Source organism: Mesoterricola sp. MK458, assembly GCF_055384935.1.
The window spans coordinates 3,602,501-3,712,731 of record NZ_AP045075.1 but is presented as its reverse complement, the minus strand read 5'-3'; the positions used below and the strand labels follow the sequence as shown (position 1 = coordinate 3,712,731).

Below are 110,231 nucleotides of genomic sequence, written 5' to 3'. Positions count from 1 at the left end.
TCGAATGTGCTCACCCACCCCAGGGCCTCCATCCTCATCGCCGACGAGGGCGAACATGTCGTCCATCGCCTGGCCCGGGATGGGACGATCCTGGCCTGGTGCGGCGAGCCGGGGCGGCCGGGACACCTGGACTCCCCCCGCCGGAAGGGTTGCCTGGGACGGCTGGCGGACTTCCTCACCGGCACCCGGGAACCTCCCGTCCGGTTCAACCGGCCCACCTTCCTGGTCCAGGGACGGGAGCGGGGCTGGGGGCCCTCCTGGCTCACCATGGTGGCCGACACCGGAAACCACGTCATCCGGATCGTGACGCCCGACGGCCGGGTGTCGACCCTGGCGGGCATGCCCGGCCAGGTGGGACACCTGGACGCGAACGACCCCGGCGACGCCCGCTTCAACCATCCCCTGGGCCTGGCCTGGGACGAGTGGGACAATGCCCTCTTCGTGGCCGACCAGGGCAACGCCGTGGTGCGCAGGATCAGCCACTGGGGGGGGGTTGCCACGGTGGCCGGCCTCACGGGCCAACCCGGCTCCCGGGACGGCGGGCGGCAGGTCGCCCAGTTCACCCGCATCAAGGGTCTCGCGCTGTCGCCCCGCGCGGGCGCCCAGTCCAGGCTGTTCGTCCTGGACGGACACGCGGTGCGGGAAGTGAACCCAAGGACCGGGAGGGTGACCACGGTGCTGGGGCAGGTGGACACGCCGGGCTTCCGGGAGTTCGGCCCGGGCGCCGGGCCCCGCCTCGAGCCCTGCCTGAACGATCCCTGGGACCTCAAGCCCTGCGGCCGCGGATTCCTGATCGCGGACCGGGGCAACAACGCCGTGCGGCTGTGGGACATCGCCCGGAGCTCCCTCACCACCCTGGCCGGCGACCCAGCCCTGGCCTCCACCCGCGCCGGCCTGCTCCGCGACGGCATGCCCGTACCTCTGGACGAGGCCTACGCGACCCTGCAGGCCCCCCGGGCGCTCCTGCCCCTGACGCCCAGCCGCGTCCTCGTGGGGACGGCGCGGACGGTGGCGATCCTGGGCCTGGGCGACCCGGCCCAGGACCCCGGCTGGAAGGTCACCCTGGAGTGCGCGGTGGAGCCGCACGGCGGTTCCTGCCAGGTCCGCTTCGCCCTGGTGGGCGAACCCGAGGCCCCGGTGCCCATGGCCTACACCGTGGATTTCCTCGAGCCCGACGGGACCCTCGCGGAGCGCCGCAGCGGCGACAGCTTCACCTGGCAGCCCGTGAAGGCTGAGGGGATCTTCGCCCAGATGGGCGCCGGAACCGTCGTCGTGCGCTGCGTGACCCACCAGGGCCGCTCCGCCGGGGCGAAGGCGGAGGTGGAGATCCGCTAGCCAGGCTAAGCGTTCAGGGCCCGCCCGTACACCGCGCGCGCGGCTTCGGGGAAGGCCTCGTTGAGCGTGGGGTGGGGGTACATCGTGTTGATGAGCTCGTCCACGGTGAACTCCCCGCCCAGCAGGGCCAGGCTGGAGGCCACCAGCTCGGTGGCCTTGGGTCCGAGGATGTGGATGCCCAGGATCTCGCCGTAGGTCTTGTCGGCCACGATCTTCACGAAGCCGTGGGGCTCGCCGATGATGTTGGCCTTGGCCAGGGGCATGAAGGGGAAGGAGCCCACCTGGACGTCGTACCCCTTGTCCCGGGCCTGGGCCTCCGAGAGGCCGATGCAGCCCACCTCGGGGTCGCAGTAGGTGACGCTGGGGACGCGATCGTAGTTGATGGGATGGGGGTGCGCGTCCTTGCCCAGCGCCTTCGCCGCGTGCTCGGCGGCCACGATGCCCTCGTCGGAGGCCACGTGGGCGAGCATGGGGGTGCGCACGATGTCGCCGATGGCGTACAGGCCCGGCTCGGCGGTGGCGAGGTAGGCGTCCACCTCCACGAAGCCGCGGTCCACCTTGGCCTTGGTGGCTTCGAGACCCACCCCGGCGGTGACCGGGCCGCGGCCCACGGCCACCAGCAGGTGGCTGCACTCCACCACGCCGCCCTTGTCGCCTTCCAGGTGGCACACGACCTTGTCGGGAAAGCGCTCGATGGAGGCGATCTTCGTCTTCACGCGCACGTCGATCTTGTCCTTCTTGGCCAGGATCTTCGCCAGCTCTTCGCCCATGGAGGCGTCCTCGATGGGCAGGATCCGGTCCATGAACTCCACCAGGGTCACCTTGGAGCCCAGCCGCGCGAAGACCGAGGCGAACTCCACGCCGATGGCGCCCGCGCCCAGGATGACCAGGTGGCTGGGCAGTTCGGTCATGTCCATGAGGTGGTCGCTGTTCACCACGCGCACGCCGTCGGTTTCCATGCCGGGCAGTTCCTTGGGCACGGAGCCGGTGGCCAGGATGATCCTGCGGGCCTCGTGGACCTCGCCGCCCACGTCCACCTTGCCTCCGCCCAGAAGCCGGCCCGCGCCCTTGAGCACGGTGACCTTGTTCTTCTTCATGAGGAATTCGACGCCCTTGCCGTTCTTCAGGACGATGCGGTTCTTGCGCTTGACGATGGCGGCCAGGTCGGCCTTGAGGGCCGACACGTCCACTCCGGCGATGCCGTAGTCGGCCAGGTCCGACATCTGGTCGTAGCGGTGGGCGGTCTCCAGCCAGGTCTTGGCGGGGATGCAGCCCCGGCGCAGGCAGGTGCCCCCCAGGCCCGCCGGGTCCTTCTCCACGATGGCGGTGGCCAGGCCCAGCTGGGCCCCGCGGATGGCGGCGATGTAGCCGCCGGGGCCGGAACCGATGACGATGAGATCGAATTGGGCCATTGCCGCACTCCTGGAAGGTCAGAAAGATCCAGCCCCCAGTTTCCCACCCTCCTTACCCTTTGGCCACCAGGGCTTTCACCGCGGCGTGGGCCGTCTCCCTGAGGACGTCAAGGTCGTCAAAGGAGCCGGGATGGATGGGCGCGCCCACGTGGATACGGAAGGTGCCCGGCGTCACCCGCCACCCGCCGGGGGGGAGCAACTCGAAACCGCCCGTGAGGCCCAGGGGCACGATGGGCACGCCGGCGTCCTGGGCGAGGTTGAAGACCCCCTTCTTGAAGGGCAGCAGTTCCCCGTCGCGGGTCCGGGTGCCCTCGGGGAAGGCGGCGACGGTGGCGCCGTCGTGGATGAGGCGCGCGGCGCGCTTGAGCGAAGCGATGGCCTTCGGGCGGTTGCGCCGGTTGATGAAGATGCAGCCGCCCATCCAGCAGGCCGGACCCAGCACGGGAATGAGCAGCATCTCGATCTTGGCGAGGTACACGGGGTGATTGGGCAGGTTGCAGGTGAGCATCATGGCGTCCAGGTAGGACGTGTGGTTGGCGATGTAGATCACCGGCTGGCGCCCCTCCCGGATGTCTTCGGGCAGGTCTTCCCACCCGTCGATCTCGTGGCGCACGCCCCAGATGCGGCCCATGTGGGCGAAATAGACCTGGGCGACCCGCCCCATGGCGCGGCGCCCGCCCAGGAAGGGCGCCATCAGGAAGCCCGCCACGGTGAACACGAACAGCATCAGGAACGTGTACATCAGCACCAGGAAGGGCTTGACGAAGGGCCGGCTCATGGCGCGGCCACCACCTCGGCGGATTTGATCCTCACCGGGTACTCCGGAACGTTCTGCATGCCCTTGCGCAGGATGGTGTTCACCTTCTCGATGCGGTCCACGGCCTCCATGCCCTCCACCACCCTTCCGAAGGTGCAGTAGCCCGCGCCGCCGGCCGTCGTGTCCTTGTGGTCCAGCATGGCGTTGTCGGCGGTATTGATGAAGAACTGCGCGGCGGCGGAATCCGGATCCTCGGTGCGCGCCATGGCGATGGTGCCCCGGACGTTCCGGAGCCCGCCCTGGACGGCTGGGCCCGCCTCGTTGGGGATGGGCTCGTGGCAGGGCTTTTCCGTGAGGTCCGGCAGCATGCCCCCGCCCTGGATCATGAATCCCGCGATCACGCGGTGGAAGATGGTCCCGGCGAAGTGGCCCTCCTTCACGTAGCGCAGGAAGTTGGCGACGGTCCTGGGCGCCAGGGCGGGCTCGAGCTCCACGACCACGGGCCCGTAGCTGGTGACGATCCGCACCCGAGGCTTGGCCGCGTCCTGGGCCAGGGCCGGGAGGACGCAGAGGAGGGCGGAAAGGAGGATGGCTTTCATGGTCGGCTCCAACGTCCATTCTAGGGGGTTCATACATTCAGGATGTCAACGAAAGGCCCGGGGTTCCCCACCTTGCTATGCTTTTCCCATGCCGACCTTCGATTTCCCCACGTGGTTCCTATCGGCGATGCTGGCACCCTTCGGTCTGGTGCTGGGTTCCTTCGCCAATGTCCTCATCCACCGCCTTCCCCAGGAGGCCGAAGCCGACCGGGACGTGGTCCGGCGCCCCAGCCACTGCCCCAGCTGCAAGGCCCGCATCCGCCCCTGGCACAACATCCCCCTCGTGGCCTGGCTGTGGCTGCGGGGACGCTGCGCGAGCTGCGGCTGGCGGATCCCGGTGCGCTACCCCCTCGTGGAGCTCCTGGGAGGCGTCATCCTGGCCGGGTCGGTGTGGGTATTCCCCTTCGGCACCCTCATCTGGGCCAAGGGCATCGTGTGCGGCCTCGCCCTGCTGGTGCTCTTCTTCACGGACATCACCGAGTTCATCCTGCCCGACGCGGTGCAGTTCCCCCTCATGGCGCTGGGGGTCCTCTTCACGCTCCCGCAGCTGGCCTGGCCCCTGCACCTGACCTCGGTGTGGGCCCCCGGCCTCGTCATCCTGCGGGTGGACACCTTCGCCAACGCCCTGCAGCCCGCCCCCTGCTGGAGCCTCATGGGTCAGCCCGTCACCTGGCAGGACAGCCTCCTGGGCCTGGCCATCGGGTACGGCGTCCCGTGGGCCCTCAACCTCGTCTACCGCCTCATCCGCAAGACCGACGGCATCGGCATGGGCGACTTCAAGATGCTGGCGTGGCTGGGGGCCTTCTGGGGCTGGGCACCGATGCTGGGGATCCTCTTCGGGGGCGCGCTCCTCGGGAGCGTGGTCGGCGTGCCCCTCCTGCTGATGAAGAAGGCCAAGGCGCAGACCATGCTGCCCTTCGGATGCGGACTGGCCCTGGCGACACCGGTGGTGGTGTTCTACGGACCGGCGCTCTGGTTGGCCTACCTGGGGATGATGCGCTGAAACGTCAGGCGCCGCTAAGGCGTGGTCGTAATGGAATAGCTCCAATTAATTTGGGTTCTTCACGGAATTAACGGAAGGCCTCGACCCTCACTCACTCTGGCCTGTTCTTGGAATGGGGCTTGGGACGGGTGGTCGAAGGCCGTCATAATCCCGTGATCGAGGCCATTCGAAACGAAATGCCTATCGCCGAGGCGCCGAAGACGCCGAGGATCGCCGAAAATGATTTTCTTTTTTCCTCGGCGAACCTCGGCGTCTTCGGCGCCTCGGCGACAAGTCCCTTCGATGGGGTTTGCCGGATGCCCCGGGTAGCAGGTCGGCAGCAGTGGACTTCAGGCATCTTGGCGTTGTCGGGAAACTGGGACTTCTTTCCCTTATGGATGCACCATGCACCAATACGACCGCGTATCAGCCATACCCATCCTGGCTTTACAAACGCTCCCTAAGAGGGTGGCTGCCGACGAAACAGGAACGACTCGATCCTGGGGCGGTCCTTGCCCGGGATCTCCAGCCGGACCCGCATCTCGTCGCCGTCCCGGACGTAGTCCAGGGTCGCGCCGCCGGGCTCGGTGACGAACCGGGCGCGGCCGGGGCCGGCTGAGGTCACCCGCCAGCGCAGGGGCGTCTCCTCCCGGGGCTTCAGTCCAGGCCCGAAGTGGCGCATGGTGAGCCAGGGGCCGTCGGCCTCCTGGGAGAAGGACATCAGTTCCATCAAGAGGACGCGGCCGTCCTTCAACTCCCGGTACATGCCCTGGATGTTGCCGTGGGACAAGGCGCTCCAGGTCTCCTCCTGGCGCAGGCCGCCGGCTTCAGCGGCCCAGGTGCCCTCCAGCCACGCCAGGGCGGGGAGGGTGGGCGCCTGGGCGGCCAGGGCCGGGGCGAGGAGGAGGACCGGGAGAAACCGCACCCTAGGCCAGCGCGGCCCGGAGGGCGGCGAAGGCCTCGGGGAGGCCCTGGGGCTTCGTGCCGCCGCCCTGGGCCAGTTCCTTCTTCCCGCCGCCGCGGCCGTCCACGTGGGGGGCCATGGCCTTGAGGAGGGCGCCGGCGTCGGCGCCGCCCGTGAGGTCCAGGGACACGCTCACCAGGAGGGCCAGCTTGTCGTCGGCGAGCTTCGAGGCCAGGGCGATAACGGCGCTGCGGTGGCGGGTGCGCACCTGGTCCATCATCTCGCGCAGGGCGGGGCCGTCGATGCCTTCCACGGACAGGGTGACCACGGTGCGGCCTCCCAGCTGGGCCACCTCTTCCGCGGCGCCGCCGGAACCGGCGGCCTTGAGGCGGGTCTCCTTCAGCTCGCGCTCCAGTTCATGGATGCGGGCCTCCTTGGCGGCGATGACGCTGCCCAGGGCCTCGCGCGGGGTGTTCACCTGGCGGGCCAGGGAGACCAGGAGGTGCTCGTCCTCCTGGAGGCGCTGGAGGGCCGCGGCGCCGGCCACGGCCTCCAGCCGGCGCACGCCGGCGGCCACCGCGCCTTCGCTCACGATCTTCACCAGGCCGATCTCGCCGGTGTTGGCGACGTGGGTGCCCCCGCAGAGCTCCCGGGAGAACCCGGGAACGGAGACGACCCGCACGGTGTCGCCGTACTTCTCGCCGAACAGCGCCATGGCCCCCGCGGCCAGGGCCTCCTCGATGGGCATGACCTGGCTGGTGGTGCGGTGCGCCAGGAGAGTCTGCTCGTTCACCAGCCGCTCGATCTCCAGCACCTGCTCGGGCTCCAGGGGGGCGAAGTGGTTGAAGTCGAACCGCAGGCGCTCGGCGTCCACCACGGAGCCGGCCTGCTTCACGTGGGTGCCCAGCACGTCGCGCAGGGCGGCGTGGAGCAGGTGGGTGGCGGTGTGGTGGGCCCGGATGCGGGCGCGGCGCTCGGCGTCCACCGAGGCCAGGACGGTCTCGCCCTCGCGCAGGGCCCGGCTGCCGGAGATGGTCACGTGGTGCAGGTGGCGGCGGGGGGCGGGGGCGGTGGTGTCCGTGACCTGGCAGGTGACGCCGTCGGCCCGCAGGACGCCCGTGTCCCCGACCTGGCCGCCGCTCGTGGCATAGAAGGGGGTGTGGTCCAGCAGGACGAAGCCCGCCCCGGTGAGCTCCTTCACGCGCCGGCTGCCGGCGTCGAAGAGGGCGACCACCTTGGCCTGGGCTTCGGTGACCTCGTAGCCCAGGAAGGCCGTGGCGCGCAGGTCGGCCAGGGCGGCGAGGTCGCCTCCCAGGCGGATGTCGTGGACCTTCATGGCCGCGCGGCCCTTGGCCTTCTGCTCCCGCAGGGCCGTGTTGAAGCCCTCCAGGTCGCAGGCCAGGCCCCGCTCCCTGCACCAGTCCTCCACCAGGTCCACGGGGAACCCGAAGGTGTCGTAGAGCTTGAAGATCTCGGCGCCGGGAATGGAACCCGAGGACGTGTCCAGGGACTCCAGCTGCTTGAGGCCCGTGGTGAGGGTCAGGCTGAACTGGCCCTCCTCCCTCGCGATGATCTTGGTGATGCGGTTCAATTCGCCTTCCAGCTCGGGGTAGGCGTCGCCCATGGCGGCGAAGACCGAGGGGCTCAGCTCCGCGAAGAAGCGGCCCTCGATGCCCAGCTTGCGCCCGAAGCGCAGCGCCCGGCGGATGATCTTCCGGAGCACGTAGCCGCGGCCCTCGTTGCTGGGCACGACGCCGTCGAAGACCATGAAGGTGGCCGCGCGGATATGGTCGGCGATGACCTGGCTCGCGGTGCGGTTGGCGGTCTCCGCGCGCTGGGCGGGGTCCACCTTGGCGCGCTTCCAGATGGCCGCGAAGATGGGCTTGAACAGGTCGATCTCGTAGTTGCTGTCCACCCCCTGGAGGATGGAGGCAACGCGCTCCAGGCCCATGCCGGTGTCGATGCTGGGCCGCGGAAGGGGCGTGAGGTTGCCCTGGGAGTCGCGGTCGTACTGCATGAAGACCAGGTTCCAGATCTCCATGACCCGGTCGCCCTCGCCGTTGGGCAGGTCGTCACCGGGGTACTGGGGCCCGCGGTCGTAGTGGATCTCGCTGCACGGACCGCAGGGGCCGGTGTCGCCCATCTGCCAGAAGTTGTCCTTCTTGCCGAAGGCCAGGATGTGGTCGCGGGGGACGCCGGCCTTGGCCCACATCTCCCGGGCCTCCTCGTCGGCGGGGACGCCGTCGGCGCCCTCGAAGACCGACACCCAGAGGCGGGACGGGTCCAGCCCCAGGCAGCCCTTGTCCACGGGGCCCGTGACCAGTTCCCAGGCGAAGGCGATGGCGTCGGCCTTGAAGTAGTCGCCGAAGCTGAAGTTGCCCAGCATCTCGAAGAACGTGTGGTGGCGGGCGGTGAACCCCACCTGGTCCAGGTCGTTGTGCTTGCCCCCGGCCCGCAGGCACTTCTGGGAGGTGGCGGCGCGGGTGTAGTCGCGCTTCTCCTTGCCCAGGAAGAGGTCCTTGAACTGGACCATGCCGGCGTTGGTCCACATCACGGTGGGATCGTCGGCGGGGCCCACCACGGAGCTGGAGGCCACCACGCGGTGGCCACGGGAGGCGAAATAGTCCAGGAAGCGCTGTCGGAGTTCGGAGGTTTTCATGATCCCACTTTCTAGTGACGGAAATGCCGGGTGCCGGTGAAGAAGAGCCATACGCCCAGGCGCTGGGCGGCCGCGATGACGTCCTTGTCGCGCAGGGAGCCCCCGGGTTCGATGATGGCCGAGACCCCGTGCGATGCGGCCAGTTCCAGGCCGTCGGCGAAGGGGAAGAAGGCGTCGGAGCCCAGGATGGAGCCCCGGGCCCGGTCCCCGGCCTTGCGGCAGGCGATCTCCACGGAGTCCACGCGGCTCATCTGCCCGGCGCCGATGCCCACGGTGCCGCCGTCGCGCACCAGGACGATGGCGTTGGACTTGACGGCCTTGGCCACGGTCTGGGCCAGGACCATGTCCTCCACCAGGGGCTTGGGGCCGCGGCCGGTGGCCTTGACCTGCCACTGCTCCACCGGGGTGAAGGCGTCGTCGGGACGCTGGACCAGGAAGCCGCCTCCGATGCTGCGCAGATCCAGGCCGTGGGCCGACAGGGGCCAAGACGCGGGGGTCTCCAGCAGCCGCAGCTGCTTCTTGGCGGCGAACAGGCTGAGCGCCTCGGGCGAGAAGGCCGGGGCCATGACCACTTCCCAGAAGCTCTGGACCATGGCCTGGGCCACCTCCACCCCCACGGGGCGGTTGAAGGCGGCGATGCCCCCGAAGGACGAGACGGGGTCCCCCGCCTGGGCCTTCAGGAAGGCTTCGAGGACGTGGGGCCCGCGGCCCACGCCGCAGGGGTTGTTGTGCTTGACGATGACGCAGGAGGGCGCCGCGAACTGGAAGACGGTGCGGGCGGCGGCGTCGGAGTCCAGGAGGTTGTTGAAGCTGAGTTCCTTGCCCTGGAGCTGGCGGCAGGCGGCGATGCCCTCCTCCGGGGCGCCGGGGCGCACGTAGAAGGCGGCGGGCTGGTGGGGGTTCTCGCCGTAGCGCAGGCTCTGCTTGGCTTCCAGGCCGATGCTCAGGCGGTCGGGAAGGCCCTCTCCCGGGGTGCCCGAGGCCATCCACGCGCTGATGGCGGCGTCGTAGGCGGCGGTGCGCTGGAAGGCGGCCAGGGCGCAGGCCCGGCGGTCCTTCAGGGTCCAGGCGCCCTGGGCCAGTTTCGCCAGGAAGGGCTCGTACTGGGAGGGGTCGGTGAGGACGGTCACGGTGGCGTGGTTCTTGGAGGCGGACCGCAGCATGCTGGGGCCGCCGATGTCGATCTGCTCGATGCAGTCCTCGGGGGAGACCCCCGGCTTGGCCACGGTGGCCTCGAAGGGGTAGAGGTTCACCACCACCAGGTCGATGGGCCCGATGCCCAGGCGCGCCGCGTCGCCCACGTGGGCGGGGTCGTCCCGGCGGAACAGGAGGCCGCCGTGGATCCTGGGGTGCAGGGTCTTCACCCGGCCCCCGAAGGCCTCGGGGGCCCCGGTGTAGTCGGCCACCTCGCGCACCGGCACCCCGGCGTCGGCGAGGGCCTTCAGGGTGCCCCCCGTGGCCAGCAGATCCCAGCCCAGGCCGACCAGGCCCCTGGCCAGCGGCAGGAGGCCCGTCTTGTCGTACACCGAAATCAGAGCCGTAGCCATGGCATTCCCCGGAAAGATCCATTCTTTCATGGAGAAGCGGAGGGGAAAACCCCGGAACGGCGATAGGATGCAGGGCAGGGGTGACGGATTTAGCAGATCCGGCCGATCAGGAATCCGAGGGAGGAGGCCCAGGTGGACGTTCAGGTGGAGGTCCAGTTCACGATCCAGCACACCATGGAGGAACTCAAGGAGCAGTTCGTCCGGCGCGGGCACATCCCCGACTGGCGTGTCATCGACGCGGAGACCCGGCCCCAGCTCTTCTTCGAGACCCGCATCGTCTCCTTCAACCTGTCCTCGGAGGAGGACCGGCGCGCCTGGTTCGTGTTCAGCCTGGAGGCCTGCGGCGAGCTCCGCAAGCGGATCCACATCCGCAATGTGGTGCCCTCCGGGGTGACGATCGACATCCCGAACTTGGTGGAATTCCTCAACTTCTGCAGAAATTGCCTGGTCGCGACCCCGGGCGCGAGCTAAAGCACCCCCTGGTCCGTTCCACCCCTTTGCCTCATGCTGGAAGGCCAGACTCGGGAATAGCCATGCCGACACTTAAAATCAACGATATCGAGGTCAAGGTGGAGCCCGGGACCCTGCTCCTGGACGCCTGCGCCCAGGCCGGGTACCCGGTGCCGAGCTACTGCTACCATTCCGCCCTGACGCCCGTGGCCACCTGCCGCATGTGCCTGGTGGAGATCAAGGGCCAGCCCAAGCTCGCCACGTCCTGCACCACCCTGGCCGGGGACGGCCAGGAGGTCTTCACCAACTCCAAGGCCGTGGTCGACGGCCGGGCCGGGGTGATGGAATTCCTGCTCATCAACCACCCCCTGGACTGCCCCATCTGCGACCAGGCCGGGGAATGCAAGCTCCAGGACTACAGCTACCAGTACGGCAGCGGCGACAGCCGCATGGTCGAGCCCAAGCGCCGCTACCGCTACGAGGACCTGGGCGCCAAGATCGTCATCGACAAGAACCGTTGCATCCACTGCACCCGGTGCGTGCGCTTCACCCGGGAGATCTCGGGCACGGGCGAGCTCATCGTGGCCAACCGGAGCTCGGAGCTGGAGGTCACCACCTATTCCGGGCGCACCATGGACGAGAACCCCCTGGCGGGCAACGTCGTGGATCTGTGCCCCGTGGGGGCGCTCACCAGCCGCGACTTCCGCTTCAACAAGCGCGTGTGGTACCTCAAGCCGGTGCCCACCATCAGCCGCCTTTCCCCCATGGCCAACCCCATCTGGGCGGACGTGGACCAGAACCGCCTGTGGCGGTTCCGCCCCCGCCCCCAAGGCACGAGGCTCTCCACCCAGTTCATGCTCGACACCGAGCGCCTGGCCTGGCACCGCTACGACCTGGACCCCGCCACCCGCCTGACCACGCCCCTCCTGGACGGCGCGCCCGCCTCGGTGGACGCCGTGGCGGCGCGCCTCCGGGAGGCCGGCACGGTGGCCGTGGTGGGCCAGGGAACCTTCGGCTGCGACACCGCCCAGCGCCTGGGCGACCTGGCCTCGAGCCCCGACCTGCGCTACGGCAGCGGGGACCGGGTGGAGCAGGTCCAGTTTCCCGCCCTGCAGCAGAGCGGCGACGGCGTCTTCAACCGCCGGGGCTTTTCCGAGCGGGGCTACCGGTTCGGGCACCTGGACGAACTCCTGGCCAGGGTGCGAAGCGGCGAGGTCAAGGCCGTGATCCTGCTCCACGACGATGAATTCTCCAGCCGCACCGAGACGGCGAAGCTGGCGGAGATCCTCGAGGCCACGCCCTTCAGCCTGCTGCTGGAGCCCATCCCCTCGGACCTGCGGGGCACCGCCCGGCTCCCGGTGGCCACCTACCTGGAGGAGAGCGACTTCGTGATCAACCACGAGGGCGAGCTGCGCCGCTACCAGAAGGCCCTGGAGCCCCCCAAGGGCGTCAAGCCGCTCCCCGTCTGGGTCCGGGAACTGGCCGGGGCCGCCGCAGGAACCCGCGCCTAGGAGGCCCTAGGTGGCCGGCATCCTGCTGATGGTCTATGACGCCGAGGACCTCCGGTGCCGCCGGCTGGTGGACTGGGTGGGGCGCCATGACCGCGACGGCCTCGTGGTGACCTTCCCCTACCAGAACGGCGAACTGGTGCGGGTGGCCCCCGAACTGGCCGGCCTGGAATTCCCGGGCGAGGTGTACACCCTGGACCTGGAGAGCCGCGTGGTGCGGGGCGGCGCCGCCATGGCCCCGGGCCTGCTCCGGCGCCTTCCGCGGTGGTCCTGGGCCCAGGTCCCGGCGCGGATCCCCTGGGTGGCCCGGCTCATCTTCCGGATCATCCGGCGCTGATCCCGCAGCCCCGGCAGAGCGGAGCAGCGTTGTTTGCAGCCACGAAGAAGGGCGCGGCTAGAACGCCACCCCCACCCCGAACGTCCACAGCCGCTGGAACTCCTGCCCCGACCCCTGGGCGCCCAGGTACCCGGCGATGTCGCCCACCGAGTTGATGTTCACGGGCTTGTCCTTGGTGATGGGCTGCTGGTAGCTGGCGGCGAAGTAGGGATTGAACACCGGCAGCGGAAGGCTGTAGCGGATGCCCACGCGCAGCCAGGGGCGGGCGATGTTCTTCGTCTGCTCCGCGCCCGCCAGGCTCAGCTTGTAGTGCTGGAAGCGCTCCATGACGCCCAGCTCCCCGGCCAGGCCCGTGAACGGGACCCAGAACTGGGCGTTGAGGCCCAGGCCCAGGCCGGACTGCTTCAGGCGGCTGTCCAGGGTGGAGACGCCCTGCTGCACCTGGCCGTCGGCCTTCCACTGGGAGAACTCGGCGCCCCACTCCAGCTTGAGTACGGGGCCCACGCGGATGATCCGGTGGCTGGCGGTGAAGGTGAAGCCGTTGCCGGTGTCCAGGCTCTTCTGGCGGATCAGGGTGCCGGTGCCCTGGATGAGGGTCTGCGGGAGGTTCTGCCCCTCGGGGAAAGGGACGTCCAGACGCAGGTCCCAGGCCTGGGCGGAAAGCGGCAGGGCCAGGAAGGCGAGGGCCAGGGTCGGGGCCACGGTTGGGATTCGGCGCATGGGGTGCCTCCGGAAACGCTCCCTCCAGGATGCAGCAAAGCCGGGGGCGGCTGGAAGTTTCCGGAGTGTCATGTTTTTGACTTGACCCATTTCCCACACCATCTAGGCTATTTACAACTCTGAAAGTCCCATGACCCCCCTTCCCCGCCTCCATTGGTCCACCCTCGGCGAGCCCACCCTTGGGCTCGAGCACCGCTGGGCCGGCGCGTGGGAGATCACCGTGGACCGTGCGTCCACACCGGCGCTCCCGCCCCGGGAGACCGACCTGTGGGTCATCACGGCCAGCGCGCCGGAGCCGCCGCCGGCCCTCACCCGGGCGGGCGCCGAAGCGGGGGCGCTGCCCATCCTCCTGGTCCTCCCGCCCGCCACCCGGGGCGTGGACGCCTCGACCCTTTTCAACTGGAGCACCCTGGGCTCCGTGCGGTGGGGCTCCATGCAGGACCCGCCGCCCCAGCCGGGGCTTCGCCCGGCCACCCTCCCCCCACCCAACCTCACGGTCACCCAGGCCCTCGCCCTGGGGCTGGTGGGCGTGGGCCAGGCCATGCAGGAGGTGCTGGCCAAGGCCAAGGCAGCCGCGGCCACCCGCGCCACCGTGCTCCTGCAGGGGGAGAGCGGCACCGGCAAGGAGATCATCGCCCGGGCCATCCACACCATGAGCGGCCAGGCCGACCTGCCCTTCGTGCCCGTGCACTGCGGCGCCATCCCGGACAACCTGATCGAATCAGAGCTCTTCGGCTACACCAAGGGGGCCTTCACCGACGCCCGCAAGGACGCCCCGGGCAAGTTCCGTGAAGCCTCGGGCGGCACCATCTTCCTGGACGAGGTGAGCACCATGCCCCTGGGCGCCCAGGTGCGCCTGCTGCGCGTCCTGCAGGAACGGGAGGTGCAGCCCCTGGGCGGCGGCGGCCCCGTGAAGGTGGACGTGCGCGTGGTGGCCGCCACCAACGTGGACCTGTGGCAGCGGGTGCAGGAGGGCTCCTTCCGGGAGGATCTCTTCTACCGCCTGGAGGTGGTGCCCATCACCCTGCCCCCCCTGCGCGACCGCCGGGAGGAGATCCCGTTCCTCGCCCAGCACTTCCTCAACCGCAAGGCCCGGGAGCACGGCCTCTATCCCAAGGCCATCCACCCGTCGGTGGATTCCCTGCTCATGGCCATGCCCTGGAGCGGCAACGTGCGCCAGCTGGAAAACGCCGTGGAGCGCGCCATCGTGCTCTCCGCGGGGCGCCCCGTGCTCACGCGGGAGGACTTCACGTTCCTGGCGGACCGCATCCCCGAGGGGCGGGAGATCGTCTCGTCCCTTCCCCCCATGGAGTCCTACGCCCCGTCGGGCCTGGCCACCGCCGCCCAGTCCATGGACCTGCCCGCCGAAGGGGTCGACCTCAACCAGGTGGTCTCGGACGTGGAAAAGAAGCTCATGCTCCAGAGCCTCGCGGTGACCCGGGGCAACAAGAAGCGCGCGGCCGAACTCCTGGGCCTCAAGCGGACCACCTTCCTGGAAAAGATGAAGCGGCTGGACCTGGAGGACGCCGCGCCGGACGGTGCCGAGGCCTGATAACCTAGTCGGATGGACCATGCATCCCCCCACACCCGTTGGCTGCTCGAGGTACCGGGGGCCGCGGAGGACCGCCTGGGCGACTGGCTCACCGAAGGGGGCGCCACCGCCACCTACCGCGAGGCGGACCCGCCCCACACCTTCTACGCCTACTTCCCCCCGGGCCTGACGCCCCCCGACGCCGGCGGCCTCGCCGCCTTCGGCGCGCGCCTCCTGCGCGAGGAGCGCTTCGAGGACGAGGACTGGCTCGCCAAGAGCCGGGAAGGCTTCGGCCCCATCGAGGTGGGCCAGGGCTTCTACATCCGCCCGCTGTGGGACGACAGCCCGGCCCCGGCCGGGCGCACCCCCATCGTCGTGAACCCGGGCCTGGCCTTCGGCACCGGCGGTCACGAGACCACGAGGCTGTGCATGGCCCACCTGGAGGACCTGGCCGCCCAGGGCCGCCTGCAGGACCCGGTGCTCGACATCGGCGCCGGCACGGGCATCCTGGCCCTGACCGCGTGGCTCTGCGGCGCCCGGCGCATCGCGGCCCTGGACAACGACCCCGACTGCGGCCCCGCCATGGACGAATTCATGGAGCTGAACCGGGGCGTCCTGGGCGGGGCCCGTCCCTTCACCCACTACGTGGGCCTCCTGGACGACCCCAGGGCCGACGGCCCCTGGCGCACCATCCTGGCCAACATCCTCCTGGAGACGATCCAGGACCTGCTGCCCCGCATGGCCTCCATCGCCGCCCCCGGCACCCTCCTGGTGGCCTCGGGCATCCTCGCCGAGCGCCAGGACGAGGCCCTCATCAGCCTGGCGGCCTACGGCTTCCGGCCCCTGAAGGTGACCACCGAAGGCGCCTGGGTGGCCATCCTGGCGGAGAAGCTCCCATGAACCGCCAGGACCGGCCCATCGGCGTCTTCGATTCCGGCATCGGGGGGCTGACGGTGGTGCGCGCGCTGCGAAAGCTCCTGCCCGGGGAGTCCATCGTGTACCTGGGCGACACCGCCCGGGTGCCCTACGGGAACAAGTCCCACGCCACCATCGAGCGGTACGCCCTGCAGGCCGGCACCATCCTGGGCCGCCACAATCCCAAGCTCATGGTCATCGCCTGCAACACCGCCTCGGCCCACGGCCTGGCGGCGCTGCAGGCGGCCGCGCCCTGCCCCGTCATCGGCGTGATCGAGCCCGGGGCCGAGGCCGCGAGCCAGGTCAAGGGCGCCGTGGGCGTCATCGGCACCCTGGCCACGGTGCAGTCCGGCGCCTACGAGGACGCCATCCGCCGGCGGAATCCCCAGGCGGTGATCCACAGCCTCCCCTGCCCCCTCCTGGTGGGCTTCGCGGAGGAAGGCTGGCTGGACGATCCCATCACCGACGCCATCTGCCGCCGGTACCTGAACCAGATCCCCTTCGAGGTGCGCACCATCGTGCTGGGCTGCACCCACTACCCCACCCTGATGCCCTCCCTGAACCGCACCCGCCCTGGAACCACCTGGCTGGACAGCGGCGAGCTCGCGGCCCAGGCGGTGGAGGACCTGCTGCGGGGCTCCCTGGGGTTCCGCACCGCCAGCGCCCGCGGCGACCTGAGGATCCTGCTCACCGACGCCGGAACCCGCCTCCAGGAGGTGGGGGAGCGCTTCCTGGGCGAGCCCCTGGACTCCGTGGAGCTCGTGGAGCTCTGATGCTCCTCCAGGACTCGCTTTCCCGGGCGATGGTCGAGTACCTCACGGGCACCGTGTCCAGCTACCAGCGGCGGGTCCCCAACGATCCCGTCCAGCTGCGCGCCGTCCTGCGGCCCGGGGACGTGATCCTGGTGGAGGGCGACACCCGCATCTCACAGTTCATCAAGTACCTCACCCAGAGCTCCTGGAGCCACGCCACGATGTACGTGGGGGACGCGCTGCTGCGCTGGGGCGGGCCCGAGGCGGACCGGGCCCTGGACCGGTACGGCCCCGAGGCCGCCCACCTCCTCATCGAGAGCGACCTGAAGGAAGGGGTGCGGGTGGTGCCCCTTTCCATCTACATGGGCAACAACCTCCGCATCTGCCGGCCCCAGGGGCTGAGGTCCGGCGGCCTGGACCGGGTGATGATGGAGCTGCTCACGCACCTGGGCGTGCGCTACGACCAGCGCAACATCTTCGACCTGGCCCGGTATCTCTTCCCCTTCCACCTCGTGCCCCGGCGCTTCCGGCCGCGCAGCCTCTACCTGGGCAGCTCCAGCAGCCGCGAGGTGATCTGCTCGGCCCTCATCGCCAAGGCCTTCTACCGCGCCGGCATCACCATCCAGCCGCCCCTGGGCGAGGGCGCCGGCCCCCAGGCGCGCCACCCCAGCTACATCATGCCCCGGGACTTCGACCTGTCGGCCAACTTCCAGATCCTCAAGTTCCAGCCCCAGCGGTCCGCGATGGAGACGCCGGCACCCTGGGATCTCACCTGAAGACGTTCTGGTTCGGGTTGCGCTCCTCCATCTCCAGCCACAGGCGCTGCAGGCTCTGGAGCCGTTCCGGGTAGTCCAGGCCGAGCGCCTCGTCCTCGGGGTCCAGGGCCATGGGGTCCTCGATCCACTCGGGGGGGAACTCGGGGAAGATGGCCGGGAGCAGGGTCCGGGGAAAGCCGCGCACGCTGAGGTTGCGGATCCCCGGGGTGTCGACCAGGGTCCCTCCGCAGACGCACGGCAGCCACCGCGCGCCGGTGGTGGTCTGGCGGCCGGTGCCGTAGCGGCTCATGTCCCCCGTGCGCTGGTTGAGCCCGGGGGCCAGGGCGTTGACGAGGGTGCTCTTGCCCACGCCGCTGTGGCCCACCAGGGCCACCGTGCGGCCCTTGAGCAGCTCCGCCAGTTCCGCCAGGCCCGCGCCCGTGACGGCGCTGGTCTCGACGATGGGCAGGTTCTGGGCCCGCAGGGGGTCCAGCTCCGGGAGGGTGTCCTTGCTGGAGGCCCGGTCCCGCTTGGTGACGATGATGCGGAAGCCCATTCCCGAAGCCAGGGCGATGGTCTGGGCGCGCTCCAGGAGGCCCGGGCGCAGCGGAGGGTCCACCACCGCGGCGCACACCCAGAGCTCCTCGGCGTTGGCGCAGATGAGCTGCCAGGGTTCCCGGTCGTCGATGCCCCCGCGCTTGAGGAGCGTGCGCCGGGGCAGCACGGCCACCACCTGGACCCGGGGCAGGTCCGGATCCTGGGACTCCACGGGCACCGGGGAGAACCGCACCCGGTCGCCGACCACCAGCTTCACGCCCTTGAGCTTGCCGGCCAGCGTGGCGCGGATGGGGGTGCGGTCGTCCAGCTCCAGGTCCACGATCTGGCTGTGGCGCCACACGAGGGTGGCCGACTCCAGGTGCGCCCAGGGGGACGCGTCGGGCAGCAGGAGCATGGCGTCCGAGTCGTGGGCCTCGGCCTCGGTGGTCAGGCGCTCCGCGGACTGCTGGCGGCGCTTGCTCTGGGCCTTGCCCTCCCGCGCGTAGGCGTCGGGGCTGTCCAGGTCGTGGGCGTCCCGGCTCTGGCCCAGGCGGTACTTGCGTCCCATCAGGCCCGCCCCGCGAACTCCCGGGTCTCCACGGCCACCTTGACCTTCTCGCCCTCCTTGATGAACAGGGGCACCTTGATCTCGATGCCCGTCTCCAGCTTGGCGGGCTTGAGGACGTTGCCGCTGGCCGTGTCCCCCCGGGCGCCGGGCTCGGTGTAGGTGACCGAAAGCTCAACGTGGGTGGGCATCTGGAGGCCGATGGGATTGCCGTTGTACTTCTGGATCTGGATGATGGCGCCCTCCACCAGGAAGTCCAGGGCGTCGCCCCGCATCTCGTCGTCCAGGGTGAGCGTCTCGAAGGTCTCCTGGTCCATGAAGTGGGAGCCGTCCCCGTCGGAGTAGAGGTAGGAGGCCTGCACCATCTGGAGGTCGGGCTCCTTGAACTTGTCGCCGGCCTTGAAGGTCTTGTCGAACACCGCGCGGGTGAGGAGGTTGCGCATCTTCAGGCGCACCAGCGTCTGGCCGCCGCGCGCGGTCGGGGTGGAGATCTCCACGTCCAGGCAGTGGTAGGGGGTGTCTTCGAACTCGAAGAACATCTTTCGTTTTACGGCGATCGCTTCGATCAGGCTTGCCATGTCGTCCTCGGGGGAAGGGGAATTTCGCGATGGCGTCCCCGTGGACAGACCCGTCCCGGAAACCGCTCAAGGGGAAATAGTGCCATGATCCAGGCAAAATCCCCAATTCCGGTATGATGGGGGCCAGGAACAAGGTAATGGCGGATCTTCCAAAGAGCATAGGCCGGTATCTGGTCAAAAAGGCCATTGGCCAGGGCGCCATGGGCGTGGTCTACCTCGCGGAGGACCCCCTCCTGAAGCGGCGCCTGGCCCTGAAGGTGGTCCGCGCCGCCGGCGAGGAGCGCGAGCAGGCCCTGGAACGCTTCAAGCGCGAGGCCGAGATCTCGGCCCAGCTGAACCACCCCAACATCGTCACGGTGTACGACGTGGGCGACGAGCCCGCCATCGGCCCCTTCATCGCCATGGAGTACGTCGAGGGCAACAGCCTGGGCAAGTTCATCCGGGACAACTCCCTGGAACTGGAAACCAAGTTCGGCATCCTCATCCAGGCCATGCGGGCCCTGCGCGCGGCCCACCGCCACGCCATCGTCCACCGGGACGTCAAGCCCGACAACATCCTCGTGGCCGAGGACGGCCGGGTCAAGCTCATGGACTTCGGCATCGCCAAGACCATGGCCCCCCGCCTCACCAACGCCGGGGAGTTCCTGGGCTCGCCGGCCTACAGCGCCCCCGAGCTGCTGCGGGGCGGCGACCCCACGCCCAGCTCGGACCGGTATGCCTTCGCCGTGACCACCTTCGAGCTGCTCACGGGCCAGCTGCCCCACCCCGGCACCAACGTGGCCGCGGTCATCACCCACATCCTCACGGAACCCCCGGTCTTCCCCGCGGGCATGTCGGGCGACATGACCAAGGTCTTCCGCCAGGCCCTGTCCCAGGACCCCGATGAGCGCCCCGGAAGCCTCATGGACTTCCTGCTGCCCCTGGTGGACGCCTACCCCCTGGACCCCAATTCGCGCACCCGGGTCAACGAGCTGTTCCGCCACGACGACCACGCCGGGGACATCGTGCCCCTGCGCCGCCTGCGCCCCTCGGCCAACATCCCCCCCGAACCCCCTTCCAGCGCCACCTCCACGGGCCGGACCACCGCGGGCCTGGGGGGCGTGCGCGCCACCCCCGTGCGCCCCATCCCGTCCTACACCCTGCCCAGTCCCGTGAAGATCGAGCTGGAGACCGAATCCCCCACCAGCACCCGCCCCCCCGGCCATGGCCAGGGCCGGGACTCGCGCCAGGGCCCCGCGGAGGTGACGCCCCTGACCATGGTCAAGTGGTTCATCGCCATCCTGGTGGCCGGACAGGTGATCTGGTGGATCTACCGCCTGGTGAACGCGTCCGGGACGCCTACCTAGGCGACTGGCACAGTTCCATCAGCACGCCGCCCGTCTCCGCGGGGTGGATGAACGCGATCCGGCAGCCGTGGGCCCCGGCCCGGGGCTCCTTGTCGATCATGCGCACGCCCTTGGCCAGCAGCTCCTGGACCGCTGCGTCCACGTCGTCCACTTCGAAGGCCACGTGGTGGATGCCCGGGCCCCGCTTCTCCAGGAACTTGCCCACGGGTCCCTCGGGATCGGTGGCCTCCAGGTACTCCAGCGTGCTGGGACCCACGGGGAAGAAGGCCGTGCGCACCCGCTGCTCGGCGACCTCCTCCACGTGGTCGGCCTCCATGCCGAAGAGCCTTCCCATGCGACCCATGGCCTCGTCCAGGGTCGGGGACGCGATGCCCAGGTGGTTGATGCGAAGAATTTGCATAGTTCCTCCACTCCCAGTTTACGGGAACCCGGAAGAGCGCCGCCGCATACAAGATGCATGCTCCCCCTGCTTCTCGCCCTGGCCCTGGCGCCGTCCCCCGGCCCCACCCTCCCCGCCGTGCAGGGACTGCGCAAGCCCCTGCCCGCGGCCGCGGACGTGAAGGCGTTCGTGACGTGGTCCCTGCAGGAGGCAGGCCAGGCCGTGGTGGTGGTGGAGGGGGACTACGCCCCTCCCCTGCCCCGGGTGGCCACGGGCCTGCAGGTGCTGGACGGGAAGCTGCGCCTGTTCAGCGTGCGGTTGCCCAACCCCGCCGACATCCCGGCCGCCCCATGGATGGACCTGGGCACCGTCCGCTCCGGAGGAAATGTCGCCCAGAGGATATATCCGATGGGGTGGGGATATTAAAAAGGAGTGATAATGGGCCATGGGCTCTTCAGCCCGCAAGGAGACAAAATGGCTCAGGTCACCCTCAAGGGGAACCCCATCCACACCGCCGGCGAACTGCCCCGCACCGGCAATCCCGCCCCGGCGTTCACCCTGACCCGCAAGGACCTTTCCGAGGTTTCCCTGGCCGACTTCAAGGGCCAGCGGGTCGTCCTGAACATCTTCCCCAGCATCGACACGCCCACCTGCGCCACCTCCGTGCGCACCTTCAACGCCCAGGCCTCCCGTGCCGCCAACACCGTGGTCCTGTGCGTGTCCGAGGACCTGCCCTTCGCCGCGGGCCGCTTCTGCGCCGCCGAGGGCCTGGACAACGTCGTCCCCGCCTCGGCCTTCCGCGCCCCCGACTTCGGCAAGGCCTACGGCGTCACCCTCGTGGACGGCCCCCTGCGAGGCCTGCTGGCCCGCGCCGTGGTGGTCCTGGACGAAACCGGCAAGGTGGTCCACACCGAACTGGTCCCCGAGATCGCCCAGGAACCCAACTACGAGGCGGCGCTCAAGGTCCTGGCGTAGGGTGGACCCGCGGTAGGGGTCGTTGATCCAGGCTGCTTCACCAAACTACACCCTGGCTCTGGCGGCCTTCTGTCCTGCCTTGAAGGTGGAAACCAGGTCGTGGGTTACCTCCCGAAGAAGTTCCGAAAGGCTTCGCCCCTGAGCCTCGGCCAGAGCCTCCAAGGCTTCCTTCTCATGCTTGTCGGTCCGGAAGGTCACCAGCTCGGTTTCCACCTTCGGCGCAGCCTTGCTAGGACGTCCCATTCGAACGATGGGGCGTCCAGCTGGGCCACCCTTCAATTCCTTCGCCCAGGCTTCGGCTTCAGCCGCACGCTCCGCGAACGGCTTCTTGGAATGCCCCTTCGGAAGCTCACCCGCCTCCTGGATGACTTCCCCCCAGGTGATTCCCTTCCGGGTCGGCTTGCTCATGGGTGCCCTCCTTTTTTCAAATCCCCGGCACCATAGCGATACCCCGTCACCGGTTCGAATGCCCATTCCTTGCGGTCCAACAGCTCAACGATCAGGCGATAGCACTTCCCGTGGACCGTGCCTTGGAGCATCACGCGCCCCAGGCGGCTGCTCACCATCGAAAGATCCTCGGCGTCCAGGATCTCCTGCCTGACGTGGTGCTTGAGGAGGATGTATTCCTCCGCATCCGGGGTCCATCTCAGCTTGGGTTTCTTGGGGATCATTGATACCCCGTCGGCATTTAGTGTAATACACTTTGGCATTGACGCAAGGACTGAACCTTTCCCCGAAGCCACCATTCCCATTCCAAGCTCTGAAAGCACTTAGCTTGTATTCCAATTTAGAAGTGGTAACAAAACCTGCAAACTGGATTGGGCATTCCCGACTTTGAAAGCCTGAAGTATTTCCTCAGCGATCCTCCGCGAGTCCTCAGCGTCCGCGTTTCAAGTGGTTCTCCATGCGGGTCGGCGCATTGCGTCCGTGGACGGTCGCGCCGGCACACACCAGCAGCCAATTGGACGCGGCGCTCAGATCTCGCAGAGGTACGCGGAGAACTGCCTTTTGGATTTCTTCTCACCCCTACCGCCCGTCACCACCCCAAGGCAGAGAAGCAGATGAGGCTGGCTGTGAATTTGAGCAAGGCCAGATGGATATCTGCCCGTCTTTCATAGCGAACCGTGAGGCGCTTGAAATGCTTGAACCAGGCGGAAGGCCACCCAGGGAATCAGACCCCAGACCGAAGCAAATAGACCCAGTTCGCGAGGACGGCCGCGGCAAGGGCGAGCAGGGCCAGGGTGCGCCCCCGCGGGGTCCACTGGAATCGGGGGGCCAGGCCCGTGGCGGCGCGGAAGGCGAAGCCGGCGGCGGCCAGGGCCCCCGCGGCCACCAGGAGCGGGTTCCAGAGGAAGGCCCGCCAGGGATGGCCGGACGCCAGGGCCAACGCCGCCCGCGTGGCTCCGCAGGTGGGGCAGGGATGGCCCGTGAGGCCCTTGAAGAGGCAGGGGGCCACCTCCACACCCCAGCGGCGCTCCAGGACCGCCACGGCCCCCTGCAGGGCGACGAAGGCCAGGGCCACGGCCACGGCCCACATGGGGAGCCGGGGAAGACGGGGGGCGGGGACGAGCTTCACCTGGGGCGGCCCGGAAGGGCCGTGGCGCCGCGATCCTGTGTGGCTGCATCGGTCATGGGGGCTCCGCAGGGGGGATCTCCCATGGTGGCCGCGGGGGCCGGCGGGTTCAACGGCTTCAGCCGGCGATGCGCCTGAGGCGGCGGAGTTCGGGCACCCGCCAGGCGATGGCGCCCACGACGCCCAAGGTCATCAGGCCCCCGAAGACCACCGAGGGCACCACGCCCAGCACGCGCGCTGCCAGGCCCGATTCGAAGCTGCCCAGTTCGTTGCTGGAGCCGATGAAGAAGCCGTTCACCGCCTGCACCCGTCCCATCATCTCGGGCGGGGTGCGGGTCTGCACCAGCGTGCCGCGGAGCACCATGCTCACGCTGTCCATGGCGCCGCTGGCCACCAGGAGCACCAGGGAGACCGCGAACACGCGGGACAGCGCGAAGCCGACCCAGCACAAGCCGAAGGCGGCCACGCAGATGAGCAGGATCCGGCCGGCGTGGTTCCGGGGCGGATGGTGGGCCTGCCAGAAGCCCATGGCCACGGAACCCACAGCGGGCGCGGCCCGGAGGATCCCCAGGCCCTGGGGGCCCACCCGCAGGATTTCCGACGCGAAGACCGGCAGCATGGCCACCGCCCCGCCGAAGAGCACCGCGAACAGGTCCAGGCTGAGGGCGCCCAGCACCAGGCGGTTGGTGAACACGAACCTCACCCCCTCACCCAGACTCTGGAGGATGGGGGCCATGGACGGCACCCGGGGCCGGGGCGCCACCCGGGAAAGGGTGCCCACGGCGAAGAGCATGAGCAGGACTTCCACGCCGTACGTGAGCGTGGCGCTGCCGAAGCCGAAGAGGAGCCCCCCCAGGGCCGGGCCGGTGACCTGGGCCAGCTGGAACGAGGAGCTGCGCCAGGTGGCGGCGTTCTGGTAGGCCTCCCAGGGCACCAGCTCGGTGGCCAGCGCCTGGGAGGCGGGCCGGAAGAAGGCCCGGCCCAGGCCCGCCAGGGCCTGGATGGCATAGAAGGGCCACACCAGGCGCGGGACGCGCCCGAAATTCATGCCCAGCAGCAGGAGCCCGCCCAGGAGCATGACGGCCATGGACAGGAGCGTGAGGGCGCGCCGGTCCCGGCGGTCCGCGGCCCATCCGCCCACGAGGCACAGGCCCAGGAAGGGGACGGCCTCGGCCAGCCCGATGAGCCCCAGGGACAGGGGGTCCCGGGTGATGTGGTAGACCTGCCACGCCATGGCCAGGGTCTGGATCTGCGTGGCCACGGTGAAAGCCACGAGCCCCCCCAGGAACCATCGGTACTCGGGGAATCGCAGGGCCTGGTATGGGTCGTGGTCCGGATCGCTACTCATACCGCAGGGCGTCGATGACATCCAGGTTCGCGGCCTTGAGCGCGGGCAGGAACCCCGCGACGATGCCCACCACCCCGGAGAAGCCCAGGCCCAGGGCCACGGCCCAGGGCTCGGCCACGGCCGGAAGGACGGCGGTGAACTTGAGGATCCAGATGATCAGGTAGGCGATGCCCACCCCCAGAAGGCCGCCCAGGATGGACAGCACCACGGCCTCGGTGAGGAACTGCAGGAGCACGCTCCGGCGGGTCGCGCCCAGCGCCCGGCGCAGGCCGATCTCCCGGGTCCTTTCGGTGACGCTCACCAGCATGATGTTGGAGATGCCGATGCCGCCCACGATGAGCGAGATGCTCGCCGCCATGGCCAGGAACGTGGTGAGGACACTGGCCTGCTCGTCCTGCATCTTCACCCAGTCGTCCTGCTTGCGGATCATGAAGGGGTTCTCGTCCTTGGGGGTCAGGCGCAGGCGCTGGCGCAGGAGCGCGGTGATCTCCATCTCGGCCAGGTCGGCCTTGCCCTCCTGGGCGCTCACGAGGATGTTCTGGATGCGGTCCGTGCCCACGATCTTGCGCATGACGGTGGTGTAGGGGGCGACCACCAGGTCGTCCTGGTCGCCCATCATGCCGGCGCCCTTGGATTCGAGGATCCCCACCACCTCGAAGGGGAGGGAGGCGATGCGGATGATCTTGCCCAGGGGTTCCTCGCCGTTGGGAAAGAGCGTGTCGCGCACAGTGGAGCCCAGGACGCAGACCTTGGCCTGGGCCTTGGTCTCCTGCTCCGTGAAGAACCGCCCTTCCTTCACCTCCCAGCCCCGGATCTGGACGAACTGGACGCCCGAACCCTGCACGGTGGAGACGGTGTTGTTGTTCTGGTAGATGATGGCGCGGTTGGCCCGCACCTGCGGGGTGGCCGCCACCACCGTCGAGCCCGAGAGGTCGCGCTCGATGAGGCCGGCGTCCTCCTCCAGGAGGATGGGGACCGAGCCCATGCCCATGGGGCCCCGGGCGCTGTTGGAGCTCCCGCCGCCGTTGAAGATGGTCAGCATGTTCGAGCCCATGTTCTGGATGATGGCGATGGAGGCCTGCTTGGAACCCTGGCCGATGCCGATCATGGCGATGACGGCGCCCACGCCGATGATGATGCCGAGCATGGTGAGGAAGGCCCGGGTCTTGTTCCGGGTGATGGCGAACAGCGCCAGCTTGATGAAATCGTAGACGTTCATGGACGGGTCTCCGGAGTGCAGGGGCCGCGCCGCGTCAGTGGCGCCTGCCACCGGCAGCGCCGATGGGTGCTGGGGCCTGCGCCGCCTTCTTCAGGTCCTCGACGCCGGTGAGCACCACCATCCCTTCGGTGACGCCCTCGCCGCTGACCTCGGTGAACATGCCGTCGCTGGCCCCGGTCTTCACGGGCAGGGCCTTGGGCTTGCCGTCCACCAGGATCCACACCCGGTCCTCCCGGCGGGCCACCATGCCCTTGCCGGCGCCGCCCTGGCGTCCGCCTCCGGCGCCGGGACGCTGCTGGCCACCGTTTTGCGGACCGGCCGCCGGAGAGGCCCCCGGGGCCTTGGGGGCCGCGTCCTTGAGGAAGGCCGCGGGGTTGAACCGCAGGGCCGCGCTGGGCACCCGCAGGACCTGGTCCCGCTCCTTGGTGACGATGGTGCAGTTGGCCGTCATGCCCGGGAACAGGGCCAGATCGCCCCGGTAGACCGGGCTGCCCGGCAGGATGTAGCGGGCGGTGCTGGTTTCCAGATCGGCCGTCTGGGGCTTGCCCAGGAGGACCGGCTTGCCGGCGGGATGGGCCTCGCCGCCCCCCTGGCGCATGCCGCCGGGCCGGCCTTCGGTTCCGTGCCAGCCGGCGGGTGAGGGAGCGCCTCCTCGCTGGCCGCCTGCCCTTTCGCCGCCTTCACGCTTGCCCCCGTCGGGCGCCGCGGTGCGCGGCTCGTTGTTCACTTCCATGACCACCTGGTAGGTGACCACGTTCTGGTTCACCACGGGGTTGAGCTGCACCTGGCTCACCACCCCCCGGAACTGCTTGTCGGGGTAGCTGTCCACGGTGAAGAAGGCCCGCTGGCCCACCTGCACCTGACCGATGTCGGCCTCGTCGATGGCGGCCTGGACCTTCATCTTGGAGAGGTCCTGGGCGATGGTGAACATGTTGGGGGTGCTGAAGCTGGCGGCAACCGTCTGGCCCACGTCCACCAGGCGGTTCACCACGACGCCGTCCACCGGCGCGCGCAGGGTGCAGTAGTCCAGGTTGGTCTTGGCCCGGGCCACGCCGGCCCTGGCGGAATCCAGGTTTCCCTGGGCCGTCTTGAGGACCAGTTCCTTGGCGTCCAAGTCCGCGTCCGACAGGAGCTTCTGCTCATGGAGCTGCTTGTTGCGCTTGAACTCGATCTGGGCGTTGAAGAGGGCAGCCTTGCACCGCTCCAGGGTCGCCTGGGCGTCCTGGATCTGGGTCAGCCAGGGCGTCTCGTCGATCTTTCCGATGACCTGCCCCTTCTTCACCAGGCTGTTGAAGTCCGCGTAGATGCCCGTGACCACGCCCGAGACCTGGGTGCCCACCGGCACCTGGATGAGGGCGTTCAAGGTCCCGGTGGCGCTGATGCGGGCGGTGATGCTGCCCTTGTCCACCTTGGCCGTGCGCCACTTGATCTCATCCTTTGGGCCCTGGACGAAGTAGGCAGTGCCCGCGCCCACCAGGACCACGGCCACGGCGGTGATGATCCAGACTTTTCGACTCATGGTTACCTCGACGCCAAAGGTTCAGATACCTCTACCTTGCCATGTGAGGCAGGGATCGGCAAAAAGGTTGAGGCCGAAGGCGTAATTGTGATGGAGTCTCAGGGGCTCAGCGCAGGAAGGGGAACGTGTCCGCCACCACCCGCCACGCGAAGGTGGTGTAGAGGGTTCCGGGGAAGAGGCCGATGACCACCACCAGGATGCCGCACACCAGGAGCGCGGCCCCGGCCAGGGGGGCATGGAGGGCGGGCCGCTCCGAGGCCTCCCGCTCGGCCTTGGCGGAGGGCTTTTCCAGGAACAGCGCCACGGGGAGCCGGAAGTAGTAGTACACCGACACCAGGCTGGCCAGGACGCCGATCACCGCCATGGACACGTGACCCTGGAGAATCAATTCCTTGAAAATCATGTACTTGCCATAGAACCCGGCCATGGGGGGGATCCCCGCCAGGCCGAAGAGGCAAAGCGCCGCCGCGATGGCCAGGTCGGGGCGCTTCCAGCCCATCCCCTTCACGTCGTCGAAGGTGGTCGTGTCGCCCACCAGGCCCAGGCAGGTGAGGATGCCGAAGGCGCCCATGTTCATGACAAGGTAGGAAACCAGGTAGAAGACGATGCCGGCGTAGGCCGCGGGGGTGCCCGCCACCAGGCCCAGGAGGATGTAGCCGGCGTGGCTGATGCTGGAATAGGCGAGCATCCGCTTGATGTTGTTCTGGGCCAGGGCGGCCAGGTTGCCCACCACCAGGGTGAGGACCGCCACCGCGGCCAGGGCGGCCTGGATGCGCAGGGCGCCCGGAGCGGGAACGCCCGCGCCCAGCACCCGCAGGAGCGCCAGGATGGCCACGCCCTTGGTGGCGACGGACATGAAGCCGGAGATGGGATGGGGGGCGGCCTCGTAGACGTCCGGCGTCCACTGGTGGAAGGGCACCGAACTGACCTTGAAGAGGAAGCCCATCATGAGCAGGGCGGCCCCGGCCAGGGCGATGGGATCGGGGGTGCGGGAAGCCAGCGCCTGGCCCACGGCGGCCAAGTCCAGGGAGCCGGTGACGCCGTACAGGAGCACGGAGCCCATGAGGAAGCTGGAGGCCGCCACGGCGCCGGTGATGAAGTACTTCATGCCCCCCTCGAAGGCCTTGGCGCGGGTGCGGACCGTGGCAGTGAGGGCGTACAGGGGCAGCGACAGCAGTTCCAGGCCCAGGAACAGAAGGATCAGGTTCGAGGCGGCCACGAAGAGGATCATGCCCACCGCGGAAAAGAGCAGCAGGCTCAGGGTCTCCCCCTTCACCCAGCCCTCCTGGTGGAGGTGGTCCCACAGTTGGAGCACGGCCAGGGCCGCGGCCACCAGCACGAAGATCCCGGCGAACTGGGCCAGGCGATCCATGCGGATGGCGCCGAAGGACGGCTGCGCCCCCGTGGACCACAGGCGGGTGATGTAGAAGAAGCCCCCGGCCAGGCAGAACAGGGCCATGAAGAACATGGCGCCCCGGATCCACTTGACCGTGGCCTGGTCCTTGTCCAGCGCCGCCAGGGGCAGGAGGCAGGCCCCCAGGGCCGGGATGAGAAGCGGCAGGATGGCCGAGAGTTCGCTCGCGGTGATCGTCATCACTTCACCTCGCCGGCGACGGCCGGGTAGAGGGCCCGGGAAACCTGCGCTTCGGAATGGCCCAGGAAGGTCTGGGGGTGGATGCCCATCCAGAAGATCAGCACGACCAGGGGCAGCAGGACCGCCACCTCGCGCGCGTTCAGGTCGGCGTGGAGGTGGGCCGTGCCGCTTTCGGGGTCCGCGTTGGCCGGGCCCCAGAAGACGCGCTTGAACATCCAGAGCATGTAGGCCGCGCTCAGCAGCACGCCCAGGGTCGCCGCCACGGCCGCGGTCCTGCCCCAGTGGAAGCCCGACAGGTAGGTTCCGTTGAGGATGAGGAATTCCCCGGCGAACCCGTTGGTGAGGGGCAGGCCGATGCTGCTCAGGGTCACGATCATGAAGAACGCGGTGAATACGGGCATTTTCAGGGCCACCCCGCCGAAGTCGGCGATGCGCCGGGTGTGGGCCCGGTCATAGAGCATGCCCACCAGGAGGAAGAGGGCGCCGGTGGAGATGCCGTGGTTGAGCATCTGGAGCATGGCCCCCTGGGTGCCGATGACGGTCATGGAGGCGATGCCCAGCATCACGAAGCCCATGTGGCTCACCGAGGAGTAGGCCACCAGCTTCTTGATGTCGGACTGCATCATGGCCACCAGGGCGCCGTAGATGATGGCGGCCACCGACAGCGCCGCCAGGACCGGGGAGAAGTGGCGCGCCGCGTCGGGGAAGATGGGGAAGGCGAAGCGCAGGAATCCGTAGGATCCAAGCTTGAGCAGCACGCCGGCCAGGATCACCGAGCCCCCCGTGGGCGCCTCCGTGTGGGCGTCGGGAAGCCAGGTGTGGAGCGGGAAGAGCGGAACCTTGACGGCGAAGGCCAGGGCGAAGGCGATGAAGAGGGTGCCCTGGACCTTGGGGGGCAGGCTCTGGGCGGCCTGGGCCATGACGCCCGGGGCGAAGCTGCCGGCCTTGCCGGCCATGTAGAGCAGGGCCACCAGCCACAGCAGAGAGCCCGCGAGCGTGAAGACCAGGAACTTGGTGGCCGCGTAGCGGCGCTCCGCGCCGCCCCAGACGCCGATGAGGAAGTACATCGGCAGCAGCATGGCCTCCCAGAACAGGTAGAACAGCAGCAGGTCCTGGGCCACCAGGGCTCCCAGCATGCCCGATTCCAGCATCAGGAAGAGCGCGAAGGCCGAACCGGAACGTTCCGGAAGGCTGTTCCAGGTGCCCAGCATGGTCACCGGCACCAGGAAGGCGGTGAGGATCACCAGCCAGAGGTTCAGCCCATCCACGGACAGGTGGTATTCCACCGGGATGCCCACGGCCGAGAACCAGTGGAAGCGCTCGAAGGCCAGCTGCCCAAAGGCGTCGGGCTGACCCCGCAGGAGCTGCGCGGCGGCGACGGCCAGGACGCCGACGGCGCCCAGCGTCGCCAGGAGCTTGACCAGCGGCGCCTGGCGCTCCGGGAATAGCATCAGGAGGGCGCCCCACGCGAAGGGGGCGAATACCAGGAATGTCAGCAGGTGGGTGTTCATCCAGGGCGTGATCACGGTGCGGCTACCTCAAGAAGATCCAGAGCAGGAGCACGGTCCCGAAGGCCATGCCCAGCGCGTAGTTGCGCACCCGGCCCGTCTGGGTCCGAGCGGTGAAGTCTCCGGCGATGCGGGTCAGCGCCCCGGGCAGGTTCACGCCGACGCCGTCGATGAGGATGACGTCGAAGAACTTCCAGGCGAAGTTGCCGATCCAGCGCACCGGCGCCAGGAGACCCGCCTCCACGCCCTCGTCCACGAAGTACTTGTTCGCAAGCACACGGTACAGGGCCGGGTTCCGCTCGGCGAAGGCCTCCTCGGACTTCGGGCCCTTGCGGTAGATGAAGAAGCCCGCGAGGCCGCTGGCCAGCGCCAGGGTGGTGCTGAGCGCCATGAGGCCCCAGGCCAGCGCATGTGAGCCGTGCTCGGCGGCCTCGGGCGCCTCGGCCTTGCCGAAGGCCAGGGCGGGTTCCAGCCAGCCCTCGATGGCGAAGGAGCCGCCCCAGATCTTGGGGAGGCCCAGCAGCCCCGCCAGGAGCGCGCCCACGGCCAGCAGCGCCAGGGGCAGGGTCATGGTCCAGGGGCTCTCGTGGGCGTGCTCGAAGGCGTGGTGGTCCCGCGGCTTGCCCCAGAAGGCCAGGCCCATGAGGCGCCACATGTAGAAGGCCGTGCACACGGCGCCCAGGAGGCCGACGACGTAGAGCGCGGGGCTCTTGAGGAAGGCCAGGTAGAGGATCTCGTCCTTGCTGAAGAACCCGGAGGTGCCCGGGAAGCCCATGATGCAGAGCGTCGCGATGAGCATGGTCCAGAAGGTGACGGGCATCTTCTCCTTCAGGCCGCCCATGCGGAAGAGGTCCTGCTGGTGATGGAGGCCGTGGATGACGCTGCCGGCGCCCAGGAAGAGGAGGGCCTTGAACCAGGCGTGGGTGAACACGTGGAAGAACCCGGCCGCGAAGCCCGCGGCGCCCAGGCCCAGGAACATGTAGCCCAGCTGGCTCACCGTGGAGTAGGCCAGCACCTTCTTGATGTCGCGCTGGAACAGGCCGATGGTGGCGGCGAATAGGGCCGTGGCGCCGCCGGTCCAGGCCACGACGGTCATCGTCGTGGGGGCCAGTTCATAGAGGGGCGCCATGCGGCAGATGAGGTAGATGCCGGAGGTGACCATGGTGGCGGCATGGATGAGGGCGCTGACGGGGGTGGGGCCCGCCATGGCGTCCGGCAGCCACAGGTAGAGGGGGATCTGGGCGCTCTTGCCGGTGGCCCCCACGAACATCATGAGGGTGGCGAAAGTGACCACCCCGAAGGTGGTCTCCGGGGCGAGGTGCCCGGCCTTGCCCAGGATCTCGCCCACGGTCAGGGTGCCGAAGGCCGCGAACAGCACCATCATGCCCACGATCATGCCCAGGTCGCCCACGCGGTTGAACAGGAAGGCCTTCAGGCCCGCCGCCGAGGCGACCTCGGTCTCGAAGTAGTAGCCGATGAGCAGGTAGCTGCACAGGCCCACCCCTTCCCAGCCCACGAAGAGCAGCGGCAGGGAGGATCCCAGCACCAGCGTCAGCATGAAGAACACGAACAGGTTCAGGTAGCAGAAGTAGCGGGCGTAGCCCTCCTCCTCCCACATGTAGCCCACCGAGTAGAGGTGGATGAGCAGGCCGATGCCCGCCACCACCAGGGACATGACGGTGCTGAGGGGGTCGAACACGAGCCCGAAGGGGACCCGCATGTCGCCCACGGCCATCCAGTCGAAGTAGACCAGGTCCAGGCGGTGCCCGGGGGCGGCCTTGGCGGCGAAGAAGAGGACCAGGGCCAGGGCGAAGGAGGCGCCCACGGTGCCCAGGGCCACGGCGGTGACGGCGGCCTTGCCCGCCTTCCTCCCGAGGAGGCCGTGGAAGGCGGAGCCCAGGAGGGGCAGGACGGGGATGAGCCAGGCGATTCTCTGCATCATGCCCTCACAGCTTGAGCGCGTCGGCGCGGTCGGTGTCGGTGGTCGCGCGGTGGCGGAACAGGCCCACCACCAGCGCCAGGCCCACCGCGGCCTCGCACGCGGCCACCGCGATGATGAAGAGGTAGAACACCGTGCCCTGGACGTCCCCGCCCCGGTGGCGGGCGAAGGCCAGGAGCGCGACGTTGGCGGCGTTGAGCATGAGCTCGACGCCCATGAACTGCACCAGGACGGTGCGCCGGCTCAGCACGATGTAGAACCCGATGACGAAGAGGAGCAGGGCCACCAGGATGTAGCCCTGGAGGCTGCCTTGCAGGAGTGTGGTCACGGTCGGCTCCATCACAGGTCCTTCTTCACCAGGGCCACGGCCCCGATCATGGTCGCCAGGAGCAGCAGCCCGACGATCTCGAACGCGGCGAGGTGGTGGTCGAAAAGGGCGTTGCCCAGGGCTTCGAGGTTCATGGGGGGCGGCACGCCCACGGGCCGGGGCGACCGGAGGAGGCCCGAGCCCAGCACCACCTTCACGGCCCCCGCCGCCAGCGCCAGGGCGGCCACGATCGAGCCCCAGCGCTGGATGGGATGGGGCTTCAGGGCCTCCTCCTCCTCGTGGGCGCTCAGGAGCATGATGACGAAGAGCAGCAGGACGACGATGGCGCCGGAATAGACGATGACCTGCAGGGCCGCGGCCACGGGGTTGGCCAGCAGCAGGAACAGGCCCGCCACGCCGAAGAAGGTGAGCACCATGCAGAGCCCCGCCACGACGAGGTTCTTCTGGAAGGCCAGGGAGAGCGCGCCGAGCAGGGTGATGAGGGAGAAGATCAGGAACATGGCGGGTCCTACAGCGAGGTCGGATTCCGGGGGACGGAGGGCGTTGGATCCTGGGTGATCCGGGCCTTCCCGTCCTTGTCCGCATAGGTGTTCATGAGGTCCCACTTGCCGAACTGCATGGAGAGCCGGTCGTAGGAGGCCTGCTCGTAGTCCGTGCGCAGCCAGATGGCGTCCTTGGGGCAGGCCTCCTCGCACATGCCGCAGTAGATGCACCGGAGCATGTCGATCTTGAAGACCGCGGGCCGCTTCTCGTCGAAGCCCTGCGACTTGTTGAGGTCGCCGAAGGCATCAGCCTCGATGGTGATGCACCGGGCCGGGCAGGCCTCGGCGCACATGAAGCAGGCCACGCACTTGATGGCTCCGTCCTCGAAGCGCTTGAGCTCGTGGAGCCCGCGGTAGCCCGGGGCCACCTCCCGCTTCCAGTCCGGGTACTGGACCGTGAACCGGTCCCGGCTGCGCGTGAAGATCTGCTTGAGGAAGTGCTTCATGGTGATGGCCATGCCCTGGAGCACGGGGATCACGTAGGTGCGGTCCACCCAGGTGAGTTCGACTTTCTTGACGACGACTGCCATTGGTCAACCCCGCCGGTACATGAGGAACGCCTGGAGCATGAGGTTGCCCAGACTCAAGGGGAGCATCACCTTCCAGCCCATGAACATGAGCTGGTCGAACCGGAAGCGGGGAACGGTCCACCGGATCCAGATGAAGACCCAGCAGAAGAAGACCAGCTTGAGGACGAAGGCGGCGATGGAAAGGGAGACGGAGGGCGCGGCCACGAAGGGCACCTGCCAGCCGCCGAAGTAGAGGGTGACGATGAGCGCCGCCGCCGTGACGATGTGCACGTATTCGGACAGCTGGAGCAGCGCGAACTTCATGGAGCCGTACTCGGTGTGGAAGCCGGCCACGATCTCGCTCTCGCCCTCGGCGAAGTCGAAGGGAAGGCGGTTGGTCTCGGCGAACATGCACACGAAGAACACCAGGAACCCGAAGAACTGCGGCACGACGTTCCAGATGATGGCCTGGCGGGCGATGATCTCGTGGGGATCGTAGCCGCCGGCGCGCAGGAAGATGGCCACCACCGCCAGGCTCATGGCGAGCTCGTAGCTGACCATCTGGGCCGAGGCGCGCATGCCGCCCAGGATCGACCACTTGTTGTTGCTGGACCAGGCGGCGGTGAGGATGCCGTACACCGCCACGGAGCCGATGGCCAGGGGGTAGAGCATCCCCATGCCGTTGCCGGGCTCCAGCAGGCTCATGTGGTAGGTCTGTCCGCCGGAGACCAGCGACCGGCCGAAGGGGATGACCGCGAAGCCCATCATGGCCGGCACGAAGGCCATGAAGGGGGCCATCCAGAACAGAAGCTTGTTGGCGTCGGCGGTGGGCAGGTCCTCCTTGAGGAAGAACTTGATGCCGTCCGCGGCCAGCTGGGGCAGGCCCAGGAGCCGCCAGCGCCCGAAGAGCAGGGCCCGGTTGGGGCCGATGCGGTCCTGGATCATGGCGCTGCCCCGGCGCTCCACCCACGTGAGGATGGCGGCCAGGGTCAGGGGACCCGCGAAGACGATGATCACCTTGGCGATCATCCAGAAGGTCTGGGGCTGGAGGTGCAGGAGTCGGGCGAGGAATTCCATGGGGCAGCTTTCCGGCAGGCTTCCACTGGGAAGCCCGGCTCTTCCAAATTACCAGGGGGATCATGTAAGAACAAACGGCGTGGTTGTTAGGATACCGGGTTCCGGGCGGGAAAAAGAGGGTCCCTTGACAGGGATCAAGGCGGGGGCGGGCCGCGTCCTCCAGGCTGGTCCCTGGAGGCAGTCATGAAACAACGTTGGCTCATACTATTCCTGGTGCTCATCGCCAGCTTCGGCGTGCTGGGCATCGGAGGGCGGCAGATCGCCCTGAACGCCCCGCCCATCCCCTCCAGCGTGGTGGGCCCCGACGGTCGCGAACTGGTGGGCGCCGGACAGATCATGGCTGGCCAGAAGAGTTACCTGGGCCACGGCGGGCAGCACATCGGATCCGTCTGGGGCCACGGGGCCTACCTGGCGCCCGACTGGACCGCCAAGGCCCTGCACCGCTGGGCCGAGCTGACCCTCGCCCAGGCCAAGGCCGCCGGCCTCTCCGACGCCGAGGCCCGGGCCCGCACCCAGGCCGCCTTCCAGACCAACACCTTCAAGGACGGGGTCCTGACCCTGGACGCCGACCGGGCCGCAGCCTACGACATCACCCGCCAGGAGCTGGCCCGCACCGTCACCGAGGGCGACAAGGACGCCTCCATTCCCGCCCGGTGGATCCCCACGATGGCCGAGGGCGAGCGCGTGGCCGATTTCTTCCTGTGGACCGCCTGGACCGCCGCGGCGCGCCGGCCCGGCGAGGACCACTCCTACACCCAGAACTGGCCCCAGGAGTCCCTCGTGGGCAACCAGATCACCCCCATCAGCCACCTGTGGAGCATCCTCTCCATCGTCCTGCTGATCCTGGGCGTGGGCCTCATGGTGTGGTTCCAGGCCTCGCAGCCCGAGGAGGCCTTCCCCGACCCCAAGCCCATGACCCCCGCCCCCGCCACCGCCAGCCAGCGCTGGTCGGCCATCTACTTCGGCGTTGCCATGGCGCTCTTCCTCGTCCAGATCTTCATGGGCGTGCTCACCGTCCACTTCGGGGTGGAATCCAACGCCGTCTACGGCGTCGACCTCTCCCGCATCCTGCCCTACGCCGCCAGCCGCACCTGGCACCTGCAGCTCGCCGTGTTCTGGATCGCCACCTGCTGGCTGGCCACGGGCCTCTACCTTGGCCCCAAGCTCGCCGGCCGTGAGCCCAAGGGTCAGTACCTGGGCGTGGCGGGCCTGCTCCTGGCCCTGGTGGTGGTCGTCGTGGGCGCCCTCGCCGGCAGCCAGCAGGCCATCCTGGGCAAGCTTAGCGGCTCGTTCATGCTGGGCCACCAGGGCTACGAGTACGTGGAGCTGGGCCGGCTGTGGCAGGTGCTGCTCACCGTGGGCCTCGTGGGCTGGCTCGTGCTGGTGCTCCGCGCCCTGCGCCCGGCCCTGGCCGAGGAGAAGGGCCGCCTGGGCCTCCTGAAGCTCTTCATCCTGGCCGCCATCGCCATCCCCCTCTTCTACTCCGCGGGCTTCATGTACAACCGCGAAACCAACCTCGCCCTCGCCGAGTACTGGCGCTGGTGGGTGGTCCATCTCTGGGTCGAGGGCTTCTTCGAGGTGTTCGCCACCGTCGCCATCGCCCTGCTCTCCACCCGCCTTGGCCTCCTGCGCGAAAAGACCGCCCTGCGCAGCGTGAACCTCAGCATGATCCTCTTCCTGGGCAGCGGCATCATCGGCACCTTCCACCACCTCTACTTCACGGGATCTCCCGCCTTCATCTCGGCCCTGGGCTCCATGTTCAGCGCCCTGGAGATCGTTCCGCTCACCATCGTCGGCTTCGAGCTGGCCCAGAGCCTCCGGGCGGGCCGCGCTCTCGGCAGCGGCTACGAGTGGCCCTTCACGTATTTCGCCGCCGTATGCTTCTGGAACCTCGTCGGCGCGGGCGTCTTCGGCATGCTGATCAACCCCCCGTCCATCCTCTACTACGGCCAGGGCCTCAACACCACGCCCATCCACAGCCACGCCGCCCTCTTCGGGGTCTACGGCTTCCTCGCCATCGCCCTGATGCTCTTCGCGCTGCGGGGCATGACCCCCGACCGCGCCTGGGACGGAAGGCTGCTGAAGGTCGGCTTCTGGGGCCTCAACCTGGGCCTGGTGCTGATGCTCGTCATGAGCCTGATCCCCAGCGGCCTCCACCAGATCGCCCAGAGCCTGCAGCACGGCACGTGGTACGCCCGCAGCGCCGAGGTGGTGCAGAGCCCCCTGATGCGCGCCTTCACCTGGCTGCGCCTCCCCGGGGACGTGCTGTTCGGCATCGGCGCCCTGGCGGTGACGGCGTTCACGGTCAAGGCCGTGGTCGCGGCCTGGAAGTGGCGCAAGGCCTGATGCAGCGTCCGGCACGTGCCTTGAAGGAGTAGCAAGAATCGCGATTCTCCATTTGCAGTTCCCAGCGCCTCTGCGAGATCCCAGCGCCCCAGCGTTTTAGTCTTTTCGATGGGGATCCGGCAAGATGGTCCAATGGCCAATCGCCCGGATTCTTCGGAAGAAAAGATCAAACGCTGGGGCGCTGGGGTCTCGCAGAGGCGCTGGGAACTGAAAAAGAAGGAATGTTTAGTCCAGGATCCCGTTTCCAGCTCATTTCAGCGCCAGGACCCCTGCCTTTCCGAAACGGCCTGCCCTCCGGGGCGGGCCGTTTCCGTTTCCGGATACCGCGATATCCTCCATGCACAGCCCACGGAGGTCCCAATGCCACGCATCGCCCGAGCAGGACTTCTGGGCATCCTCCTCCTGGGTTCCCTGTCGGCCTTCGCCGAGCCCCCCCGGACCTACCGGATCACGGCCCGGAAGCTTTCCAGGGAGGCCATGGCGACACCCCCCCAGGAGCTCCTGAGCCTGGAAGCGCGGGAGAGGTCCTCAGTCGGGGTCGTGGTCGTTCCGGACACCCGGGAGGGGCTGCCCGGAAGCGGGGTCCTCGACCCACACTTCACTTATGACCCGGCCGTGGCGCGGTTCCTCCTTCCCACGGACCGGATCCAGTGCGGTGATCCGGGGATCGCGAGGCTCGCGGCCGCCCTGCCCGGGACCCGGACCCTCGAGGTCATCCGGGCGGGCCTGGGGCTCGTGTCGCGGTCGGTGACCTACGATCCGGCACTGGCCAAGGCCATCTCGGAAGGGACGGCGTCCCCGAAGGACGCGGTCGCGGTGCTGCGGGAGGGCACCGGGACGTGCAGCGAATACGCGAGCCTCTTCGTGGCCCTGATGCGGAGCCGGGGGATCCCGGCGCGGTACGTGGTGGGGGTCCTCTACTCGCCGGAGAACGACGCGGACTTCGTCCATGCGTGGGCCGAGTGCTACCTTCCGGACCACGGCTGGCTCGGGGTGGATCCGCAGGCCGGAAGCCTGGGACTCGCTCCGGACCACATCAGGCTGTTCCTCGGGATGGACTACCCGGACTGCGGCGCCGGGCCGCTGCCGCAACTGTGGCCGCTGAAGGCGGTCCGGGTTCAGTCCCGGCTTCCGTAGTAGGTCCACGACCAGAGCCGGATCGACGTCCCCTCCGCCGGCCCCCGCTGGTAGAGCCTCACCCAGCCCGCGGGCTGCGCGCTCCACTTCACCATCAGGGCCTGGTTGTCGGCGCTCTCCCCCAGGCCGGAGGCGTCCACCAGGTAGGTGGGGTAGCCGGGTTCGGGGAAGGCCACCTGGATCCAGTCGCCGCGGCGCTCCAAGGGGGAGACCACGACGTCGCGCACCTTGCGGGGGGTGCGCTGGACGTCCAGGTCTTCCTGGCTGTGGGGGGGCGTGTTGCGGCCGGGGGCGAACTCCCCGGGGGTGGAGGAGCGCCACAGGGCTTCGCCCACCATGCGGCCATCGGGAAAGCCCGTCGCGGCGTAGGGGGCGTCGTCCCGGGGTTCGGTGCGAACGGGCTGCAGGGCCAGGCTGAGCATGAGCCGGTTGTGCAGGGTCCAGCCCTCGTGGCTGGTGCGCTCCTTCACGGAGACGCGGGAGTTGGCGAGGATGGCCTCCAGGTGGCCCTCCAGGGTCGTCACCCGGGCCTTGCTCGCGGCCAGGTCCACCCAGCCCCAGCCCAGGGGGCCTCCCCACACCAGGGCGCGGCCCTTGTCCAGGGCGAAGACGGCGGGGTGTTCGCTGGGCTCGCCGGAGACCAGCGGCCCGGAGAGGCTGAGGCACTCCACGGCCATGACCTTCTCGGCCCGGGGTCCCCGGAACCAGTCCAGGAACTCCAGGCCGGGAACGGTGCTCCCGCCGCGGGCCTTCACCCAGTACACGGTGAAGTCCTGCTGGCCCTTGGTGGGGCCTTCCAGGACGCCCAGGGCGCCCTCCTCGGGAGGCTGCCGGTCCATGTTCAGCCAGGCCGTGACGGGGGGCGCGGCCTTCTTCCGGCGGCAGCCGGTGGCGACGCCCAGCGCCACGACCAGCCCAAGCATCAGTGCGACTCGGAGTTTCATGGTCCTGCCCCCGTTGTCCCGTGTGAACGTGGCACCAGGATAGCGGAAATGACGGGCTACTTGCCTTCGGCCTTGGCCCAGGAGTCCTTGAGGCTCACCGTGCGGTTGAAGACCGGGCTCCCTTCCCGCCCGTCCGGGTCGGCCACGAAGTAGCCCAGCCGCTCGAACTGGAAGGCCTGGCCGGGCTTCGCGGCGGCCAGGGAGGTCTCCACCCGGGCGGAGGCCAGGGTCTCCTTGCTTTCGGGGTTCAGGAAATGGCGCCAGTCCTCGCCCTCGGGCACGTCCATGGGGTCCTTGGCCGTGAAGAGCCGGTCGTAGAGCCGCACTTCGCAGGCCAGGGCGTGGGCCGCCGAAACCCAGTGGAGGGTGCCCTTGACCTTGCGGCCGTCGGGGGCGTCCCCGCCCAGGGAGGCGGGATCCCAGGTGCAGCGGAGCTCGGTGACCTCGCCGGCGGCGTCCTGCACCACGCCGGTGCAGCGCACGAGGCAGGCGTTCTTCAGGCGCACCTCGGCCCCCGGGGCCAGGCGGAACCACTTCTTCGGGGCCTCGATCTGGAAGTCCTCCCGCTCCACGAAGACTTCCCGGGAGAAGGGGACCTTGCGGGTGCCCAGGGCCTGGTTCTCGGGGTGGTTGGGAACGTCCAGCCAGTGCACCTCGCCCTCGGCCATGTTCTCGATGACCAGCTTCAGGGGCCGCAGCACGGTCATGGCGCGCGGGGCGGTGCCGGCCAGGTCCTCGCGCACGCAGTGCTCCAGGAGGCCCACGTCGGCCACCATGTCGCGCTTGGCCACGCCCACCTTGTCGGCGAAGGCCCGGATGCTGGCGGCGGTGTAGCCCCGCCGGCGCAGGCCCGTGATGGTGGGCATGCGGGGGTCGTCCCACCCGTCGACGATGCCTTCCTTGACCAGCTCCAGGAGGCGGCGCTTGCTCATGACGGTGTAGGTGAGGTTGAGCCGGGCGAACTCGATCTGGCGGGGGTGGGGCTTCGAGAAGAACCTGCCCTCCTCGTCCTGGGCCAGGAACCAGTCGTAGAGGGGCCGGTGGTCCTCGAACTCCAGGGTGCAGATGGAGTGGGTGATGCGCTCGATGGCGTCGGAGATGCCGTGGGCGAAGTCGTACATGGGGTAGATGAGCCAGGCGTCGCCGGTGCGGTGGTGGTGGGCGCGCTTGATGCGGTACATGAGCGGATCCCGCATGTTCATGTTGGGGCTCTGCATGTCGATCTTCGCGCGCAGGACCCTGGCGCCGTCGGCGAACTCCCCGGCGCGCATGCGCCGGAAGAGGTCCAGGTTCTCCTCGGGGCTCCGGTCGCGGTAGGGGCTGTTGCGCCCGGGCTTGAAGAAGTTGCCCCGGTAGTCCTTGATCTCCTCCTCGTTCAGGTCGCACACGTAGGCCTTGCCCTGGCCGATGAGGTATTCCGCGTAGTCGTAGAGGAAGGGGAAGTAGTCCGAGGCGTAGTGCTCCCCGGCCCAGTCGAAGCCCAGCCAGCGCACGTCGTCGCGGATGGAGTCCACGTACTCGATGTCCTCCTTGACCGGGTTGGTGTCGTCGAAGCGCAGGTTCGTGGCGCCGCCGTACTTGCGGGCCAGGCCGAAGTTGATGCAGATCGATTTGGCGTGGCCGATGTGCAGGTAGCCGTTGGGCTCCGGGGGGAAGCGGGTGCAGATGCGGCCCCCGTGCTTGCCGGACGCGCCGTCGGCCTCCATGATCTCCTCGATGAAGTTGAGGCTGCGGGTCTCGGGGGCGGGGGTCTCGGAGGTCATGTCAGATCCATTTCTCCAGGCGGGCGCAAACGGCCTCGCGGCCCAGGAGGGCCATGGTGTCGAAGATGGGCGGGCTCACCAGCTTGCCGGTGAAGGCCAGGCGCAGCGCCTGGGCCAGGTCCTTGAGCTTGAGGCCGTGGCGGGCCAGGATGGCCTCCACGTCGGCCTTCAGGGCGTCGTGGGCGTAGTCCGTCAGGGCCGCGACCTCCCGCAGGGCGGGGCGCACGGCGGGCGTCATGAACTTCGCCACGTCCGCCTCGGCGGGGGCCTCGGGGCCGGTGAAGAGGAAGGCGAGGGTGTTGGCCATCTCCACCAGGGTCGCCCGGTTCTTGTTGCAGCCGATGGCCAGGGCCTTCCAGTCGTCGGACGTGGCGTCCCAGGCGGCCTCCAGGCCCCGCATCCGCCACTGCCAGCGCAGGTGCGGCGCGATCTCCGTCCAGTCCAGGCGCTGGATGAACTTCTGGTTGATCCACTTGAGCTTGTCGATGTCGAAGACGGCGGCGGCCTTCTGGATCTCGCCCAGGTCGAAGGTCTCCATGAGCTGCTGGTCCGTGAGCAGCTCCTCCTCCACGCTCTCGGCGGCCTTGCCGTCCAGCTTGGGGGTCCACCCCAGCTTGGCCAGGCACAGGCGCACCGCCACGGGCAGGAAGCCCTCGTCCCGGAACTCGGTGATGCTGGCGGCGCCGTGGCGCTTGCTGAGCTTCTGCTTGTCCTTGCCCAGGATCATGGGCACGTGGGCGAAGGCGGGCAGGTCGTAGCCCAGGGCCCGGTAAAGGACGATCTGCTTGGGGGTGTTGGCCACGTGGTCGTCGCCGCGCACCACATGGGTGACGCCCATGTCCACGTCGTCCACCACCACGCAGAAGTTGTAGGTGGGGGTCCCGTCCTGGCGGGCGATGATCCAGTCGTCCAGGCTCGAGGCGGGGACGGCGATGCGGCCCTTGACCAGGTCCTCCAGCACGATCTCACCGTCGTCGGGCATGCGCAGGCGGATGGCGCAGGGGGTGGACGCGTCCAGGCCCTTGTCCCGGCAGCGGCCGTCGTACCGGAAGGCGCGCCCCTCGGCGTCGGCCTCCTTGCGGCGGGCGTCCAGGTCCTCCCGGCTGCAGTCGCAGCGGTAGGCCAGGCCCTTGTCCAGGAGCTCGGCGATCTTGGCCCGGTACAGGTCCATGCGGAGCATCTGGCGGTAGGGGCCGTGGGGGCCGCGGAAGGCGTTGGGGTCTCCCGGGACGGGGCCCTCGTCCCAGTCCAGGCCCACCCAGTCCATGCCCTCCTCGATGATGCGGATGTTGTCGTCGGTGCTGCGGGTGAGGTCGGTGTCCTCCACCCGAAGGATGAATGTTCCATTATGCCTGCGGGCATAGAGCCAGCAGAACAGGGCGGTGCGGACCCCCCCGATGTGGAGCATGCCGGTGGGGCTGGGGGCGAAGCGGGTTACGACGGGTTTTTGCATCTAGACCTCGGGCCTGAACCTTATAGTTTGCCCGATGCCGCCCGATCTCCCAAATCCTACTTGAGGTACAGCTTCAGGCGGATCTCCACGGGCCCCGCGCTGCTGAAGAGGCTGCGGTCCAGGACCACGGGCACTTCCACGACGCTGGTGCTGGGGTGGGACCCCGGCTCCCCGGCGGGCACGCCCCCGGCCTCGGTCACTGGCAGCTCGTCGATCTCTTCGAGCAGCTCGCCGGCTCCCAGTTCCTCCACCTCCAGGGGCAGCCGCTCCTTGGCGGCTTCGGCGCGGGCGCTGGGCCGGGCGGGGAACATGTCGTGCTGGGGCTCGGCGGGGGCGCCGCCGCCGTACTTCTCCGTGAGGTGCTTGAGGACCAGCCGGGCGACCCCCGAGAGGGTCTCCCGCACCCCCTGCCCCCGGGTGGCGCAGGCCTCGAAGGTGGGCACCCCGAACCGGTTGATCTCCCGGTCCAGCACGTCGGTGGGCAGGGCGTTGGGGGTGTCCCGCTTGTTGAACTGGATGACGTGCGGGAGCTTCTCCAGTTCCGACCCCTGCTCCCGCAGGTTGTCGATGAGGTTCTGGAAGCTCTCCTTGTTGCCCTCCAGGGCCTGGGCCTGGGAATCGGCCACGAACACCACCGCGTCGGCCCCCCGGAGCACCAGCTTGCGGGTGGCGTCGTAGAACACCTGGCCGGGCACGGTATAGAGCTGGATGCGGGTCTTCATGCCCCGGATCGTGCCCAGTTCGATGGGCAGGAAGTCGAAAAAGAGGGTCCGGTCCGTCTGGGTGGCCAGGCTGAGCATCTTCCCCCGGCCGTCCTGGGGAAGGGAATCATAGACATGCTGGAGGTTGGTGGTCTTGCCACAGAGGCCGGGGCCGTAATAGACGATCTTGGCGGTCAGCTCTTTGGTAGCTGCATTGAAAAGGACCATGCGGCCTCCACGGGGGAGAAGGGATGCCAGATTGGCTGACTTCATGGGGTCAGGTCAAGGTTGAACCCCGTCCAGGGCAAATTACCCGCCAACCCGGGGGTTGACTGTTTGCATAACCCATTGGACACCACTAGACTGCTCAAGAGATCCAGAAAATAAAGGGGAGACCATGGCAAAACTGCTCGTTCAAGAGAGTAATGGAGCCCGAGAATTCGAACTGGTCGACAATGAGGTGAACATAGGCCGGGAACTGGACAACGCCCTGCGGTTGGCGGATCCCAGCATCTCCCGCCACCACGCCGTGCTCCGCAAGACCGCCACGGGCTACGAGGTCCAGGACCTCGGCAGCAGCAACGGCGTCCTGGTCAACGGCATCAAGGTGGAGACCGGGTCCCTGAAGGACGGGGACCGCATCACCCTGGGCCAGATGCAGCTCACCTTCATCGACCCCCGGCCCGCGGAGGACATGAACCCCCTGGGCACCGTCCGCATGAACCTGGACGAGATGGCCAAGATCCAGGGCGGGGCGCCCGGCACGGACGCCATCGCCCTGCAGCCCCCGCCGCCGCCCCAGGCGGCCCCGGCCCCGCCGCCCGTTCCTCCCCCGGCTCCCGTTCCTCCCCCGGCTCCCCGGCCCATGGCCCCCCAGGGCGAGAACCCGGCTCCCGCGTTCCTGCAGCCCTACCTGCCCGGCGTTCCCGACGATGCCCAGCCGCTCCTTTCCGGCGGCGCCATCGAACGGGGTGATTTCGGCACGCGGCTGGTGGCCTACCTCATCGACGCGGGCATCTGGCTGCTCCTGTTCGTCGTCTTCATCGTCGCCTCGGCGGTCCTGGGCGCGGTGTCCCACGGCATCACCGCCATCTTCAGCTGTCTGCTCTATCCGTTCCTGGGCCTGGGCTACGTGATCTTCATGCTCTGGTGCCAGGTGAAGTTCCGGGCCACCATCGGCAAGAAGGTCATGAAGCTCCGGATCGTCCCCGAGATGAACCCCGGCGGCAACATCGACTGGGGCCAGGCGATCCTCCGCCTCGTGGGCCACTGGGTCAGCGGCATGCTGGCGTGCCTGCCCTACCTCCTCATCCTGGGCGCGGACCGGAAGGGGTTCCAGGACATGTTCTCGAACTCCATCGTGATCAAGGTGGATCGCTAGGACACCTTGATCCAGAATGGCGCATTCCGGCCCCCCAGGGGGCCGGTTTGGGCTTACTTTAGACATACCGACCCAGTCCGCCTTGCCTCCGGCCCATGACAGGAGCACCCATGCCCAAGCTGAACAACGTCCTCGCCGTGATCCTCGGAGGGGGCCGCGGCGCGCGGCTCTACCCGCTCACCAAGATGCGTTCCAAGCCTGCGGTCCCCATCGCCGGCAAATACCGCCTCATCGACATCCCCTTGAGCAACTGCATCAACTCGGGCATCTTCCGCATGCACGTGCTGACCCAGTTCAATTCGGTCTCGCTGCACCGGCACATCTCCGAGAGCTACAAGTTCGACGTGTTCCACACCGGCTGGGTGCAGGTGCTGGCCGCGGAGCAGACCCCCACCAGCGAAGGCTGGTACCAGGGCACCGCCGACGCCATCCGCAAGCAGCTGTTCCAGATCCAGGTGGTGGGCACCGAGCACGTGCTCATCCTGGCCGGGGACCACCTCTACCGCATGGACTACGCCCCCATGGTGGCCCACCACATCGCCAAGGGCGCCGACATCACCGTGGCCGTGCAGCCCGTGGCCAAGGACGAGGCGGACCGCTTCGGACTCCTCAAGCGGACCCCCGACGACCGGATCGTCAACTTCGTGGAGAAGCCCAAGACCCCCGAGGCCCAGGCGGCGATGGTCAGCCGGGACGACCCGGAGCGCCCCTTCCTGGGCTCCATGGGCATCTACCTCTTCAGGACCGAGGTGCTGGTGGACCTCCTCACCGCCCACCCCGACTTCGACGATTTCGGCCACCACGTCATCCCCTTCGCCATCAACCGCATGAACGTCTCCGGCTTCGACTTCGACGGCTACTGGCAGGACATCGGCACCATCCGCTCCTTCTACGACGTCAACCTCGAACTGACCCGCCCCAACCCCGCCTTCAACCTCTACGACGCCCACCACCCCATCTACACCCACTCCCGGTTCCTGCCCGGCTCCATCTGCTCGGACACGCGGCTCAAGGACGTGCTGCTGTGCGAGGGCTGCGTCATCGAGGGCGGCGGCGAGATCACCCACTCCATCGTCGGCGTCCGCAGCCAGATCGGCCCCCGCACCCGCATCCTGGACAGCATCGTCATGGGCGCCGACTACTACCAGCGCCGCCACTGCGAAGTGCCCCTGGGCATCGGCCCCGACTGCCACATCGAGGGCGCCATCCTGGACAAGAACGTGAGCCTGGGCGCCGGCGTGGTGATCAAGCCCTTCCCCCGGGGCACGGAGCTGGACGCGGGCGACTACGTGGTCCAGGACGGCATCGTCGTGGTGCCCAAGAACACGATCCTGGGCCCGGGGACGCGCATCGGGCCGGAGGTGTGAGGGGGCAGCCCATGGCATGCCGATTCTGCGGGGGCGGCCCCCAGGCGCCCTGGAAGCCCGGTGAACCCGCCGTCGAGCGCTGCCTGGCCTGCGGGGGCGCCAGCCTGAGGACCCTTCCGGAAGCCGCCTCCCAGGCGGAGCTGTACCAGGAGACCTACTACGAGGAGACGTCCGGAGGCCGCTTCCTGGGCCTGGCGGAAAAGGTGGTGGTGGGCCTGAAAGCCTTCCGGTACCGGGCCATCGCCGCCAGGTCCCGGGGCACCGGGGCGATCCTGGACGTGGGGTGCGGTCGAGGGGACCTCCTCCAGCTGTTCAGGAACCACGGCTGGCGGGTGAAGGGCACGCAGGTTTCGCGCACCGCCGCCGAGGCCGCGCGGCGCCTGCGGGGCATCGACGTGGCCGTGGGCGAACTGCCCGCACTGGGCCTGGCCCACGGCTCCTTCGACGTGGTCACGTTCTTCCACGTTCTCGAACACCTGGAGGACCCGGGCGCCTACGTGGCCTGCGCCCGGGACCTTCTGGCCGACGGGGGCCTGCTGGTGGTGGAGGTCCCGAATTTCCGCACCCTGGGATTCCGGCTCCTGGGCCGGCGCAACCTCTGCTTCGACCACCCGCACCACCTGCACTTCCTAACCCCGGCCGCCCTCGCGGCCCTGGTTGAACGCTGCGGGTTCGCGGTGGAGGAACGCACCTACCACTCGGTGGAATATTCGGCATTCACCACCCTGCAGAACGCGCTCAACCTCCTCCCCGGCGAACCCAACCGGCTCTACCGCGCCCTGATGGGAAACCCCGCAGGCCTGGCCCTGCGACGGAGCCCCTGGACCTGGCTCCACGTGGCGCTGGGCGCCCTGCTGGGCCCCGCGGCCCTCCTTGCTTCGGCCGTGAGCCTGGTGCTGCCCACGGGGAACACCATCCGGTTCTATTGCCGCAAGCAGCCCCGGGCCTCCGCCTGAAGCCTCCAGAAATGGGAGTTCAAAAAAGCCCAGGCATCCCTGGGCTTTCCTGATCAATCCTTTTCAACGTAAGAACGACGAACCTCAGAACGGGATGTCGTCGTCGTAGGCCTGACCGCCACCCGACACCGGGGAGGGCGCGCCGGTGGGCTCGAATTCCTCGGCGCCGCCTCCGCCGGACGGACGACCGCCGCCCTCCTCGAGGCGGCCGAGCATCACGAAGTTGTCGCAGCGGATGTCGCAGGCGGTCTTCTTGACGCCCGCCTGATCGGTGTATTCGCGGTACTGGATGCGGCCCTCGATGAGGACCTGCTTGCCCTTGCGCAGGTACTTCTCGGCGATCTCCGCCTGCTTGCCCCACACGACGATGTTGTGCCACTCGGTCTTGGTCTGCTTCTCGCCCTGGGGGTTCTTCCAGGTTTCGGTGGTGGCCACCGAGAAGCGGGCCAGGGCCTGCCCGGAGGGGGTCATCTTGAGCTCGGGATCCCGGCCCAGGTTGCCGATCAGCATGACTTTGTTCAACGATCCGGACATGATCTTCCTCCTTGGAAATGGCGGAGCTCTCCGCCTCACCGAATGCCTCAGTCCGTCTGAGCTGGTGGTAGGGTGACAATGATGATACCGGGAGTTGACGTGTCAAGCGTTCTCATAACCTGCCGAGACAAGTCATCCGCCGACCGCCATTACGTTCCGGCGGTCCGGGCGGGGGGCTGGGAGGGGCGGGTGCACCTGGTTTCGCCCGGGGATCCGGTCCCCCCCCTGGAGGGCTTCCGGGGCCTGCTCCTCACCGGCGGGGACGACATCCACCCCGCCAATTGGGATTCCGGCGAGGCCGTGCACCCCGCGGCCGAGCCCGACCGGGAGCGGGACGCCCTGGAGATCCCCCTGGCCCGGCGGGCCTGGGACCTGGGCCTGCCCATCCTGGGCATCTGCCGGGGCGAGCAGCTGCTCAACGTGGCCCTGGGGGGCAGCCTCGTGCAGGACATCCCCGAACTCTACGACTGCGAGGCCGGGCGGCACAACCTGGGCTCCTCCCGCCTCCCGCCCCAACTGGCCCACTGGGTGATCGTGGATCCCGCCTCCCGGCTGCGCACCCTGGTGGGCGCCGAGGCGGTGGAGGTCAACAGCCGCCACCACCAGGCCGTGCGGCGCCTGGCCCCGGAGCTCAGGGCCGTGGCCTGGAACGGCACGGCCCGGGACGGGCATCCCCTGGTGGAAGGGATCGAGGCGGCCGATGCCTCCCGGTGGGTGGTGGCGGTGCAGTGGCATCCCGAGAACCTCGTGGCCATGGACCACCCCGCGGGGCGAAGCGCCCTGGGCATCTTCCGGGGCTTCCACCGGGCGCTCCAGGAGCGCGCTTGAGCCTGCCGGCCCTGCCCATCGATCCGTTCCTTCCGGCGATCCTGGAGGCGCTGCGGGACCGGGGCTGCCTGGTGCTGGGGGCCGAGCCCGGCGCGGGCAAGACCACCCGGGTGCCCCGGGCCCTCCTGGACGCGGGGATGCTCGACGCCGGCGAGTGCTGGGTGCTGGAGCCCCGCCGGCTGGCGGCGCGTCTCGCGGCGGCGCGGGTGGCGGCGGAGCTGGGGGAGCCCCTGGGCGGCGCCGTGGGGTACGCGGTGCGCTTCGAACAGAAGGTCTCCCGCGCCACCCGGGTGCGCTTCGTCACCGAGGGCCTGCTGCTCCGCAGGCTCCAGGACGACCCGGAGCTGCGCGGCATCTCCACCGTGCTCCTGGACGAGTTCCACGAACGCCACCTGCAGACGGACCTGGCCATCACCCTGCTGCGCCGGCTCCGCGCGGGCGCGCGCCCCGACCTGCGCCTGGCCGTCATGAGTGCCACCCTGGACCCCGGCCCCGTGGCGGCCTTCCTGGGGGCGCCGGTCCTGGCCTGCCCCGGCCGGCAGTGGCCCGTGGAGATCCAGCACCAGCAGCGGCCCGAGTCGGCCCCCCTGGAGGACCAGGTGGCCGCGGCCGTGGACGGCCTCTACCGCGGGGGCCTCCAGGGCCACACCCTGGTGTTCCTGCCCGGCGCCGCCGAGATCCGCCGCTGCCTGCGCAGCTGCGCGCGGACCGCCGAGACCCACGGCCTCCGGCTCCTGCCCCTGCACGGGAGCCTTCCCTTCGAGGCCCAGCAGGAGGCGGTGGCCCCCAGCGACCGCTTCAAGGTCATCCTCAGCACCAACGTGGCCGAGAGTTCCGTGACCCTGGAAGGCGTCGCGGCGGTGGTGGACTCGGGTCTGGGGCGGGAGGCCTTCCACTCCCCCTGGTCGGGCCTGCCGGGGCTCCGCACCACGCGCATCAGCCAGGCCCGGTGCGCCCAGCGCGCGGGACGGGCCGGGCGCACCGGGCCCGGACGTTCCCTGCGCCTCTTCTCCCTGGCGGAATTCAACGCGCGGCCCCCCTTCGACGCCGCGGAACTGCAGCGCACGGACCTGGCGGAGCCGCTCCTGGCCCTGGCCGACCTGGGCGTCGGACCGGAGCTGCCGTGGTTCGAGGCGCCCCCCGAAAAGGCCCTGGAGGCCGCCGGGAGGCTCCTGGCGAGCCTGGGGGCCCTGAAGGGGGACCGGATCACGGCCCTGGGCCGGCGCATGGCCAGGCTTCCGCTCCACCCGCGCCTGGCGCGGCTGGTGACCGCCGGCGAGGACCTGGGCATCCCCGGCCTCGCGCGGCTCGCGGCGGTGCTCCTGGAGACCGGGGATCTGGCCGCCCGCAAGGACCTGGGCCCCCGCGCCGCCCAGCCCGGCCACGCCCTGGATTCCGACCTCCTGGCCCGCATCGACCAGTACGTGGAACCAGCCGGCGCGGACCCCGCGGCCCTGCGCCAGGCGCGGCTGGCGTTCCGGGCCCTGGGCGGCGGGGCCCTGGAGGACGACGAGGAGGCCCTCCTGCGCGCCCTGGTCGCGGCCTACCCGGACCGCATCGCCCGGGTGGGCGGCAACGGCACCTGCACCCTGGTGGGCGGGGGCGGAGCGCGCCTGGCGCCGCAGTGCCGGGTGCGCCGGGCGGATTGGATCCTGGCCCTGGAGGCCGACGGCGTGGGCGGACAGGTCCAGGTGCAGACCGCCTCCCGCCTGGAACCCGACTGGCTCCTGGATGCGTTTCCCGAGGCCATCCACGAAACCGAGGAGCTGGCCTTCAACGGGGGCACGGGCCGCGTCGACCTCCATTCCCGCCTCTGGTTCGAGGACCTCCTCCTGGTGGAGAGCCGCCGTCCCGCGCCCCCCGGCCACCCCGGAGCGGCCCAGGTGCTGGCCCGGTCCGCCACGGGCGCGGCCCCCCTGGAGGCCCTCCTGCCCCGCCTCGCGTTCCTTTCGAGGCTGAGGCCCGACCTGGGCATCCCGGACGAGGCCGGCCTGCGCGAGGCGCTTCTCACCGGCGCCTGCGAAGGCCTGGCCAGCCTGAAGGAACTGGAGGCCGCGGACTGGCCCGGCGCCGTGCGCCGCACCCTGGGCGCCGAAACCGCGCGCCTCCTGGACTCATGGGCCCCCGAATGGATCCAGATCCCCCGCCGGCGCCTGCGCGTGAACTACGGCGAGGGCGCCCCCTGGGTGGCCTCCCGCCTCCAGGACTTCGTCGGCCTCAAGAAGGGTCCCGCCATCGGCGGAGGGGACGTGCCCCTGGTGCTCCACCTCCTGGCCCCCAACAACCGCGCCGTGCAGGTAACGACAGACCTGGCGGGGTTCTGGCAGCGGGTCTACAAGGAGATGAGGCCGGGCCTGTCACGGCGGTACCCCAAGCACCAGTGGCCGGAGGTTCCTGGTTAGACTGGATTCGATGCGAATCCCACGGCCCTGGTCCGCCCAGACGTCCGCCGCGAGCGAGGCCCGACGGGGCTGGGCCGGGCGGCTCCTTCTCATGGCGGCCGTGGCGCTGTTCGGGCTCTGGTTCTGGAACACCGTGCACAGCCCATCCTCGCCGGTGCTGCTTCCCGGATCCGGCGGGGAATGGATCCGGGAGAGCGCCCCCCTGAGGCTGACGGCGCGCTTCGACCCGCCCCGGCAGGTCATCTTCCGGCACACCGCCCTGGTGCCCCCCGGCGGGGGGACCCTGGAGGTGGGCGCCAGGGATGGGCTCAAGGTCTTCGTGGACCGCCTTCCCATCGTCCTCGACCCCCCGGGGCCTCCGGCACGGCGGGCCGACCGGATCATCCAATTACCACCCCGCGTGTCTCCGGGTTTCCATGAATTCGAGTTCCTGGTGGAGGCGACCCGCACCCATCCCCTGCTGCGGGTCCATGCCCCCGCGCTGGGGCTCGTCACGGACGCCTCCTGGGAAACCTCCCGGGACAGCCACGACTGGAGGCCCGCGGCGCTGGCCCGCGCCGTGACCCCACCCACCCTGGCCGGCGAATTCCCCTCGACCTTCCAGGCTCTTTCCGCCGCCGGTCCCTGGCTGCTGCTCGCCTTCGGCGCGGGGGCCGCGGGAACCCTCCTGATGGCCCGGCGCACCGCCCCCAGGGCCGCCCAGGTGCGCGTGGCCATCCTGGGACTCTGGGCTGCCCTGGCGGTGAACAACCTGATCCGGCTGCCTTATCACATCGGAATGGACGCCGCGAGCCACCTCGACTACGTGAAATACCTGGTGGAGCACCATCGCCTGCCCTTGGCCGTGGATGGTTGGCAGATGTTCCAGCCTCCGCTAGCCTACCTCCTCTCGGCCCCCCTCTACGCCCTCGCCCCGGCCATGAACGATGCCCAGGCCCTCGTGGTGTTGCGGGCGTTGCCCCTCCTCTGCGGCCTGCTCCAGGTGGAGGTCTGCTTCCGGGCCGTGCGGGCCGTGTTCCCGCACCGGGACGACCTGCAGATCGCCGGCACCCTCATCGGTGGGTTCCTCCCCATCAACGTCTTCATCTCGCAGGCCTTCGGCAACGAGCCCCTGGCCGGACTCCTGGGATCCATCGCCCTCCTCCTCGTCCTGGCCCGCCACCAGGCCCGCCGGCCCCTGCTGGATCCCGGTTTCGGCGCTGCCCTGGGCGCCCTGCTGGGCCTGACCCTCCTGGCAAAGGTCTCGGTCCTTCTGGTGATCCCCTTCATCCTTGCGTTCTGCCTCCTCCGGGAGGATGCGGGGGCCGGCCGCCGCCTCCGGTTCCTGGCGGCCACCGGGGGCGCCCTGGCCCTCGTCGCCGGCTGGTACTTCCTCCGGAACTGGGTGCACATGGGCCGTCCCTTCATCGGCGGCTGGGACCCGGCCCGGGGCTTCGCCTACTGGCAGGACCCCGGCTACATCACCTTCCATTCCCTGACCACCTTCGGCACCGCCCTGGTGCGGCCGATCTATGCCGGGGCCGCGGGATTCTGGGACGGCCTCTACTCCACCCTCTGGCTCGACGGCACCGTGGGGTCCATCGTCCAAAGGGCCATGTGCCCCCCCTGGAACTATTCCTTCGTCGTGGCCAGCGCCCTCACCGCCCTGGCCCCCTGCGCCGCCCTGGCCGCCGGCGCCGCGGCCCTCTGGAGGAAACCCGCCGGAGCCCTCTGCCTGGCCTGCCTGGCGGCCCTAGTCCTGGGGATCTTCCGCCTGTACGTCACGGAAGTGCCCAGCTACGCCACCCTCAAGGGCTCCTACCTCATGGGCCTCCTTCCCTGCTTCGCCATCCTGGGGGCCGCGGGCATGGACCGGCTGGCCGGGAAGCTCTGGACGCGGGCCGTGGGCAACGGCCTCCTGGCGGCCTGGGTCGTCTCGGTCTACGCGGGCTATTTCATCGTCAGGTGAGGGGTCAGGAGGCGGCCTCTCCCAGGATCTCCCGCTCCAGGCTCTGGAGGCGCTTGATGCGGCTGAAGTGGCCGGGCTCCTGGGCCAGTTCCTGGGCGGTGCCGCGCTGGACGGCGATGCCGTCCTCCAGCACCAGCACGTGGTCGCACAGTTCGGCCACGAAGACGCGGTGGGTGGCCAGCACCAGGGTGGTGTCCACCAGGAAGGCGCGCAGGTTCTCCAGGATCCGGCTCTCGGTTTCGGAATCCACGGCGCTCAGGGCGTCGTCGAGGAGCAGGAGGCGCGGCTTGCGCAGGAGGGCCCGGGCCAGGGCCGTGCGCTGGCGCTCGCCGCCCGAGAGGACAACGCCGCGCTCGCCCACCACGGTGTCCAGGCCCATGGGCAGGCGCCGGATGAGGTCGTCCAGGCAGACCACCCTGGCCACCTCCCACAGCTCCTCCTCGGAGGCGCCGGGGCGGCCCAGGGCGAGGTTCTCCCGCAGGGACAGGCTGAAGAGGAAGGCCTCCTGGGGCACCCAGCCGATGCCGGCCCAGTGCTCCCGCAGCAGGTCCCGGTCCAGGGGCCGGCCGTCGAGGGTCAAGGTGCCCTCCTGGATCTCCCTCAGGCCGGCCAGCACCTGCAGGAGGATGGTCTTGCCGGAACCGATGCCTCCCACCACGGCCAGGCGCGAACCGGGAGGCAGGTCCAGGTCGAGGGGGCCGATGCCCCGGCCCGATTCGAAGCGGTGGGCGGCGCCCCGCAGCTCCAGGGCCGCGGGGCCCGGAAGAAGGGTCAGGGGCGCGTGCTCCGGCAGGAAGGCGCCGGGATCCCGCAGCACCTGGTCGATGCGCTCCTGGCCGGCCCTGCCCCGCTGGAAGAGGTTGGCGGACCAGCCCAGGCTCATGATGGGCCAGGCCAGGGTGGCCAGGTAGCCCGTGAACGCGGTGAGGTCGCCCAGGGTCAGGGCGCCGCGCAGCACCAGGGCGCCGCCGTAGGCCACCAGCACCAGGGCCGCGAGGCCCGCGGTGAAGGCCGAAAGGGGCATGTAGGCGCCGAACAGGATGGTCTGGGTGATGCTCATGCGGGCCTGGGTGCGGCTGAGCTCCTCGAACTCGGCCACGCGCAGATCCTCCAGCCCGAAGGCCTGGACCACCTTCTCGCCGGAGATGGTCTCGTGGCTGAAGGTGTTGAGCTGGGAGGTGACCACCTGGATCTTCTGCTGGATGCGGTGGCTCCATTTCCCGATGAGGTAGAAGCCCGCGGCCAGGAGCGTGAAGGGCATGATCACCGCCATGGCTAGGCGCGGACTGGCGTGGAGCATGAGGAAGAGGGTCATGGGCAGGAGGCTGGCGGTCTGCAGGAGGCTCATGAGGCCCGGGCCCGTGGCCATGCGGACGGTGTTCACGTCGTCGCCCATGCGGCTCATGAGGTCCCCGATCCGGCTCTGCTCGTAGAAGGAGAAGGGCCGCGCCAGGAGGGAGTCGTAGAGCTCCTCCCGCTGGCGCTTCTCCACCTCCCGGCTCAGGCCGATCAGGGTGTTGCGCATGAGGTAGCGCCCCAGGCCCGCGAAGAGGGTGAATCCCAGCATCCAGAGGAGGTCCCTGCGGCTGGCGTTCCACTGGCGCAGCTCCAGAGCGTGCACGGCCCGGCCCGACCAGAAGGGGACCCAGGCCGCGGCCAGGCTGCACAGCACCGAGGCCGACAGGCCCAGGAACAGGATCCTGCGGTGGGGGGCCACCAGCTTCCACCACCAGGGGGCGCGTCCGGTCAAAGTCGATCCCACGATTCCTCCATCAACCAGTGTACTCTGCCCAGCGTGGAGGCCCCATGATCCAGACCGGCAATCCCCTGCCCCCCTTCTCCCTCGAGGACGACCGAGGCGCCACGGTCACCCCGGCCACCCTCGCGGGGCGCTGGACAGTGATCTACGCCTACCCCAAGGACGCCACCCCCGGCTGCACCACCGAGGCCTGCGACTTCCGCGACAACTGGGCCCGGGTCCAGGCCGCCGGCGCCCAGGTGTACGGCATCTCCCGGGACTCCGTGGCCTCCCACCAGAAGTTCGTGGCCAAGCAGGCCCTGCCCTTCCCGCTCCTGGCGGACCCCGACAAGACCCTCCTGGCCCCGCTGGGGGCCTTCGGCCGGAAGGTGATGTACGGCAAGGAGATGGAAGGGATCATCCGCTCCACGTTCCTGGTGGATCCCACGGGCGTCGTGCGCCACGTGTGGCCGAAGGTCAGCGTGAAGGGGCATGTGGAGGCCGTGCTCGCCAAGCTGGCCGAACTCAGTCGCCCATGATGGAGAAGCCGCCGTCCACGTAGAGCACCTGGCCCGTGATGCCCCGGGCCATGTCGCTCAGCATGAAGACCGAGGCGTCGGCCACCTCCTCCTGGGTGGTGTCCCTGCGCAGCGGCGCGCGGCCGCGGTGGTGGCGCTGCATGCCGCCGAAGCCCGAGATGCCGGAGGCGGCGAGGGTCTTGATGGGACCGGCGGAGATGGCGTTCACCCGGATGCCCTGGGGCCCCAGGTCCGCGGCCAGGTAGCGCACGCTGGCCTCCAGGGAGGCCTTGGCGACGCCCATGACGTTGTAGTTGGGCACCACCCGGGTCCCGCCCAGGTAGGACAGGGCCACCACCGACCCGCCCTCGGACATGAGGGGCAGGGCGCTCTGGCAGAGGGCGGCCAGGGAATAGGCGCTGATGTCGTGGGCGATGCGGAAGTCCTCCCGGGAGGTGGCGACGAACTGGCCCTCCAGGGCGGCCCGGGGGGCGTAGGCCACGGCGTGCACCAGGAAGTCCAGGTGGCCCCAGACCCGCTTGAGCAGCTCAAAGGTCAGCAGGATCTGCTTGTCGGAGGTGACGTCCATGGGGATGAGGATCGGGTCCTGCCCCTCGGTGAGCTCCCGCACGTTCTTGGCGAGCCGGTCGTTCTGGTAGGTGTAGGCCAGCTCGGCCCCTTCGGCGTGCAGCTTCTGGGCGATGCCCCAGGCGATGGACCACTTGTTGGCGACCCCAACGACAAGACCGCGTTTGCCCTTCATCATCATCGGGAACCTCCTGGCAACTTTTGCGACAACCTCTCAAAATAACCCAAACGCGCTCACCGTTCCATCCTGGCCGCCTATACTCCAACCATGCTACTCCGACCGGCCCTGCTCCTCCTGACCTCCCTCACCCTGGCCGCGGGCTACAACCCCAGGCCCGACCTGGACGCGGGCCGCTACCTGAAGGCCCTGGCGGAGGCCGACGCCCACCTCCGGGACGAGCCGCGCAACGCCCTGGCCCTGGCGGCACGCTCCCAGGCCCTGACGGCCATGGTGCGCCTGCCCGAGGCCCTGGCGGCGGCCACCCGGGCCGTGGAGGCCCAGCCGGCCCTGGCCGATGCGCTCCTGGCCCGGGCCCTGGCGCGGGCCGGCACCGCCGTGCGCCAGAAGAACCTGGGCAGCCTCCGGGGCGTCTCGGGAGCCATGGACGACCTCCGGTCCGCGGTGAAGGCCGATCCCGGCCTGGTGGCGGCCTGGATGGCCCTGGGGCTGGGCTACGAGCAGCTCCCCGGCATTCTCGGCGGTTCCACCCGCAAGGCCCTGGACTGCGCGAACGCCCTCAAGCGCGTGGACCCCGGCAAGGGCCTCGCGCTGCAGGGCACCGTGCTCTCCATGGAGGGGCGCTGGCCCGAGGCCCAGGGGGCCTTCGGCTCCGCCCTGGCCGTAGCCCCCCGGGACCCCGAGGTCATCTACGCGTACCTGGACGCCCTGGGCAGCCGGGAGACCCGGAAGGGCCTGGGCGAGGCCGAACAGAAAAGGCGCCTGGCCCAGGAGGCCCGGCGGCTGCTGCCCGCCGCCCGGGGCAACGCCCGCGCCCTGGGCTCGGTGTGCGACGCGCTCATCGACGCCGACCTGGGCGAGGAGGCCTGGGCCGCGGCCTTCGGCTCCCTCCAGGACGCCGACGCTCCCAGCCTCATCCGGCTCCAGCTGGGCAAGATCGCGGCCCGGAGCGGCGTGCACCGGGACCAGGGGCTCGCCGCCCTGGACCAGGTGCTGAAGGAGCCCCTGGAGGGCGGCTCCGGCGGCTACGGCACGGCCCACTGGAGGCGCGGGCAGATCCTCAAGGCCCTGGGCCGCATCCCCGAGGCCAAGGCCGCGGCCCGGGCCGCGCTGGCGCTGGATCCCAAGGACAGCAAGGCCTCGCGGCTGCTGGAGGAGTTGTCCTGAGCTTTGCCGCTTCCCTCCCGGAGCCGGCTGCGCTTCACTGAAGAGGAGTGCCTTCCCGGTCGGAGCGTGCGCGTGAAATCGACACAGACATCGCTGTTCCGCCCCACCCCCAGGGCCTGGGCCTTCTGGTTGGGCAAGGCCCTCTTCAGCGGCCTCCTGTGCTGGCTGGCCCTGCGGAACGTCACCCTGGCCTCGATCCGGGACGCCCTCGCCACGGCGAACCTGCCCTGGGCCTCCCTCAGCATCCTGACGTTCATGGTGGGCCTGATGATTTTCGAGCCGCTGCGCCTGGCGGTGGCGGGCCGGCTGCCCATGGAAACCCAGCCGACCCTCGTTCGGTGGTTCACCGTTTCCCTGGAAAGCAGGGCCTTTTTCTACCTCCTCCCGGCGGGGATCGGGCAGGAGGGGTACCTCTGGTGGAAGTTGCGCCGGCAGGGCTGGAGCCATGGCAGCTGTGCCTTCCTGGTCCTGGTGGTCCGCATGACCGGATTGGTGTTCTGGATTTTCGCCCTGGTCTGGGCCCTGCGCGCTCCGGTCTTCCGGGGCGCCAGTTCCAGCCTTCTGCCCGGCGCCTTGGCTTCGCCCCAGCTCTGGTTCGCCGGCGCAAGCCTCCTGGGGGTGGCCACCCTGGCTCTGCCCTGGGTGTCGGCGCGGCTCGGCAAGGTCCAGCCAAGGCCCTTCTCACCGTGGCCCTGGGTCGGGCTCGCCCTGGCATCGGCCGGAACCCTTCTGGTTTGTATGCTTTCCTTCCGGTTTGGCGCCAAGGCCTTTTCCATTCCCATGCCCCTCGACCAGGCCGCCGGCTGCCTGGGCCTGCTCTTCATGGCCATGGCCCTGCCGGTGAGCCTGGCTGGCCTGGGACTGCAGGAGGGGATCCTCCTCCTGGTGGGCAAAGGCCTCGGCATTCCGCCCGGCCCGATGCTGGGCTTCAGCTGCCTTCTGCACCTGCAGCGCCTGGCGCCGGCGCTCCTGGGCCTGGTGGTGCTGTGCCTTCCGGATCTCCAGGGCGCCCATCCTTCACGGCCAGGACAAACGCCTTCGTGAAGAGCGGCCCCCAGGCATTCCGGTCGAACCATCCGACGGGCCGGAGCAGGAACGCCGGAAGGAAGCGGTACACCAGGCTCGGCAGGGCCAGGACCCGGGTGGTCTTCTGGACCCTCAACCCTTGGGACCGCAGCATCTCTCCGACCTTGGCCTCGGAATAGCAGAAAAGGCGGCCGCCCAGCTTCCGGTCGATTGCCGGAAGAATCCCGCGGGGCGTCCAGAGGAGGGTGTCGAAAACGAAAAGTCCGCCGGGCTTGAGGATCCGCGCAACCTCGGCGAAGTAGGCGGGGGCCTGCTCCACGTGGAAAAGGAACCGGAGGCTGCAGACCGCCTGGAAGGAGCCGCTTTCGAATTGGGTGGCGAATGCGTCGGTCTCCACCGCCTGGAAGGCGGGAGCGGCGAGCCTGGCATGCCTGAGCATGGCCGGCGAGGCATCCGCCCCCACGACGGAGGTGAACCCGGCTGAAGCCAAGGCACGGAGCAACCTGCCCGTGCCGCACGGCATGTCCAGGACCCGGGCGCCGCGGTCCAGGGGTCCCAGCAGGTCCAGAAGGGCCGCCTTCTCCCGGGCATCGACGTACTGCCCCCCGGGCGAACCGAACCGCCAGGAATCGTAGTTCTCCACCACCTCCTGCTGCTGGTAATACGTTCGCTTGTCCACAGGCTCCTCGGCTGGCGTCGTCAATAGGGGCGGCGGCAGAGCCGCTGGTAGGTCTGGATCAGGAGATCCACGCGCGCCTCGGCATCCGGCAGGTCCAGGAGGCTTGAAGGCATGGGGCGGTTCCGGCGCCGGGGCAGGTGGCGGATGACCCGGGCCAGGGCCGCCGGATCCCGCGGCGGCACCCAATCCAGGCCGGGACCCTCCGCGGGAAGAAGCGTCTCCAGGTAGGGCAGGCGCGAAACCACGAGCGGACAATGGGCCTGGTCCGCCTCCAGGATGAGGCTGGGGTACAGGGTCGTGGAGGCCAGACTCCTGTAGGGAAGGACGAGGGCGTCGATCGCCCTGAGCATGCGCTGCACGGGCACGAGCCCCGTCAGGAAGACCCGGCTCCGGGCGGACGCCTCCAGGGCCTGGACCCGTGCCCGGATCCGGTTCGCATCCCCATCGGACGAAAGCGCGATGACGAGGGCGAGGTCCGGGCGTCCCGGGTGGGCCTGCGCGAACGCTTCGATCAGGTCCTCGAGCCCCTTGACCCGGTGGGCATGCCCGATGAAGGCCAGAACGGTCGCCGACTCCCCGAACGGGTGCAGGGGCTCCGGGGACTCGGGCTCCGGCTCCGGCTCCGGCTCCGCAAAGTTCCCGATGGCCGTCACATCCTCGAAGCCGTGCCGCCTCAACCACGCTGCGTAGGGAGGGGCGGTGACCAGGTGGGCCAGCCGGAACCTGCGCGCCCAGACCACCCAGAACCCGTGATTGAGAATGAGGCGAGGGAGCATGAAGGCCGGGTCGTCCCGGAGATCCTTGCGGTGCTCGGCGTCGAAGGAGGTGGGGAGCCCTTCGGACTGCACCAGCACCCGGGACCGCCTCGTGGGGATGAAGAGCGCCAGGAACGAGAAGGCGGGCGTCGGCAGGACGAGATGCACGAAGCGATCCTCCTGCGCCGGCAGCGTCCTGAGCATTCGCCAGATGGACCGGAGGCGGCGCCAAAAGGGCCAGCGGACGAATGCGTCCAGGTCGGCCTTGCCGGGGGAACCGACCCCTTCGGGAAGGGCGAAATCCACCTGCATTCCCCGCGCCCTGAGGCGGGAGGCAAGGCTGGTCAGGCTGGTGACCTGCCCTCCCATGCGAAGGTTGAGGACGCAGAGGGTCAGGTGGGGCCCGGGGGAACCGGTCATGGCCGGGAAACGGCCGGCTTTCGGGCCACCAGGAGGACATGGGGAATGGGATGGAAGCGCTCCCGGTGCAGGTGGCGAACGACCACGACGCCTCCCAGGGCTTCCAGGGCCTCCCGGAGGGCGTCCGCCGACATGTAGGTGAATTTCTGCCCGGCGGAGAACGACATCTGGAACACCCCGCAGACCAGCCCCGAAAGTGCGCGGGACAGGGCCGCCTTCCAGCGCACGTCCCCGTCGATGGCCTTGAGGACCAGGAGGCCCGAAGGCTCCAGAACGCGGTACATCTCCGCGAGGAGGGTCAACTGGTCGCCGGGCGCGAAGCCGCTCAGGGTGTCCACGAGGAGGGCGGTGGTAAAGGAACCGTCGGGCGTGCCGGAAAGATAGGTGAATGCATCCTGCAGCACGAGTTCCACGTGGGGCTGGCCGGCGAAGCGCTGGCGCGCGCCGAGGATTTTCCGCTCGTCGATATCGACGCCCACCACCCGGGTGGACCGCGCCACCAGGCGCTTGAGCACGAGCCCTTCCCCGCATCCCACTTCCAGCACGCGGCCCTGGGCGGGGACCACCTCCGCCACCCGGTCAAGGGGAACGATGAGGTCCCGGAGTCCCCGCTGGAGGCCGCCGAGAAGGGCGGCCATTCCGCCCGCGCGGAGCCCCGTGCGAATGGGGGCGGGGCCGGTCATGGCCGGCCCTCCCCGGGCCCCGCGTCCGGATCCAGGGAGCCGCTCCGGCGCCGGACCAGGTAAAGCGGCCTTCCCTTCACCTCTTCGAAAATCTTGGCCAGGTAGAGGCCGATCACCCCGAGAACCGTGAGGGTCATGCCGCCCAGGAGCAGCACGGAAACCATCACGCTGGACCATCCGGGCAGGGTCCTGTTGGTGAAGGTGTGGGCGAAAATGATGTAGACGAGGTACACGAGGGAGACCAGGGAGACGCCAAGTCCCAGCAGTATCACGACCCTCAGGGGAAAGGTGGTCATCGAGACCAGCCCATCCCCCGCCAGGTTGACCATCCTCTTGAGGTCGAACTTCGTGGTGCCCGAGAACCGGGCGTCGGGGACGTAATGGATCCCCACCTGCCGGTACCCGATCCATGTGGTAAGGCCCCGGAGGAAGCGGGTGCGCTCGGGCAGCGTGGTCAAGGCCACAAGCGGGGCCCGGTCCAGGAGGCGGAAATCCGCGGCGCCGCGCGGGACGGGGCGTTCGGATACGAGGTCCAGGCACCAGTAGAACAGCGAAGCCGTCATCCGCTTCAGGGGCCCCGTGCGCACCTCGTCGTTGCGAATCGTATAGACCACGTCGTGGCCGCACTCCCACAGCCGCACCAGCTCGGGAATCATCCGCGGCGGGTGCTGCAGGTCGGAATCCATGGTGATCACGGCATCGGCGCCGCAGGACATGGCTTCCTGCATCCCCGCCGAAAGCCCGGCCTGGTGGCCGAAATTGCGGGACAGGTGCAGGACTCCCACCCGGGGGCGGGTGCGGCTCATTTCGTCCAGCAGGGCCGTCGTTTCGTCATCCGAGCCATCGTTGACCAGCAGGATGGGGAACTCGTGCTGCAAGGGGGCCACGGCCTCCTCGATGCGATCGAGGAGTTCGACGATGTTGCCCTTTTCGTTGAAGACCGGGGCAACGATGAAGACCCTTTTACGTTTCATTCGCTGAGCGCCTCATTCATGGCCCTGCGGATATCTCCGGAAGCAAGCTGATCCCACTCAGTCTGCCATTGATATCCCCAATGCGGATAACCCGCATTGAGCGCGGCGCTGCCAAAACCGGGATGGACGACCAGTTCCACCTGTTCCCCCCGGGCCAGGGCCGGCCTGGCGCGCCGGGCGGCCCTCGCCGCGGCCTCGGCCGTCATGCGGCCCGCGGATTCGATCCCCACCGGGCGGACCCCACGGCATCGGTCCAGGGGCCAGCCCTTCAGCGACAGGGTGGAAACCGCGTCGACCAGCACCTGCTTGGCCGGCCCGGGCAGGATCCTCGAGATGGCCCGCACCTCAAGCCCCCGGGCCTCGAAGACCTGCCGGAGGGCGCGCCACAGCACCGGGAAAAGGTGCACGTGCTGGTGGCTGTTCACGAACGCCACGGGCACCCCCAGATCCAGAAGCCGGTCGATCTGCAGGGCTCCTTCCCGGGCCAGGGGTTCGGCCAGGGACGGATGGAGCGCCAGGACGCCCAGCAAGGACCGGTAGCTGCCGGGGAATCGCCCCCCGGTAAGAAGGGGAGCCAGGGCCGGATCCTGGCCCAGGGGGGCCTCCTCCACGAAGACGAGGTGGGCCCCCAGGGTGACCCCCGGCGCCTGGAGCCGGGTCCAGGATCCCAGCAGGGCCCCCGCATGGGGCATCAGGCTCACCGCATCCACCTGCCCGGCCGCGGCCAGGGCCTCGATGCCCGCGTTCACGCCCGGATCGAGGCCATAATCGTCGGCGGTGATCCGGATCCTCACCATAGGCCGTCTTCGTAGAGGCTCGATTCCGGGGATATCAGATACGGAAGGTTCGCACCCCCCAGGGCTTCGAGCTTGGGCATGAGGAAATACACCAGACTGGGCGCCTCCACCAGGTCGATTTCGTGGCTGCCGGAGGCCAGCGGAAAGGCCTCCCCGGCGGCCCGGAGGTGCCCGTCCACCCGGCAGGGACCCCCTGCGACCTGGAACATCTGGTCCCGGCCCACCTGGAGAACCTGCTTCACCCGCGTCCCATCCACCCCGGCGGCCAGGACGGCCAGATCCGGGGCCACCTGGTAGTACCGCTGGGAGAGCCAGCCGCGGTCCGCCTGGTTCAGCCATCCGGGGATCCGGTAGCTGGCGATGATGACCTCCGGCACGGCCTTGCGGAGTTGGCCCTGCAGGTCGATCCGCCCGGCGTTGTAGAGCGGCATGGAGATCGCCGAAAGGCGCCAGTTGTAGATCGAGGGGCGGAAGAGCCCGATGCCTTCCAGGGCGAACACGTGCGTATCGGGGCGGGTGGAGGCGAGCGCAGCGGCGAGGACCCGCTGATGGCCGTTCGTGGCGCGGGTGGCCAGGCGATGGAGAAGGGGCCCGTGCAGGGCCGGCATGGCCGCCAGCAGCCCCACCGCCGCGGCGAACCGCCACCCCCTGGGCTTGATGAATCCCAGTGCATGAATGCAGCCAGCCCCCACGAAGGGCGCGGCGATGGGCACCAGGATCACGAAGTTGTACGAATAGAAGGCCGGGTTGAGGGCGACGAAGAGGACGCCGGTGGCCAGGACCCCCAGTACCACCAGGAGGGTTTCCCGGCCCCTTTCCCCGCGCCAGGAAAAGCACCCCGCAATGCCCAGGACCCCCAACGCGCAGAGCAGCGGGTCATGGGCAAGGAAATGGGAGAAGGCCTGGCCCTTGATGGATCCATCCTGGCCCGACTGATGGGCGATCTGGCCCAGGAGGCGGTTCCCCTCGATGAAATAGGGAAGGGTGTGCGTCAGGGCCAGGTAGCCTGCGAACAGCGCGGCGATGGCGAGGCAACCCCCGGCCACCCGCCCGAGTGTGGACAGGTAGCCCCTCCAGTCGAACGGGGTTCCCTCGCCGGACCACCCGCTCCGGGCAAGGAGCAGGGCCACGCCCGGCAGCAGGATTACCGCCTTGATCCGCAGCACGAGGGCGATCCCCAGGACGCACCCCACGACCCAATGGCGCCACCGGCCCGGGCCGGAACCGGCCGCGAGCCAGAGCAGGGCGAGCCAGAGGACGCAGGAAAGCAGGTCCGGCCGGATATCCAGGCACCGCTCCAGGAAGGCCCAGGACGCCATGGAGGCCACGGCCGCGAAGGGCGCGGCGGGCCCCGGAAAGCACCTGGATGCAAGGGCGGCCGCCAGGACCGGCACCAGGGCCGCGAGGAGGACGAGCACGGCGCGCACGCCGAACGCGACGCCGAGGGTAGGCCCGAAATAATTGAAAAAGGGTCGGATGAGGTCCGGAAGCACGTGATAGCTCTGGATCCCGAAATCCCGCGGGGCGACCTGCCCCAGGTGCTGCAGCCAGGCTGTATAGAGGATCTGATAATCGTCGTTCACGAAATAGCGTCCCGGCACCGCCAGGGCCTCGCACAGGACCATCAGCCCGATCAGCAGCGCCGCCACGGCCCAGAGCACCCGCATCGAACGGGGTTCGCCCAAGTCGTGGCCGGAAAGCTTCGGAATCATTAATAACACCTGTGCGAAGGGGGAACCCGAGGCCGGGATCGGGCTTCCGGGACCGGTGCCTCCGGCCCGCTCGCCTTCCCTGGGGCGGGGCGAGGTCCCACCGTCCCACCGGCCCCCCGTTTCAAGCGACGTTCGGGGCCATGCCAGCCCCGAAAAAAGGTGACGTCCCGCGTCAACGAGGCCGACGCCCTGCGGCAAGCCCGCTGGCCGAAAAGGCCATCAAACATTTTTTTTTCACCACTTCCTAATAGCATCCACAGAGATTATCCTGGTAGCCGAAACCAAGTCCACCCCTCCCCATGATGGCATTGGAGTTGCTTCCATAGGGGTCCATCTCACCGAAGGAGATCTCATGAAGAAACAGTCCGGCTTCACGCTCATCGAGTTGCTCCTGGTGCTTGCCATCATTGGCATCATCAGCGCGATCGCCATCCCGGCTCTGCTCAGCCAGCGCGCCCGTGCCCGTGACAAGACGGCCATCTCCAACATGGAAGGCCGCGTCGGCGATCTCATCGGCCAGTACGACAAGTTCCGGGAGCAGGGCCTGTCCTCCACCGACATCGTCACCAGCCTCCAGAACTACATCAAGCAGACCGGTGGCAGCGACAAGAACCCCTGGGACGGCACCGCTCCGGCCTTCGCGACGGACATGCAGACCCTCGCCATGGACACCACCCAGTCCCTCGCCATCGCCGCCCTCAAGGGCGTCGCTCCCACCACCGGCCAGGCGGCCTTCCGCATCCAGTTCCCCACCTCCGCCAACCCCGGCTGGCTCGGTGGCGTCGTCACCATCAATGGCCTGATCCAGGCGTCCAACCACGTCGCCAAGGTTTCCGCCATCGAGTAGCATTCATCTTGTTCAAAAACGCCAAGAGGGGGTCCTTGACTCCCTCTTGGCATGTCTAGGGGAGTTTTGGAATGGCGGGTAGGCTGGGCAGATGGGCGGCACCCTTGCTGGCAGGGGCCCTTTGGGCCCTGGGGTTGGCGCTGGTATTCCTTCTCCGCCTGAAGACCGCGGAAGCGGGCCTCAGCGTGCTCCTGGTCACGGGGTTCGGCGCCGCCCCGATCCGGAACTTTGCCGCGGGCTTCGCGTTCACCTTGCTGATTCCCTTCTACATGCTCGCCGGCATGATCCTGTGGGGTTTCACCCTGGCCCTTGCTTCCGCGTTCCGGCCCCGGTTCTCCCACGACTGGTCGGCCCGGGAGGGGTTCCTCCTCACCCTTTCGGCCCTCCTGGGGGTTCACCTGCTGCTTTGGTGGCAGGTCCCCACCACCCTCTGGCTCCTGCCGGGGCTGAGGGCCCTTCCCTTCTTCCTGTTGTTCCCCCTGCTGCTCGCTTTGACCCTGGTGTTCCCGGTTCTCTGGATCCGCCGGCAGGCCCTGGGCTGGCTGCGCGGCGCCCTCCTGGCGGGGGCCTGGTTCGCCGCCTGGTCCATCCTTCCCCTGGCCCCCGCCCACCTTCCGAGGCTTCTCACCCAGGCCAAAGGCGGCAGCGACCCCGCCAAGGTCCTCATCGTCGGCCTGGACGGCCTGCGGGGCGACGTGGGCCAGGAGGCCACCGCCACCTGGAAGGGCACCGCCTATCCCCGCGCCTACACGGTGATCCCCGCCACGCGCCTGCTCTGGCACATCCTCTGGGGCGGCGACCCGCTCATGTACACCATCGGCCACGCTCCGCCCACCCTGGACGAACTGGTCGGCAAGACGCCCCTGCCCATCATCGACCAGGCCCATGCGAAGGGCTGGAAACCCCGCTTCTACATCGACGATGGGGGCACCATCGGCCTCGCCGGCAAGGTCGCCAACTTCGACGACGTCCTCATGCCCGCGGCAGGCTGGGAGAATTTCGTGAACTCCAACATGAGCGCCAGCTTCCCGCTGTTCGCCGCGTGGGAGAACTGGGGCCGGGCCTTCCCGACCACCAATCCCTGGGCGCCCCTGGACGCCGGACTGAAGGAGGCCCTGCGCCTGGGGCGCGGTTCCAAGCTCGTGATGTTCCACTCCTGCCTGGCCCACGTGCCCATCTTCCTGGACCGGGAGGAGCTCAAGGAGATCCCCCGGTGGTGGACCCTGGCGCCGGGCACCCTGGAGCCCTACTACGCGCGCCAGCAGGTGACCCCTGCGCGGGTGGCCACCTACGACACCCGCAGGGACCCCTTCCTTTCCTACACCATCCGCATGAAGTCCATCCTCCGGGCCTGGGAGCCCATCTGGAACGGCCTGGACCAGGACCCGCAGTACCGGGGCGCCACCCGCGTGCTGTTCTCCGATCACGGGGAGCGCTTCCACCACGTGACCGACAAGGTCCGCCTCAGCGGCGTTCACGGCTATAACCTGGACCCCTGGGAGGCCCGGATCATGCTCAAGGTGGACGGGCCGGGCTTCGAGGCCAAGCCCGGGGCTCCGCCGGTGCAAGCCACCATCAGCGTCCTGTCCATCCGGGACGGCGTGGCCGCGGCCCTGGCCAGCGACGGCGGCCTGGACCGCCAGGCCCTGGAACGGGCCTACCCACGCGCGCCCATGCGCTACCAGACCATGAGCATGGACCTGTTCACGGCGGATCCGCCGGGGCTCTTCCGGGAAATGACCGTGTCGAGCCTGGTGGGCCGCACCGCCATCGGCAAGGGCGGCATCTGGTTCGTGGCGGACGATTCCCCCGCCGATACCCGGGCGGAGGAAGTGACCGTGGCCTGGGGCGAAGGCGAGAAGATGACGGTGATCAAGCCCCTCAAGGGCGGGGGCGCCCTCCGGTACGAGTATGACGGCCTCGCCCTCAAGGCCGCGACCCGCATTCCGGAGTCCGACTACGCCACGGCCAAGGCCGAGATCAAGGCCGCCCTTGCAGGCTCAGGAGCCTTCGCCGCGCCTCCGCGTTCCCAGGCTGCAGTTCCACCACCCTCCTGAACGCCGCCTCCGCTCCCCGGCGATCCCCCATCCGTTCCAGCTCCAGGCCCAGGTGGAACTGCGGGAGGGGCTGGCGGGGGTTCACGGCCACGCAGCGGCGGAGCACCTCCAGGGCCTCCCTGCCGCGCCCCAGGGCCGAAAGGGAGATGGCCAGGTTCAGCCCGGCCGCCTGATCCCTGGGATCCGCCCTCCAGGCGGCCGCAAAGAAGCCCGCGCCTTCCCCTTCCCGGCCCAGCTGGCGCAGGATGAAACCCAGGGCCATGCGCGCCTCCTGGGAAACCTGCACCGGGCCCCGGGAATCGGGATCCTGGAGACGGCGGACCTGCTCCAGGTCGATGAGCTGCCCGTAGAAGGGGATGGCTTCCTCCAGCCGGTCCAGTTCGAGGAGGGTCCGGGCCACCGCCTTCAGGGCGCTGGTGTCCCCGGGCCGGGCCCGCAGCGCCGCCTGGAACGGAACGAGGGACGCCTCCTTCCGCCCCGCGGCGTTCAGGGCGAGGCCCATCCCGAAGTTGGCCTGGTAGGACGCGGGGTCCAGGTCCAAGGCCGATCGGTAGACGTGAATGGACTCGTCCAGGCGCTTTTCCATGAAAAGGCCCAGGCCCAGATTGTTCACCGCCACCAGGTTGCCCACCGGGGCGACCTGGAGGGCCCGGCGCCAGAGGGTGATGTTGTCGTGCCAGTAGGCCGTCTGGGCGCGGGCCTGCACCGTCAGGAGGCCCACGGCCAAGACCGGCACCGCCGTCCGGGCCGCGGCCGGGATCCGGAGGACCCGGGCCACGCTGCGGCCACCCCACGCCAGGATGATGAAGGCGCCGATGTACGGCACGTAGGTGTACCGGTCCGCCAGGGCCTGGGAGCCCACCTGGATGATTCCGATGACGGGAAGGATGGCGACGAGGTACCAGAGCCAGCCCACAAGCAGCCACGGCGCCCGGTCCCGGAACCGGATGGCCAGCACCGTGACGAGAACCACCGCGGCCACGCACAGGGCGGTGGTCCACGGCTGGACGGCCTCGGGGCGGAACGGATAGAAGGGCCCCAGGTTGACCGGCCAGACCAGCATGCCCAGGTAGCGCACGGAGCTCATCGCGGCGTTGCCCAGGCGGATGCCCAGGGCCACCCGATCCTGGATGGCCATGGCGCCGCCCGCGCGTTGCACCGCCATCGTCACCACGCCGCTGAGCAGCGCCAGGGCGAACATCGGCGCCTTCTCCCGAACCAGGAGCCGGAAGGCGCCCCAGGAGGTGAACCGCCCCAGGGGCCAATAGTCCAGCAGGAGCATCAGCAGGGGAAGGGTGACCAGCATCGGTTTCGCCATGAGACCCAGGGCATAGAGGCCCAGGACCAGGGCCTGGCGCCAGGGGGAGGGTCGCAGGATCCGGGCCTGGTGGGCCATCAAGGTCAGCAGGGCGAGGCAGGTGCTGAGGACGTCCTTGCGCTCGGCCACCCAGGCCACGCTCTCCACGTGGGCCGGGTGCACCAGGAAGAGCGCCGCCACCAGGAGGCTGGGCCCGAATTCCCGGGTCTGGACGTACAGGATCCGGAAGAGCAGGGCCCCGTTGGCGAGATGCAGGGCCACATTGACCAGGTGATGCCTGCCGGCGTCCAGGCCGAACAGGCTCACGTCGGCCATGTGGGAAAGCCAGGTGACGGGATGCCAGTTGGAGATGGTGCCGGTGGTGAAGGCCCAGCGCACGTTGCTCCAGGTCAGGCCCGCGAGCGTGTGGGGGTTGTCGAAGATGTAGGTGGGGTCGTCAAAATTGGTGAACTGGAAATGCCGGACCTGGCCGAAGACGATCCAGGCCAGGACGGCCAGGCCCAGGTACGCCCATGGCTGGAGCCGGCCTCTCACCGCGCGGCCGGGAACAGGGGCGATTTCACGAGGCCCAGCCTGGCCAGCCGGAACGTGAGGGCCGTGGCCAGGCAGCCGAACCCGTACCGGACACTGCGCCGGAAGTTGATCGAGGAGGCCTCGACGAAGTATTTGGCCGGGCAGGTGACTTCGGCGATGGTGAAGCCGTGCCAGATGATCTGCGCGAGCATCTGGTTGTCGAAGACGAAGTCCTCGCTGTCCGGTTCCAGGTCGAGCGTCTCGAGCACCTCCCGCGAGAAGGCGCGGTAGCCGGTGTGGTACTCGGAGAGCTTGGCCCCCATGAGGACGTTGCTGAACAGGGTGAGGAACCGGTTGGCCACGTACTTCCAGCCCGGCATCCCCTGGCCCATGGCGCGCCCGCCCAGGATGCGGGAGCCCAGGGCGCAGGGGTAGAGCCCGTTGGCGATGATCGAGGCCATGGCCGGCAGGAGCAGGGGCGTGTACTGGTAGTCCGGGTGGATCATCACCACGATGTCCGCCCCCTGCTCCAGGGCCAGCCGGTAGCAGGATTTCTGGTTGCCCCCGTACCCCCGGTTCCGTTCGTGCACATGGACAATGGTGTCGGGCAAGGTCCGGGCGAGCGCGGCGGTGTCGTCGGTGCTGCAATCGTCCACCAGGATCACCTGGTCCACGATTCCCTGGTCCATCACCTCCTCGTGGGTCCGCAGGAGGGTCTTTGCGGCATTGTATGCGGGCATCACGACGACAAGCTTCTTGCCTCTGATCATTGGGCCATCCTAGCGATGAACCAGGATAACCCTAGTCGAGCTCCCGGTGCTCCCAGGCCACGCCGAAGTGGGCGAGGATGCCCTCCCGCTCCACCCGCTCCTGCTCGGCGATGCTGGCGTAGGGCCGCAGGAACACCACGCGGCGCACCCCCCGGCGCACCAAGGCGCGGGTGCAGGTGAGGCACGGCTCGTCGGTGACGTAGGCGGTGTGCACGGCGCCGTCGCAGAAACCCAGGGCGTTCTCCTCGGCGTGGCTGGTGTGCAGGCAGCGCATGCCGGGGCCGCAGGTCTCGGGGGTGCAGTGGGGCATTCCGGGCAGGGCGCCGTTGTACCCCCCCGAGGCCAGGCCCCCGTCGGCGCGCAGAAGGACGCAGCCCACCTTCAGGCGGCAGCAGGTGCCCAGGCGGCTGAGTTCCAGGGCCATGCGGAGGAACACCTCGTCCTTGAGTTCGGATCGGCTCATGCGCTGACTCCTGGGGTCCCTAGCGGCCCTGGACCACTTCGATGTCAATCTGATGCACGGGGCCGTCGCTCCGTTCCTGCCACAGGATGTGGGCCCCCAGGGCCCGGGCCAGCTGGTTGACGCCCTCGCGGGTGTCGGGCTGGAGGGCGTTCTTGAGCTCGGCGTGCAGGGTGAGCCTCAGCTGGGCGCCCCGGAGCCGCTCCCCCTGGCGGGCCATCTCCCGGTAGACGCCCAGCACCACGGTCTCGGCGCTGGGCCTGCGCCCGGAGCCCTCGCAGTGGGGACAGGCGCTGGTGAGGAGCCGCTCCAGGCTCGGTCCGGTGCGCTTGCGGGTCATCTCCACCAGGCCGAAGTCGCTGATCTCCACGGCCCGGGCGTGGTTCCGGTCCCGCTCCAGCTCCTCCTGCATGCGCTTCATGACGGCCTCGCGGTGGGCGGGGTCCATCATGTCGATGAAGTCGATGACCACGATGCCGCCCAGGTTGCGCAGGCGGAGCTGGCGCACGATCTCGGGGATGGCCTCCATGTTGGTGAGGAAGACCGTCTCCTCGAGGTCCTTCTTGCCCACGAACTTGCCGGTGTTCACGTCGACGCTGACGAGGGCCTCGGTCTGGTTGATGACGATGCTGCCGCCGTGGCGCAGGAAGACCTTGGGCTGGCGCGCGGCGTCGATCTCCTTCTCGATGGCGAAGGCCTCGAAGATGGGCAGGTCCGAGGTGAAATGCTTGACCCGGCCCACCCACTCCGGGTGCAGGCGGCTCACGAAGTCCACCACCTCGCGGTAGGTGTCGTCGCGGTCCACCCAGAAGCTGGCCACCTCCTCCCGGAAGAGGTCCCGGAGCACCTTCTGGAGCAGGCGGAAGTCCTTCCACACCAGGCTGGGCGCCTGGAGGTGCTGGCAACTGCCCTGGAGGTCGTTCCACAGCTCCCGCAGGTAGGCCACGTCGCTCACCAGGTCCTCGTCCTTCTCGCCGATGGCCGCGGTGCGGACGATGAAGCCCTCTCCGGGCTGCGCGTGGCTCTTGATGAGGGCGCGCAGGCGCTCCCGCTCGGCGGGATTGGTGATCTTGCGGGAGATGCCCACGTGCTCGATGCCCGGCATCAGCACCAGGAACCGCCCGGGGAAGCTGATGTGGCGGGAGAGCCGGGGCCCCTTGCTGCCGATGGGGTCCTTCACCACCTGCACGAGGATCTCCTCGCCCTCCTTCACGGGGGGCAGGGTCACGGGCAGGGCGGGGAACTCCAGGGGGCCTTCGCCCCCCTCCTCCTCCTCGGCCACCTCCTCCGAGGGCAGGCGGTGGGTCTCGGGCTCGTCCAGGTACAGGAACCCGTCCTTGGCCCCGCCGATGGCCACGAAGGCGCTCTGCATGCCCTGCAGGAGCTTGGCCACGCGGCCCTTGTACACGTCCCCCACCTGGCTGACCTGGGTGGTGCGCTCGATGAAGAGTTCGCACAACTGGCCGTTCTCAAGAAGGGCTATTCGCATCTCCAGCGGGGTCGCATTGACCACGAGGGACCGTCGGACTTCCATGGCTGTTACCTCTCAAGAAGTCGGCGGAAGCGCGTCGCGCGATTCCCCAGGCGCTCCCGGTCCTTCCTGGCCGGGGGCTGACACACTTTTAGCAACTCTGCGGAACAATGGGAAGCCCGATTAGAAAATTCCGGTGGAATCCGGCCAATCGGCCCCCGTCCGGCCGCCTCACGCCTGGGCGGCCAGCTCCGGCCCCGGGGTGCGTTCCCGGTCGGCGAGGCTGGTGATGCGGTTCCTTTCGTCCACGAAGACCACCTTGGGCTTGCGGGCCGCGGCCTCCTCCTCGGTCATCCAGCCGTAGGCGGCCAGGATCACCAGGTCCCCGGCCCGCACGTGGTGGGCGGCGGCGCCGTTGATGCCCACCTCCCCCGAGCCTTCCGTGCCGGGAATGACGTACGTGCTGATGCGGGCGCCGTTGGTGACGTCGTAGATGTCGATCTTCTCGTTCTCAAGGAATCCGGCGGCCCGGATGAGGACGGGATCGATCGTGATGGACCCTATGTAGTCCAGATCGGCCCGGGTGACGACGCAACGATGGATCTTCCCGAGCAGGAAATGCCTTTGCATGGTTTCCTCCGGTCCAGGCCCCGGAAAGGGGTCCCAGCCAACCGTAGAGTTTGGGGCCAAAGGCGGTTTTCGTCCAGCCTAGGCTTCCAGGTGGCTTATGAACTGCGTGGGCTCCCCCGACGGGGTGAGGAGGACGTTGTCGATGAGCCGGGTGTTCCCCACGACCACCGCCGCGCAGAGCGCCGCGGGCCGGAGGATCATGCCCTCGATGGGATCGAGGCCCGAGGGGTCCACCACCGTGCAGTACTGGACCTCGCCGGCGCCTTCCATGCTCTCCCGGGCCAGGGCCGCCAGGGATGCCGCATCCCGCTGGCCCTGGGCGAAGGCGGCGGACGCGGCCAGGAGGCCGCGGCTGATGCCCAGGGCCCGGGCGCGCTCGTCCTCGGTGAGGTAGGCGTTGCGGGAACTCAGGGCGAGGCCGTCGGATTCGCGCACGGTGGGGGCCACGAGGATGTCCACGGGCAGGTTCAGGTCCTTGACCACCCTGCGGATGATGGCGGTCTGCTGCAGGTCCTTCTGGCCGAAGAAGGCCAGGTCGGGCTGCACCATGTTGAAGAGCTTGGCCACCACGGTGGCCACGCCCCGGAAGTGTCCCGGGCGGAACTCGCCGCAGAGGGCGTCGGCGATGGGGCCCACGGAAATCGAGGTGCAGAAGCCCGTGGGATAGACCTCGGCCGCCTCGGGCATGAACAGGATGGCCACACCCAGGCGCAGACAGAGGTTCTGGTCCCGTTCGTGGTCCCTGGGGTACCGCGACAGGTCCTCGCCGGGGCAGAACTGGGTGGGATTGACGAAGACTGAGACCACCGTGGCGTCGCACCGGGCGGTGCTCTGCTTGATGAGGGAGGCGTGCCCCTCGTGGAGGTACCCCATGGTCGGGACGAAGCCGATGCTCTTGTGGCTTTCGCGGAGCGCCTTGAGGGCGACCTTCAGTTCGGAGATGGTTCGGATGATGCGCATGCGTGAAACCTAGCGAGTGGGCTTCCAGGCCCTGACTTGATCCCGTGCGGGTTCTGGAAGCATATAGGACTCTTGGGGTCCTGGGAACCTTCCGGCGCGCACGTCCTCGCCCCACTGGACCATGGCTTCCGTCAACTTCTCGAAACCATTCATGTATGTCCTGACGAATTTGGCCGAAGGCGCCGGCAGGAGGCCGAGAATATCATGGAATACGAGTACCTGCCCTGAGCACCCCGGACCGGCGCCGATGCCGATGGTCGGAATGGACAATTCCTGGGTGATCCGCTCCGCCAGTTCAGCCGGTATCCCCTCCAGGACCACGCTGAAGCACCCGGCGTCCTGGATGCGAAGGGCGTCCTCCAGGAGTTCCACCGCCGCCTTGGCCTCCCGGCCCTGCACCTTGAAGCCGCCCATGGCGTTCAGGCTCTGGGGGGTGAGCCCCAGGTGGCCCATGACGGGGATCTCCGCCTCCACCAGGGCCCGGATGACCGGCACCCGGCGGGCCCCGCCCTCCAGCTTGACGCCCTGGGCTCCGGAACGGATGAATCCGCCGGCGTTGCGCAGGGTGTCCTCCAGGCCCAGGTGGAAGCTCAGGTAGGGCATGTCCACCAGCAGCAGGGCCCGGGGCCGGGACCGGACCACGGCCTCCAGGTGATGGGCCATCATGGCCAGGGTCACGGGCAGGGTGTTCTCGAAGCCCAGGCAGACGTTGCCGACGCTGTCGCCCACCAGCACCACGTCCACGCCCGAGGCGTCGGCGATGCGCGCGGTGACCGCGTCGTAGGCGGTGGTCATGACGATCCGGTCGCCGCCGTCCCGCATGCGCTGCAGGTCGGGGACGGTCACGGATCGGCTGGCGGCGGGGGCGTGGCTCATGGGATCACCCTGGGGGAAGGCACGGGAGGCAGGTTGGCCTGCGTGGGGCTCCAGTCTGCCAGAGGATCCGGTTTCGCAGGCGGGGGCAGGCGCATGCCCGCGGCTTCCACCGCCATGCGGAACCCGTGGATGTCGGGCCGGGCCAGGAAGGATTCCTCGTGGTGGGAGGGCAGGCGGGACCGGAGCTCCTGGAGGCTTGGAAGGGCGTCCTGGATCCGGCTCCTGGCGCCCAGCCGCTCCCCCCGGGCCAGGAGGAGCTCCGAGGCACGGGTCTCCGCTTCGAGCACCTGGGCGTGGAACCGCAGCTCCCGCGCCAGGCCCACCACCTCGCCCCAGGCCAAGAGCGCCTGGGAGACCACCGCCTCCGAGGACCCCGACCGGTTCAGCAGGAGGGCGTGGGCCCGGTGCCACTCCAGTTCCAGCCAGCGCGAGCCGGTGCCCTCCACCGGCCCCTTGAGCCGCTCCAGGTGGACCCAGGCGGACTCCGGGGCCAGGGCGCCGGCCTCCAGGGTATCGGCCTGGATGCAGCGCAGCCGGGCCAGGCTCTCCCTCCAGGCGTACCCGCCTTCCCCGAACCGGTTGGCGGCCTCCAGGAACAGGCGCCGGGCCTCGCGCCAGGCCTCCATGAACGCCGCGATCTCCCCGCCCAGGAACGCGGCCTCCGCCAGTTCCAGCGACGTGACGGCCTCTCGGGGGCCCTCCGAGGCCTTGACCAGGAGAAACTCCGCCTGGACGAAGTCGCCCGCGGCCGCCAGGGTGCGGGCCTTCCACGCCAGGGCCCGGGCTGCCAGGGCCCGTTCGCCCATGGCCTGGTAGCGCCGCAGGGCGCTGTCGAGGTGGGCCAGCGCCGGCGCCAGCTGCTGCTGGCAGCTGCGCAGGATGCCCAGGTCCAGGTGGCAGTCCGCCTTCAGCCCGGCGTCGTCCAGGGCCCGGGCGAGGCCCAGGCCCTCGTTGAAGTACTGCCCGGCGGCCTCCATCTGCCCCAGCCCAAGGTGCGCCTGGCCCAAGGCCTCGGCGGCCTCCGCGAGCCTTCGGCGGTCCCCGTCGTGCTCCAGGAACCGCCGGCCCTCGCCCAGGGAGGACGCGGCCATCTGGAACTGCGCCCGGTGGCCCTGGACCCGGCCCAGTTCCAGCAGCAGGTCCACTTGGTCCCGGTGCCCGTCGCCCGCGCCCTTCTGGGCGAGGAGGGAGAGCCCCTCCTCCAGCGCGCGCAAGGCCTTACCCCCCGCGCCCTGGGCCTGGTGGAGCCGCCCCAGGGCCAGGCGCAGCCGGGGCTGCTCGGCGTGGAAGGGATGGTCCGCCAGGCACGCCGCGGCCATGCGGATGGACTGGTGCGCCTCCCGGAAGCGGCGCAGGCCGATTTCCGCGAAAGCCTTCTTGCGGTGCAGGCGCGCGGCCTGCTCCTCCTCCACGGCGCCCGGCCCGGGCTCCCCCAGGGCCCGGATGGCCTGGTCCAGGGCCTCCCGGGCCAGGTCGAAGGGCGAGCGGTCCCCGGCGGATTCCCACGCCACCCGGTCCCCGGCCCAGGCATCGGCCAGGAATTCCCAGAGACGGGCCCGTTGGCGGGGATCCGGTCCCAGGTCCAGGGCCTCGGCCACCACGTCCCGCGCCTCCAGGGGTCCGGGCAGTTCGCGCTCCACGGCCGCGAGCACCTGGGCCAGGGCCGTGGCCTCCCCCGAGGCGCAGGCCAGGAGCCGTGCGGAAAGCACGGGCCGGCGGCCCTCCTCCTCCAGGGCCCGCAGGAGGGCCCGGGCCAGCCGCGGCCGCTCCTGGGGCGAGGTGCGCCCCAGGATCAGCTCGCGCACCCAGGGGTCCGGGATCCGGTAGCACCCCTCGGCCAGGAGGGCCAGGCGCGCGCCGGTCACGGACTGCAGGGGCGCCTCGGCGGCGTCCGTGTCCAGTCCCAGGGCCCGCGCCAGGGTGGCGTGGGCGAGGGGCGTCCCCGCCAGGGCCAGGGTGCGCGCCGCCGCCAGGGCCGCGGGTTCCAGGCGCTCCAGCCGCCCCACGAGGATGGCCTGCTGGCGGCCTTCCTGCACGTCAGGGGCCGCAACGTCCCCGCCCGGGCAGGTCCAGCGCCCGTCCTGGCGAACCAGGCGACCCTCCAGGATGGCCATCTCCAGGATGCCCTGCAGCAGGCCCGCGTTGCCCAGGGAGGCCCGGCACACCCCGGCCACGAAGGCGTCGGGAAGGGCGTGGGGCCCCAGCAGGTCCTCGAGGATCTCCGGGAGCCGCGCATCCTCCAGGCGGTCCAGGAACACCGTGGCGACATTCTCCTGGTTGCGCATGGACTCCAGGTAGGACTTGAGCCCCTGGCAGGTCCCCATGCCCCGGAAGGCCAGCAGCCATGGCACCTTGGAATGTCCCGCCAGGCTCCGGAGCAGGTCCAGGACCTCGGGCGTCACCAGCTCCAGGCCCCGCACCTGGATGAGCCTGGGATGACGGGCGTGGACGAAGTCCAAGGCCCCCACGGCCGCCTCCACCTCCTCCACGTCCAGCTTGCGTTCGGTCAGGCCCGGCCTGCGGCCTCCGCGCAGGAACGCGAACGTGGCCAGGCGCCGGGCCAGGGCCCTGGCCAGGGCGGGCTCCGCCGCGTAGAGATCGGCCTCCAGGCCGGCGATGGCCTCCTGGAGCAGGCGTCCCAGGAATTCCCCCGCCCTTTCCCCGGGCAGCAGCTCGATGGCGCACACCCAGATGCCCTCCGACTCCGCCGCGGCGGCGGTCCAGTCGCAGAGGCGGTCATGGCCCAGGCCCTCCTCGCCCTGAAGGATGAGCACGCGCTCCATGGGCACGCTGGATCCCAGGCCGAACATCAGCGACTTGGTGTAGGTGAGCTCCTGGGAGCGCCCCCGGATGGGGCATCCCGAGGGTTCCACCAGGTCGGGGGGCTGCTCCCAGATGCGCGGGTTCCCGGCCCTGCGGGCGGGCTCGTCGGGCAGGGCCGCCAGGCCGTCGTGCCCCCAGGGCGCCGTGCCCAGCACCCGGGGCACCAGGATCCGCCCCGGCTTCACGCCGATGACCTCCGGCGCCAGCAGGCGCGGAACCCGGGACCGGCCCATGGCCTCGCGCACGGCGTGGATGAGGCTCTCCCGGCCCGCCCCGTCCTCGTCGGACCAGAGCCGCATGAACGGGACCCCGTCCAGCCCCTGGAGGAACCAGGCGGCCTTGTCGTCGAAGCCCAGGTGGCACACCGGCGGGTCCGCCGGTTCCCCGAAGCTGAACCGCTCCAGGAAATTCACCTTGATGGCGTCCAGTTGCCGGGGCCCCGGCAGGGGCTCCCACACCTGGAGCAGGTTCCGGGGTCCCTCCCCTTCCCGGCGCACGACCCACCAGGTGCAGCCCTGGCCGCCTTCGGGCACGGGCAGCTCCTGGACCGCCTTGTACCAGCGCCCGTCAAGCCTCCAGCCCCGGCTCACCGGAACCTGCCTGGAAAGGGTGGGGCGGCTTGGGTCATGGGCGGATTCTAACCCGGCCCGGGTCCAAACACGATGGCGGCATCGTGTTTAGAACCGCGCCAGACGCGGCGTTGCGGAGCATTTTTCCTTTGACGTCTATGCGAGTGAAACGCAGAATCAAATTCATCGCGTGTCACAAGATTGGTTTCACCGTGGCATGAAGTTCCTATAGTTGTGGTACCAAACCTGGACAATTCGGAGCGTGCTAGATGGCACAGATTCTTGAACTTACCAAAGACTGGGACACGAGGCTGGCCGCCTGGGCGGACGAGGAGCACAGCGCATCACGGCGCTTCCTCATCAGCGCCGCGGTCTGGGTCCTGGTGGGAACCCTGTTCGGCCTCGTCGCGGCGACGGAATACTACTGGCCGGACCTTGTGCACAACTTCCCGCAGCTCCAGTTCGGGCGCCTGCGCCCCACCCACGTGAACGTGGTTGCCTTCGGGTTCATCTCCATGGCCAACGTCGGCGCCATCTTCTACGTCATCCCGGAACTCTGCCGCACCCGCCTCTTCAGCGAGCGCTGGGGCAACGTCCTCATGGTGGCCTGGAACGCCGTCATCGTCGCCGGAATCGTCTGCCTCACCAACGGTATCACCGAGGGCCGCGAATACGCCGAGCTCCCGTGGTTCCTCGACCTCGCCATGATGGCAGCCCTCATCCTCTACATCGTGCTGGTGTGGGGCACCGTCCTCAACCGCAAGGAGAAGCAGCTCTACGTCTCCATCTGGTACATCGCCGGCACCACGCTGTGGTTCCCCGTGGTCTACCTCATCGGCAACCGGGTGTTCTTCTCCGTGCCCGGCATCGGCGACGCCATCGCGAACTGGTTCTACGGGCACAACATCCTGGGCCTCTGGTTCACCACCAACGGCATCGGGCTGCTGTACTACTTCCTGCCCAAGATCACCCGGAACCCGCTCTACTCCCACCTCCTGTCCATCGTGGGATTCAGCACCATCGCCATGTTCTACACCCCCACGGGCACCCACCACCTGCTCCAGAGCCCGGTTCCCGAATGGCTGAAGGCCGTGGCCGTCATCTCCTCGGTGATGCTGCTGGTGCCAGTCATGAGCGTGCTGGTGAACTTCTTCCTGACCATGAAGGGCAAGTGGTCGATGATGGCCACCCACCTTCCCCTGCGCTTTTTCATCACGGCCCTGGGCTTCTACCTCCTCACCTGCTTCACGGGTCCCTTCCAGGCCACCCGGTGGATCAACTGGTACCTGCACTTCACCCACTGGGTCGTGGGGCATGCCCATTTCGCCCTGCTTGGCACCTTCGGGTTCGTGGGCTGGGGGGCCATCTACTATGTGGCGCCCCGGGTTTCGGGCCGGCAGTGGTACTCCAGGCGCCTGGCCAACGCCCACTACTGGCTCTCGCTGGTGGGCACCATCCTCATGATCATCGCGCTCACCGTGGGCGGCCTCATCCAGGCCTCGGCCTGGGAGGAGGGGATCCCCGTCTACCGGACCGTGATCATGGTGGCCCCCTTCATGCTGATGCGGGCCTTCTCGGGCGTGCTCATCGTCCTGGGCCAGGTGCTCTTCCTCTACAACGTGGTCAAGACCCTGGTGTTCGCGGAGGCATCGGTGGAGGGCCCCCTGGAAGAGCCCGCAGGCGCCCTTCCCCAGTCCGCCGTGCGCAGCTAAGAGGGAATCCATGACCAATCAGCGAGCCAACTACCTCTACCCCGCCCTCGGGCTCACCCTCATCATGGCCTCCATCATCTTCGTGGTGGTCCTGGTGCCCCGGTGGACTTTCAAGCCCCCCGAACCCCGGGACCTGCGCGACTACACCGCCCAGGAGCTGCGGGGCCGGGAGATCTACAAGCGCGAGGGCTGCTGGTACTGCCACTCCACCGTGAGCCGTCCCCAGGACTGGGACCACGGCCGGCGCTCCAAGTCCTCCGACTACTACTACGACGGGTACCACCTCCTGGGCTCCGAGCGCACCGGCCCCGACCTGGCCAACATCGGCGGCAAGTTCCCCGACCAGTACCACATGCTCCACCACAAGAACCCCCGCTACGTGAAGCCGGGTTCCATCATGCCCCGCTACGACTACCTCTCCGAACAGGATCTCACCGACCTCACCGCCTTCCTGCAGAGCCTGGGCCCCAACGGCACCCGGGCCCTGGACGTCAAGGACGGCAAGGCGAAGTACGAGGCCACCGGCGAGACGAAGTGGGCCAAGGTCCGCGACTACACCTGGGTCGGCGGCGCCCTGAACGGCGTCACCGAGAAGGTAGCCATGTGGAAGCTGGACGTGGCCCAGCAGCGGGCCCTCGACGAGACCCTCTACCGCGAGCACATGGAGGTGCCCTTCAAGTACACGGCCGAGATCGAGGAGCTGATGTACGGCTCCAGCCACGAGGCCGCCAACGCCAAGGGCGCCCTCCAGAGCCTGGCCACCCCCGCCTTCCCCAACAAGGAGGCCCTGGAGGCCGCCCGCAACCAGGACCCCGAGGTCCGCGCCTGGGTGGAGAACAGCTTCAAGGAGGGCGAGATCACCGACAAGAACCGCCTCCTGGCCAACTACGGCAAGGGCCTGTTCAACAACCAGTGCTCCCCCTGCCACGGCGTGGCCGGCAACGGCAAGGGCCAGGCCGCCTTCACCATGACCAAGCGCCCCGCCAACTTCGACGAGGACAAGTACGCCACCTTCACCACTGACGCCTGGTACTGGCGCATCAGCCGCGGCGTGCCCGGCACCCAGATGCCGCGGTGGGAGTACACCCTGGACGCCAACCAGCGGCTCACCCTCACCGCATTTCTCAAGTACGTCGCCCAGAACAAGGGCCTGGGCAAGCTGCAGGGCAACGAGAGCGACTACGAGAAGGCTCCCGCCCCGGCCGCCCCGGCCAAGTGAGGCTCCCATGACCAACGAACCCGGCAAGGACACCCAGGAAGACGAGGACCTCATGGAGGAGGTGGCTGGCACCAAGGTCGGCCACGGCAAGGCGCCTTTCGCCCTCGTGATCATGTACCTCGTCATCCTCATCTGGGCCGTGCTGGCCTGGATCCGGCCCAGCGGCACCTAGGAGGAAGCCCATGCGAAAATCCCTCCTCCTGCCCCTCCTGCCCCTCCTGTTCCTGGCCTGCGCGGACAAGGGCCTCTCCACCCGCCGCGCCGGCGGGAAGGATGTCGTCCTCTCGGCTTCCGCCGCCCCCGCGGGCCTGGAACCCGGGGGCGAGACCCCCTACCCCCTGGGCCTGCCCTCGGCCCTCAAGGGTCGGGCGACCTACACCGCCAACTGCGCCTCCTGCCACGGCACCCTCCTCACCGCCGCTGAGGCCTCCGAGATCCGCAAGCAGGCCGCCCTGCCCCCCAGCCACGCCGATTTCGGCGCGAAGGTGAAGGAGCTCGCCGCCGAAGGCCGCTGGCCCGTGGTGCCCCCCAAGGTGGGTCCCGACTTCACCGGCCGGGCCTGGCGTTTCCAGCGCACCCCCAGCCAGCTGTACCGGCTCATCGCCTTTGGCCGCGCACCGCGGATGGAAGGGGATCCCTCCAAGGGCTTCTTCGAGCACCCCGGTCCCGGGGGCAAGCCCGGCGAGGGCTGGATGCACGCCATCAAGGATCTGCGGGGCGACCAGATGGTGGCCACCGGGGATCCGGTGCCGGTGTGGAACGCCGTGTACTACGTCTGGAGCCGCTCCATCGCCGCCGCCAGCCCCACCCAGTTCAAGGACGTGTGGGACATCTACGGCCAGAACTGCTCGGTGTGCCACGGGGACACCGCCCAGGGCAACGGCCCCCTGGCCCGCACCCTCAACCCGCCGCCCTTCGACTTCTCCAACCGCAAGGCCCTGGCCCAGAGCACCGACGCCTTCCTCTTCTGGCGCATCTCCGAAGGCGGCCAGTTCAAGACCATCCCAGCCTCCGTGCGCGAATCCATGACGCCCGAGTCGCTCCAGCAGTTCGTCCACCAGTGGTCCGCCATGCCCAGCTGGCGCGGCGTCCTCACCGAGGACCAGCGCTGGATGCTGGTGGACGGCGTCCGCAGCCGCACCTATGAGCACGAATAGGAGATCGCGATGAAGGAGAACCAGCGCCGGATCTTCCTGAAGGCCATAACGAGCATCCCCATCCTCGGGGGCGCCGTGATGGCCGCCAGCGCCCTGATCCGGTACTTCAAGCCCACCACCGTCGGCGGCGTCAAGGGTCTGGTGGCCCCGCCCGACGAGGCCGGCAGCAGCATCCAGGTCGTGGCCGCCTTGAGCGAACTCACGCAGCCCTGGGACTTCAAGGAGTTCATCTACATCCGGAAGTCCGTGGAGTATTCCAGCCGGAAGATCCAGGGCGCCAAGATCCCCGGCTTCGTGGTGCGGGTGCCCGACGAATTCACCGACCCCAAGGACCCCAAGTCGAAGTTCGTCGTCGTGCAGCGCATCTGCCCCCACCTGGGCTGCACCTTCAACTTCGTGAAGAGCCCGGAGGAGCTGGCCGGAGGCTACAACTACAAGCCCCCCGCACCCACCCACCCCTACTTCGCATGCCCCTGCCACCTCTCGGTTTACGACCCCACCCGCAAGACCGAGGTGAACCTCCAGGGGCTCCTGCCCGGCAAGGTGGTATCAGGCCCGGCCCCCCGGCCACCCCGCACCATGTCCTTCGACATCAAGGACGGGCAGATCCTCATCACCGGCACGGAAGGAGGCGGCGTTGGTTAAGGCCATTCCCTATCTCATCCGGGGCCTCATCCAAGCCCCCGGCACCTTCCTGAAGTGGTTCCAGGAACGGTGGGCGAAAATGGAGCTCTTCGACGAAGGGCGCACCCAGCAGGCCCGCACCAATCCCTGGTACACCCTCGGAGGCATGTGGTACTGGGTATGGATGCTGGTGATCCTCAGCGGCGTAGTGCTGATGATCTACTACGTGCCGGTCACCGACCAGGCCTACCACTCCATCGAGCGCATCCAGCACAACTGGCGGTGGGGGCCCGTGCCCATCGGATCCCTGGTGCGCGGCCTCCACAAGTACGGCGCCGACGCCTTCATCATCCTGGCCACCCTGCGGGTCTACCGCATGTGGTTCACGGGGGAATACAAGCAGGGCAACGAATTCACCTTCATCATCGCCCTGCTGCTCCTGATCATCGGCATGTATTCGGGCCTCACGGGCTACCTGCTCATCTGGAACCAGCGGGCCCTGTGGGCCACCAAGGTCATGGCCACCTTCCCCACCTACCTGGACCAGAACCCCGGCTGGCTGCCGGGGGGCGATTTCATCAACTGGACCAACCAGGGCAAGACCACCGCCCAGATCCTCCTGGGGGGAACCAGCATCGGCCCGGCCACGGTCACCCGGTTCTACGCCTTCCACTTCATGCTCAGCTTCATCCCCATGATCTTCTTCGAGCTGCGGGTGTACCGCCGGGGCTTCAAGCGCATGAACATCAGCCACTGGGCCAAGCTGGCGGTGTTCGGGGTGATCCTGGCCATCGCCATCATGATCCCGGCGGCCCAGGGCAGCCCCGCCAACCCCGAGGTGACCCCCAACCCCATCCTTTCGGACTGGTACTTCCTCGCGATGTATCACTTCCTGAAGCTCCAGGATCCCTACCTGGCCACCGTGCTCACCGTGGCCATCCCCTTCCTGGTCCTGGGCTCCATGTTCCTGGACCGGCGGCCCGAGCGGGAATGGGGCAAGCGCCAGATCTTCAACTGGATCGGCATCGGCGGCCTCATCTACTTCATCGTCTTCAGCTTCCTCATCCTCAACGGCATCGCCGACCTGCACCGGGACGCACCGCTCTGGTACTTCTCCATGGGCGGGTTCCTCCTGGCGGGCTACATCCAGGACTGGGCCTACGTCATGCGCCGAGACCAGAAGCGGTGGTGGGAGACCTTCCACATCTTCTTCGTGGCCTTCATCCTCGTTTCCATGTCCGCCAACACCCTCTACCACTACTTCGGCGACATCCGCGAATGGAACGTGCTGGGCCAGGCGGAGATGCCCAAGGTCCTGGCCCGTCTCCAGCAGGCCAATCCCCTGGCCACGCCGGACATGGCCTTCGAGTGGCTGGAGAAGAACCGCCCGGGCCTGAACCTCTGGTTCACCAGCAAGAAGGGCCCCGGAAAGCCGCCCGGCATGGAGCTTTGGCTGGTGCACGTGGTGGCCTGGCTCGGAATCATCGTTTCCGGCATCGTCATTGGCCTGGGCCGTTGGGGGCGCCGGAAGGAAGCCGAGGAACAGGCAGCCCTTGCCAAGGCCAAGCCCAGGGCCGCGGGAGCCTGACATGTATGCCCTCCGGCAGATCCAGGCGTGCAAGTGGACCGGGGCGGTCCTGGCGGTGGGGGTGCTCAGCGTCACCTTCGGCCGCTGGAACGCCTTCAAGGCCGCCCCCACCCCGGGCACCTACGCCGGCATCCTGGCGGCCCTCACGGGCTTCCTGCTCCTCATGACCTCCCTGGCCGTGGTGGTCTACGCGGAAGAGAAGGCCCGGGGCCGCATCACCCGGCCCCGCCCCCTCTTCGACCGTATCGCCGACCGCCTTTTCCTGAAACGCGACGAACATGACCAAGGTTGAGCCCATGCGCAAGCGACCCATCTTCGGTGTGATCTTCCTGCTGACCGGCCTCGGCATCTTCGGGTACTTCATGCTGCACAGCATGCTCACCGAGGTGGGCCCGCCCCCGGGCGTGCCGGTGCCCGCGCAGCTGCGCATGGAGACCACCAACAAGGAACCCTTCCACGAATTCGATGTGGTCAAGTGGCTGGGCTGGGCCTTCGTGGTCGGGGCGCTGGCCGAAGTGGGCGCCGCCTACCTGCGCAAGCAGAGCACCACCCTGGACCAGTAGGGGACGACATGTACCGGAAATTCCTGCGCCTCACCAAGAGCCTCACCGTCAGCTTCGAGAAGCTGGTCAACTTCCTCACCACCCAGGAGCACAACCCCCTGTACTTCCACGGGGCGCTCCCCCTCTACACGTTCTGGTTCCTCATCTTCTCGGGGATCCTGCTGTGGATGTACTACATCCCAACCCTCGACCGGGCCTGGTCCAGCGTCAACTACATCTCCGCCCTGCCCACCCCTGGCGACCCCATCAACCTGGCCGCGGGCATCCCCTACGGCGCGGTGGTGCGGGGCATCCACCGCTGGGGCGCGGCGGCCATGATGATCGTCACCCTCCTGCACATGTTCCGCGTCTACTTCACGGACCGGCACCGCGCCTGGCGCTGGCTGCCCTGGGTCACCGGCGTTGGCCTGCTGGTCTTCGTGCTCTTCGTGGGGCTGTCCGGCTACCTTCTGGTGTGGGACGCCCGCGCCTACTACATCGTCGTGGCCACCCAGCACCTCTTCGACGGCGTGCCCGTCATCGGCGCGGCCCTGTCGAGCTTCCTGGTGGGCGGCGAGGGCATCACCGACTACACCCTCACCCGCTTCCTGTTCTTCCACGTGGGCGGGGCCGTGTTCATCTTCTTCCTGGTGTGGATGCACTTCATCCGCCTCAAGGAGCCCGTGGTCACCCCCAGCCGGGCCACCAACTTCCTGCTGCTGGGCTTCATCCTCCTGGCCGCGGGCACCCTGCCGGCCATCAACATCACCCATGAGCTCCTGGCCAAGTACGGCCACGACCCGCGCATCGCCGCCCAGGCCGCCTACATCGCCAGCGACGCCCCGGCCCAGATCGGCACCCTGGTGGAGACCATCCGCTACGACGCGTGGTACATGTTCCCCTACTGGCTCGTCCAGAACGTGGGCACCACCTGGACCTGGCTGATCCTGGGCGGATCCACGGTCCTGCTGTGCGTGGCACCCTTCTATCCCAAGGACCGCCGCGCCAACATCGCCGAGGTCATCGAAGCCAAGTGCACGGGCTGCACCTTCTGCAGCCTGGACTGCCCCTTCGAGGCCATCACCATGGTGGACCGGGCCCCCGGCAGCAAGTTCAAGCAGATCGCCGTGGTGCAGGCGGCCCGGTGCAGCGAATGCGGCATCTGCGTGGGGGCCTGCCCCTTCCAGGCCATCGAACTGCCCGAACTGAACTCCAAGACCCTGGAGGCCGACCTCCTGGCCCTCGTCAAGAAGGGAGCCTGAATGTCCGAACCCAAGCGCACCATCATCGGTTTCGTGTGCGAGCGCAGCCTTCCCGTCGAGCGCATGCTCGACGAGCACAAGGCGCTCCTGGACGACCCGGAGACCAAATTCGTCATCGTGCCCTGCTCCGGGATGGTCAAGCCCACCCTCATGGAGGCCGCCCTGGCCAACGGCGCCGACGCCACCTTCGTGTGCGGCTGCGCCATCGGCGACTGCCACTACCGCACCGGCAACCTCATGATCCGCGAACGCCTCGAAGGCAAGCGCAACCCCAAGCTCCGCAAGACCACCGACCGCAAGAAGGTGGGCATGTTCTTCGTGACCATGAAGGATCGCGTGGCCTTCCTGGAAGCCCTGGCGGCCTTCAAGGCCGGCCTGGACGTCAAACCCGTGCTGGAGGACTAGGATGGCCACCCCCGCCAAGAAGGCCGAGCCCCAGGCCAAGGACTACGTGGTGATGCTCCGCTACCTGCTCTTCTACCTGTTCTTCTTCGGACTGCTCTACCTCGTCGCCCTGTTCGGCGAAGTGGCCGAGAAGTGAGGAGCCGCCCATGACCGAACCCCTCGAAACCCCCCGTCCCGAAGGCGAGGAACCTCCCGTCTCCCTCCGGAAGATCCTCCAGGAGAACCCCTTCCTGGTGAAGATGCTCGTCTTCTTCTTCCTGATGCTCTTCGTGCCCCTGGTGCTGGCCTGGAAGTTCGACCTGTTCCTCGTGGCGAATTAAGGAAATCCCATGGAACATCCCAACTGGACTCTCATCATCGTCTTCACCGCCGTGGGCCTCGCCTTCGCCGCGGGCTTCGTCCTCTTCGCCCTGTGGGCCATCCGCGACGGCCAGTTCAAGGACGTCGAGGGCGTGAAGTTCCGCATGCTCGAGGACTTCAACCCCAAGAAGGGCAGGCGCGAGGCCAAGGACTGATGTGCCTGGTCCTCGTCGCGTGGCAGGCCCACCCCCGCTTTCCCCTGGTGGTGGCCGCCAACCGTGACGAGTTCCATGCCCGTCCCAGCGCCGCCGCGGCCCCCTGGCCCGAGGACCCCCGGGTGACGGCCGGGCGGGACCTCGAAGCGGGAGGCACCTGGCTGGGCATCAGGCAGGACGGCCGGTTCGCCGCCGTCACCAACGTCCGTGAACCGGGCGTGCCCAAGGGCAGCCTCTCCCGGGGCCACCTCACCCGCGACTTCCTCCTGGGCGACCGTTCCCCCGGCGAATTCGCCGCCACCATCGACGGCTCGCTCCATTCAGGCTTCAACCTGCTGGTGGCCGACGGCGAAAGCCTCTGGTACCGGTCCAACCGCGACGGCGCCGCCCGCCGCCTGGAGGCCGGCGTGTACGGCGTGTCCAACCACCTCCTGGACACCCCCTGGCCCAAGCTGGCCACCGCCCGGAAGCGCTTCGCCCTGGCCCTGGCCGCCCTTCCCGCCCTGGAGCCCTGCTTCGGAATCCTGGCGGACCGGGAGGTCGTCCCCGACGAACGCCTCCCCGCCACCGGCGTCCCCCTGGCGTGGGAGCGCCTGCTCTCGGCGATCTTCGTGCAGTCCGAGGCCTACGGCACGCGCGCCTCCACCGTGCTGGCCCGGAACGTGGCCGGCGCCTTCCTCTTCGAGGAGCGCCGCTTCGGCCCCGGGGGCGAACGGATCTAGGAACTCTCCCCACCCAGGGGCGTGGTGACGGTGCAGGCCCAGGGCCCACCCACCGAGGCGGGGACGGTCACACGGATGAGGTTGTCGCCCAGCACCTTGAAGATGGTCGCGGGTACCGTTCCCAGCCGCACCCCCTTGGTGCCCGTGAAGCCCGACCCCGTGACGAGGAGATCCCTGTAACCGGAGTAGGCCGGACCCGGGTAGACAGCGGTGACCAGGGGCCTCATCAGGGCTGTGAGCTTCTGGGCGGCCGGATTGCCGGGCATAGCGGCGGCTGCCCTGAACAGCTGCCGCATGGAATGCGTTGTCGCCGCGCGGGCATTCATTCCCGCCTGGTCGGCGTCGTTCAGGAGCAGGTGGAGGGCCGCCGCCGCCCGGTCCCCCAGCCGGACCAGGGTCCAGAAGGCCGCGGTGGTGGCGGGGTCCAGTCCCTCCAGATTCATGACCGCAGCCGGTGAGGACAGGACGTGGAGGCCGTCGTCATGCACGTGCACGGGGCCCGGAAAGGAATCGTCCGGTCCGTGGCCCTGGAAGTGGAAGGCCGGCGGGGCATCGAAAAGGCCCACCTCCACCGTTCGGTTCTGGTTGTAGGCGCCGGGAACGGCCACCGTGTCCGGGGCGTCCGGATCGGTCCAGTAATGGGGCCGGAACAGGTAGCCGGCATTGTCCAGGTAGGGCATGTCCTGGCTCACGCAAAGGACGTCGACCCGGTCCTCGGCCAACCCCAGGGCATGGACCCTGTCCCGGAGCGTTCGCGGCACCGCCTCCATGAAGGCCTGGGGCAGTTTCAGGGCGAGCGTACAGAAAGCCCCGGTGTGCCTACCCGGTCGGACGTTGTCCAGGAACGGGTCGTAGTTATGGAAAAGGGGCGCCTTGGGGAAATGCAGGATCCCATACTGCCGGGTCCTCATCCCCACAGGGTAATCCAGGAGGTCAAAGCCCGGATTCCCAGGATCCATGAACGGCATGGCCCCCGGCTGGACCCGCCTCGGAGCCAGGGGGGTGTCCAGGAAGGCCACCCGCTCCACGGGCGGGACGGTCACCGTGAACGCCGGAAGCGCGGGCGAAGCACCTTCGGGAACCGCCCGGAACCTCAACGCGCCGCTGGTCATGCCCGGGGGGATGGGGAAGTGGAGCGTCGTCCCGTCCACGAGCATCTGGTCCGGAATCGCCACGCCGTCCTTCATCACGGGGCCGGCATGGTCCAGGTTCATTCCCTTCACGGTCACCACCGTCCCCGGAGGACCCTCCAACGGACCCATGGCATCCACCCGGATCACCAGCGACACCAGGAACGGCGCGCTTTGCGCAAGGCCGGTCCCGGTCTCCACTTCGATGGGAGCGAAGGTCGCCGGGGCCACCGGCGGAATCCGCAGCAGGATGCGGTCCGGCCCAGCCACGGTATAGGTGCCCGGGGGCAACAGGACGCCGGCGAACCTGACGGCCCTGACCGAGATGAAGTCGGTCCCGGTCACGACGATGTCGGCACCCACCGGACCCGTGAGCCGGTTGAGCCCGGTGATGGTGGGAGCGGCTGCCGGAACCGGGGCCGGGGTTGGCGCCGGAGTCGGGGTCGGGGTTGGCGTCGGCGTCGGCGTCGGGGTCGGGGTCGGCGTCGGCGTTGGCGTCGGGGTCGGGGTCGGCGTCGGGGTCGGCGTCGGCGTCGGCGTCGGGGTCAGCGTCGGCGTCGGGGTCAGCGTCGGCGTCGGGGTCAGCGTCGGCGTCGGGGTCGGGGTCGGGGTCGGCGTCGGATTCGGGGTTGGCGCCGGGGTGGGCGCTGGCTTCGGCGGCGGTGTCGGCACCGGTGCCGGCGCTGGCGGCGTGGTTTCCACCGTGAAGGCCGGGCCCTGGCTGGCGGCACCCTGCGCGTCCCTGGCGGACACGGTGACGGCGCCGCTGACGCCGGCGGGCACCACGACGACCAGCCCCGTGACGGTCTGTTCCCGGACCTCCGCGTCCACATCGCCGAACGTCACTTTGGCCCCCAGTAGGTTCCGGCCCGAAATCCTCACCAGGTCGCCGGGCTTTCCCCTGTCGGGAGTGATGGCGTCCAGCACCGGCACCCTCTGCGCGGGGGTGGCCTCGGACGCGGGAGCGCTGCCCCCCTTGCCCGGGCCGCCACCGCAGGCAAGCAGGAGGGTCAGCCCCGCCGCGGCGGGAACCAGGTTCTGGACTTTTTTAAAAATTCTAATATTGCTGTACATACGAGCGAAACCCACTCCCACTCGAAGGTGGAGCCTCCGGAGTGGAAGTTCCCACAGGGGATCGCGTTAGGACTTCAGGGTCCACCCATTCGGGAGGAATGCCATGCCATAGCAGGAGACTAGGAACGGGCTTCCATGCGGAAGGCGAAGGTCTTCCACGCCGCGTCCAGGGGGATGCTGACCTCACCCATCGCGCCCCCCGCGGTGTCCGAGCAGCGCACCCGGACCGTGGTGCCGCCGCGCAGGTCCATGATCACCTTGGGGTGGGACTCGGTCCAGGCGTCCCGGGGATCCCCGCCGCCTACCGTCACCGTGCCGTACGGCTTTCCGTCGGGATTCTCCGGCAGGAATTCCAGCTTCAGGCCACCCCGGTGGCTCACCCGGGTCCACACGGTCCAGGTGGAACCGGTGCGGCGCAGGGTTCCGTCCACCCACCCCTGCCCCAGGGGCGCCGCGGGCTGCACGGCGCGGGCCCGCAGGAGGTCCAGCACGAGGCCGCGGTAGGTTTCGGCCTCGGGCCCGGGGCGACCCGCTTCCAGGGCCGCCTCGCCGCAGTTGTAGGCGGCGACGGCCCGGGCCGTGTCCCCCTGGTACCGGTCCAGGAGGAACCTGAGGTAGCGGGCGCCGGCGGCGGCCACCTCCCCGGGGTCCGCCAGGTCCCGGGCGCCGAACCGCGTGGCGGTGGCGGGCATCACCTGCAGGACGCCCATGGCCCCCAGGGGACTCCTGGCCTTGGGATTGAGGCCGCTCTCGGCCCAGGCCATGGACCGCAGCAGTTGGGGATCCAGGGCCTCCCGGACGGCCAGGGCATCCAGGGCGGCGATGGCCGCCGGATCGGCGCTGATGGGAGGCGCCGGGGGGGCGCCCGCCCTCAAGGCCAGGGCGGCGAAGGGGGCGAGGAGGAGCAGGGCGGGCCCCGGGGACCACGAGGTGGAAGCCGGGAGTGGGTTCAGGAGACGCCGGATGCGTTCGTGCAAGGTTCCTCCGCGGGCCGCGAGGGCCATGGGGGTGAGGTGGGGCTGGACGTCGTCCAGCGCGTCGAGGGCCAGGGCCAGGCGCCGCGGATCGCCGATGGCCCGGGCCGCCAGGTCGTCGCAGAGGTGCTCCCGCACGGTCCGGACCCGGCGGGAGAGCCACCACACCACGGGGTGGTGGAAGCAGAGCACCTCCACGACGCCCTGGAAGAGATTGACGAGGTAGTCCAGGCGCGCCACGTGGGCCAGCTCATGGGCCAGGAGCGCCTCCAGGTAGGCTTCGGGCAGGGCCGTGAACAGGGCCGCCGGCACCAGCACCACCGGCCGCCAAAGGCCCACCGCCACCGGCGTTGCCAGCCGGGCCGAAGCCAGGAGCAGCACCCGGCCCCGCACGCCCAGAGCCCGCGCGAGGCCCGCGAAGCGCCCCTGCCAGGCCTCGGGCGCCCGCAGCGCCCCGCGCCGCCAGGCCACGGTCGTGAGCCAGCCCCCCGCCAGACGCGCGGCCATCACGGCCACACCCAAGCTCCAGGCGGCCGCGAGCCAGCCCAGGCGCCCGGCCACCCAGGCCAGGCGTCCCCCGGATGCCGCTCCGGGAGGTGTGGCCTGGACCGGCTCCAGGATCTGCCCGGCCCCCGCGGGCCCCGGCAGGGCGGCCGCGGCCTCCGCGAGCCCCTGGGCGAAACCCAGGGCCGGCAGGAACAGGCACAGCGCCAGGGCGGCCAGGGCGATGCCGTACTGGGCCCTGGGCCGTTCCGGCCCCGCCGCCCGCAGGAGGACCGCCGCGACGGCCCCCACCGCGGCGAGCTGCCACAGCGAATGGATCAGGGCCCACCCCAGGGCCGTGGCCGCCCCGCTCACTTCGACGTCCCCAGCAGCTGACGGATGCGGGCCTTCTCCTCGGGGGACACCGAACCCGCCTTCAGGGCCGCCTGCACCAGGGCCAGGGCCGATCCCCCGAAGAGCCGGTCCCGCAGATCCGCCACGAGCCCCTGCTCCATGGACTCCCGGGGGTGGGCCGCGCGGTAAACGTGGGAGCGGGCCGACTCGTCCCGGGCCACCAGCCCCTTCTCCAGCATCACCTGCAGCATGCGCAGGGCCCCGGTGTAGGTGTATTCCTGGCCGCGGGCCAGGGCGGCCTGGACGTCCTTCACGGGGACCGGGCCCAAGTCCCAGAGGATCTTCAGGATCTTGAGCTCGGCTTCGGTGGGGCGCGGGGGGTGGGACATGGGGGCCTCGACTACTCAAATTGGTCTACTCAATTTGGTGTAGTTCTGGGGCCGCGTCAAGGCACTCCTCCCACTTTTCTTCCCTTTCCTGCGAGCCTGGGGCCTGAACCCGCAGCTTCAGTGCTTCACGGTGAAGGCCAGCCCCTGGTGGGTCGCACCCGTGGCATTCCTGGCGGTGATGGCCACAGCGCCGCTGACGCCATCGGGCACCAGGACGTCCAGCTTCGTGCGGCTCCGGCGGATCACCGCCGTGGCTTCCACGTTGCCGAAGAATACCCGGGCGTCTCCCAGGTTCCGCCCCGAGAGCTTCACCACCGCCCCCTGCCTCTCCGTTTCCGGGTTCACGGAATGCAGCACGGGCAGATGCTCCACCGGATTCCCCTCCACCAGGAAGTCGAGCCCGTTGCTCGCGCTCCCCCGCCCATCGGTGACGGTCAGGCGAACGTGGCCATAGACCCCGGCGGGGACCAGGATCCCGACCGTCCCCGTTCCATCGACGGCTTTGAATGACCGCATTTTGGCCTTGGCGGTCCCGAACAGGTATTCGTGGGTGACCATCGGGTTCCGCACCGCTACCGTCACCAGGTCACCGGCTTTCCCCCTTTCCGGGGCGACGGAGACCAGTTCGGGGGCGGGATCCGGGGAAAGGCGGCCGGGAGGGGCAGGCAAACTCCGGGTCCCAGCCGCTGGCCTATCCCCAGTGGGTCCGCCTCCGCCACAGGCGAGCAGCAGGGTCAGCCCTCCGAAGGCCGACAGCCGCCATGGGGCCAGCTGGCGGAAAACACGTTCGAAATTCATAAAATAATTATTAACTCCTCGCTCTAGATCTGCCGAGCATTCGTGAGAAGTTCCCTGGATCCTGCATAACGCCGATTGATGGGATGAACAGGGATCTGCTCAACCTGGAGCAGCCCCTTCATTAGGGTTTCAGGGCATCCCAACCCAGAGTCCCAGCAGGCCCAGCCGGCGCGCCAGCTCCGAGAAGCGCTCCACGGGGAAGCCCATCACGGTGGCGAAGCTGCCTTCGATGCGCTCGATGAACAGGGCCGCGATCCCCTGGGCGGCATAGCCCCCGGCCTTGTCCATGGGTTCGCCGGAGGCGGCGTACCATTCGGCCTGCTTCTTCTGCAGGGGGCGCAGGTACACGTTGGCGGTGTCCACCAGGGTGTAGACCTCGCTGTTGCGGCGCAGGCAGAGGCCCGTGTGCACCTGGTGGCTCCGGCCCTGGATGAGCATGAGCATGCGCACGGCGTCGGCTTCGGAGTCGGGCTTGCCCAGGATGTGGTGGTCCACGGCGACCGTGGTGTCGGCGGCGATGATCCAGCGGTCCGGGTTCACGATGCCCACGATCTCGGCCTTGGCCTGGGCCAGGCGGATCACCATGGACTCGGGGTCCTCGCCCGGGCGGGGCGTCTCGTCCACTTCGGGGGCCCACACCTCGTAGGGGATGTGCAGCGCCTCCATCCAGTGCCGGCGCCGGGGGGAGACCGAGGCCAGGATGGGGGGCGGAACGTGCAGGGTGATGTCGTCGGGCATGGCGGACCTTCCGGCCTGGAGAGGCCTGTCTTCGAGTCTCCCATCAACCGGCCCTGTTTTTGACCGGAAATGCGCCTCAGATGAGGGGCGCCAGCAGGTCGCGGTACACGGGGATGGGCCATCGCGCCGCGCTGCAATCCTTCTCCAGCTGGTCCAGGACGTCCCGCAGCAGCTCCTGGGCGTGGCGCACGCTGCCTCCGTAGGCCTCCGTGCGGGCGTGGAGCGATTCCAGGGCCTCGGCGGCCACCATGGCCGCCTTGAGGGCCACCAGGCGCTCCTGGGCCACCCCGGCGAGGCGGGTCTGGGTCTCCAGGGCGGCCTTGAGCGCGGCGGGCACGGGGATGCCCGCCTGGGCCAGCTTGCCCAGGGCGTCGGCCCGCGCCCCCAGGTCCTCGACGATGGCGGGCAGGAGCATGGTTTCCGCCATCTCCCGGAGCACCTGGGCCTCGATGGAAAGGGCCTTCTGGTACTGCTCGTGGCGGATGTGGAGCCGGGCTTCGCATTCCCCGGCGGTGAGGATGCCGCTGCGGCTGAAGACCTCCTGGCTCCGGGGCTCCTCCCAGATGCGCAGGGCCGCGGCGGTGTCCCGGGCGTGGGGCAGGCCCCGGCGCTCGGCCTCGGCCATCCACTCCGCGGAATAGCCGTTGCCCTCGAAGCGGATCGCCCGGGTCTCGACGATGGCTTCCCGGATGACGGCCATGGCGGCCGCGCGGGTTCCCTTGCCGGCGGCCATCTCCTCGTCCATCCGGGCGTTCATGGCGTCCAGGGCCTCGGCCACGGTGGCGTTGATGACCGTGAGCGGGAAGGCGATCGCCTGGGAGGACCCCACGGCGCGGAACTCGAACTTGTTGCCCGTGAAGGCGAAGGGGCTGGTCCGGTTGCGGTCCGTGGCGTCCTTCTCCAGGGCGGGCAGGCTCCCGAGCCTCAGGTCCAGGAGCTGCTTCTCGCTGGCGTCGGCCACGTCCCCCCGCTCGATGGCCTCGAGGATGTGGTTGAGCTGGGAACCCAGGTAGGCGCTCATGATGGCCGGGGGGGCCTCGTTGGCGCCCAGGCGGTGGTCGTTGCCCGCGAAGGCGATGGAGGCCCGCAGGAGGCCGCCGTGGCGGTGGATGGCCTTGAGGGTGGCGCCCAGGAAGTACAGGAACTGCAGGTTCTCCTCGGGGGTCTTGCCGGGGTCCAGCAGGTTGTGGCCCTCGTCCGTGGCCAGGCTCCAGTTCACGTGCTTGCCCGAACCGTTGACGCCGGCGAAGGGCTTCTCATGCAGCAGCACCGCCAGGTTGTGCCGCTCGCCCACGCGTTTCATGATTTCCATGAGGAGCTGGTTGTGGTCCGAGGCCAGGTTGGCGGGCTCGTAGATGGGGGCCAGCTCGAACTGGTTGGGGGCCACCTCGTTGTGCCGGGTCTTGGCGGGGATTCCCAGCTTGAAGCACTCCAGTTCCACGTCCTGCATGAAGCCCAGCACGCGCTCCTTGATGCTGCCGAAGTAGTGGTCCTCCAGCTCCTGGCCCTTGGGGGGCCGGGCGCCCTGCAGGGTGCGGTTGGCGAAGATGAGGTCGGGCCGCTTCCGGGCCAGGTCCAGGTCCACGAGGAAGTACTCCTGTTCGGGCCCGCACTGGGGAACGACCTGGGTGGCCCGGCTCTCGAAGTGGCCCAGGGCGTGCAACGCGGCCTCGCTCACGGCCTCCATGGAGCGCAGCAGGGGCAGCTTGTTGTCCAGGGCCTCGCCGTGGTACCCCACGAAGGCGGTGGGGATGCAGAGGGTGGTGCCCAGGGGGCTCTCGATGAGGAAGGCGGGGCTGGTGGCGTCCCACACCGTGTAGCCCCGGGCCTCGAAGGTGGCCCGCAGGCCCCCGGAGGGGAAGGAGCTGGCGTCGGGCTCGCCCTGGATGAGCTGGCTGCCGCTGAACTTCTCGATGACCACCCCCGCCTCGTCCCAGGCGATGAAGGCGTCGTGCTTCTCGGCGGTGGCGCCGGTCATGGGCAGGAACCAGTGGGTGAAGTGGGTGGCGCCGTGCTCCACGGCCCACTCCTTCATGGCCTGCGCCACGCCGTGGGCCGTTTCCGGGGACAGGGGCTCCCCGCGCTTGAGGCTGTGACGGAAGGCCTTGAAGACCTCCCGGGGAAGCCGCTCGCGCATGGTGCGCTCGTTGAAGGTGTTGCAGCCGAAGAACCGGCTCACCTTCATTTCGTCGAGGCTGTGGATGTCGGAACCTTTGATGGGCTGGCCGTTGGACATGATCCCTCCTCGAATCGAAAATGGCGTTCCGCCGGGGGCGTTTTCGCGGGTGTGACTCTCGTCACAGCATAGGGAGTCCCCCCCCTGCCCTCAAGCGGTACGTGCAAATCCAACTATCTAATATGATTAGTGGTTGTAAAAAATTTTTTACCCCAGTGCGGTAGAATCACCCCATGAGCGCGCCGGCCCCCTACGTCCCCGACCTGGAAACCATCGACCCTTCCCTGGACCTCACGGCGGAGATCGCCCGGCTCCGGAAGGAGCGCAACGCCGTCCTGCTGGCCCACTACTACCAGGAGCCCGAGATCCAGGACCTGGCCGATTTCGTGGGCGACAGCCTCCAGCTGGCCCAGGCCGCGGCCCGCACCGAGGCTTCGGTCATCGCCTTCTGCGGCGTGCACTTCATGGCCGAGACCGCCAAGATCCTCAACCCCGGCAAGCGCGTGGTCATCCCCGACCTGGACGCCGGATGCAGCCTCGCGGACCGGTGCCCCGCCGACGCCTTCGGGGCGTGGCTGAAGGACTACCCCGACCACGTGGTGGTGAGCTACATCAACTGCTCGGCCGGCGTGAAGGCCCTCTCCGACATCATCTGCACCAGTTCCAACGCCGTGCGGGTGGTGGAGAGCATCCCCCGGGACCGCAAGATCGTCTTCGCCCCGGACCGCCACCTGGGGCGGTGGGTCATGCGCCAGACGGGGCGGGACATGGTCCTGTGGCCCGGCTTCTGCATCGTCCACGAGCAGTTCACCGCCACCCGCCTGGCCCAGCTCAAGGCCCGCCACCCCGCGGCCAAGGTCATCGTCCACCCCGAGTGCGACGCCACCGTGAGCCGCATGGCCGACTTCGTGGGCTCCACCGCCGCCCTCCTGAAGTTCGTGGAGAAGGACCCCGGAACGCAGTTCATCGTGGGCACCGAGGCGGGCATCCTCCACCAGATGAAGCGGCTCCGGCCCGCGGCGGAGCTGATCCCCATCCCCGCCGACAGCGGCTGCAACTGCGCCCTGTGCCCGTACATGAAGCTCAACAGCCTCGAGAAGCTCTACCTCTGCCTGCGGGACCTCAAGCCCGAGATCGTCCTGGAGGAGGACCTGCGCAAGCGCGCCCTTGGGCCCGTGGAGCGGATGCTCGCCCTCGGTTAGGGCGCTACTGGAGGGTGGGGTGCACCAGCGTCTCCGCCAGGCGGAGCGTGAGGAGCTCCAGGGGGGAAGCGACGCGCACCACGCCGCCGGGCTGGGCCGGGAGCGCCCGGAAACGGGGCGGGGGCGCCAGGACCACTTCCCCGGGACGCGGGTCCCGGGGTTCCAGGTCGCGCCAGGTGTCCATGGGCACCCGGCGGCGCCGGCCCCCGAGGCCCACCTCCAGGGCGCCGGTCCAGTCCAGGTCCAGTTCCAGCCAGGCCCCCAGCACCACGCCCGGGGCGTTGTCCAGGGCCAGGCAGCATCCGGCTACGGCGCCGCCGGAAAGGCCCACCCAGGCCAGGGTGGGCGCGGGCGGTTGGCCCAGGGTGCCCCCGGGGCCCTGCACGGCCAGGTGGTCCAGGAAGGTGCCGTCCCACCGCCGCACCGCCGTGGGCCTGGGGAGGCAGGGCAGCAGCTCCACCTGGGCCGCCCGGGGCGCCAGGGCCTCCGGCAGCCCCTGGCGGCCCTGCCACTTCTCCGCGTAGGCCACCACCTGCCGGGCCCGGTTCAGGGCCCGGACGCCGCCCTCCAGCAGCTGGCGCAGGCTGGAGGGCACCAGCTCGGCGGCAAGGGCCTCGGCCCGGCCTTCGCCCAGCTTGGCCAGGCGCAGGCGCTCCAGCCGGTTGAGGTCCACCACCCGGGTGGGGTCGCTGGGCAGCTGGGCCACCAGGGTCCGGCGTTCGGTGGGGCCCTCGGCCCAGCTGGCGGTTCCCAGCCTCATGCCTGTTCCTGAGAACGGAGCCAGGCCTGGGTTTCGGGCCGCAGCGCCCTGGGGCGCCCCGTGGCGAAATCCATCATGACCTGCACGGTCTGCCCCTCGGCGAGCACCACTTCGTCCTTTCCCCGCACCACTTTGTAGGCCAGGGAGAAGCTGGTGGTGCCCTGGTGGGTGCAGCGCAGGTCCACCCGCACGGTGTCCCCCAGCAGGATGGGCTTGCGGTAGTCCAGCTCCACCCTCGCCACGACGAAGCCCTCCTCCGTGAAGGGGCGGCCCGCCAGGAGCCGCGCCCACCAGGCCACGCGGGCGCACTCCAGGTAGGTCACGAAGGTGGCGTGGTTCACGTGGCCGAGGGCGTCCAGGTCCGCGAAACGCACGTCAATGGACTGGGAAAAGGGCATGGCGACTCCTTCTGACAATGTATCATCCTGGGTCATGGACAGTCGCCGCCCCGAACCCTGGAACCCCGACCGGAAGTGGGCCGACCCCTTCATCGCGACCCTGGCGCTGCTGGTCGCGCTGGCGGTGAGCCTCAACGCCGGCGCGCGCCGCGCCAAGCCCCCGCGGCCCCCGGCGCAGGTGGAGCTCCAGGGCCGGATCGCCGACGTGACCCTGGCGGCCCCGAAGGTCCTGGGGGCGCTGGCCGGCACCGCGCTGGGGTCGGGCGAGGCCCTGGCCAGCCTGGAGAAGAAGACGCGCCCCGGATGGGACCGCGCGATCCTCGCCGTCCACGCCGCGGAACGGGGCGACCTCGCCCAGGGTTCGCGCCTGGCGGGGACGGTCCCGGACGGGACCTTCCGCGCCGTCTGGTCCTGGGCCTACCAGGACACGGGCCGCGCCCCCCTGGGCGGGGAGCTGGCCGGGGTCCGCGTCGCGCTGGGCGAGGGCTACGCCGCGGGCATGCTCGAAGCACGCTGCGCCGGCCGGTCCGGCCTGGACCCCAAGCCCGCCGAGGAACGGGCCAAGGCCTGGGTGCTGCCGCGGCTCGCGGCCCTTGCGGCCGCGGGGATCGGCGCGGCGGTGCTGGTTTTGGGCGGCCTGGCCATGGCCATCTTCCTCGCCGCGGTCCCGGCCCGCCCCCGCGTCCCGCCCCGGTTCGCCATGTCCGGAAGGGCCCTGCTCATCGTGCTCCTGGGCTGGTTCCTCACGCACCTGGGGGCGGGATTCGTCACCGGCACGGTGCTGGTGCTCCTTCCCTTCCTGCGCCCCGCGGCCCTGCCCCTGACCTATGGGCTCCACGCCCTGCTGGGCACGGCCTACGTCTGCTGGGCCGAGGGGATCGGTCTCCGCGAGCTGGCCGCGCGGGTGGCCCCGGGCCCCGCGGGTCGCGCCCTGGCGTCGGGGCTGGGCTTTTTCGCCCTGGCGTTCACCGCCGTGATCGCGGTGTCCCTGGCCCTGGGCCCCTTCCTGCATCCCACCGAGCCCCCCCAGAAGGACCTGATGGAGCTGCTGTCCCGCATGCGCGGGCCCCTGTCGGTGGGTCTCCTCTTCCTCACCGTGGCCGTGGTGGCGCCGGTCTTCGAGGAGCTGCTGTTCCGCGGCCTGCTCCTGCCGTGGCTGGGCCAGCGGCTGGAGGCGCGCCTCGGAAAACGCGCCGGCTGGCTCCTGGCCGTGGCCACCAGCGGCCTGCTCTTCGGCGCCATGCACCTGCAGCCCCTGGGTCTGCCCACCCTGGGCACCCTCGGCGTCGTCCTGGGCTTCGCCTTCCTGCGCACCGGCAACCTGCTCACCTGCATCCTGGTGCACGGGGTGTGGAACGGTGGGATCTTCCTCTTCATGCGGTTCTTCGCCTGAAGGCCAGGAATGTTGCTTAGGGCCATTTTTGGCCTAAGCTGGGGGCAGGAGGCCCGCCATGTCCCGGGGTCCGAATACCGTCCTGGCCGACCCGGGCGCGCTCGCCTTCCGTACCTTCCTGGCGGTGGCGGACCGCTGGGGCCTGCCCGTGAAGGAGCGACTGGCCCTCCTGGGCATCGCCCGGAGCACCTACACCGTCTGGCTCAAGCGCCTGGAGGGCGGCGACCTGCGTGACGTGGACGGGGACAAGGTGGACCGCATGGCCTACGTCCTGGGCATCTATGAACTGGCGGGCAGCATCTTCCCCGACGGCGTGGCCTGGGTCACGCGGGCCAACCGAGCGCCGGCCTTCGGGGGAAGACGGCCCCTGGACCGCATGCTCGACGGACGCATGGAAGACCTCATCGAGACCCTGGGCTACCTCAAGACCGCGTCCCTGGGCCTGCTGTGAACCGGGTCCACTTCCTCAGCCATCCCTGGCACCAGTTGAAGCTCCTTTCCGTTTCGCCCCTGGCCCAGCTGGTCCATGCCGGGGACCGGCCGGAACTGGCGGCCCTGCTGGCCCGGGCGGGGGTTTTCCAGTCCTGGCCCACCGGCGTTCGGGCTTCCGACCGCCATCCCCAGCTGCGCGCCTACCTGCGCATGCCCGGCCGCGGCCCCGTCAGCCGTTTCAGCGACGGCACCTTCCGGGCCGTGTACGCCGGCGGCAGCCCCGAAACCTGCGTTGCGGAGGTGGCCCACCACCTCGGCCAGGCCCTGCGGGACAGCGGCGAGCCCGCCGGCGCCGCGCGCATCTTCGAGGCCCTGGCCCTGCGGGTGGGCGGCGCCTTCCCGGACGTGCGCAAGGGCCGGGGGGAATTGCACCGCAGGGACGACTACGGGCCTTCCCAGGCCTTCGGCGCCACGTGCCAGGCGGAAGGGGAACCGGGAATCCTGTTCAGGTCGGTGCGGCTGAAGGGCGGCGAGTGCCTGGCCATCTTCCGCGGAGAAAACGTCACCGCGTGCGGCCTCCGGGAGGTCGTCGCGCTGCGTTGGGACGGAAATCGGCTGCGTTGACGAAATACGGGGCGGCTACCGGGCGTACTCCACGGCCCGGGTCTCGCGCATGACGGTGACCTTGATCTGCCCGGGGTACTGCATCTCCCCTTCGATGCGCTTGGTGACGTCCTTGGCCAGCCAGAAGGCCTGGTCGTCGTTCACCTGGCCGGCGTCCACCATGATGCGGATCTCCCGGCCGGCCTGCATGGCGAAGCTCTTCTGGACGCCCTTGTAGCTGTTGGCGATGGCCTCCAGGGCCTCCAGGCGCTTCACGTAGGTCTCCAGCATTTCCCGGCGGGCGCCGGGGCGGGCAGCGCTCAGGGCGTCGGCGGCGGTGATGAGCATGGCCTCCACGGTCTTGGGTTCGAAGTCCCCGTGGTGGCAGCTCATGGCGTGGATGACCGGGTCCTTCTCGCCGAAGCGCTTCAGCAGCTCCATGCCGATCTCGATGTGGGTGCCCTCCACTTCCCGGTCGATGGCCTTGCCGATGTCATGGAAGAGGCCGGCACGGCGGGCGAGCCTCTGGTCGGCACCCAGCTCGGCCGCCATGTACTCGGCGATGCGGGCCACTTCCTTGGTGTGCTCCAGGACGTTCTGCCCGTAGCTGGTGCGGTAGTTCAGGCGGCCGATGAGCTTGTGGAGCTTGGGGTGCACGTCGGGGAAGCCCAGCGAGATGGCCGCGGCCTCGCCCAGCTCCTTGAGGTGCTGGTCCATGTCGATCTTGGTCTTCTCCACCACCTCCTCGATGCGGGCGGGGTGGATGCGGCCGTCGGCCAGGAGCTTGAGGATGGCCTGGCGGGCCACTTCCCGGCGGATGGGGTCGAAGCTGCTCACGACGATGGTCTCGGGGGTGTCGTCCACGATCAGGTCGCAGCCCGTGGCCTTCTCCAGGGCCCGGATGTTGCGGCCCTCCCGGCCGATGATGCGGCCCTTGAGGTCGTCGCTGGGCAGCTGCACCGAACTCACGGCGGCCTCGCTCACCACGTCCGAGGCCAGGCGCTGGATGGCCGAGACGATGGTCCAGCGGGCCTTCTTCTGGGCCTCCTCGGCCGCCTCGTCCTCGATGCGGCGCACCAGCTTGGAGGCGTCCATGCGGGCGGTGTACTCCAGCTGGTTGACCAGCTCGAGCTTGGCGTCCTCCCGGGAGAGGCCGGCGATGTCCTCGAGCTTGCGGGCCTGCTCTTCGGCCAGGCGTTTGGCTTCGGCCTGGAGGGCGGCCAGCTTCTCCTGCTCCTCCTTGACCCGCTCGGTCTTGGCCTCCACGTCCTTCTGCTTCTGGTCCACCTGGGTGAGCTTCTTGTCCAGGCTGTCCTCCTTGCTCTGGAGGCGCTGCTCCTGCTTTTCCAGGGTCTGCATCCGTTCGTTGGCGAGCCGTTCGGCCTCCTGGCGGGCCTGCAGGGCCTGCTCCTTGGCCTTGAGCTCGGCCTCCTTGCGCAGGGCGTCCGCCTCGCGCTGGCCCCGGTTGATGACCTTCCCGGCCTCCTTCTCCGCCTCCGCCAGCAGGCGGTCGCGCTCGGCCTTCAGCTCCGCCTCGGCCTTGGCCGTGGCCTTGGACACGTCCACCACGGCGGCCTGGGCCTTCCTCATCTGGAAGAAGAAGCCCACGGCGGCCGCCACCGCCAGGGCCAGAAAAACATAATCCAATGGGTTCATGGGACAACTCCTAGGTGGGGGTGGAGGTGTCGGCTTCAGAACCCATGGACGATTGAGGATCCCCGCTCGGTCGTGGAGGCTTGCCGTGTTCCCTAGCAAGTAGGGGGGCTACCAGAATCCCAGTTTAAGGCGCGCCGTCGCGCGGAACGCACAAGGCTGGGGGGAAGGTCTCCCGTGGCGTAATACGGAACAAGCGCTTGGCCGTCTCACGGGCCTCGCAGGGATCAGATTCCAGCTTCCTCTTCCGTCCCCTGGAATAGGGGGCCGACCGAGGGATTCTCTTCGTCCGGAACATCGTCGAGTAGCTTGGAGAGGGTCAGTTCCAGGTCCTGTGTCTGCCGACTTTTGTCCTGTTCCAGTCGCGCCACGCGGTGCGCCAGGTTCAGGGCCCCCATCAGCAGCCATGTGGATGTGTCCAGCGCTGATGGTGGAACACCCCATCTTAGCTCATAGGCGCGTTCCATGTCGCGGAAGGTGTCCTCAAGAACGGAGGTCGCCCGCGGCAGGTCCTCCGGACCCGCCGTGGAGTGGATCCGCAGGCTCCGGCCCAGGATCTCCAGTTGGACCTCCTTGCCTGGGGTCATTCGATGCCCTCTACCATCTTAAGAATTGATTCCACTTGCTTCCGAACGCCCTCCCGTTCCTTCTGCCAGCCCGCCTGGTCAGCCTGGAGGTCCTCCAGGCGCCGGCGCAGGGAGCGCAGCTCCTCGTCGTGGGTGCCCATGTCCGCCTTGAGGGCGGCCAGTTCATCCCGGTACTGGTTGCGCTGCTGCACCAGTCCCTGAAGCTTCGTCTCGAGCTGTTTCAGAACGTCCATGGGGGCCTCTTCTGGATTCATTCTAGCCCCGAAGTCGGGCTCCGAGGCCCTGGGCGGCGGCCAGGGCCGAAAGAACCCAGGTTTCCACCTCCTCCCCGGTGAGGGTCCGGTCCATGGCCTGGAAGCGCAGGCGCATCAGCCAGGCCTGCTGGCCCTGGGGGAGGCTCTTGTGGCGGAAGACGTCCACGCAGCGCAGGTCCTGCAGGGGCGTCCCGGCCAGCGCGGCCTCCATGGCCGCCTTCAGGCCGGCGTAGGGCTGGTCCAGGCCCACCAGGAGGGACAGGTCCCGCTCCACGGTGGGGAAGCGGCTGAACGGGGCGAACCGCGGGATGACCCGCTCCCCTTCATCCGGGATGGCGTCCAGGGGCACCTCGAAGTGCCAGCCCAGGACCGCGCCGCCCCCGGCTTCGGTGAGCTCCCACCGGCCGAAGGCGTCCGTCGCGGACGGGGGCACGCCCAGGGCCCGCAGGATGCCCTGGAGGTGGCTGCGGCCCTCGGGGCCCGAAAGCTTCCGGGGCGGCGTGAGGGGATCCTCCCCGCCCATCTCCCCGGCCCACGCGAGACCCAGGGTCCAGGTCTCCCGGAGGCCCTGGCCGGGCCGGGCCTCGAACACCGGGGCGATCTCGAAGAACCGCACGTCCCGGGCGCCCTTCTCCAGGTTCAGCCGGACCACCTTGTCCAGGTCCCGCAGGAGGGTGCCTCGCATGAGGGAGTAATCCTCACCCAGGGGGTTGGCCAGGGTGCGCCGGGCGGGTTCGTCGCCCGGGGCCTCCTCCTGGGGGTCCCCGAAACCCAGGGTAACGGTCTGGAAGAAGCCCAGGTTGGCCAGCCGGGACGCCAGCTTGCGCCGCTTGAGGTAGCCGGGGGCCAGGGGTTCGGGGCTGCTTTCCAGGGGCGGCAGCACCGAGGGGATGCCGTCATAGCCCAGGAGGCGCAGGACCTCCTCGGCCAGATCCTCGGGAACGGCCAGGTCGTGGCGCCAGGAGGGAGGGGCGACCTGGACGCCGCCGGAAATGGGCTCCAGCGAGCAGCCCAGGGCCCGCAGCAGGTCCGAGGCCCGGGCCGGGTCCACGGGGTGGCCGGCGACCCGGTCCACCATGGCCCAGGGGAGCGTCACGGGGGTCCTGGGGGCGGGCAGGGTTCCCACGCTCCAGGCGGAGCGCAGCGTCGCGCCGGCCCAGTCCCGGAGACGCCCGGCGAGGAGGTCGCGGGCCGGCACCGCCATGGCGGGGTCCGCCCCGCGGCCGAAGCGGTGGGAGGCGTCCGTGTGCAGGCCGTGGCGGTGGGCCATGGCGCGCACGGTGCGGGGGTCGAACCAGGCGCTCTCCAGCAGGACGCGCCGGGTGGCGGCGGTGACCTTGGTGCCGTCGCCGCCCATGACGCCCGCCAGGGCCACGGGACCCGCCGCGTCGGCGATGAGGAGGTCCTTGGGGGTGAGCTTGCGCTCCAGGCCGTCCAGGGTCACGAGGGTTTCCCCTTCCCGGGCCCAGCGCACCGCCAGGAACCCCTGGATGCGGTCCGCGTCGAAGGCGTGGGTGGGGTGGCCGTACCGGTGCAGCAGTTCGTTGGAGGCGTCCACCGCGGGCAAGTCCTTGGCGCCCGCGCCCAGGGCGCCCAGGAAGGCCTTCACCGCCCCGGGGGTGCCTGCGCCGCGGCCCAGCTCCAGCACGGCCGTGGCATAGAAGGGGCCGGCGTCCCCGGCCTCCAGGCGGACCGGGACCAGCGGCTCGCCCTGGGCGGCCGCGTCGGCGGGAAGCGCCGTGAGGGCCGAACCCAGCTTGGCGGCCAGATCCCGGGCGATGCCCCGGTGGGACTGGGCGTCGCCGCGGTTGGCGGTGATGTCCACGTCGAGGACGGTGGTGCCACCTGAGGCCTCCACGCCGTCCACGGGGAAACCCAGGCCCGCCAGGAGTTCGCACAGGTCGGGCGTGGACATGCCGGCGAGGGCCGGAAGCTCCTGGTGAAGTGCGCCGCGTTCGATGAGCATCAGTCCAGCCCTCCCATGGTCTTGAGGAATCTCTGGTCGTTTTCGAAGAAGAGCCGGAGATCCGGGGTCTGGCTCACCATCATGGCGGTGCGCTCCACGCCCATGCCGAAGGCGAAGCCGCTCCACACCGCCGGGTCGATGCCGGCGTAGGCCAGCACGTTGGGGTGGATCAGGCCTGAACCCAGGAGCTCCACCCAGCCCGAGCCCTTGCAGACCCGGCAGCCGCTCCCCCCGCACAGGGGGCAGCGCACGTCCATTTCCGCGCCGGGTTCCACGAACGGGAAGTAGCTGGGCCGGAACCTCACCTCGGCCCCGGGGCCGAACAGCGCCTTCATGGCGTAGGCCAGGGTCCCCTTCAGGTGGTGCATGCCGATGCCCTTGCCGATGAGCATGCCCTCCACCTGGTGGAACATGGGGCTGTGGGTGGGATCGATCTCGTCCTTGCGGTAGACCCGGCCCGGGGCCAGGAACCGGATGCCGCCGTTGCGCTCCAGTTCCGAAAGGCCGTCGGGGCCCTTGGCGGCGATGCGCTTGAGGACCCGCACCTGCACGGGGCTGGTGTGGGTGCGCAGCAGGAGGCCGTCGGCGTCCCGGAAGTAGAAGGTGTCCGCGCTGCCCCGGGCCGGGTGGTCCTCGGGGATGTTCAGGCCGTCGAAGTTGTGTTCCTCGGTTTCCGCCTCGGGCCCTTCCTCCACGTGGTAGCCCAGGGGGCGGAACACGTCCACCAGCCGGTCCATGAGCCGGTTCAGGGGGTGCAGGGCCCCCGGGGCCGGCATGGGCGGCGGCAGGGCCGGATCCCAGGCGTTGGCCAGGGCGGCGGTGGCCTTGCGGGCCTCCTCCAGCTGGGCCTGCCGGGCCCGGAGGCCCTCCTCCCACGCCGACTTGAGGGCGTTGGAGGCCGCGCCCAACTCCCGCTTCTGGTCCTTGGGCGCGGCCTTGAGCAGCTCCATGAGCCGCGCGGCGTGGCTTCCTTCCCGGCCCACGTAGGCGCCTTTCAGGCGCAGCAGCGCGTCCAGGTCGGCGCAGGCGGCCAGGGCCTCCGGGAAGGACCGGTTGGCCTCTTCGATGTCGGGGGGGAGGAGGGATGTTTCCATGGTGCCTATCCTCATAAACAGAGGAAGGCCGCATGAGCGGCCTTCCGGTCTGTTGCGATGGTGGAGATTGCTTCGCTCAGCCCTTGGCCACGGCCACGAGCTTGGTAAAGGCCTCCGGATTGCGCACGGCGAGGTCGGCGAGGATCTTGCGGTCCAGATCGATGCTGGCCTTCTTCAGCCCGCCCATGAAGCGGGAGTAGGAGATGCCGTTCTGCTCGGCGGCGGCGCCGATGCGGACGATCCAGAGGCGGCGGAAATCGCGCTTGCGCACCTTGCGGTCGCGGTAGGAGTAGAGCAGGGCCTTCTCGACGGCTTCCTTCGCGCTCCGGTAGAGGCGGGACTTGGCGCCGTAGAAGCCCTTGGCGAACTTCAGCATCCGCTTGCGGCGCTGGACACGCTTGAAGCCACGTTTGACTCGAGTCATCGGTTCTTCCTTTCCTTGTGGCAATCCCTGGGGATTTTGAAGGCCACTGCGGGGGCGGCATCAGCCGCCGGGGGTCGTTGGTTTCCTGAGCAGAACCGCCGGTCAGGCGTAGGGCAGCATGGCGCGGACGCGTCCGAGATCGGACTTGTCCACCATTCCGCCCATGTCCAGCTGGCGCTTGCGCTTGCTGGACTTGCTGGTCAGGATGTGGCGCTGGTGGGAACAGCCGCGCTTGAAGAGACCGCTGCCGGTCTTCTTGAAGCGCTTCTGGGCGCCCTTGTGGGTCTTGAGCTTGGGCATGACATACCTCTAGCGGGTGATTGGATCAGAGTGATCCGGCTACCTTCGCCCCCGCTTCCTCGGAACCGGGTTCCTCGGCCTTGGGGACTGGGGGTTTGGTGGGCTTAACCTTCTTAACCAGCTGCTCGACCGGCCTGGGGATGATGATGGCGTGCATGTCGCGGCCATCGATACCGGCGGGCTTTTCCACGATGCAACGTTCGCCGATGCGGGTCAGCACCTCTTCGATGATCCGGTAGCCGATGTCCCGGTGGACCACTTCGCGGCCCCGGAACATGACGACGACCTTCACCTTGTCCCCCTCTTCGAGGAACCGGAGGATGTGCTTGACCTTGAAATCGAAGTCGTGGTCGTCGGTGCGGGGGCGGAACTTCACCTCCTTGACCACGATGTTCTTCTGCTTGGCCCGGGCGGCATGTTCACGCTTGGCTTCCATGAACTTGTACTTGCCATAGTCCATGATCCTGCAGACCGGGGGGTTGGCGGTGGGGGACACCTCAACCACATCAAGGCCTTTGGCCTCAGCGACCCGGACGGCCTCATGCGGGGTCATTACACCCAGCTGGGTTCCATCCTCGTCGATGACTCTGACCTCCGCAGCGCGGATGCCATCGTTGATTCTCGTCTCGTTAGCTCGGATACGTTCCTCCCCATCAATGCAAGGAAAGTGATGTTATCAGTCTTTTCCTAAAAAATAAAGCAAAGATCACCGTGCCCTCGTCCGGATCTCCTGGACCAGGCCCTCGAAGAACCCATCCACAGGCTGGGCTCCCAGGTCGCCCCGGTGTCGGTGCCGCACGGAGACCGTGCCGGCGGCGGCTTCCCGGTCACCCAGCACGAGCATGTAGGGAACCTTGCTCAGCTGGGCGTCGCGGATCTTGGCGTTGACCTTCTCGTTGCGCAGGTCCAGGTCCACCCGGACGCCCAGATCCAGGGCCTTGTCCCGGATGCTGCGGGCGAAGTCGTGGGCCCGGTCCGTGATGGGCAGGATCGCCACCTGGACGGGGGCCAGCCAGGTGGGGAAGGCCCCGGCGCAGTGCTCGATGAGAATGCCCATGAAGCGCTCGAGGCTGCCCAGGATGGCCCGGTGCAGCATGACGGGCTGGCCCTCGGTGCCGTCGGCCTTCACGTAGATGAGGCCGAAGCGGCTGGGCATGGAATAGTCCACCTGGAGCGTGCCCAGCTGCCAGGGCCGCTTCAGGGCGTCGAGCACCTGGAAGTCGATCTTGGGCCCGTAGAAGGCGCCGTCCCCGGCGTTGATGTTGTAGGGCATGCCCGCCTCGTCCAGGGCCGAGGCCAGGGCCCCCTCGGCGTGGTCCCAGATCTCGTCGCTGCCCAGGCGGCTCTCTGGCCGGGTGGACAGGTTCACGCGCAGCTCGTCGAAGCCGAAGGTGTGGTAGACGTTGCGGATGAAATCCAGGAAGGAGGCCATCTCCTCCTTCATCTGTTCGGGCATGCAGTAGATGTGGGCGTCATCCTGGCAGAACGTCCGCACCCGGGTCAGGCCGTGGGTGACGCCGGACCGCTCGTACCGGTGCAGACGGCCGAAGTCCGCGTAGCGGATGGGCAGGTCCCGGTAGCTGTGGCGGCCGTTTCCATAGATGAGGCAGTGGCTGGGGCAGTTCATGGGCTTGAGGGCGTACTCCCGCTCGTCCACGGTGGTGAAGTACATGTTGTCCACGTAGTGGTCGTAGTGGCCGCTGGTCTTCCACAGGGCCACGTCCAGGGCCTGGGGGGTGATGACCTCCGAGTAGCCCTGCCGGGCGTACAGGGAGCGCATGTAGTTCACCAGTTCGTTGTAGACGATGGTGCCCTTGGGGTGGAAGAAGGGCGACGCGGGGGCTTCGGGATGGAAGGAGAACAGCCCCAGCTCCCGGCCCAGCTTGCGGTGGTCCCGGGTGCGGGCCTCCTCCAGCAGGCGCAGGTGCTCCTCCAGCTCCTTGGCGGTGTGGAAGGCGGTGCCGTAGATGCGGCAGAGCTGGACGTTCTTCTCGTCCCCCTTCCAATAGGCGGCGGCGGTGGTGAGGAGCTTGAAGGCCTTGATCTTGCCCGTGTCGGGCACGTGGGGGCCCCGGCAGAGGTCGTAGAAGTCCCCCTGGCGGTACCCCGAAATCCGCTCGTCGGCGGGAATGTCGGAGACCAGTTCGACCTTGAGCCCCTCGTCCAGGCCCCGGAAGAGGGCCACGGCCTCGTCCCGGCCCAGCTCCTCCCGCTGAACCGGGACAGCCTCCTGGCTCAGGCGCCGCATCTCCGCCTCGATGGCCACCAGGTCCTCGGGCGTAAAGAAGGGATCAACCATGAAATCATAATAAAAGCCGTCCTCGATGACCGGGCCGATGCCGACCTTGGCCTTGGGGAAAAGCCGCTTGACCGCCTGGGCGAGGAGGTGGGCCGCGGAGTGGCGGATCACGTCCAGGGATTCGGGATCCTTGTTGGTGACCACGGCGACCTTGGAGCCCTCCCTCAGGGGGGCCTTGAGGTCGGTGAGCTTGCCGTCCACCCGCAGGGCGATGGCCGCGTCCAGCAGGCGGGGACTGATGCCCAGGGCCAGGTCCGCGCCGGTCGCCCCATCCGGCAACTCACGGATGGAATCATCGGGAAGACGGACTGAAACTGCCATGGCGATCCTCGCGTCAAACTTCAAGCTTACTCCAAACCCGCCCACCGCGCCCGGTCCATGTGGGCCGGGCCCCCAGGCCACCGCCAACTGCGGGCTTCGCCGACCCTTTTCAAGCGTTGGGGAACCATTTCATTCGAAGGGGAACTATTAATCAATCCTAAGGAGGGACCGTGCCCAGCCTTCTCCGATCCGCCATCGCCATCGCCGCGCTCGTGGGCCCCGCCCTGGCCAACCCGCCCACCGAAGGGCAGGTGCAGGACCATTGCCGGAAGGTGCTCGCGTACCTGGACGCCTGGCGTGCCCACGGGAATCCCCTCGGCGACGTGATCCTGGTTCTGGGGGCCCGCACCCAGGAGGCTGCGCGGTTCCACAGTCCCTCCGTATCCCCCGCCGAGGACGCCCGTTGGATCTTCCTCAGCGTCGAACCCCACGCTCCCTCGGAGGAGGCCCATATCCAATTGGATTTCAATAACCTCGACCACCTGGGCATTCTGGCAAATACCCTTGCGGGCAGGATGGATGCCGTCATCCTCGACCGGTCCACGGTCAAATTCACCAGATGGACCACCGGCCACTACCTTTACATTAAGAAGTTAATGAGCCCTAGGGGGACCCTCTACCTGCCGCTGGAAAGCTGGGGCGGCTTCGCCTTCGGTTGCGATCCCATCAAGGGTCAGACCAAGGAGGATTTCACGCCGGCTTCCGGGGACCCGGGCCCCGATGCGGCCAGGTTCGCCGCGATCATCCAGCGCGCCATGGACCGGGTGGAATCCAACGAGTCCAAGGCCGGGAGTTTGACCCCCTGGCTTCCAGGCATGCTCCAGGTCCCCATGAACTGGGTGACCCTGGACAAGCAGACCCAGGCGAACGCCATTTCCGCCTGGAAGACAACCTACCTGGTGCCCAATCTCCAGACCCGCCTCCTGACCCAGGCCCGCTTCGGCTCCGTGGCCCGGGTGCGTTTCACCCCCAGGTTCCTCCGGGAAGACAAGGACTCCGCCGACGGAATCGAGTACCTCGCCTGCAAGCCCTGATGGCTTTCCTGGAAACGAAAAAGCCCCCGCGTGAGCGGGGGCTTTGGATTTTAACGTCGCGGCGACCTACTTTTCCACCTGTGTGCCAGGAAGTATCATCGGCCCTCTGGAGCTTAACTGCCGTGTTCGGGATGGGAACGGGTGTGACCTCCAGGGTAAAGCCACGACGAAGGGGTCAGACTTCGAAGTGTTGAAGCGAAGGGTGAGGCGAGACGAGCCTAAACATTAAGCATGGTCTCATTGATTGGATGCAATTGATTGATGAAAAGTCAAGCCAGTGGACCAATTAGTATCGCTCAGCTCAACGCGTTACCGCGCTTACACATGCGACCTATCAACGTCGTGGTCTACGACGGGTCTCGTGGGGAGATCTCATCTTGAGGGGTGTTTCGCGCTTAGATGCTTTCAGCGCTTCTCACTTCCCGACATAGCTACCCAGCATTGCATTTGGAAACACAACTGGAACACCAGAGGTCAGTCCATCCCGGTCCTCTCGTACTAAGGACAGGTCCTCTCAAATCTCCTACGCCCACACTAGATAGGGACCGAACTGTCTCGCGACGTTCTGAACCCAACTCACGTACCGCTATTGATCGGCGAACAGCCGAACCCTTGGGACCTGCTTCAGCCCCAGGATGCGATGAGTCGACATCGAGGTGCC

General features: G+C 69.0%; 104 protein-coding genes, 2 rRNA genes and 2 pseudogenes (2 of these 108 running past the window's edge). 44 read left to right on the top strand and 64 right to left on the bottom strand.

All coding sequences use genetic code 11. The annotated features are described in order from the left end of the window. A protein-coding gene (locus ACZ5LB_RS16290) for an NHL repeat-containing protein (RefSeq protein WP_464603257.1) crosses the window boundary here: on the top strand, window positions 1-1,335 show its 3' portion. Its footprint begins 807 nt before the window's first position; 1,335 of the gene's 2,142 nt are visible here — the last part of the coding sequence; its start codon lies beyond the left edge, outside the window; it ends in the stop codon at window positions 1,333-1,335. Window positions 1,336-1,340: 5 nt separating this feature from the next. Here ACZ5LB_RS16290 and lpdA read toward each other — a convergent pair whose 3' ends face one another. From lpdA to ACZ5LB_RS16275, 3 genes are read right to left on the bottom strand one after another with little or no spacing between them, the layout of a single operon-like run. Further along, window positions 1,341-2,747 (bottom strand): dihydrolipoyl dehydrogenase, encoded by a 1,407-nt coding sequence (gene lpdA, locus ACZ5LB_RS16285; RefSeq protein ID WP_464603256.1) that lies wholly within the window; start codon window positions 2,745-2,747, stop codon window positions 1,341-1,343. Window positions 2,748-2,799: 52 nt separating this feature from the next. After that, on the bottom strand, window positions 2,800-3,525 hold the full coding sequence (locus ACZ5LB_RS16280; protein WP_464603255.1) for a lysophospholipid acyltransferase family protein: 726 nt from the start codon (window positions 3,523-3,525) through the stop codon (window positions 2,800-2,802). Beyond that, window positions 3,522-4,103 (bottom strand): peptidylprolyl isomerase, encoded by a 582-nt coding sequence (locus tag ACZ5LB_RS16275; protein WP_464603254.1) that lies wholly within the window; start codon window positions 4,101-4,103, stop codon window positions 3,522-3,524. The genes ACZ5LB_RS16280 and ACZ5LB_RS16275 overlap by 4 nt, the downstream gene beginning before the upstream one ends. A gap of 88 nt (window positions 4,104-4,191) precedes the next feature. On the opposite strand from ACZ5LB_RS16275, the gene ACZ5LB_RS16270 reads away from it, so the two are divergent. Further along, entirely contained in the window at window positions 4,192-5,106 is a 915-nt protein-coding gene (locus ACZ5LB_RS16270; RefSeq protein ID WP_464603253.1) for a prepilin peptidase, read from the top strand. Window positions 5,107-5,545: 439 nt separating this feature from the next. Here the strand turns inward: ACZ5LB_RS16270 and ACZ5LB_RS16265 are convergent, their stop codons facing one another. From ACZ5LB_RS16265 to purH, 3 genes are read right to left on the bottom strand one after another with little or no spacing between them, the layout of a single operon-like run. After that, entirely contained in the window at window positions 5,546-6,010 is a 465-nt protein-coding gene (locus ACZ5LB_RS16265; protein WP_464603252.1) for a DUF6265 family protein, read from the bottom strand. A gap of 1 nt (window position 6,011) precedes the next feature. Further along, a complete protein-coding gene (gene alaS, locus ACZ5LB_RS16260) occupies window positions 6,012-8,648 on the bottom strand; it encodes an alanine--tRNA ligase (RefSeq protein ID WP_464603251.1) in 2,637 nt (878 codons plus the stop codon). Window positions 8,649-8,659: 11 nt separating this feature from the next. After that, window positions 8,660-10,195: a bifunctional phosphoribosylaminoimidazolecarboxamide formyltransferase/IMP cyclohydrolase gene (gene purH, locus ACZ5LB_RS16255; RefSeq protein WP_464603250.1), complete on the bottom strand. Its 1,536-nt coding sequence runs from the start codon at window positions 10,193-10,195 to the stop codon at window positions 8,660-8,662. A 132-nt stretch (window positions 10,196-10,327) separates the two neighbouring features. Here purH and ACZ5LB_RS16250 point away from each other — a divergent pair, with 132 nt between their 5' ends. From ACZ5LB_RS16250 to ACZ5LB_RS16240, 3 genes are all read left to right on the top strand, one after another. After that, window positions 10,328-10,666: a hypothetical protein gene (locus ACZ5LB_RS16250; protein WP_464603249.1), complete on the top strand. Its 339-nt coding sequence runs from the start codon at window positions 10,328-10,330 to the stop codon at window positions 10,664-10,666. 62 nt (window positions 10,667-10,728) lie between these two features. Then, window positions 10,729-12,156, top strand: a complete 1,428-nt coding sequence (locus tag ACZ5LB_RS16245; RefSeq protein WP_464603248.1) for an NADH-quinone oxidoreductase subunit G — start codon at window positions 10,729-10,731, stop codon at window positions 12,154-12,156. 10 nt (window positions 12,157-12,166) lie between these two features. Beyond that, a complete protein-coding gene (locus ACZ5LB_RS16240) occupies window positions 12,167-12,490 on the top strand; it encodes a thiol-disulfide oxidoreductase DCC family protein (RefSeq protein WP_464603247.1) in 324 nt (107 codons plus the stop codon). 57 nt (window positions 12,491-12,547) lie between these two features. Here the strand turns inward: ACZ5LB_RS16240 and ACZ5LB_RS16235 are convergent, their stop codons facing one another. Further along, on the bottom strand, window positions 12,548-13,210 hold the full coding sequence (locus ACZ5LB_RS16235; protein WP_464603246.1) for a hypothetical protein: 663 nt from the start codon (window positions 13,208-13,210) through the stop codon (window positions 12,548-12,550). Window positions 13,211-13,340: 130 nt separating this feature from the next. On the opposite strand from ACZ5LB_RS16235, the gene ACZ5LB_RS16230 reads away from it, so the two are divergent. Genes ACZ5LB_RS16230 through ACZ5LB_RS16215 form a run of 4 tightly spaced genes read left to right on the top strand, consistent with a single transcriptional unit; the run spans window position 13,341 to window position 17,184 of the window. Continuing rightward, complete coding sequence (locus ACZ5LB_RS16230) at window positions 13,341-14,762, top strand: sigma-54 interaction domain-containing protein (protein ID WP_464603245.1); 1,422 nt, start codon at window positions 13,341-13,343, stop codon at window positions 14,760-14,762. A 12-nt stretch (window positions 14,763-14,774) separates the two neighbouring features. Then, window positions 14,775-15,641: a 50S ribosomal protein L11 methyltransferase gene (locus tag ACZ5LB_RS16225; RefSeq protein ID WP_464603244.1), complete on the top strand. Its 867-nt coding sequence runs from the start codon at window positions 14,775-14,777 to the stop codon at window positions 15,639-15,641. Next, window positions 15,638-16,429 carry a glutamate racemase gene (murI, locus tag ACZ5LB_RS16220; RefSeq protein WP_464603243.1) on the top strand — a complete coding sequence of 264 codons (792 nt, stop codon included), beginning with the start codon at window positions 15,638-15,640 and terminating at the stop codon, window positions 16,427-16,429. Before ACZ5LB_RS16225 ends, murI begins: the two co-directional genes overlap by 4 nt. Beyond that, window positions 16,429-17,184: a YiiX/YebB-like N1pC/P60 family cysteine hydrolase gene (locus ACZ5LB_RS16215; RefSeq protein ID WP_464603242.1), complete on the top strand. Its 756-nt coding sequence runs from the start codon at window positions 16,429-16,431 to the stop codon at window positions 17,182-17,184. The genes murI and ACZ5LB_RS16215 overlap by 1 nt, the downstream gene beginning before the upstream one ends. Here ACZ5LB_RS16215 and rsgA read toward each other — a convergent pair. Next, window positions 17,177-18,268: a ribosome small subunit-dependent GTPase A gene (gene rsgA, locus ACZ5LB_RS16210; protein WP_464603241.1), complete on the bottom strand. Its 1,092-nt coding sequence runs from the start codon at window positions 18,266-18,268 to the stop codon at window positions 17,177-17,179. The genes ACZ5LB_RS16215 and rsgA overlap by 8 nt on opposite strands. After that, window positions 18,268-18,843, bottom strand: coding sequence for an elongation factor P (gene efp, locus ACZ5LB_RS16205; RefSeq protein ID WP_464603240.1), 576 nt, complete (start codon window positions 18,841-18,843; stop codon window positions 18,268-18,270). Before efp ends, rsgA begins: the two co-directional genes overlap by 1 nt. A gap of 137 nt (window positions 18,844-18,980) precedes the next feature. Here efp and ACZ5LB_RS16200 point away from each other — a divergent pair, with 137 nt between their 5' ends. Continuing rightward, entirely contained in the window at window positions 18,981-20,189 is a 1,209-nt protein-coding gene (locus ACZ5LB_RS16200; protein WP_464603239.1) for a serine/threonine-protein kinase, read from the top strand. Here ACZ5LB_RS16200 and mce read toward each other — a convergent pair. Then, entirely contained in the window at window positions 20,182-20,589 is a 408-nt protein-coding gene (mce, locus tag ACZ5LB_RS16195) for a methylmalonyl-CoA epimerase (protein WP_464603238.1), read from the bottom strand. The two genes, ACZ5LB_RS16200 and mce, sit on opposite strands and share 8 nt — an antisense overlap. Window positions 20,590-20,646: 57 nt before the next feature. Here mce and ACZ5LB_RS16190 point away from each other — a divergent pair, with 57 nt between their 5' ends. After that, window positions 20,647-20,994: a hypothetical protein gene (locus tag ACZ5LB_RS16190; protein ID WP_464603237.1), complete on the top strand. Its 348-nt coding sequence runs from the start codon at window positions 20,647-20,649 to the stop codon at window positions 20,992-20,994. A 48-nt stretch (window positions 20,995-21,042) separates the two neighbouring features. Next, window positions 21,043-21,543 (top strand): thiol peroxidase, encoded by a 501-nt coding sequence (gene tpx / locus ACZ5LB_RS16185; protein WP_464603236.1) that lies wholly within the window; start codon window positions 21,043-21,045, stop codon window positions 21,541-21,543. Between the two features lie 45 nt (window positions 21,544-21,588). Here the strand turns inward: tpx and ACZ5LB_RS16180 are convergent, their stop codons facing one another. The 14 genes and pseudogenes from ACZ5LB_RS16180 to ACZ5LB_RS16115 all read right to left on the bottom strand — a co-directional run bounded on the left by ACZ5LB_RS16180 (window position 21,589) and on the right by ACZ5LB_RS16115 (window position 34,699). After that, window positions 21,589-21,951 (bottom strand): ribbon-helix-helix domain-containing protein, encoded by a 363-nt coding sequence (locus ACZ5LB_RS16180; RefSeq protein ID WP_464603235.1) that lies wholly within the window; start codon window positions 21,949-21,951, stop codon window positions 21,589-21,591. Continuing rightward, window positions 21,948-22,214, bottom strand: coding sequence for a hypothetical protein (locus ACZ5LB_RS16175; RefSeq protein WP_464603234.1), 267 nt, complete (start codon window positions 22,212-22,214; stop codon window positions 21,948-21,950). Before ACZ5LB_RS16175 ends, ACZ5LB_RS16180 begins: the two co-directional genes overlap by 4 nt. A gap of 365 nt (window positions 22,215-22,579) precedes the next feature. Next, window positions 22,580-22,696: pseudogene (locus ACZ5LB_RS16170) on the bottom strand (IS5/IS1182 family transposase); the annotation flags it as partial. 18 nt (window positions 22,697-22,714) lie between these two features. Continuing rightward, the gene (locus ACZ5LB_RS16165; RefSeq protein ID WP_464603233.1) at window positions 22,715-23,119 is read right to left on the bottom strand and encodes a DUF2752 domain-containing protein; all 405 of its coding nucleotides are present in this window, start codon (window positions 23,117-23,119) and stop codon (window positions 22,715-22,717) included. A 115-nt stretch (window positions 23,120-23,234) separates the two neighbouring features. Continuing rightward, window positions 23,235-24,464: an MFS transporter gene (locus ACZ5LB_RS16160; RefSeq protein ID WP_464603232.1), complete on the bottom strand. Its 1,230-nt coding sequence runs from the start codon at window positions 24,462-24,464 to the stop codon at window positions 23,235-23,237. Further along, on the bottom strand, window positions 24,457-25,683 hold the full coding sequence (locus tag ACZ5LB_RS16155; protein WP_464603231.1) for an ABC transporter permease: 1,227 nt from the start codon (window positions 25,681-25,683) through the stop codon (window positions 24,457-24,459). Before ACZ5LB_RS16155 ends, ACZ5LB_RS16160 begins: the two co-directional genes overlap by 8 nt. Window positions 25,684-25,717: 34 nt before the next feature. Next, entirely contained in the window at window positions 25,718-27,202 is a 1,485-nt protein-coding gene (locus tag ACZ5LB_RS16150; RefSeq protein WP_464603230.1) for an efflux RND transporter periplasmic adaptor subunit, read from the bottom strand. 106 nt (window positions 27,203-27,308) lie between these two features. After that, window positions 27,309-28,796, bottom strand: a complete 1,488-nt coding sequence (locus ACZ5LB_RS16145) for an NADH-quinone oxidoreductase subunit N (RefSeq protein WP_464603229.1) — start codon at window positions 28,794-28,796, stop codon at window positions 27,309-27,311. Next, the gene (locus tag ACZ5LB_RS16140) at window positions 28,796-30,322 is read right to left on the bottom strand and encodes a complex I subunit 4 family protein (protein ID WP_464603228.1); all 1,527 of its coding nucleotides are present in this window, start codon (window positions 30,320-30,322) and stop codon (window positions 28,796-28,798) included. The genes ACZ5LB_RS16145 and ACZ5LB_RS16140 overlap by 1 nt, the downstream gene beginning before the upstream one ends. A 7-nt stretch (window positions 30,323-30,329) precedes the next feature. Continuing rightward, complete coding sequence (gene nuoL / locus ACZ5LB_RS16135) at window positions 30,330-32,246, bottom strand: NADH-quinone oxidoreductase subunit L (RefSeq protein WP_464603227.1); 1,917 nt, start codon at window positions 32,244-32,246, stop codon at window positions 30,330-30,332. Between the two features lie 4 nt (window positions 32,247-32,250). Further along, entirely contained in the window at window positions 32,251-32,571 is a 321-nt protein-coding gene (nuoK, locus tag ACZ5LB_RS16130; protein WP_464603226.1) for an NADH-quinone oxidoreductase subunit NuoK, read from the bottom strand. Between the two features lie 11 nt (window positions 32,572-32,582). Then, window positions 32,583-33,071 carry an NADH-quinone oxidoreductase subunit J family protein gene (locus ACZ5LB_RS16125; RefSeq protein WP_464603225.1) on the bottom strand — a complete coding sequence of 163 codons (489 nt, stop codon included), beginning with the start codon at window positions 33,069-33,071 and terminating at the stop codon, window positions 32,583-32,585. Window positions 33,072-33,079: 8 nt separating this feature from the next. Next, window positions 33,080-33,643, bottom strand: coding sequence for a NuoI/complex I 23 kDa subunit family protein (locus ACZ5LB_RS16120; protein WP_464603224.1), 564 nt, complete (start codon window positions 33,641-33,643; stop codon window positions 33,080-33,082). 3 nt (window positions 33,644-33,646) lie between these two features. After that, window positions 33,647-34,699: a complex I subunit 1/NuoH family protein gene (locus ACZ5LB_RS16115; RefSeq protein ID WP_464603223.1), complete on the bottom strand. Its 1,053-nt coding sequence runs from the start codon at window positions 34,697-34,699 to the stop codon at window positions 33,647-33,649. Window positions 34,700-34,882: 183 nt separating this feature from the next. On the opposite strand from ACZ5LB_RS16115, the gene ACZ5LB_RS16110 reads away from it, so the two are divergent. Together ACZ5LB_RS16110 and ACZ5LB_RS16105 are read left to right on the top strand one after the other, a co-directional pair. Further along, a complete protein-coding gene (locus ACZ5LB_RS16110) occupies window positions 34,883-37,045 on the top strand; it encodes a nitric-oxide reductase large subunit (RefSeq protein WP_464603222.1) in 2,163 nt (720 codons plus the stop codon). 360 nt (window positions 37,046-37,405) lie between these two features. After that, window positions 37,406-38,182, top strand: coding sequence for a transglutaminase-like domain-containing protein (locus ACZ5LB_RS16105; protein WP_464603221.1), 777 nt, complete (start codon window positions 37,406-37,408; stop codon window positions 38,180-38,182). Here ACZ5LB_RS16105 and ACZ5LB_RS16100 read toward each other — a convergent pair. From ACZ5LB_RS16100 to ACZ5LB_RS16085, 4 genes and pseudogenes are all read right to left on the bottom strand, one after another. Continuing rightward, on the bottom strand, window positions 38,164-39,126 hold the full coding sequence (locus tag ACZ5LB_RS16100; protein ID WP_464603220.1) for a hypothetical protein: 963 nt from the start codon (window positions 39,124-39,126) through the stop codon (window positions 38,164-38,166). The two genes, ACZ5LB_RS16105 and ACZ5LB_RS16100, sit on opposite strands and share 19 nt — an antisense overlap. A gap of 56 nt (window positions 39,127-39,182) precedes the next feature. Further along, window positions 39,183-40,889: a glutamine--tRNA ligase/YqeY domain fusion protein gene (locus ACZ5LB_RS16095; RefSeq protein ID WP_464603219.1), complete on the bottom strand. Its 1,707-nt coding sequence runs from the start codon at window positions 40,887-40,889 to the stop codon at window positions 39,183-39,185. A 1-nt stretch (window position 40,890) separates the two neighbouring features. Beyond that, entirely contained in the window at window positions 40,891-42,342 is a 1,452-nt protein-coding gene (gltX, locus tag ACZ5LB_RS16090; RefSeq protein WP_464603218.1) for a glutamate--tRNA ligase, read from the bottom strand. Between the two features lie 356 nt (window positions 42,343-42,698). Then, a pseudogene (locus ACZ5LB_RS16085) lies at window positions 42,699-43,271 on the bottom strand (GTP-binding protein); the annotation flags it as partial. Window positions 43,272-43,440: 169 nt separating this feature from the next. Between ACZ5LB_RS16085 and ACZ5LB_RS16080 the strand changes: the two are divergent. From ACZ5LB_RS16080 to ACZ5LB_RS16070, 3 genes are all read left to right on the top strand, one after another. After that, on the top strand, window positions 43,441-44,424 hold the full coding sequence (locus ACZ5LB_RS16080; RefSeq protein ID WP_464603217.1) for an FHA domain-containing protein: 984 nt from the start codon (window positions 43,441-43,443) through the stop codon (window positions 44,422-44,424). Window positions 44,425-44,534: 110 nt separating this feature from the next. After that, entirely contained in the window at window positions 44,535-45,791 is a 1,257-nt protein-coding gene (locus ACZ5LB_RS16075) for a glucose-1-phosphate adenylyltransferase (protein ID WP_464603216.1), read from the top strand. 11 nt (window positions 45,792-45,802) lie between these two features. Further along, entirely contained in the window at window positions 45,803-46,747 is a 945-nt protein-coding gene (locus ACZ5LB_RS16070; RefSeq protein ID WP_464603215.1) for a class I SAM-dependent methyltransferase, read from the top strand. A gap of 84 nt (window positions 46,748-46,831) precedes the next feature. Here ACZ5LB_RS16070 and ACZ5LB_RS16065 read toward each other — a convergent pair whose 3' ends face one another. After that, on the bottom strand, window positions 46,832-47,281 hold the full coding sequence (locus ACZ5LB_RS16065) for a single-stranded DNA-binding protein (protein ID WP_464603214.1): 450 nt from the start codon (window positions 47,279-47,281) through the stop codon (window positions 46,832-46,834). A 189-nt stretch (window positions 47,282-47,470) separates the two neighbouring features. Here ACZ5LB_RS16065 and ACZ5LB_RS16060 point away from each other — a divergent pair, with 189 nt between their 5' ends. The 3 genes from ACZ5LB_RS16060 to ACZ5LB_RS16050 are packed head-to-tail and all read left to right on the top strand — an operon-like array spanning window position 47,471 to window position 52,459. Continuing rightward, window positions 47,471-48,109 (top strand): gamma-glutamyl-gamma-aminobutyrate hydrolase family protein, encoded by a 639-nt coding sequence (locus ACZ5LB_RS16060; protein ID WP_464603213.1) that lies wholly within the window; start codon window positions 47,471-47,473, stop codon window positions 48,107-48,109. Further along, the gene (gene hrpB / locus ACZ5LB_RS16055) at window positions 48,106-50,511 is read left to right on the top strand and encodes an ATP-dependent helicase HrpB (RefSeq protein ID WP_464603212.1); all 2,406 of its coding nucleotides are present in this window, start codon (window positions 48,106-48,108) and stop codon (window positions 50,509-50,511) included. Before ACZ5LB_RS16060 ends, hrpB begins: the two co-directional genes overlap by 4 nt. A 10-nt stretch (window positions 50,512-50,521) precedes the next feature. Next, window positions 50,522-52,459 (top strand): hypothetical protein, encoded by a 1,938-nt coding sequence (locus ACZ5LB_RS16050; RefSeq protein ID WP_464603211.1) that lies wholly within the window; start codon window positions 50,522-50,524, stop codon window positions 52,457-52,459. 4 nt (window positions 52,460-52,463) lie between these two features. Here ACZ5LB_RS16050 and ACZ5LB_RS16045 read toward each other — a convergent pair whose 3' ends face one another. Further along, window positions 52,464-54,221: an ABC transporter ATP-binding protein gene (locus ACZ5LB_RS16045; RefSeq protein WP_464603210.1), complete on the bottom strand. Its 1,758-nt coding sequence runs from the start codon at window positions 54,219-54,221 to the stop codon at window positions 52,464-52,466. A gap of 44 nt (window positions 54,222-54,265) precedes the next feature. Between ACZ5LB_RS16045 and ACZ5LB_RS16040 the strand changes: the two genes are divergently transcribed. After that, window positions 54,266-54,736, top strand: a complete 471-nt coding sequence (locus ACZ5LB_RS16040; RefSeq protein ID WP_464603209.1) for a peroxiredoxin — start codon at window positions 54,266-54,268, stop codon at window positions 54,734-54,736. On the opposite strand, the gene ACZ5LB_RS16035 is transcribed toward ACZ5LB_RS16040, so the two are convergent. Continuing rightward, window positions 54,723-55,484, bottom strand: coding sequence for an enoyl-ACP reductase FabI (locus tag ACZ5LB_RS16035; protein ID WP_464603208.1), 762 nt, complete (start codon window positions 55,482-55,484; stop codon window positions 54,723-54,725). The genes ACZ5LB_RS16040 and ACZ5LB_RS16035 overlap by 14 nt on opposite strands. A gap of 87 nt (window positions 55,485-55,571) precedes the next feature. Here ACZ5LB_RS16035 and ACZ5LB_RS16030 point away from each other — a divergent pair, with 87 nt between their 5' ends. Continuing rightward, window positions 55,572-56,648: a tetratricopeptide repeat protein gene (locus ACZ5LB_RS16030; RefSeq protein WP_464603207.1), complete on the top strand. Its 1,077-nt coding sequence runs from the start codon at window positions 55,572-55,574 to the stop codon at window positions 56,646-56,648. Window positions 56,649-56,720: 72 nt separating this feature from the next. Continuing rightward, window positions 56,721-57,692, top strand: a complete 972-nt coding sequence (locus ACZ5LB_RS16025; protein ID WP_464603206.1) for a lysylphosphatidylglycerol synthase domain-containing protein — start codon at window positions 56,721-56,723, stop codon at window positions 57,690-57,692. Here the strand turns inward: ACZ5LB_RS16025 and ACZ5LB_RS16020 are convergent. The 6 genes from ACZ5LB_RS16020 to ACZ5LB_RS15995 are packed head-to-tail and all read right to left on the bottom strand — an operon-like array spanning window position 57,577 to window position 63,694. Continuing rightward, window positions 57,577-58,353 carry a class I SAM-dependent methyltransferase gene (locus ACZ5LB_RS16020; protein WP_464603205.1) on the bottom strand — a complete coding sequence of 259 codons (777 nt, stop codon included), beginning with the start codon at window positions 58,351-58,353 and terminating at the stop codon, window positions 57,577-57,579. The two genes, ACZ5LB_RS16025 and ACZ5LB_RS16020, sit on opposite strands and share 116 nt — an antisense overlap. 20 nt (window positions 58,354-58,373) lie before the next feature. After that, a complete protein-coding gene (locus ACZ5LB_RS16015) occupies window positions 58,374-59,528 on the bottom strand; it encodes a glycosyltransferase family 4 protein (RefSeq protein ID WP_464603204.1) in 1,155 nt (384 codons plus the stop codon). Then, window positions 59,525-60,211 (bottom strand): class I SAM-dependent methyltransferase, encoded by a 687-nt coding sequence (locus ACZ5LB_RS16010; RefSeq protein WP_464603203.1) that lies wholly within the window; start codon window positions 60,209-60,211, stop codon window positions 59,525-59,527. Before ACZ5LB_RS16010 ends, ACZ5LB_RS16015 begins: the two co-directional genes overlap by 4 nt. After that, on the bottom strand, window positions 60,208-61,185 hold the full coding sequence (locus ACZ5LB_RS16005) for a glycosyltransferase family 2 protein (protein ID WP_464603202.1): 978 nt from the start codon (window positions 61,183-61,185) through the stop codon (window positions 60,208-60,210). The genes ACZ5LB_RS16010 and ACZ5LB_RS16005 overlap by 4 nt, the downstream gene beginning before the upstream one ends. After that, complete coding sequence (locus ACZ5LB_RS16000; protein ID WP_464603201.1) at window positions 61,182-61,982, bottom strand: ChbG/HpnK family deacetylase; 801 nt, start codon at window positions 61,980-61,982, stop codon at window positions 61,182-61,184. Before ACZ5LB_RS16000 ends, ACZ5LB_RS16005 begins: the two co-directional genes overlap by 4 nt. Then, entirely contained in the window at window positions 61,976-63,694 is a 1,719-nt protein-coding gene (locus tag ACZ5LB_RS15995) for a hypothetical protein (RefSeq protein WP_464603200.1), read from the bottom strand. The genes ACZ5LB_RS16000 and ACZ5LB_RS15995 overlap by 7 nt, the downstream gene beginning before the upstream one ends. A 352-nt stretch (window positions 63,695-64,046) precedes the next feature. Between ACZ5LB_RS15995 and ACZ5LB_RS15990 the strand changes: the two genes are divergently transcribed. Next, the gene (locus tag ACZ5LB_RS15990; protein WP_464603199.1) at window positions 64,047-64,541 is read left to right on the top strand and encodes a type II secretion system protein; all 495 of its coding nucleotides are present in this window, start codon (window positions 64,047-64,049) and stop codon (window positions 64,539-64,541) included. A gap of 134 nt (window positions 64,542-64,675) precedes the next feature. After that, the gene (locus ACZ5LB_RS15985; protein ID WP_464603198.1) at window positions 64,676-66,598 is read left to right on the top strand and encodes a hypothetical protein; all 1,923 of its coding nucleotides are present in this window, start codon (window positions 64,676-64,678) and stop codon (window positions 66,596-66,598) included. Here the strand turns inward: ACZ5LB_RS15985 and ACZ5LB_RS15980 are convergent. The 8 genes from ACZ5LB_RS15980 to ACZ5LB_RS15945 form a co-directional block, all read right to left on the bottom strand. Next, entirely contained in the window at window positions 66,522-68,450 is a 1,929-nt protein-coding gene (locus ACZ5LB_RS15980; RefSeq protein WP_464603197.1) for a tetratricopeptide repeat protein, read from the bottom strand. The two genes, ACZ5LB_RS15985 and ACZ5LB_RS15980, sit on opposite strands and share 77 nt — an antisense overlap. Further along, window positions 68,447-69,199, bottom strand: coding sequence for a glycosyltransferase family 2 protein (locus ACZ5LB_RS15975; RefSeq protein WP_464603196.1), 753 nt, complete (start codon window positions 69,197-69,199; stop codon window positions 68,447-68,449). Before ACZ5LB_RS15975 ends, ACZ5LB_RS15980 begins: the two co-directional genes overlap by 4 nt. 31 nt (window positions 69,200-69,230) lie before the next feature. Further along, window positions 69,231-69,662 carry a deoxycytidylate deaminase gene (locus ACZ5LB_RS15970; RefSeq protein WP_464603195.1) on the bottom strand — a complete coding sequence of 144 codons (432 nt, stop codon included), beginning with the start codon at window positions 69,660-69,662 and terminating at the stop codon, window positions 69,231-69,233. A 19-nt stretch (window positions 69,663-69,681) separates the two neighbouring features. Further along, on the bottom strand, window positions 69,682-71,193 hold the full coding sequence (locus ACZ5LB_RS15965; protein WP_464603194.1) for an Rne/Rng family ribonuclease: 1,512 nt from the start codon (window positions 71,191-71,193) through the stop codon (window positions 69,682-69,684). A 168-nt stretch (window positions 71,194-71,361) separates the two neighbouring features. Beyond that, window positions 71,362-71,760, bottom strand: a complete 399-nt coding sequence (gene panD / locus ACZ5LB_RS15960; protein WP_464603193.1) for an aspartate 1-decarboxylase — start codon at window positions 71,758-71,760, stop codon at window positions 71,362-71,364. A 78-nt stretch (window positions 71,761-71,838) separates the two neighbouring features. After that, on the bottom strand, window positions 71,839-72,720 hold the full coding sequence (gene panC / locus ACZ5LB_RS15955) for a pantoate--beta-alanine ligase (RefSeq protein ID WP_464603192.1): 882 nt from the start codon (window positions 72,718-72,720) through the stop codon (window positions 71,839-71,841). A gap of 9 nt (window positions 72,721-72,729) precedes the next feature. After that, complete coding sequence (panB, locus tag ACZ5LB_RS15950) at window positions 72,730-73,596, bottom strand: 3-methyl-2-oxobutanoate hydroxymethyltransferase (RefSeq protein ID WP_464603191.1); 867 nt, start codon at window positions 73,594-73,596, stop codon at window positions 72,730-72,732. Further along, on the bottom strand, window positions 73,593-77,009 hold the full coding sequence (locus ACZ5LB_RS15945; protein ID WP_464603190.1) for an ATP-binding protein: 3,417 nt from the start codon (window positions 77,007-77,009) through the stop codon (window positions 73,593-73,595). Before ACZ5LB_RS15945 ends, panB begins: the two co-directional genes overlap by 4 nt. Window positions 77,010-77,257: 248 nt before the next feature. Between ACZ5LB_RS15945 and ACZ5LB_RS15940 the strand changes: the two genes are divergently transcribed. From ACZ5LB_RS15940 to ACZ5LB_RS15875, 14 genes are read left to right on the top strand one after another with little or no spacing between them, the layout of a single operon-like run. Continuing rightward, window positions 77,258-78,700: a cbb3-type cytochrome c oxidase subunit I gene (locus ACZ5LB_RS15940; protein WP_464603189.1), complete on the top strand. Its 1,443-nt coding sequence runs from the start codon at window positions 77,258-77,260 to the stop codon at window positions 78,698-78,700. Between the two features lie 10 nt (window positions 78,701-78,710). After that, window positions 78,711-79,919 (top strand): cbb3-type cytochrome c oxidase subunit II, encoded by a 1,209-nt coding sequence (locus ACZ5LB_RS15935; RefSeq protein ID WP_464603188.1) that lies wholly within the window; start codon window positions 78,711-78,713, stop codon window positions 79,917-79,919. Between the two features lie 7 nt (window positions 79,920-79,926). Further along, window positions 79,927-80,091 carry a hypothetical protein gene (locus ACZ5LB_RS15930; protein WP_464603187.1) on the top strand — a complete coding sequence of 55 codons (165 nt, stop codon included), beginning with the start codon at window positions 79,927-79,929 and terminating at the stop codon, window positions 80,089-80,091. 10 nt (window positions 80,092-80,101) lie between these two features. Next, the gene (locus ACZ5LB_RS15925) at window positions 80,102-81,076 is read left to right on the top strand and encodes a c-type cytochrome (RefSeq protein WP_464603186.1); all 975 of its coding nucleotides are present in this window, start codon (window positions 80,102-80,104) and stop codon (window positions 81,074-81,076) included. A 9-nt stretch (window positions 81,077-81,085) separates the two neighbouring features. After that, window positions 81,086-81,721 carry a QcrA and Rieske domain-containing protein gene (locus ACZ5LB_RS15920; RefSeq protein WP_464603185.1) on the top strand — a complete coding sequence of 212 codons (636 nt, stop codon included), beginning with the start codon at window positions 81,086-81,088 and terminating at the stop codon, window positions 81,719-81,721. Beyond that, a complete protein-coding gene (locus ACZ5LB_RS15915) occupies window positions 81,714-83,288 on the top strand; it encodes a cytochrome b N-terminal domain-containing protein (RefSeq protein ID WP_464603184.1) in 1,575 nt (524 codons plus the stop codon). The genes ACZ5LB_RS15920 and ACZ5LB_RS15915 overlap by 8 nt, the downstream gene beginning before the upstream one ends. Window position 83,289: 1 nt before the next feature. After that, on the top strand, window positions 83,290-83,580 hold the full coding sequence (locus ACZ5LB_RS15910) for a hypothetical protein (protein WP_464603183.1): 291 nt from the start codon (window positions 83,290-83,292) through the stop codon (window positions 83,578-83,580). Window positions 83,581-83,584: 4 nt separating this feature from the next. After that, window positions 83,585-83,851: a hypothetical protein gene (locus ACZ5LB_RS15905; protein ID WP_464603182.1), complete on the top strand. Its 267-nt coding sequence runs from the start codon at window positions 83,585-83,587 to the stop codon at window positions 83,849-83,851. Between the two features lie 8 nt (window positions 83,852-83,859). Then, window positions 83,860-85,092, top strand: a complete 1,233-nt coding sequence (locus tag ACZ5LB_RS15900) for a cytochrome b N-terminal domain-containing protein (protein ID WP_464603181.1) — start codon at window positions 83,860-83,862, stop codon at window positions 85,090-85,092. Continuing rightward, window positions 85,093-85,497: a hydrogenase iron-sulfur subunit gene (locus ACZ5LB_RS15895; RefSeq protein ID WP_464603180.1), complete on the top strand. Its 405-nt coding sequence runs from the start codon at window positions 85,093-85,095 to the stop codon at window positions 85,495-85,497. Window position 85,498: 1 nt separating this feature from the next. Further along, the gene (locus ACZ5LB_RS15890) at window positions 85,499-85,633 is read left to right on the top strand and encodes a hypothetical protein (RefSeq protein ID WP_306598458.1); all 135 of its coding nucleotides are present in this window, start codon (window positions 85,499-85,501) and stop codon (window positions 85,631-85,633) included. Between the two features lie 10 nt (window positions 85,634-85,643). After that, window positions 85,644-85,817, top strand: coding sequence for a hypothetical protein (locus tag ACZ5LB_RS15885; RefSeq protein WP_464603179.1), 174 nt, complete (start codon window positions 85,644-85,646; stop codon window positions 85,815-85,817). A gap of 9 nt (window positions 85,818-85,826) precedes the next feature. After that, window positions 85,827-86,012 carry a cbb3-type cytochrome oxidase assembly protein gene (locus ACZ5LB_RS15880; protein ID WP_464603178.1) on the top strand — a complete coding sequence of 62 codons (186 nt, stop codon included), beginning with the start codon at window positions 85,827-85,829 and terminating at the stop codon, window positions 86,010-86,012. Continuing rightward, window positions 86,012-86,734, top strand: coding sequence for an NRDE family protein (locus tag ACZ5LB_RS15875; RefSeq protein WP_464603177.1), 723 nt, complete (start codon window positions 86,012-86,014; stop codon window positions 86,732-86,734). Before ACZ5LB_RS15880 ends, ACZ5LB_RS15875 begins: the two co-directional genes overlap by 1 nt. Here ACZ5LB_RS15875 and ACZ5LB_RS15870 read toward each other — a convergent pair. The 6 genes from ACZ5LB_RS15870 to ACZ5LB_RS15845 all read right to left on the bottom strand — a co-directional run bounded on the left by ACZ5LB_RS15870 (window position 86,731) and on the right by ACZ5LB_RS15845 (window position 94,910). Next, the gene (locus ACZ5LB_RS15870; RefSeq protein ID WP_464603176.1) at window positions 86,731-88,953 is read right to left on the bottom strand and encodes an IPT/TIG domain-containing protein; all 2,223 of its coding nucleotides are present in this window, start codon (window positions 88,951-88,953) and stop codon (window positions 86,731-86,733) included. The genes ACZ5LB_RS15875 and ACZ5LB_RS15870 overlap by 4 nt on opposite strands. 104 nt (window positions 88,954-89,057) lie before the next feature. Continuing rightward, the gene (locus tag ACZ5LB_RS15865; RefSeq protein WP_464603175.1) at window positions 89,058-90,770 is read right to left on the bottom strand and encodes a M56 family metallopeptidase; all 1,713 of its coding nucleotides are present in this window, start codon (window positions 90,768-90,770) and stop codon (window positions 89,058-89,060) included. Beyond that, window positions 90,767-91,138 carry a BlaI/MecI/CopY family transcriptional regulator gene (locus tag ACZ5LB_RS15860; protein WP_464603174.1) on the bottom strand — a complete coding sequence of 124 codons (372 nt, stop codon included), beginning with the start codon at window positions 91,136-91,138 and terminating at the stop codon, window positions 90,767-90,769. Before ACZ5LB_RS15860 ends, ACZ5LB_RS15865 begins: the two co-directional genes overlap by 4 nt. Window positions 91,139-91,255: 117 nt before the next feature. After that, window positions 91,256-91,696 (bottom strand): IPT/TIG domain-containing protein, encoded by a 441-nt coding sequence (locus tag ACZ5LB_RS15855; RefSeq protein WP_464603173.1) that lies wholly within the window; start codon window positions 91,694-91,696, stop codon window positions 91,256-91,258. 369 nt (window positions 91,697-92,065) lie between these two features. Continuing rightward, the gene (locus tag ACZ5LB_RS15850) at window positions 92,066-92,674 is read right to left on the bottom strand and encodes a Maf family protein (protein ID WP_464603172.1); all 609 of its coding nucleotides are present in this window, start codon (window positions 92,672-92,674) and stop codon (window positions 92,066-92,068) included. Between the two features lie 76 nt (window positions 92,675-92,750). Continuing rightward, the gene (locus tag ACZ5LB_RS15845) at window positions 92,751-94,910 is read right to left on the bottom strand and encodes a glutamine synthetase III family protein (protein ID WP_464603171.1); all 2,160 of its coding nucleotides are present in this window, start codon (window positions 94,908-94,910) and stop codon (window positions 92,751-92,753) included. Between the two features lie 173 nt (window positions 94,911-95,083). Here ACZ5LB_RS15845 and nadA point away from each other — a divergent pair, with 173 nt between their 5' ends. After that, window positions 95,084-96,052, top strand: a complete 969-nt coding sequence (nadA, locus tag ACZ5LB_RS15840) for a quinolinate synthase NadA (protein WP_464603170.1) — start codon at window positions 95,084-95,086, stop codon at window positions 96,050-96,052. A gap of 4 nt (window positions 96,053-96,056) precedes the next feature. On the opposite strand, the gene ACZ5LB_RS15835 is transcribed toward nadA, so the two are convergent. Together ACZ5LB_RS15835 and ACZ5LB_RS15830 are read right to left on the bottom strand one after the other, a co-directional pair. After that, window positions 96,057-96,812, bottom strand: a complete 756-nt coding sequence (locus ACZ5LB_RS15835) for a hypothetical protein (RefSeq protein WP_464603169.1) — start codon at window positions 96,810-96,812, stop codon at window positions 96,057-96,059. Continuing rightward, entirely contained in the window at window positions 96,809-97,210 is a 402-nt protein-coding gene (locus ACZ5LB_RS15830; protein ID WP_464603168.1) for an acyl-CoA thioesterase, read from the bottom strand. Before ACZ5LB_RS15830 ends, ACZ5LB_RS15835 begins: the two co-directional genes overlap by 4 nt. 34 nt (window positions 97,211-97,244) lie before the next feature. On the opposite strand from ACZ5LB_RS15830, the gene ACZ5LB_RS15825 reads away from it, so the two are divergent. Genes ACZ5LB_RS15825 through ACZ5LB_RS15815 form a run of 3 tightly spaced genes read left to right on the top strand, consistent with a single transcriptional unit; the run spans window position 97,245 to window position 99,659 of the window. Beyond that, window positions 97,245-98,603, top strand: a complete 1,359-nt coding sequence (locus ACZ5LB_RS15825) for a lysostaphin resistance A-like protein (RefSeq protein ID WP_464603167.1) — start codon at window positions 97,245-97,247, stop codon at window positions 98,601-98,603. Between the two features lie 58 nt (window positions 98,604-98,661). Further along, window positions 98,662-99,054, top strand: a complete 393-nt coding sequence (locus ACZ5LB_RS15820; protein ID WP_464603166.1) for an antitoxin Xre-like helix-turn-helix domain-containing protein — start codon at window positions 98,662-98,664, stop codon at window positions 99,052-99,054. After that, window positions 99,051-99,659: an RES family NAD+ phosphorylase gene (locus ACZ5LB_RS15815; protein WP_464603165.1), complete on the top strand. Its 609-nt coding sequence runs from the start codon at window positions 99,051-99,053 to the stop codon at window positions 99,657-99,659. Before ACZ5LB_RS15820 ends, ACZ5LB_RS15815 begins: the two co-directional genes overlap by 4 nt. A gap of 15 nt (window positions 99,660-99,674) precedes the next feature. On the opposite strand, the gene rny is transcribed toward ACZ5LB_RS15815, so the two are convergent. The 9 genes from rny to thrS all read right to left on the bottom strand — a co-directional run bounded on the left by rny (window position 99,675) and on the right by thrS (window position 108,536). Further along, the gene (gene rny, locus ACZ5LB_RS15810) at window positions 99,675-101,294 is read right to left on the bottom strand and encodes a ribonuclease Y (RefSeq protein ID WP_464603164.1); all 1,620 of its coding nucleotides are present in this window, start codon (window positions 101,292-101,294) and stop codon (window positions 99,675-99,677) included. A gap of 224 nt (window positions 101,295-101,518) precedes the next feature. After that, on the bottom strand, window positions 101,519-101,878 hold the full coding sequence (locus ACZ5LB_RS15805; RefSeq protein WP_464603163.1) for a cell division protein ZapA: 360 nt from the start codon (window positions 101,876-101,878) through the stop codon (window positions 101,519-101,521). Then, entirely contained in the window at window positions 101,875-102,111 is a 237-nt protein-coding gene (zapB, locus tag ACZ5LB_RS15800; RefSeq protein ID WP_464603162.1) for a cell division protein ZapB, read from the bottom strand. The genes ACZ5LB_RS15805 and zapB overlap by 4 nt, the downstream gene beginning before the upstream one ends. 22 nt (window positions 102,112-102,133) lie before the next feature. Then, window positions 102,134-104,098: a phenylalanine--tRNA ligase subunit beta gene (locus tag ACZ5LB_RS15795; RefSeq protein ID WP_464603161.1), complete on the bottom strand. Its 1,965-nt coding sequence runs from the start codon at window positions 104,096-104,098 to the stop codon at window positions 102,134-102,136. Beyond that, the gene (gene pheS, locus ACZ5LB_RS15790) at window positions 104,098-105,192 is read right to left on the bottom strand and encodes a phenylalanine--tRNA ligase subunit alpha (protein ID WP_464603160.1); all 1,095 of its coding nucleotides are present in this window, start codon (window positions 105,190-105,192) and stop codon (window positions 104,098-104,100) included. Before pheS ends, ACZ5LB_RS15795 begins: the two co-directional genes overlap by 1 nt. A 76-nt stretch (window positions 105,193-105,268) precedes the next feature. Continuing rightward, on the bottom strand, window positions 105,269-105,616 hold the full coding sequence (rplT, locus tag ACZ5LB_RS15785; RefSeq protein WP_464603159.1) for a 50S ribosomal protein L20: 348 nt from the start codon (window positions 105,614-105,616) through the stop codon (window positions 105,269-105,271). Between the two features lie 102 nt (window positions 105,617-105,718). After that, window positions 105,719-105,916, bottom strand: a complete 198-nt coding sequence (rpmI, locus tag ACZ5LB_RS15780; RefSeq protein ID WP_306598434.1) for a 50S ribosomal protein L35 — start codon at window positions 105,914-105,916, stop codon at window positions 105,719-105,721. A gap of 25 nt (window positions 105,917-105,941) precedes the next feature. Continuing rightward, window positions 105,942-106,499, bottom strand: coding sequence for a translation initiation factor IF-3 (gene infC, locus ACZ5LB_RS15775; RefSeq protein ID WP_464606326.1), 558 nt, complete (start codon window positions 106,497-106,499; stop codon window positions 105,942-105,944). A gap of 123 nt (window positions 106,500-106,622) precedes the next feature. Further along, the gene (gene thrS, locus ACZ5LB_RS15770; RefSeq protein ID WP_464603158.1) at window positions 106,623-108,536 is read right to left on the bottom strand and encodes a threonine--tRNA ligase; all 1,914 of its coding nucleotides are present in this window, start codon (window positions 108,534-108,536) and stop codon (window positions 106,623-106,625) included. Window positions 108,537-108,706: 170 nt separating this feature from the next. Between thrS and ACZ5LB_RS15765 the strand changes: the two genes are divergently transcribed. Further along, the gene (locus ACZ5LB_RS15765) at window positions 108,707-109,570 is read left to right on the top strand and encodes a hypothetical protein (RefSeq protein ID WP_464603157.1); all 864 of its coding nucleotides are present in this window, start codon (window positions 108,707-108,709) and stop codon (window positions 109,568-109,570) included. Between the two features lie 53 nt (window positions 109,571-109,623). Here ACZ5LB_RS15765 and rrf read toward each other — a convergent pair. Both rrf and ACZ5LB_RS15755 read right to left on the bottom strand, forming a co-directional pair. After that, window positions 109,624-109,739: ribosomal RNA gene (gene rrf, locus ACZ5LB_RS15760) — 5S ribosomal RNA — on the bottom strand. Between the two features lie 96 nt (window positions 109,740-109,835). Beyond that, a 23S ribosomal RNA gene (locus ACZ5LB_RS15755) occupies window positions 109,836-110,231 on the bottom strand (it continues 2,542 nt past the right edge of the window).

What these genes read in the sequence shown, in the direction of transcription:
- lpdA (WP_464603256.1), bottom strand. Translation starts at nt 2,747, where the DNA reads ATGGCCCAATTCGATCTCATCGTCATCGGTTCCGGCCCCGGCGGCTAC.
- ACZ5LB_RS16280 (WP_464603255.1), bottom strand. Translation starts at nt 3,525, where the DNA reads ATGAGCCGGCCCTTCGTCAAGCCCTTCCTGGTGCTGATGTACACGTTC.
- ACZ5LB_RS16275 (WP_464603254.1), bottom strand. Translation starts at nt 4,103, where the DNA reads ATGAAAGCCATCCTCCTTTCCGCCCTCCTCTGCGTCCTCCCGGCCCTG.
- ACZ5LB_RS16270 (WP_464603253.1), top strand. Translation starts at nt 4,192, where the DNA reads ATGCCGACCTTCGATTTCCCCACGTGGTTCCTATCGGCGATGCTGGCA.
- alaS (WP_464603251.1), bottom strand. Translation starts at nt 8,648, where the DNA reads ATGAAAACCTCCGAACTCCGACAGCGCTTCCTGGACTATTTCGCCTCC.
- purH (WP_464603250.1), bottom strand. Translation starts at nt 10,195, where the DNA reads ATGGCTACGGCTCTGATTTCGGTGTACGACAAGACGGGCCTCCTGCCG.
- ACZ5LB_RS16245 (WP_464603248.1), top strand. Translation starts at nt 10,729, where the DNA reads ATGCCGACACTTAAAATCAACGATATCGAGGTCAAGGTGGAGCCCGGG.
- ACZ5LB_RS16235 (WP_464603246.1), bottom strand. Translation starts at nt 13,210, where the DNA reads ATGCGCCGAATCCCAACCGTGGCCCCGACCCTGGCCCTCGCCTTCCTG.
- ACZ5LB_RS16230 (WP_464603245.1), top strand. Translation starts at nt 13,341, where the DNA reads ATGACCCCCCTTCCCCGCCTCCATTGGTCCACCCTCGGCGAGCCCACC.
- ACZ5LB_RS16225 (WP_464603244.1), top strand. Translation starts at nt 14,775, where the DNA reads ATGGACCATGCATCCCCCCACACCCGTTGGCTGCTCGAGGTACCGGGG.
- murI (WP_464603243.1), top strand. Translation starts at nt 15,638, where the DNA reads ATGAACCGCCAGGACCGGCCCATCGGCGTCTTCGATTCCGGCATCGGG.
- ACZ5LB_RS16215 (WP_464603242.1), top strand. Translation starts at nt 16,429, where the DNA reads ATGCTCCTCCAGGACTCGCTTTCCCGGGCGATGGTCGAGTACCTCACG.
- rsgA (WP_464603241.1), bottom strand. Translation starts at nt 18,268, where the DNA reads ATGGGACGCAAGTACCGCCTGGGCCAGAGCCGGGACGCCCACGACCTG.
- efp (WP_464603240.1), bottom strand. Translation starts at nt 18,843, where the DNA reads ATGGCAAGCCTGATCGAAGCGATCGCCGTAAAACGAAAGATGTTCTTC.
- ACZ5LB_RS16200 (WP_464603239.1), top strand. Translation starts at nt 18,981, where the DNA reads ATGGCGGATCTTCCAAAGAGCATAGGCCGGTATCTGGTCAAAAAGGCC.
- mce (WP_464603238.1), bottom strand. Translation starts at nt 20,589, where the DNA reads ATGCAAATTCTTCGCATCAACCACCTGGGCATCGCGTCCCCGACCCTG.
- ACZ5LB_RS16190 (WP_464603237.1), top strand. Translation starts at nt 20,647, where the DNA reads ATGCTCCCCCTGCTTCTCGCCCTGGCCCTGGCGCCGTCCCCCGGCCCC.
- tpx (WP_464603236.1), top strand. Translation starts at nt 21,043, where the DNA reads ATGGCTCAGGTCACCCTCAAGGGGAACCCCATCCACACCGCCGGCGAA.
- ACZ5LB_RS16180 (WP_464603235.1), bottom strand. Translation starts at nt 21,951, where the DNA reads ATGAGCAAGCCGACCCGGAAGGGAATCACCTGGGGGGAAGTCATCCAG.
- ACZ5LB_RS16175 (WP_464603234.1), bottom strand. Translation starts at nt 22,214, where the DNA reads ATGATCCCCAAGAAACCCAAGCTGAGATGGACCCCGGATGCGGAGGAA.
- ACZ5LB_RS16160 (WP_464603232.1), bottom strand. Translation starts at nt 24,464, where the DNA reads ATGAGTAGCGATCCGGACCACGACCCATACCAGGCCCTGCGATTCCCC.
- ACZ5LB_RS16155 (WP_464603231.1), bottom strand. Translation starts at nt 25,683, where the DNA reads ATGAACGTCTACGATTTCATCAAGCTGGCGCTGTTCGCCATCACCCGG.
- ACZ5LB_RS16150 (WP_464603230.1), bottom strand. Translation starts at nt 27,202, where the DNA reads ATGAGTCGAAAAGTCTGGATCATCACCGCCGTGGCCGTGGTCCTGGTG.
- ACZ5LB_RS16145 (WP_464603229.1), bottom strand. Translation starts at nt 28,796, where the DNA reads ATGACGATCACCGCGAGCGAACTCTCGGCCATCCTGCCGCTTCTCATC.
- nuoL (WP_464603227.1), bottom strand. Translation starts at nt 32,246, where the DNA reads ATGATGCAGAGAATCGCCTGGCTCATCCCCGTCCTGCCCCTCCTGGGC.
- ACZ5LB_RS16125 (WP_464603225.1), bottom strand. Translation starts at nt 33,071, where the DNA reads ATGTTCCTGATCTTCTCCCTCATCACCCTGCTCGGCGCGCTCTCCCTG.
- ACZ5LB_RS16120 (WP_464603224.1), bottom strand. Translation starts at nt 33,643, where the DNA reads ATGGCAGTCGTCGTCAAGAAAGTCGAACTCACCTGGGTGGACCGCACC.
- ACZ5LB_RS16115 (WP_464603223.1), bottom strand. Translation starts at nt 34,699, where the DNA reads ATGGAATTCCTCGCCCGACTCCTGCACCTCCAGCCCCAGACCTTCTGG.
- ACZ5LB_RS16110 (WP_464603222.1), top strand. Translation starts at nt 34,883, where the DNA reads ATGAAACAACGTTGGCTCATACTATTCCTGGTGCTCATCGCCAGCTTC.
- ACZ5LB_RS16105 (WP_464603221.1), top strand. Translation starts at nt 37,406, where the DNA reads ATGCCACGCATCGCCCGAGCAGGACTTCTGGGCATCCTCCTCCTGGGT.
- ACZ5LB_RS16100 (WP_464603220.1), bottom strand. Translation starts at nt 39,126, where the DNA reads ATGAAACTCCGAGTCGCACTGATGCTTGGGCTGGTCGTGGCGCTGGGC.
- ACZ5LB_RS16095 (WP_464603219.1), bottom strand. Translation starts at nt 40,889, where the DNA reads ATGACCTCCGAGACCCCCGCCCCCGAGACCCGCAGCCTCAACTTCATC.
- gltX (WP_464603218.1), bottom strand. Translation starts at nt 42,342, where the DNA reads ATGCAAAAACCCGTCGTAACCCGCTTCGCCCCCAGCCCCACCGGCATG.
- ACZ5LB_RS16080 (WP_464603217.1), top strand. Translation starts at nt 43,441, where the DNA reads ATGGCAAAACTGCTCGTTCAAGAGAGTAATGGAGCCCGAGAATTCGAA.
- ACZ5LB_RS16075 (WP_464603216.1), top strand. Translation starts at nt 44,535, where the DNA reads ATGCCCAAGCTGAACAACGTCCTCGCCGTGATCCTCGGAGGGGGCCGC.
- ACZ5LB_RS16070 (WP_464603215.1), top strand. Translation starts at nt 45,803, where the DNA reads ATGGCATGCCGATTCTGCGGGGGCGGCCCCCAGGCGCCCTGGAAGCCC.
- ACZ5LB_RS16065 (WP_464603214.1), bottom strand. Translation starts at nt 47,281, where the DNA reads ATGTCCGGATCGTTGAACAAAGTCATGCTGATCGGCAACCTGGGCCGG.
- ACZ5LB_RS16050 (WP_464603211.1), top strand. Translation starts at nt 50,522, where the DNA reads ATGCGAATCCCACGGCCCTGGTCCGCCCAGACGTCCGCCGCGAGCGAG.
- ACZ5LB_RS16040 (WP_464603209.1), top strand. Translation starts at nt 54,266, where the DNA reads ATGATCCAGACCGGCAATCCCCTGCCCCCCTTCTCCCTCGAGGACGAC.
- ACZ5LB_RS16035 (WP_464603208.1), bottom strand. Translation starts at nt 55,484, where the DNA reads ATGATGATGAAGGGCAAACGCGGTCTTGTCGTTGGGGTCGCCAACAAG.
- ACZ5LB_RS16030 (WP_464603207.1), top strand. Translation starts at nt 55,572, where the DNA reads ATGCTACTCCGACCGGCCCTGCTCCTCCTGACCTCCCTCACCCTGGCC.
- ACZ5LB_RS16015 (WP_464603204.1), bottom strand. Translation starts at nt 59,528, where the DNA reads ATGACCGGTTCCCCCGGGCCCCACCTGACCCTCTGCGTCCTCAACCTT.
- ACZ5LB_RS16010 (WP_464603203.1), bottom strand. Translation starts at nt 60,211, where the DNA reads ATGACCGGCCCCGCCCCCATTCGCACGGGGCTCCGCGCGGGCGGAATG.
- ACZ5LB_RS16005 (WP_464603202.1), bottom strand. Translation starts at nt 61,185, where the DNA reads ATGAAACGTAAAAGGGTCTTCATCGTTGCCCCGGTCTTCAACGAAAAG.
- ACZ5LB_RS16000 (WP_464603201.1), bottom strand. Translation starts at nt 61,982, where the DNA reads ATGGTGAGGATCCGGATCACCGCCGACGATTATGGCCTCGATCCGGGC.
- ACZ5LB_RS15995 (WP_464603200.1), bottom strand. Translation starts at nt 63,694, where the DNA reads ATGATTCCGAAGCTTTCCGGCCACGACTTGGGCGAACCCCGTTCGATG.
- ACZ5LB_RS15990 (WP_464603199.1), top strand. Translation starts at nt 64,047, where the DNA reads ATGAAGAAACAGTCCGGCTTCACGCTCATCGAGTTGCTCCTGGTGCTT.
- ACZ5LB_RS15975 (WP_464603196.1), bottom strand. Translation starts at nt 69,199, where the DNA reads ATGATCAGAGGCAAGAAGCTTGTCGTCGTGATGCCCGCATACAATGCC.
- ACZ5LB_RS15970 (WP_464603195.1), bottom strand. Translation starts at nt 69,662, where the DNA reads ATGAGCCGATCCGAACTCAAGGACGAGGTGTTCCTCCGCATGGCCCTG.
- ACZ5LB_RS15965 (WP_464603194.1), bottom strand. Translation starts at nt 71,193, where the DNA reads ATGGAAGTCCGACGGTCCCTCGTGGTCAATGCGACCCCGCTGGAGATG.
- panD (WP_464603193.1), bottom strand. Translation starts at nt 71,760, where the DNA reads ATGCAAAGGCATTTCCTGCTCGGGAAGATCCATCGTTGCGTCGTCACC.
- panC (WP_464603192.1), bottom strand. Translation starts at nt 72,720, where the DNA reads ATGCGCATCATCCGAACCATCTCCGAACTGAAGGTCGCCCTCAAGGCG.
- panB (WP_464603191.1), bottom strand. Translation starts at nt 73,596, where the DNA reads ATGAGCCACGCCCCCGCCGCCAGCCGATCCGTGACCGTCCCCGACCTG.
- ACZ5LB_RS15940 (WP_464603189.1), top strand. Translation starts at nt 77,258, where the DNA reads ATGGCACAGATTCTTGAACTTACCAAAGACTGGGACACGAGGCTGGCC.
- ACZ5LB_RS15935 (WP_464603188.1), top strand. Translation starts at nt 78,711, where the DNA reads ATGACCAATCAGCGAGCCAACTACCTCTACCCCGCCCTCGGGCTCACC.
- ACZ5LB_RS15930 (WP_464603187.1), top strand. Translation starts at nt 79,927, where the DNA reads ATGACCAACGAACCCGGCAAGGACACCCAGGAAGACGAGGACCTCATG.
- ACZ5LB_RS15925 (WP_464603186.1), top strand. Translation starts at nt 80,102, where the DNA reads ATGCGAAAATCCCTCCTCCTGCCCCTCCTGCCCCTCCTGTTCCTGGCC.
- ACZ5LB_RS15920 (WP_464603185.1), top strand. Translation starts at nt 81,086, where the DNA reads ATGAAGGAGAACCAGCGCCGGATCTTCCTGAAGGCCATAACGAGCATC.
- ACZ5LB_RS15910 (WP_464603183.1), top strand. Translation starts at nt 83,290, where the DNA reads ATGTATGCCCTCCGGCAGATCCAGGCGTGCAAGTGGACCGGGGCGGTC.
- ACZ5LB_RS15905 (WP_464603182.1), top strand. Translation starts at nt 83,585, where the DNA reads ATGCGCAAGCGACCCATCTTCGGTGTGATCTTCCTGCTGACCGGCCTC.
- ACZ5LB_RS15900 (WP_464603181.1), top strand. Translation starts at nt 83,860, where the DNA reads ATGTACCGGAAATTCCTGCGCCTCACCAAGAGCCTCACCGTCAGCTTC.
- ACZ5LB_RS15895 (WP_464603180.1), top strand. Translation starts at nt 85,093, where the DNA reads ATGTCCGAACCCAAGCGCACCATCATCGGTTTCGTGTGCGAGCGCAGC.
- ACZ5LB_RS15890 (WP_306598458.1), top strand. Translation starts at nt 85,499, where the DNA reads ATGGCCACCCCCGCCAAGAAGGCCGAGCCCCAGGCCAAGGACTACGTG.
- ACZ5LB_RS15885 (WP_464603179.1), top strand. Translation starts at nt 85,644, where the DNA reads ATGACCGAACCCCTCGAAACCCCCCGTCCCGAAGGCGAGGAACCTCCC.
- ACZ5LB_RS15880 (WP_464603178.1), top strand. Translation starts at nt 85,827, where the DNA reads ATGGAACATCCCAACTGGACTCTCATCATCGTCTTCACCGCCGTGGGC.
- ACZ5LB_RS15875 (WP_464603177.1), top strand. Translation starts at nt 86,012, where the DNA reads ATGTGCCTGGTCCTCGTCGCGTGGCAGGCCCACCCCCGCTTTCCCCTG.
- ACZ5LB_RS15860 (WP_464603174.1), bottom strand. Translation starts at nt 91,138, where the DNA reads ATGTCCCACCCCCCGCGCCCCACCGAAGCCGAGCTCAAGATCCTGAAG.
- ACZ5LB_RS15855 (WP_464603173.1), bottom strand. Translation starts at nt 91,696, where the DNA reads ATGGTCACCCACGAATACCTGTTCGGGACCGCCAAGGCCAAAATGCGG.
- ACZ5LB_RS15850 (WP_464603172.1), bottom strand. Translation starts at nt 92,674, where the DNA reads ATGCCCGACGACATCACCCTGCACGTTCCGCCCCCCATCCTGGCCTCG.
- ACZ5LB_RS15845 (WP_464603171.1), bottom strand. Translation starts at nt 94,910, where the DNA reads ATGTCCAACGGCCAGCCCATCAAAGGTTCCGACATCCACAGCCTCGAC.
- nadA (WP_464603170.1), top strand. Translation starts at nt 95,084, where the DNA reads ATGAGCGCGCCGGCCCCCTACGTCCCCGACCTGGAAACCATCGACCCT.
- ACZ5LB_RS15835 (WP_464603169.1), bottom strand. Translation starts at nt 96,812, where the DNA reads ATGAGGCTGGGAACCGCCAGCTGGGCCGAGGGCCCCACCGAACGCCGG.
- ACZ5LB_RS15830 (WP_464603168.1), bottom strand. Translation starts at nt 97,210, where the DNA reads ATGCCCTTTTCCCAGTCCATTGACGTGCGTTTCGCGGACCTGGACGCC.
- ACZ5LB_RS15825 (WP_464603167.1), top strand. Translation starts at nt 97,245, where the DNA reads ATGGACAGTCGCCGCCCCGAACCCTGGAACCCCGACCGGAAGTGGGCC.
- ACZ5LB_RS15820 (WP_464603166.1), top strand. Translation starts at nt 98,662, where the DNA reads ATGTCCCGGGGTCCGAATACCGTCCTGGCCGACCCGGGCGCGCTCGCC.
- rny (WP_464603164.1), bottom strand. Translation starts at nt 101,294, where the DNA reads ATGAACCCATTGGATTATGTTTTTCTGGCCCTGGCGGTGGCGGCCGCC.
- ACZ5LB_RS15805 (WP_464603163.1), bottom strand. Translation starts at nt 101,878, where the DNA reads ATGACCCCAGGCAAGGAGGTCCAACTGGAGATCCTGGGCCGGAGCCTG.
- zapB (WP_464603162.1), bottom strand. Translation starts at nt 102,111, where the DNA reads ATGGACGTTCTGAAACAGCTCGAGACGAAGCTTCAGGGACTGGTGCAG.
- ACZ5LB_RS15795 (WP_464603161.1), bottom strand. Translation starts at nt 104,098, where the DNA reads ATGCTCATCGAACGCGGCGCACTTCACCAGGAGCTTCCGGCCCTCGCC.
- pheS (WP_464603160.1), bottom strand. Translation starts at nt 105,192, where the DNA reads ATGGAAACATCCCTCCTCCCCCCCGACATCGAAGAGGCCAACCGGTCC.
- rplT (WP_464603159.1), bottom strand. Translation starts at nt 105,616, where the DNA reads ATGACTCGAGTCAAACGTGGCTTCAAGCGTGTCCAGCGCCGCAAGCGG.
- rpmI (WP_306598434.1), bottom strand. Translation starts at nt 105,916, where the DNA reads ATGCCCAAGCTCAAGACCCACAAGGGCGCCCAGAAGCGCTTCAAGAAG.
- thrS (WP_464603158.1), bottom strand. Translation starts at nt 108,536, where the DNA reads ATGGCAGTTTCAGTCCGTCTTCCCGATGATTCCATCCGTGAGTTGCCG.